The sequence below is a fragment of the Microbacterium murale genome, from assembly GCF_014635185.1.
Classification (GTDB): domain Bacteria; phylum Actinomycetota; class Actinomycetes; order Actinomycetales; family Microbacteriaceae; genus Microbacterium; species Microbacterium murale.
In genome coordinates this window covers 55,904-170,072 of record NZ_BMCM01000005.1, presented here as the reverse complement: position 1 = coordinate 170,072, position 114,169 = coordinate 55,904, and the positions used below count along the sequence as shown (strand labels likewise).

Below are 114,169 nucleotides of genomic sequence, written 5' to 3'. Positions count from 1 at the left end.
CGACGTGTATCTCGTCAACCCGCGGGAGACCGAGATCCTCGGTCAGCCGGTGTACGCGTCGCTCGCCGATCTGCCGGTCGTGCCGGACGTCGTGGACGTGTTCCGCAAGCACGACGATCTTCCCGGCGTCGCGCAGGAGGCCATCGATGTGGGCGCGAAAGCGCTGTGGCTGCAGTTGGGATCGTGGAACGAGGAGGCGGCTGCCCTCGCGGAATCCGCGGGCCTCTCGGTGGTCATGGATCGCTGCATCAAGATCGAGCACGCGAGATTCCATGGCGGGCTGCATCTCGCGGGCTTCGACACCGGAGTGATCAGCTCCAAGCGACAGGTGCTTGCACGCTGAGCCGTGGGCTGCTCGAACCATAGACTGGCGGCATGCCTCTCATCGCGCTGACCGGGGGAATCGCCTCGGGAAAGTCCACGATCGCCCGTCGACTCGGAGCGCACGGGGCAGTGGTCGTGGACGCGGATCAGATCGTGCGCGATGTGCAGGCGCCGGGGACGCCGGTGCTCAGTGAGATCGCCGCGGCGTTCGGGGACGAGTTGATCGACCAGGCCGGTGCGCTGGACCGTGCGGCTCTCGGCGCCCGGGTGTTCTCGGACCCTGACGCGCTTGCGCGGCTGAACGGCATCGTGCACCCTGCCGTGCGACGGGAGTCGCAGCGCCGGTTCGAAGCGGCATTCGCGGACGACCCGCACGCCGTGGTCGTGTACGACGTGCCGCTGCTCGTCGAGGCCCGCGTCGACGATCCCTGGGACACCATCCTCGTCGCGCATGCACCGGCAGAGGAGCGGCTGCGCCGCCTGATCGAGCTGCGCGGAATGCAGCCGCAGGAGGCGCAGAACCGGATCGACGCCCAGGTTTCGGATGAGAAGCGGCTCGCGATCGCCGATGTCGTGATCGACACCGGCGGGTCGCTGGAGCAGACCGAGCAGCAGGTGGACGCGCTGTGGCGGCGTCTGACGGAAGAGTGAGCGCGGACGACTTCTTCGCGGGTCACATTCCCCGGACCCGGTCGTATCGACGGCTGATCGCAGGACTCTTCTTCGCCGGCGTCGCGACGTTCGCGCAGCTGTACTCCCTGCAGGCGGTGCTGCCGCAGGTCGCGGTGGACCTCGAGGTGCCGGCGTCGACGGCTGCGTTGACGGTCTCCGCCGCGACACTCGGGATCGCGGTCGCCGTGATCCCATGGTCTCTGGTCGCCGATCGGATCGGAAGGATCCCCGCGATGGCGATCGGCATCATCGCTGCTACCGCCTTCGGGCTCGCGGCGCCGCTGAGTACAGAGATCGCCGTGCTGCTTGTGCTGCGTCTCGGTGAGGGACTCGCTCTCGGGGCTGTACCTGCCGTGGCGCTCGCGTACCTCAGTGAGGAGGTGCACGCGCGGCACGTCGCAGCCGCTGCCGGCAGTTACACGGCAGGGACGACCGTCGGCGGTCTCACGGGGCGCCTGGTCGCCGGCCCGATCGGGGAGGCGTTCGACTGGCGCATCGGAGTCTGGAGCGTCACGCTGCTGTGCACGGCCGCTGCCGTGCTCTTCCTCTGGCTCGTACCTCGCGCGCGGAGATTCGTGCCAGGGCGGATGCGAGCGGATGCGGGACCGGGCAAGCTCGCACGACTCATCCGCGCCCTGCGTTCACCGCGTCTGCTTGCGCTGTACGCGCAGGGCTTCCTGCTCATGGGCGCGTTCGTCGCGGTATACAACTACCTCGGCTTCCATCTCATCGCGCCGCCGTTCCTGCTGCCGGTCTGGTTGGTGACGCTACTGTTCCTCGCATATCTGGCCGGAACGGTGTCATCGCCGTGGGCGGGGTCTCTGGCTGTGAGGCATGGACGTCGCATCGTGTTGCTCGGCGCGATCGGGCTCTTCGTCGTCGGGGCTGCCCTGATGTACGTGCCGTCGCCGATCGTCATCCTCATCGGTCTCGTCGTCTTCACAGGCGGCTTCTTCGGAGCGCACGCGATCGCATCGAGTTGGGCGCCCGTCCTCGCCGATGCGGACAGTCGTGCGCAGGCGCCGTCGCTGTACTATTTCGCGTACTACGCCGGTTCGAGCCTGTTCGGATGGGCGCTGGGCGTCGTCTTCGGCAGCGCCGGCTGGGGGTGGTTCCTCGGTGCCGTGATCTTCATGGGGGTGGTCGCCGCAGTCATCGCGGCGGTGGCGCTGCATCCGACCCGTTCGCCACATCGCCGCTGACCGCTTCCCGCCTGCGACGACGCCGTCGGAAGTACAGCACGACCGCGACGATGAGGCCGATCAACAACAGGGCGGCGAGCACGGGAACGATGATCGCGAGCGCGGCGAGCAGGAACGACGCTCCGTCCTCGGCTGTGCTCAGCACCGGAGCGGCCAGGCCGCCGGTGACTGTGTTCGCCGTCAGGCGCGTGGTGGCCTTGACGACGTGCACGATCAGGGCGATCACGATGCCCGTGACGATCGGCACCCACGTGTTCTCCGAGAAGAACGACGACGGGTCGTCGACGGCGACCGTCTCGGAGCTCGCTCCCGCACCGAACACGATGCCGCCTGATGCCGGGCGCAGCACGCTCTGGACGACGTCGTTGATCGAATCGAGTGCGGGGATCTTGTCTGCGACGATCTCGAGGACCAGCAGGACGCCGAGGATCCACAGGGCGATGTCGCTGGAGATCCACGACCAGCCGGAGGGAAGATTCACCGCAGGGAGGAAGCGGTCGGCGAGGCCAAGCAGGAAGAGCGGCATCCAGGCGTTGAGCCCGGCCGATGCCGCGAGGCTGGAGCCGATCAGGAACTCGATCACGGCCCCACTATAGGTTGTGCCTTCGACGTCACCGCTCTGCGTGTGCGGCCGGCGACCCCGATGTCTGAGGCTCCGCATACGCTTGAGGGATGCAACCCACGCGCAGCGTCCGTCCCTTCGAGGTGATCAGCGAGTACGAGCCGGCTGGTGACCAGCCGCAGGCGATCGCCGCGCTCGCGTCGCGCATCAACGCCGGCGAGACCGACGTCGTGCTGCTCGGCGCGACGGGTACCGGAAAGTCGGCGACGACGGCCTGGTTGGTCGAGCAGGTGCAGCGGCCGACGCTGGTGCTCGCTCACAACAAGACCCTCGCCGCGCAGCTGGCGAACGAGTTCAGAGAGCTCATGCCGAACAACGCGGTGGAGTACTTCGTCTCGTACTACGACTACTACCAGCCAGAGGCCTACGTGCCGCAGACCGACACCTTCATCGAGAAGGACTCCTCGGTCAACGCCGAGGTCGAACGGCTGCGCCACTCCACGACCAATTCGCTGCTGTCGCGACGCGACGTGATCGTGGTGTCGACCGTTTCGTGCATCTACGGCCTCGGCGCGCCGGAGGAGTATCTGCGCGCGATGGTCGCGCTGCAGGTGGGGGAGCGTTACGACCGCGATGCGCTGATCCGCCAGTTCATCGCCATGCAGTACAACCGCAACGACGTCGACTTCTCCCGCGGCAACTTCCGCGTCCGAGGCGACACCATCGAGATCATCCCGGTCTACGAGGAGCACGCGATCCGCATCGAGTTGTTCGGCGATGAGATCGAAGCGCTCTACACGCTGCATCCGCTCACCGGCGACGTCATCGAGAAGCTCGACGCGGTGCCGATCTTCCCCGCATCGCACTATGTCGCGGGCACCGATGTCGTCCAGCGCGCGATCGGCACGATCGAGCACGAACTCGAGGAGCGGCTGAAGGAGTTCGAGCGCCAGGGCAAGCTGCTCGAGGCGCAGCGGCTGCGCATGCGCACCACGTTCGACCTCGAGATGCTGCAGCAGCTCGGGTTCTGCTCCGGCATCGAGAACTACTCCCGCCATATGGACGGCCGCGCTCCTGGCGAGCCGCCGCACACGCTGCTCGACTTCTTCCCCGACGACTTCCTGATGGTGATCGACGAGTCGCACGTCACTGTGCCGCAGATCGGTGCCATGTACGAGGGCGATGCGTCTCGCAAGCGCACCCTGGTCGATCATGGGTTCCGCCTGCCCAGCGCGATGGACAACCGCCCGCTGCGATTCGACGAGTTCAAGAACCGCATCGGTCAGACCGTGTATCTCTCGGCCACCCCTGGCAAGTACGAGATGGGCATCGCCGACGGCGTGGTCGAGCAGATCATCCGCCCGACCGGACTGGTCGACCCCGAGATCATCGTCAAGCCGTCCAAGGGCCAGATCGATGACCTGCTGGAAGAGATCCGCGTGCGTGCCGGCCGCGATGAGCGCGTGCTCGTCACGACCCTGACGAAGAAGATGGCAGAAGAGCTCACCGACTTCCTCGGGGAGCACGGCGTTCGGGTGCGATACCTGCACTCCGACGTCGACACGCTTCGAAGGGTCGAGCTGCTCAGCGAACTGCGCTCCGGCGTCTACGACGTGCTGGTCGGCATCAACCTGCTGCGCGAGGGCCTCGACCTTCCGGAGGTTTCGCTGGTCGCGATCCTGGATGCCGACAAGGAGGGCTTCCTGCGTTCGGGCACGTCCCTCATCCAGACCATCGGTCGTGCCGCTCGAAACGTCTCCGGCCAGGTGCACATGTACGCCGACAGGATGACCGACTCGATGGCGAAGGCGATCGATGAGACCGATCGTCGTCGTGAGAAGCAGGTCGCGTACAACAAGGAACGCGGCATCGACCCGCAACCACTGCGCAAGAGGATCGCCGACATCACCGACGTGCTCGCGCGTGAGGCGTCCGACACCGAAGACATGCTGCGCAGCAAGAACAGGACGAAGTCCGGTCGCGGCAAGAGCCCGACGCCGCAGTTGCGCCGCGAGGGCATCGCGGCCGAGGGCGCCGAGCAGTTGGAGGACATGATCAAGGATCTGTCCGATCAGATGCTCGCCGCGGCGGCAGAACTGAAGTTCGAGCTCGCCGGTCGGCTTCGCGATGAGGTGCAGGATCTCAAGAAGGAGCTGCGCGCCATGGAGCGCGCAGGGCACGCGTAGGGGTGGTGACGTCGAGCATGGATGCTGCCGCCACTGAACTCGCCGATCGGGTCAGAGCACTGCTGATGTCTGAGCCCGGGCTCGAAGAGAAGCGGATGTTCGGCACGCGCGCGTTCCTGCTGCACGGCCGTATCCTCGTCGGCACGCGCAAAGAGGGTGTGCTCCTCGTGCGTGTCACAGAAGAGAAGGGCGCTGCGCTGCTGACCGAGCCGGGCGTCTCGATTGCGGTGATGGGTGCGAAGACGATGGGGCCGAGCTGGTTGGACGTGGCCCCGACCGCGATCGAGAACGATGACGCGCTGATGTCATGGATCGACGCTGCACGGGAGAGCGCAGGCGCATAGCGTCCCACGGACGCGTCTGCGCAGAGGGGACGCCTGTCAGGGGCAGTGCATGAGCGGTTTCGGACCGGAACGGTCGATCTCATGCTCGGTCATCGGTCGGCCGCACAGCGGACATGCCCGCTCGGCCCGCTGGGAGGCAGTCGGTGGAGGAGTGGCTTCGTAAGGTCCGACCGCGGCGGGACCTGCGAGTCGGATCAGGTTCGTGTTGAACCAGCGATACAGCCCGCCGGCCTCGCGGATGCGGGTGCGGAGCGGAACTCGGTCTGAACTGTTCGCCATGTTCCTTAGTGTACTAATGATTAGTCCATATGTATAGTTGGAGCTGTGACCGATTCGGACGACCTCCTCAAGCTCGAGAATCAGCTCTGCTTCGCCCTGGTGACCGCGGCGCGTAACGTCGTGGCGATCTACCGCCCGATCCTCGAGCCGCTCGGGCTCACGCATCCGCAGTATCTCGTCATGCTCGCGCTCTGGGAGAGATCGCCTCGCGCGCTCAACGATCTCGCCGCAGACCTCGCAATGGAGCCGGCGACCGCGTCACCGTTGGTCAAGCGCCTCGAGAAGGAAGGGCTGATCGCGCGAGAGCGCAGCAGCGTAGACGAGCGCCGTCTCGACATCCGGCTGACGCAGGCCGGTCTCGAACTGCGGCAGCGGGCGCTCGACGTTCCGCGCCAGGTGATGGCGGCCGTGCACATGGACATCGCGCAGGTGACGTCGTTGCGCGACGGGTTGTCCCCATTCGCGGGTCGCACTTCGATGGAGGGCGTGAGCACGCTCTAGTGTGAAGGCATGAACTCCGCGGCGCCGATTCTGATTCGGTGCGCCGGATGAGGAGACTCGCAGCTGTCGTCGTCGTCGGACTGTTCCTCATCGTCATGGTCGCCACGGCGGTTCAGGGCACTCCGTCAATCGATCTCGCGCCGTCTGAACCGCGCGACGGCGTGACGGCCCCGCCGGTCGTCCAGGAATCCTCGATGCCGACCATGACGCCGATCCCGGAGAATCCGGCCTCCGACATCGTCGGGGCGATCATCGGCTTCGTGTTCCTCGCACTCGCCGTCGTCGCAGTGATCCTCGTCCTGCTGATCGTCCTGCGGGCGTTGGCGCGGGCATGGCGAGATCGTCCGCTGCGCACCCAGGAGGGGGCGGAGACGACCTTCGATCTGCAGGAGCAGGTCGCCGACGCCGAGCCGGACGTCGAGGCGCCGGTGATTCACCGCGGCATCCAAGGCGCGCTGCGCACGCTCGATGAGCGTCCCGTCCCCACCGACGCGATCATCGCGGCGTGGATCGGGCTCGAGGAGAGCGCGACGGATGCCGGGATCATCCGCGGAGCGAGTGAAACGCCGTCGGAGTTCGCGTTGCGCATCATCACGCGGCGGTCGGGGATATCGAAGGCTGCGGGGGAGCTGCTTCGCCTCTACGAACGCGTGCGATTCGGCGGATACACCGCCGAGGAGAGCGATCGCACGTCCGCGCGGACCGCGCTGCAGCAGATCGAGGAGGGATGGCGATGACCCGCGCGCGCGTCATCATCTCGCTCGTCGTCGCCGCTTGCGCGATGCTCGCCTTCAGTCTGCTCGGCGTCGAACTCGCCTTCGCGATCGCATGGGCTGTGCTCGTCGGCATCCTGGTGCTGTGCACCCAGCTGGTCATGCCGGATGATCCCCGTGCGGACGCCCCGGAGATCGCACCCGAATCGGATCGTCGGGGTACGGAGATCTCCCGAATGGCGTGGTCGCTGAATCCGAGCACGGGCATGGCGGGCGAGCTCATCACGCGCCGGGTGCGTGCGATCCTCGCACACCGGCTGCAGCGCCACGGACTCGACGTGACAGATCCCGCAGACATGGGCCGGATCGATGCGCTCGCGGGCTCAGGCGTCTGGGCGCGCCTGGTGGGACGTGGCACCACACGCAGCGACCTCGAGCGTGCCCTGGACGCCATCGACAGGCTTGCGCCGACCAGCCCTTCGCCGAACCCGACCAGCCCTTCGCCGAACCCGACCAGCCCTTCGCCGAACAAGGAGAAGCCATGACCACGCAGGAGACAGACGCGACCTCGATAGCCGAGACGGGAGCGCGGATCCTCGCCGCGGTTCGCACGGCCGTGGTGGGAATGGACGATCCCGTCGAGATCGCGCTCGCGACGATCCTCGCCGGCGGTCACGTGCTCTTCGAGGATGTGCCTGGCCTCGGGAAGACCCTCGCCGCGCGCAGCCTCGCTTCCGCCCTGGGGCTGGACTTCCGTCGCCTGCAGTGCACGCCGGACATGCTGCCGGGAGACGTGACCGGATCATATGTGTACGCGCCCGACTCGGGAGAATTCGTGTTCCGTCCCGGCCCGATCTTCACCGGGCTGCTCCTCGCCGACGAGATCAACCGCACCACTCCGAAGACCCAGTCGGCGATGCTCGAGGCGATGGCGGAGCGGCAGGTCACGGTCGAGGGCAACAGCTTCCCGCTCGCCGCACCCTTCCACGTCATCGCCACCTCCAATCCCATCGAGTACGAGGGCACCTACGCACTGCCGGAGGCGCAACTCGATCGCTTCATGGTGCGACTCTCGGTGGGATATCCGGAGGCCGCGGGCGAGGCGCAGATCCTCCTCAACCGTGTGCTGCGCAGGCAGGAGGCGACACACGTCGCCCCGGTTCTGGATGCTGCGCGTCTCGTCGAGGTGCAGCAGGCCGTCGAGGCGATCCACGTCGATGCCGACATCGTCAGGTACTGCGTCGAGATCACGCGCGCGACTCGCAACGCCCAGCACGTCGCAGTCGGAGCCTCCCCGCGCGGTTCGCTCGCCCTCATGCTGCTCGGACGCGCCCTGGCCGCGCTCGATGGTCGGGAGTTCGTACGCCCCGACGACATCAAGCGGATCGCGGTGCCCGTGCTCGCGCACCGCCTGACCTTGACGCCGCAGGCGTGGGCGCAGGGCGTCGACTCCGCGCTGGTGGTCTCCGGCGTCGTCAGTCAGGTGCCGGTGCCGCCAACGGTGGGTGCCGCGGCGTGACGGTCGACCCAGCGGGGCGTCGTGCGGGTCCTGGCCTGGTCCTCGGCTTCGTCGGTGCTGTCGCGCTCGCGGCCCTCGGTCTGATCGGCTCGCGACCGGACATCGTCGCGATGGGACTTCCGTTGGCGATACTCACCGCCGCGACGATGTTTCGCCGCCCGAACGACGACGCGGTGGCCATCGAACTGACACCGGTCCCTGCTGCAGAGGAGGGTACCGTCCACACGACGGTCGCGGTCACCGGCGATGCCGAGGCGGCGGAACTCGTGATCGTGCAGTCCGGGCGGCGGACGCGCCGGCTGCTCGTTCCGGTGAACGGCGCTGAGATCGTATCGATCAGCCGCACGCTGCATTCCGGTCCGGTGACTGCGGTGAAGGCGTCCGCCCGGGGAGTCTCCGCTGACGCGACCCTCCTCGGCAGGGCCGCACCTCCGGTCCAGGTGGTGCGTAACATCGCCGCGATCGGCCAGCCTCTGCCCCAGCTGCCGCTGTCACCACGTCTCGCCGGCTTGCACGGCAATCACGAGGGGCGACGACAGGGGCAGGGCGGCGACTTCCGCGACATCCACCAGTTCGTCCCAGGCGACGAGCTGCGGCGCGTGGACTGGCGGGCCACCGCACGCATGGCGCGTCGCCCTGGTGACCTGCTCGTGCGGCGCACGAACACCTTGAGCGACGCCTCCGTGGTCGTCGCCATGGACACCGCGGACGAGCTCGGAGCCGTCGTGGCGACGTGGGGGAGCGGTGATCTGGAGCGCAGCGGTGTGACCTCACTCGATCTCGCCCGTCAGGCTGCCCGTTCGATCGCGGCGGCCGCGGTCGACGCCGGTGACCGGATCGCGCTGCATGTCCTCGTGCACGGCGGACGCTCCATCCGCAGCGGGGCAGGAGCCCGCCATCTCGCGCGGATCGATGCCGCGATCGCAGCCACCGGACAGGCTGGTGAGGATGTGCGCTTCCGACGCACGCCTCCGGTCCCGCACGGATCCGTCATCTTCGTACTGTCCACGTTCTTCGACGGCGCAGCATCCGACATCGCCCTGACATGGCGGGCATCGGGACACCGCGTGATCGCCGTCGACATCCTCCCCGAACTCGATCGCACGCGATTGAGCACGGAGCAGCAGGTGGCGCTGCGCACAGTGCTCGCCGAGCGGGAGGATGTGCTGCACGACCTCCGCGGCGCGGGGGTCGACACGGTCGCCTGGCGGGACGATGCCGCCGCCGTCATGCGAGAGACGGCGAGGTCCAGACGATGAAGTCACTCCTGCGGAGGAACGACTGGATCCGCACCGGTGCGGCCGTTCCCGCGGTGATCCTGCGACTCGGACTCGTCGCGGTCGTCGCGGTCGCCGCGGCGCTGCTGATCCCGGTGCTCGGGTGGCAGATCGCCGCCGTCGCAGCAGTCGTGCTCGGAGTCGTCCTGCCGCAGACGTTCGGCGGATGGATGGCCATCGCATGTCTGGCCGTCGGGATGGTGATGCACGAACCGAGCATCTGGCGTGCGCTGGTCGCCGTGCTCGTCGTGCACATCATCCACGTCGTCTCCTCGCTCATGCTCGTCATACCGTGGCGCGGCCGCGTCGTGCTCGCAGCTCTCCGGCCGACGCTTCGACGTCTGCTGCTGGTCCAGCTCGTCGCGCAGCCGCTCACCCTGCTCGTGATGCTGATCTTCCTGTCCGGCAGAACCTCATCCGGCGGCATCACCGTCGAAGGCGCGGCGATCGCGGGCGCCGTCGCGCTCGCCGCACTCGCGGTGCTGTTCCTGATGCGGGTGAAACGCGTGTGAGATGCGACCCGAGCCCGAGCGGACTCGAGCGAGGCGCGGCGGAATCCGTTCCTGAGCATCGATACAGAGCCGATGTCCGTGGCCCCTCGTAGACTTGTCCGGTGCCCATTGTCCCCGTTGCCACCCCCAGCAAACTCAGTGTTCGCGGTGCCCGCGTACACAATCTCAAGAACGTCGACATCGACATCCCTCGCGACTCGATGGTCGTGTTCACCGGCCTGTCCGGGTCGGGGAAGTCGAGCCTCGCGTTCGACACGATCTTCGCCGAAGGCCAGCGTCGCTACGTCGAGTCGCTGAGTGCGTACGCGCGGCAGTTCCTCGGTCAGGTGGATCGTCCTGACGTCGACTTCATCGAGGGACTGAGCCCCGCGGTCTCGATCGACCAGAAGTCGACCAACCGCAATCCGCGCTCGACCGTCGGCACGATCACCGAGATCTACGACTACATGCGTCTGCTGTGGGCACGCATCGGCATTCCGCACTGCCCAGAGTGCGGTGAGAAGATCCAGCGGCAGACCGTGCAGCAGATCGCCGATCAGCTCATGGAGCTGCCGGAGCGCACCCGGTATCAGATCGTTGCTCCGATCGTCTCGCAGAAGAAGGGCGAATTCGTCGATCTGTTCCGCGAACTCGGCGCCAAGGGGTACTCGCGCGCCATCGTCGACGGAGACCTCATCCAGCTGGCAGAGCCGCCGACGCTCAAGAAGAGCTACAAGCACGACATCGCGGTCGTGGTCGACCGGCTCGTCGCATCCGACGACATCCTCAGTCGTGTCACCGACTCGGTCGAGACGGCCCTCGGCCTCGCCGGCGGCGTCGTGCAGGTCAATTTCGTGGACGAAGACGGCGACGACGCATGGCAGTCGTACTCCGAGAGGCTGGCGTGCCCCAACGGGCACGCGATCACGCTGACCGAGATCGAACCCCGCACGTTCTCGTTCAACGCGCCGTTCGGCGCATGCCCGACGTGCTCGGGCCTCGGCACGCGCATGTCGGTCGACGTCGACCTGATGCTCGACGACGAGGAGCTCTCGATCCGCGAGGGCGCCATCATCCCGTGGACCACGCAGGGCAAGGGACTCTTCCAGTACTACGAGCGACTGCTCGAGGGCCTCGCTCGCGACCTCAAGTTCGACCTCGACACCCCGTGGAAGGACCTGCGCGTCGACGTGCAGGACGCCATCCTGCGCGGCGACAACTACAAGGTCACGGTCAAATGGAAGAACCGCTACGGCCGTGAGATGCGCTACGCCTCTGGCTTCGAGGGCGTGGTGCCCTACATCGAGCGCCAGTACGCTCAGGCCGAGAGCGACAATCAGCGCGCCCGCTGGGCCGAGTACCTGCGTGAGATCCCGTGCCCGACGTGCGACGGCAACCGCCTCAAGCCCGAGGTGCTCGCGGTCAAGGTGCACGGGCACTCGATCGCCGAGGTCTCCCACCTGAGTCTCGCCGACGCCCGTGGCTTCATGGAGACGCTGACGCTCACCGAGCGCGAGGCGAAGATCGCGGCGCAGGTGCTGCGTGAGATCCGCCTGCGACTCGACTTCCTGCTGCAGGTGGGTTTGAACTACCTGAACCTCAGCCGCTCGGCCGGCTCGCTCTCCGGCGGTGAGGCGCAGCGTATTCGGCTCGCGACTCAGATCGGATCGGGGCTCACCGGCGTGCTCTACGTGCTCGACGAGCCGTCGATCGGTCTGCACCAGCGCGACAACCGGCGCCTCATCGAGACGCTGCAGACGTTGCGCGACCTCGGTAACACGTTGATCGTCGTCGAGCACGATGAGGAGACGATCGAGGCCGCCGACTGGGTCGTCGACATCGGACCAGGTGCCGGTGTCAACGGTGGTTCCGTCGTGCACTCCGGCCCGTACTCGGCGCTGCTCACGGAGACCGAGTCGATGACCGCCGACTATCTCACGGGCCGCCGTGAGATCCCGATGCCGAAGAAGCGCCGCAAGATCGACAAGAAGCGGATGTTGAGCGTGGTCGGCGCGAAGGCGAACAACCTGCGCAACGTCACGGCGGAGTTCCCGCTCGGCGTGCTCACCGCCGTCACCGGCGTGAGCGGCTCTGGCAAGTCGTCGCTGGTCAACGACATCCTCTACCGGGTGCTCGCATCCAAGCTCAACGGCGCACGCACACTCGCGGGAAAGCACACCCGCGTCACCGGGCTCGACAACCTCGACAAGGTGGTGCACGTCGACCAGGCGCCGATCGGCCGCACTCCACGCTCGAACCCGGCGACCTATACCGGCGTGTTCGACCGCATCCGCACGCTGTTCAGTGAGACCCCTGAGGCGAAGGTGCGCGGTTACCAGCCCGGCCGATTCAGCTTCAACGTCAAGGGCGGCCGTTGCGACGCATGCTCCGGCGACGGCACGATCAAGATCGAGATGAACTTCCTGCCCGACGTGTACGTCGACTGCGAGGTCTGCCACGGCAAGCGGTACAACCGCGACACGCTCGCGGTGCACTACAAGGGCAAGAACATCGCCGAGGTGCTCGAGATGCCGATCGTCGAGGCCGCCGAGTTCTTCGAGCCGATCCAGGCGATCCACCGGTACATGAAGACGCTGGTCGATGTCGGCCTCGGCTACGTGCGACTCGGCCAGTCTGCCACGACGCTCTCCGGTGGCGAGGCGCAGCGCGTCAAGCTCGCGACAGAACTCCAGCGCCGCAGCAACGGTCGCAGCATCTACGTGCTCGACGAGCCGACCACTGGTCTGCACTTCGAAGATGTTCGCAAGCTTCTGGAAGTGCTCAACGGTCTCGTCGACAAGGGCAACACCGTGATCGTGATCGAGCACAACCTCGACGTCATCAAGTCGGCGGACTGGGTGATCGACCTCGGACCTGAGGGCGGCTCCGGCGGCGGGGAGATCCTCGCAACCGGCACGCCCGAGCAGATCGCGCGCGTGGAGGAGAGCCACACCGGCATGTTCCTCGGTGAGATCCTCGGCGCAGGACGCGGGGCGCGGAAGGCCAGTTGATGGCCGACGTCCTTCCGTACAAGCCCTCGCAGGGCGAGATCCCGACAGATCCCGGTGTGTATCGCTTCCGGGATGCCGAGGGGCGCGTGCTGTACGTCGGCAAGGCGAAGAACCTGCGCCAGCGGCTCTCGAACTACTTCGCGCCGCTGCGCACCCTTCACGAGCGCACCAGGCGGATGGTCACGACCGCGTCGTCCGTGGAGTGGACCGTCGTCCCGACCGACGTCGATTCGCTGCAGCTGGAGTACATGTGGATCAAGGAATACGATCCGCCGTTCAACGTGCGCTACAAGGACGACAAGTCGTACCCGTTCATGGCTGTGACGCTGGGTGATGAGGCGCCGCGCGTGATCGTCACTCGGAATCACAAGATCCCCCGAGCGCGGTACTTCGGCCCGTATCCGAAGGTGTGGGCGGTGCACGAGACCATCGATCTGATGATCAAGGCCTTCCCGATCCGCACCTGCAGCGATGCGAGCTACAAGCGTGCGATGGCGACGGGGCGGCCGTGCTTCCCCGGCCAGATCGGCAAGTGCGGCGGGCCGTGCTCGATGAAGGTGACGATCGAAGAGCATCGCGCGATGGTCGACGATTTCATCGCGTTCATGGCCGGCGGCGACGAGCGCTTCACGAAGGAGCTCACGAAGCGGATGCTGTCAGCATCCGCCGCTATGGACTACGAGGCGGCCGCGAAATACCGTGACCAGCTCGCATCGATCGAGGCCGTGCTGGGCAAGAGCTCGCTGGTGCTTCCATCCGACGAGGATGCCGACCTGTTCGGCATCGCCGAAGACGAGCTGGCGGCGACTGTGCAGCATTTCGTGATCCGCGGAGGCCGCGTGCGCGGCGTGCGCGCCACGACGATCGAGAAGGAGATCGACATCTCCGGAGCCGACCTCGTCGAGCAGGTGCTGCAGCGCACCTATGGTGACGGCGTGGATGTGCCCCGCCGCATCCTGGTGCCCTCGCTGCCCGACGACGCCGCGGAGCTCGAGTTGTGGCTGCGTGAGAGGCGTGGACGCAAGGTCGAGATCGCCGTCGCCCAGCGTGGTCAGCGCGCTGAGCTCATGCGAAACGCGACCCTCAATGCGACGCAGGCCCTCATCCGTCACAAGACGCGTCGCACGAGCGACTACGTCGCCCGCACGCAGGCCCTCACCGATCTGCAGGATGCACTCGGCCTCGAGACGGCACCGCTGCGCATCGAGTGCTTCGACATCTCGCATCTCGGCGGCACGAATGTCGTCGCCTCCATGGTCGTGTTCGAAGACGGGCTGCCGCGCAAGGACCAATACCGCTCCTTCAACATCGCTGAGACCACCGACGACACGGATTCGATGTACCAGGTACTCATGCGGCGCCTGGCCTACCTTGACCGGCCGGAAGAGGACCCGGTTGTGGACCTTCTCCCTGACTCGCTCTCCGACAGCGAGGAGGTCGTGGCCCCCGCCCGCAAGAAACCGCGCTTCTCGTATCCGCCTCAGCTGCTGCTGGTCGATGGCGGCAAGCCTCAGGTCGAGGCGGCGGCGCGTGCCCTTCGCGATGCCGGGCACACCGAGATCGGTCTGTGCGGTATCGCCAAGCGGCTGGAAGAGGTGTGGCTGCCTGGCGAGGACTTCCCGGTCATCCTGCCCCGCACCAGCGAGGCGCTCTACCTTTTGCAGCGCCTGCGCGACGAGGCGCACCGATTCGCGATCATTCATCAGCGCAAGCGTCGCAAGCGCGGCATCACGACGGTGCTGGAAGAGGTGCCGGGGCTCGGTGCGTCGCGCATCAAAGTCCTGCTGAAGCACTTCGGATCGGTGACGGCGCTGCGCGAAGCGAGCTTTGAGGAGATCCTGCAGGTGCAAGGCATCGGTCCGGCCCTCGCCCAGAGCATCCACACGCACCTCGCGACTCGATAGGCTGGTCTTCACAGCGAAAGCTGATCTTCACAGCGAGAGGAACCGTCGATGACTGCCGAGGAGAAGAACGAGTTCCTCATCGTCACCGGCATGTCCGGTGCAGGGCGCTCCACCGTGGCGAATGCCCTTGAGGACCTCGGCTGGTATGTCGTCGACAACCTCCCGCCGCAGATGCTGCGCCCGCTGCTCGATCTCACTGATCTCGGCGGGGGAGCCCTGCCCAAGGTCGCGGCGGTCGTCGATGTGCGGGGTCGCAACCTGTTCAATGACTTCCCCGAGGTGGCGCGCGCGCTCCGCTCTCGCGGCAGTGTTCGCGTCGTGTTCCTCGACGCATCAGATGACGTGCTCGTGCGACGGTTCGAGTCGGTGAGGCGACCGCACCCCCTGCAGGAGGACGGCACGCTGCTCGACGGCATCCGGCTGGAGCGATCGCGTCTGACGCTGGTGCGCGAGGCGGCCGACATCGTCATCGACACGTCGGAACTGAACATCCACCAACTGGCGACGCAGGTGTTCGAAGCCTTCTCCGATGAGGGAGCGGCGCGGCACCGCCTGACGATCCTGAGCTTCGGGTTCAAGTACGGTCTGCCGACGGATGTCGACCTCGTCGCCGACATGCGCTTCCTGCCGAACCCGTTCTGGAACGACGACCTGCGTGGTCTCACCGGCCAGGATGCGCCGGTGCGCGACTACGTGCTCTCCCGTGAAGGCGCCACGGAGTTCCTGGATGCATACGCCGCGGCGCTGGTTCCGGTGCTGGAGGGCTATCAGCGCGAGAACAAGGGGCATTCGACCGTCGCGGTCGGCTGCACCGGGGGCAAGCATCGCTCCGTGGCGACGGCGGAGGAACTCGCGAAGCGCCTCGCCTCGATTCCCGGTGTCGCGATCAATGTCCGTCACCGAGACCTCGGCCGCGAATAGAACGGCGCGGCGCCCGGTAAACTGTTCCTTTGCGTCGCGATCCGGCGCATGACGCTTTACAAGGAGTCCCGTGGCACTAACCACCGACGTCAAGGCTGAGCTCGTCAGCATCCGCAACGCACCCCCGACGGTGCGCGTAGCGGAAGTCACCGCAATCCTCCGGTTCGCCGGTGGGCTCCACTCGATCGCCGGTCGTGTCGCTGTCGAGGCTGAGGTCGACGCTGATCTCCTGGCTCGTCGCGTCGCCCGCGATCTCGCCGAGATCTACGGGGTTCGCCCGGAGATCGCCCAGGTGCAGTCCGCGAGCTCGCACGATGGGGCGCGCTACGCCGTGCGCGTGATCGCCGCAGGCGAGACGCTCGCACGCCAGACCGGACTGCTCGATCAGCGCCGTCGACCCGTGCGCGGGCTCCCCAACCGGCTGACGACCGGATCCCGCGAAGAGATCGCCGGCCTCTGGCGCGGTGCGTTCCTCGCCGCCGGTTCGCTCTCGGAGCCTGGCCGCTCGGCGATGCTCGAGGTCTCCTGCCCGACCTCCGAGGCCGCGATGGCCCTGGTCGGCGCAGCGCACCGGCTCGGCGTCGCGGCCAAGGCGCGGGAGGTGCGTGGTCTGCCGCGCGTCGTCGTGCGCGAGGGCGAGGCGATCCGATCGATCCTCAGTCAGATGGGTGCTCAGAAGACCGCAGCCGCCTGGGAGGAGATGCGCCAGCGCCGCGAGGTGCGCGCCGGCGTCAACCGACTCGTGAACTTCGACGACGCGAATCTGCGTCGGTCAGCGCAGGCGGCCGTCGCCGCGTGCGCCAGGGTCGAGCGTGCGCTCGAGATCCTCGCCGAGGATGTGCCCGACCACCTGCGCGTCGCGGGCGAGCTGCGTCTCGCGCACCGCGACGCGAGCCTCGACGAGCTCGGTCACCATGCCGATCCGCCTCTCACGAAGGATGCTGTCGCAGGACGCATCCGTCGTCTTCTGGCGATGGCGGACAAGCGCGCGCAGCAGGACGGCATTCCCAGCACCGAGGATGCCGTGCCCGCAGGCCTCGACGTCTGACGACGGCGTCTTTTCTCGTCATCCGAGGAAGGATCCGCACCGCTGCACCGTTGACGTCAGTAGGATGAAAAAGTCTGCTCCGCACCGCATACGGGTGGTGCGAGGGACCGACAAGCGCCGCGGCGCGGCGCGGATTGGATGATATCGACATGGCGATCTACACGCTCCCCGACCTTCCCTACGACTTCGCAGCGCTCGAGCCGCACATCAGCGGAAAGATCATGGAACTGCACCATGACAAGCATCACCAGGCATATGTCACCGGCGCGAACGCCGCGCTCGAGGGTCTCGCCGAGGCCCGCGACAGTGGCAACCTCGCGAACGTGAACAAGCTCGAGAAGGACCTCGCGTTCAACCTCGGCGGCCACGTCAACCACTCGATCTTCTGGACCAACCTCTCGCCGAACGGCGGCGGTCAGCCCGAGGGCGAGTTGCAGGCTGCCATCGACGAGTACTTCGGCTCGTTCGAGAAGTTCCAGGCGCACTTCACCGCGGCGGCCACCGGTATCCAGGGATCCGGATGGGCAGTGCTGAGCTGGGACTCGATCGGCCAGCGCCTGATCATCCAGCAGCTGTTCGACCAGCAGTCCAACACCGCACAGGGCACGATCCCGATCTTCCAGCTCGACATGTGGGAGCACGCCTTCTACCTCGACTACCTCAACGTCAAGGCCGACTACGTCAAGGCAGTGTGGAACATCGCCGACTGGCAGAACGTGGCACAGCGTCTCGACGTCGCCCGCAAGCAGACGAACGGCCTGCTGGTACTGTCGTAATCAAGACGGGCGTCCCGACGGACAACAACCCGTCGGGACGCCGTCGTCCACGAATTCTCTATTGATAACGCGCAAGAGCGCACGAGAAACACAGGAGACCTGAGTGTCTGTAAAGATCGGCATCAACGGCTTCGGCCGTATCGGACGCAACTACTTCCGCGCAGCACTCGCGCAGGGAGCAGACCTCGAGATCGTCGCGGTCAACGACCTCACCGACAACAAGTCGCTTGCGCACCTGCTGAAGTACGACTCTGTGGGCGGCGTTCTGGATGCCGACATCAGCTTCGACGACGACAGCATCACGGTCAACGGCAAGCAGATCAAGGCTTTCGCCGAGCGCGACCCCGCCAACCTTCCGTGGGGCGAGTTGGGCGTCGATATCGTCATCGAGTCCACCGGATTCTTCACCAAGGCCGAGCTCGCCAAGAAGCACATCGATGCAGGTGCCAAGAAGGTTCTCATCTCGGCTCCGGCCACCGGTGCTGACGGCACGTTCGTCATGGGCGTGAACGAGGAGACATACGACGCGGCCAACCACCACATCATCTCCAACGCTTCCTGCACGACGAACGCGCTCGCCCCGCTCGCCAAGGTGTTCAATGACGCCTTCGGCATCGAGCGCGGCTTCATGATGACCGCGCATGCGTACACCGCCGACCAGAACCTTCAGGACGGCCCGCACAGCGACCTGCACCGCGCTCGCGCTGCGGCGATCAACATCGTCCCCGCGTCCACCGGTGCGGCGAAGGCCATCGGCCTGGTCCTCCCGGAGCTGGAAGGCAAGCTGAGCGGCTCCTCCTACCGCGTTCCGGTTCCGACCGGCTCCATCGTCGACCTGACGCTCGTCACCGAGCGCACCGACATCACTGTCGATGAGATCAACGAGGCCTACCGCAAGGCGGCAGCCGAGGGAAGCCTCGTCGGCTATCTGCAGTTCAACGCGGATCCGATCGTCTCCAGCGACATCCAGCACAACGCGCACTCATCGGTCTTCGACTCCACTCTGACCAACGTCAGCGGCAACCTGGTGAAGGTCTCCAGCTGGTACGACAACGAGTGGGGCTACTCGAACCGTCTCGTCGACCTCACCGAGTACGTCGCAGAACGCATCTGAGCTCGTCATGACTCTGCGCACCCTGGATTCGCTGGGTTCGCTCGAAGGCAAGCGCGTCATCGTCCGTTGTGACCTGAACGTCCCCCTGAAGGACGGCGTCATAACGGACGATGGGCGTGTGCGCGCTTCGCTGCCGACTCTGAACGCCCTCATCAACGCCGGTGCACGCGTGATCGTGTGCTCGCACCTCGGTCGCCCTGACGGGGCGCCAGACCCGCAGTACAGTCTCGGGCCGGTCGCACAGCGACTGTCCGAGCTGCTCGGCAAGCCGGTCGCGTTCGCGCGCGACACCGTCGGCGAGTCGGCGATGGAGGCTGTGGCCTCCCTTGAGGACGGCGGCGTCGTCGTGCTCGAGAACCTGCGTTTCAACGCGGGGGAGACCGCGAAGGATGACGCGGTGCGCAAGTCGTTCGCATCGGAACTCGCGGAACTGGGTGATGCTCTGGTCTCCGACGGCTTCGGTGTCGTGCACCGCAAGCAGGCGAGCGTGTACGAGCTCGCCGAGCTGCTGCCGTCCGCGGCCGGCTTGCTCATCGCGACCGAGTTGGATGTGCTCGACCGTCTCACCGAGAACCCCGAGCGTCCGTACACGGTCGTCCTCGGTGGTTCGAAGGTGAGTGACAAGCTCGGTGTGATCTCGCACCTGCTGCCGCGCGTGGATCGTATCCTCGTCGGCGGAGGGATGCTGTTCACATTCCTGAAGGCGCAGGGGCATGCTGTGGGCGCTAGCCTCCTCGAAGAGGACCAGCTCGACACAGTGCGCGGCTACATCGCCGAGGCCGCCGAGCGCGGCGTCGAGATCGTGCTGCCCGCCGACGTCGTCGTGGCTGAGTCCTTCTCGGCGGATGCTGCGCAGGAGGTGACGGCGGCGGATGCCATCGAGCAGACCGCGTTCGGAGCATCCGGCATCGGACTCGACATCGGGCCGGAGACCGCCAAGGCGTTCGCCGACGCGATCCGCGACTCGAAGACCGTGTTCTGGAACGGCCCGATGGGTGTGTTCGAGTTCCCGGCGTTCGCCGCAGGAACCAAGGCCGTCGCACAGGCGCTCACCGAGGTCGACGGCCTCGGAGTCGTCGGCGGCGGTGACTCAGCGGCCGCCGTGCGCCAGCTCGGCTTCGCTGACGACCAGTTCGGTCACATCTCGACGGGCGGAGGCGCAAGCCTCGAGTTCCTCGAGGGCAAGAAGCTACCAGGCCTGGAGGTGCTCGGATGGGCATAGCGACCCGTACCCCGCTGATCGCGGGCAACTGGAAGATGAATCTCGACCACCTGCAGGCGGTCGCGTTCGTGCAGAAGCTGCACTGGGCGCTCAAGGACGCCAAGCACGAGGACGGCTCTGTCGAGGTGGCGGTCTTCCCGCCGTTCACCGACATCCGCAGCGTGCAGACGCTGATCGACGCGGACAAGATCCCGTTCGCGCTCGGTGCGCAGGATGTCTCGGCGCACGATTCCGGTGCATACACCGGTGAGGTCTCGGGCGCATTCCTCGCGAAGCTCGACGCCAAATACGTCATCATCGGCCACTCCGAGCGTCGCGAGTACCACGCCGAGTCGGACGACGTCGTGGCAGGCAAGGTGCAGGCGGCGCTCAAGCACGGCCTCGTGCCGGTGATCTGCGTGGGCGAGACTGCGGAGGATCTGGAGAAGTTCGGCGCGAGCGCTGTGCCCGCGGGCCAGCTGGAGGCGGCGTTGAAGGGTGTTCCGGCTTCCGCTGACATCGTCGTCGCCTATGAGCCCGTGTGGGCGATCGGATCAGGCCAGGCCGCGACTCCGCAGCAGGCGCAGGATGTCTGTGCTGCCCTCCGCGCAGTTCTCGCGAAGTCGCTCGATGAGGATGCCGCTGCGCGCACCCGCATCCTCTACGGCGGATCGGTGAAGGCGGCGAACATCGCCAGCTTCATGCGTGAGCCCGACGTGGACGGCGCGCTGGTCGGCGGCGCGAGCCTCGTCGTCGACGACTTCGCCGCGATCATCCGGTTCGAAAAGCACGTCGGAGTGTAAACGGTGACGGGGCTGCGGCCCCGTCACTGCGTATACTTGACCCTTACGGGCACACAACAGCCCCTTCGAAAGGCTCTTCTTCGTGGCAATTCTTGAGTTCGTCCTTCAGGTCCTGCTGGGCATCACCAGCGTCCTGCTGACACTCCTCATCCTTCTCCACAAGGGCCGCGGTGGCGGTCTGTCCGACATGTTCGGCGGTGGGATGACCTCTGCGGTCGGCTCGTCCGGTCTCGCGGAGCGAAACCTCAACCGTTTCACCATCGTCCTTGCGCTCGTGTGGTTCATCTCCATCGTCGCGCTCGGACTCATCACGAAGCTCGAGGTGATCTGACCATGGCCAGTGGAGGAAACGCGATCCGCGGAACCCGTGTGGGCTCCGGCCCGATGGGGGAGCAGGACCACGGCTACCACGCCGACCGTACCGCCGTGTCGTACTGGGATGCGCTCGGCAACGAGACTGTCCGCTACTTCGCCGCAGGGCTCCCCGAAGAGGAGATCCCGGAGACGATCGATCACCCGCAGTCCGGGCTTCCTGCCGGTCGCGACAAGGCGAACCCGCCGTCGCTGGCGAAGAACGAGCCGTACAAGACGCACCTCGCCTACGTGAAGGAACGTCGCACGGATGACGAGGCGTCGCAGCTTCTCGATGACGCCCTCACGCAGCTGCGCGAGCGTCGCGGGCAGGCGTGATCCGCTCCATCTGAATTCTGCCGAAACCGCTGCGACTCATCAGTCGCGGCGGTTTCGTCGTTGGGGCTGATCCGTTCAGCGGCACCCGGCCGCGGCGTCGATCAGCGACTGCGGCGGAGGGCCGTAGGCCGAGGTGCCGTTGGCGGCGTCGGTGAAGCCCATGCTGATGGCCCAGGCCGTCGCCCACGCCTCGATGTTGCTCTGATCGGAGTCGTCGTACATGCCGTCGCACTTGACGCTGATGGCGTGGCCGACCTCGTGAGCGACGAGCGCTTCGCTGCGCGCACCAGGCCAGTACGCGGCGACCGAGTTCGACAGTTCGATCGTCGCGTAGCCCGGGTCGGCATACCACCAGGTGGCGTAGCCGCCCATGCTGTCGGCGTAGCCGTAACCGTTCACGAACTCGGACCAGTCGAAGTCGAGCAGCACGCCGGGGGCGAGGGAACGTGCGAAGGCCTCGATCTCCAGGCGTGCGTCGTAGAGCGGTCCGCTCTTCTCTGCGAGCTCTGCCTGCTCAGACACCAGCATCTGCGATGCCGCCGCCTCGAGATCGGTGTACGCCGCCGCGGCGGTCTCATCGAGGGATCCCTCTGTCTGCTGCAGCCGCTCCGCCGCCGACCGCAGCGCGATGACATCGAGGTTTCGCGCCGACACGTGTGCGGCCTCGAATCCCGCGGCAGCATCCGCGGCCGACGTGATCGCGGTGACCCCTGCCTCTTCGAGGGTGCGTGCCGCATCTTCAGCCGACCGGCCGGCGGTGTCGAATTCATCGAAGAGGTCGTCGGCCGCATCGCGGTCGGCGTTCAACTGCGTCGTCTCGCCGAACAGTTCCCACGCCCAGGTCGGTTTCTCGTCCGCCGCCGGGAACTGCTGCTCACGGACCGCCGTGCCGTCCGAGACGACCGTCTCCGCTTCGCCGACTGTTGCGATCAACGCCTCCTTCGAGGCGGCATCCATGAGAACTCCGGCGTCATGGTCCGCGATGCCGGATGCCACGGCGAGAGTGCCTCCGAGCGCAGCCAGTTCATCGTCAAGAAGCAGGGCGCTGTCCTCAGCGTCATCGATCGCGTCTTCGAAGCCGATGAGGGCGTCGTCGTAGCCGAGGTTCGCACCGATCTGCACAGCAGTGCACGCGCCCGCGATCGCCACGATGCCGATAGCGACCCAGATCAGAGAGTTGCGCCGTCTGTGCGATCTCGGTGCGGATGGCTGCACCGCGGCGACCGGTGCGCCGAAGCTCGCACCGAGGTCGTGACCGCCTGACGGAGGAGGAACAGTCGGTCCGGTCACGAATCCTCCTGAGGAAAGTGGAGGGGCTGACGAGAATCGAACTCGCATCATCTGTTTGGAAGACAGAGGCTTTACCACTAAGCTACAGCCCCGGAATCCGGCCCTTTGAGGGGCGTGGATGCCGACCTGACAATCATAGCGGACGATGAGAGAGCTCCTGTCCGTTAGACTCGACAAGGCCGTTCCCGCGCGCGGGGTCACGGGGCGTAGCTCAGCTTGGTAGAGCGCCCGCTTTGGGAGCGGGAAGTCGCAGGTTCAAATCCTGTCGCCCCGACCACGGCCCTCCATACCTCACGACCGCATCATCACGCGGAAATCACAAGGAGAACACACAAGCATGGCGAACAGCACCGTTGAGAAGCTGACCCCGACCCGGGCCAAGCTCACCATCACGGTCACCCCGGACGACCTCAAGCCGAGCGTTGCACACGCGTACGAGCACATCGCTCAGGACGTCCAGATCCCCGGCTTCCGCAAGGGCAAGGTCCCGGCTCCGATCATCGATCAGCGCATCGGTCGCGGCGCTGTCATCGAGCACGCCGTCAACGAGGGCCTCGACAAGTTCTTCCGCGAAGCTGCCAACGAGCAGAACCTGCGCGTCGTGGGCAAGCCCTCGGCCGACATCACCCAGTGGCCGAACGAGAAGGACTTCTCCGGCGATCTGATCGTCGAGGTCGAGGTCGACGTCCGTCCCGAGATCGAGGTTCCCTCGTTCGACGACATCACGTTGACGGTCGACGCCGTCGAGGCCGACGAGGCAGCACTCGACGCCGAGCTCGACACCCTGCGCGCACGCTTCGGCACCCTCATCCCGGTCGACCGCCCGGCCGCGAAGGGCGACTTCGTCGAGCTCGATCTGGTCGCCACGATCGACGGCGCCGAGATCGACCGCGCCGAGGGCGTCTCGTACGAGGTCGGCTCCGGCGAGCTGCTCGAGGGCATCGACGACGCGATCGAGTCCCTCACCGCCGGCGAGGACACCACTTTCAACTCCAAGCTCGTGGGCGGCGACCACGCCGGCTCCGAGGCCGAGGTCTCCGTCTCCGTCAAGGCCGTCAAGGAGCGCGAGCTCCCAGAGGCCGACGACGACTTCGCTCAGATCGCGAGCGAGTTCGACACGATCGCAGAGCTGCGTGCGAGCCTCGCTGAGCGCGTGAGCGAGCAGGCTGTCTTCGGTCAGGGCTCGGCTGCTCGCGACCAGCTCATCGAGACGCTGCTCGAGAAGATCGACATCCCGGTTCCGCCGAAGCTCATCGAGGACGAGGTGCACAACCACCTCGAGTCCGAGAACCGTCTCGAGGACGACGAGCACCGCGCCGAGGTCACCGAGGCGAGCGAGAAGCAGTTCCGCACGCAGGTTCTCCTCGACACGATCGCCGAGCAGGCCGACGTGCAGGTCTCGCAGGAGGAGCTCAGCCAGTACATCATCCAGTCCGCGGCCCAGTACGGCATGGCGCCCCAGGAGTTCGTCGAGGCGCTGCAGTCCTCGAACCAGCTCCCGGCGCTCGCCGGCGAGGTCGCCCGCAACAAGGCTCTCGCGGTCGCGCTCGGCAAGGTGAAGGTCGTCGACTCCAACGGCAAGACCGTTGACCTGTCGGGCTTCGTCGCCGTTGATGACGAGGATGAGACCGAAGCTGTCGCCGACGAGAAGCCGGCGAAGAAGGCCCCGGCGAAGAAGGCTGCCGCGAAGAAGGCCGACGACGCCGAGGGTGCTGAGAAGCCCGCTGCGAAGAAGGCGCCTGCGAAGAAGGCCCCGGCCAAGAAGGACGACGACGCTGAGAAGCCCGCCGCCAAGAAGCCGGCCGCCAAGAAGGCTCCGGCCAAGAAGGCTGCCGACAAGGCCGAGTGATCGCACCCCGATCGTGACGAAAGGACGGATGCTGCGGCATCCGTCCTTTCGCGTATGAGGAGCAGGTATGAAGACATGGGAAGACCGCATCGCCGAGGTCTGGGAGGACGCGGCGAACGAGCTCGTCGATGACGAGGTGATCTCGCGCATCGATGCGATCGCGGCCGAGCGCGGTGCTGACGACGCGAGAGCGGAGTTCGAGCGCGCCGGTGCAAGAGACTCGGCAGGCCGTCCACTCGAGGCGATCGCGCTCTACCGCAGAGCGCTGGATCTCGGCCTCGATGCTGAGCACGAGCCGCAGGCGATCATCCAACTCGCGAGTTCGCTGCGGAACGTGGGCGAGACCGCCCAGGCGCTTGCGCTGCTCGAGAAGGCAAAGCAGGATGCCGCGGGCTCGCCGCACGGCGATGCCATCGCCGCGTTCCATGCCCTGACTCTCGCGAGCTCGGGTGCACCGTACAGAGCCCTTTCTGTGGCGCTGCTCGCGCTCGTGCCGCACCTGCCGCGCTATCACCGCTCGATGACCGCCTACGCGCGGGAGATCGGTGAGCACGACGCCTGATATGCCGACGGCGAACAGGGCCTTCGTGCCGTGTGGTCGCCGGTAGATTCGAAGAACCGAACACGGAAACTGGAGCTGAAATGGCTGAACCCCTAGTCGCGACGAGCGTCTTCGACAGACTGCTGAAGGATCGCATCATCTGGCTTGGATCCGAGGTGCGTGACGAGAACGCCAACGAGATCTGCGCGAAGATCCTTCTTCTCGCAGCAGAAGACTCGGACAAGGACATCTTCCTCTACATCAACTCACCCGGTGGCTCGATCACCGCGGGCATGGCGATCTACGACACGATGCAGTTCGTGCCGAACGACATCGTGACCGTCGGTATCGGCATGGCGGCATCCATGGGACAGCTGCTGCTGACCGCCGGCACGAAGGGCAAGCGCTACATCACGCCGAACGCGCGCGTGCTGCTGCACCAGCCGCACGGCGGCTTCGGCGGAACGTCCAGTGACATCCAGACGCAGGCGCAGTTGATCCTTTCGATGAAGAAGCGTCTCGCCGAGATCACGGCGGGTCAGACCGGCAAGACGGTCGAGCAGATCAACGCCGACGGTGACCGCGACCGCTGGTTCACCGCAGACGAGGCCCTCGAGTACGGCTTCGTCGACCACATCCGCGAATCGGCCGCCGACGTCATCGGCGGCGGCGGAACCGACCAGGACGCCAACTAAGCGGATTCGAGAGGACTCCTATGTACACCCCTACTTTCCAATCCGCCGGCAACCTGCCCTCCAGCCGTTACGTGCTCCCGCAGTTCGAGGAGCGCACGGCATACGGCTTCAAGCGGCAGGACCCGTACAACAAGCTCTTCGAAGACCGCGTGATCTTCCTGGGCGTGCAGGTCGACGACGCGTCAGCAGATGACGTGATGGCTCAGCTCCTCGTTCTGGAGAGCCAGGACGCCGAGCGCGACATCACGATGTACATCAACTCGCCCGGTGGCTCCTTCACCGCGATGACGGCGATCTACGACACGATGCAGTACGTCGCCCCGCACATCCAGACAGTCGTGCTCGGTCAGGCGGCCTCGGCTGCCTCAGTGCTGTTGGCTGCCGGTGCACCAGGCAAGCGCCTTGCGCTGCCCAACGCGCGCATTCTGATCCACCAGCCCGCCATGGGCGAAGCTGGGCAGGGGCAGGCATCCGACATCGAGATCCAGGCCGCGGAGATCCTCCGCATGCGCACCTGGCTCGAGGAGACCATGGCGAAGCACACGGGCAAGCCGGTCGAGCAGGTCAACCGCGACATCGACCGCGACAACATCCTGTCGGCAGCCGAGGCTCTCGAGTACGGCATCGTCGATCAGGTTCTGACGACGCGCAAGCGCACCTCCTCATAACCCGGTTCTTCAAGGGGCTGCAGTCTTCGGACTGCAGCCCCTTGTCGTGTCCCGAGGGGTGGTCTCTTCGCGTCGAGGATGCGGTGGCGCCAGCGAATGCGCGCCGACAGCCGCCCTCCTGCGCATATGAGCACGCAGATGCGCGCGTGCGTGCTCACGCGTACGCTGGTTCATGGAAGGGAGGATGCCGTGGACGAAGATCTGCTCACCGTACGAGTCGCCGAGCTCTACTACGACGAGGCGAAGACGCAGGACGAGATCGGCGCTCTCCTGAAGATCTCGCGGTGGAAGGTGGGGCGCCTCCTCACGCACGCCAGGGAGAAGGGCATCGTGCGGATCGAGATCGTGCATCCGCGTGCCCGCAAGCTCGCTCTCGAACGTGAGATCGCCGAGCGTTTCGGCCTCGCCGACGCAGTGGTCGTCCCGATGCCGGATGACGAGAGCACAACCCTTGATCGTGTCGCCCAGGCCGTCGCAGATCACCTGACCGCTCTTCGCCCGGTACCGCGCACGCTCGGCGTGAGTTGGGGCCGCACGCTCACGGCCGTCGCAGAAGCATTGCCGGAGGGGTGGGCGAACGGCGTGACCGTCGTCCAGCTCAACGGTGGCGTGAGTCTCAATCGGCGTTCGGGTGGAGCGGCGAACCTCGCCATGACCATCGCTCAGCGCGCCGGAGGACAGACGACTCTGCTGCCCAGCCCCGCGATTCTGGAACGCGTCGAGACGAAGCAGGCGATCGAAGCGGATCGGACAGTCTCCGCCATCTTGGAGCAGGCCGCCGAAGCGCAGACCTATCTGTACTCTGCCGGCCCCGCCGACGCATCCTCGGCGCACGTCGAGAACGGCTATCTGACACCGGCAGATGTCGAAGAACTCGCTCGTCGCGGAGCCGTCGGCGACGTGCTGGGGCGCTACATCGACGCGGACGGCAACATCGTCGACTCGCAGCTCGACGCACGCACGGTCGGCGTCAGCCTTGATCGCCTGCGAGCGGCGAAGCAGGCGATCTTCGTCACCGCCGGCGCCCCGAAACATGACATCGCGCGTACAGTCGTGACCAGCGGACTGTGCAGCGTTCTGGTGACCGATGAGAACACAGCCCGAGCATTGTTGGAGGAACGATGACGACCAAAGACCTCACCCGCCGCTCTGCGGTGGATGTGCTGGGCGGAGAGCCCGACGATGCCACGCTGCGTCGCTTCCTGCACGGACTCCCCGGTGTGGACGCGACCGGCCTCGAGCAGCGCGCTGCCGGCCTGGGCACCCGCTCGATCAAGACGACGTCGAAGGCATGGGCGATCGACAAGATCATCTCGCTGATCGACCTCACCACCCTCGAGGGCGCCGATACCCCCGGCAAGGTGCGCTCGCTCGTCGCGAAGGCGAAGACACCGGATGCCGGTGACCCGACGACGCCGCTCGTCGCAGCCGTCTGCGTCTATGGCGACATGGTCGGCCACGCCGTCGAGGCGCTCGGCGCACGTCACGGCGACCCAGACGACGGCAAGATCTCTGTCGCTGCGGTCGCCACCGCGTTCCCGAGTGGCCGCTCCTCGCTCGCCATCAAGCTCGCCGACACCGCTGAGGCGGTCGCGGCCGGCGCCGATGAGATCGACATGGTGATCGATCGTGGGGCGTTCCTCTCCGGTCGCTACGGTCTCGTGTTCGACCAGATCGCGGCGGTGAAGGAAGCGTGCCGCCGCGAAGACGGCAGCTATGCATCGATGAAGGTGATCCTCGAGACCGGGGAACTCAACACGTACGACAACATCAAGCGGGCGTCGTGGCTCGGCATCCTCGCGGGCGGCGACTTCATCAAGACGTCCACCGGCAAGGTGCAGCCCGCAGCGACCCTGCCCACCACGTTGCTCATGCTCGAGACCGTGCGCGACTGGTACCGCGGCACCGGCGAGAAGATCGGCGTGAAACCCGCAGGTGGCATCCGCACGTCCAAGGACGCCATCAAGTACATCGTCACGGTCGCCGAGACGGCAGGCGAGGAATGGCTGCAGCCGCACCTGTTCCGCTTCGGCGCCTCCAGCCTGCTCAACGACGTGCTACTCCAGCGTCAGAAGATGACCACCGGCCACTACTCCGGCCCCGACTACGTCACGATCGACTGAGGACCAGATATGTCATTCCTGGAATATGCTCCGGCGCCCGAATCGAAGGCGATCCTGAACCTGCGTGACAGCTACGGCCTGTTCATCGACGGCGAGTTCGTCGACGGCTCGGGCAAGAGCTTCACGACCATCTCACCGGCCGATGAGTCGCACATCGCCGAGATCGCCGGCGCTTCCGACGAGGACATCGATCGTGCGGTCACCGCGGCACGCCGCGCCTACGACAAGGTGTGGTCGAAGATGAGCGGCCGCGACCGCGGCAAGTACCTCTTCCGAATCGCGCGCCTCGTGCAGGAGCGTGCTCGGGAACTCGCGGTCGCCGAGAGCCTCGACAACGGCAAGCCCATCAAGGAGAGCCGCGACGTCGACGTACCGCTCGTCGCATCCTGGTTCTTCTACTACGCCGGCTGGGCCGACAAACTCGATCATGCCGGCCTCGGTGCGAACCCGCGCGCGCTCGGTGTGGCGGGTCAGATCATCCCGTGGAACTTCCCGCTGCTGATGCTGGCGTGGAAGATCGCGCCGGCGCTTGCGGCCGGAAACACCGTGGTGCTCAAGCCCGCAGAGACGACACCGCTGACGGCGCTCATCTTCGCGGAGATCCTGCAGCAGGCCGATCTCCCGGCCGGTGTCGTCAACATCGTCACCGGCGCCGGATCTGCCGGTGCGACCCTCGTGCGTCACCCCGACGTCGACAAGGTCGCGTTCACCGGCTCGACCGGCGTCGGACGCGACATCGCCCGTGCTGTCGCCGGCACCGGTAAGAAGGTCACGCTCGAACTCGGTGGAAAGGCCGCGAACATCGTGTTCGACGACGCACCGATCGATCAGGCCGTCGAGGGCATCGTCAACGGCATCTTCTTCAACCAGGGTCACGTCTGCTGCGCGGGCAGCCGCCTGCTCGTGCAGGAGTCGATCCACGACGAGGTCATCGACCGGCTGAAGACGCGCCTGTCGACTCTGCGCCTCGGTGACCCGCTCGACAAGAACACCGACATCGGAGCCATCAACTCCTCCGCCCAGCTCTCGCGCATCCGCGAGCTCAGCGACATCGGCGAGGCCGAGGGCGCAGAGCGCTGGACCGCCGACTGCGCCATCCCCGACAAGGGCTTCTGGTTCGCCCCGACGATCTTCACGGGTGTCGAGGCCTCTCACCGCATCGCGCGTGACGAGGTCTTCGGACCCGTGCTCTCGGTGCTCACGTTCCGCACACCTGCCGAAGCGATCGCCAAGGCGAACAACACCCCTTACGGGCTGTCGGCAGGCATCTGGACGGACAAGGGCTCGCGCATCCTCGCCGTCGCCGACCAGCTGCGCGCGGGAGTCGTCTGGGCGAACACCTTCAATCGGTTCGACCCCGCCAGTCCGTTCGGCGGGTACAAGGAATCCGGATACGGCCGCGAAGGCGGCCGGCACGGTCTCACCGCATACCTGAAGGGAGCTTCGGCATGAGCAAGCGACTGACTGTTCCGAAGACGTACAAGCTCGCGATCGGTGGAAAGTTCCCGCGCAGCGAGTCCGGCCGCACCTACGAGGTGCTCTCGGCGAAGGGTGCGTTCCTCGCGAACGCGTCCAAGGGCTCTCGCAAGGATGCTCGGGATGCCGTGGTCGCCGCTCGTGCGGCGGTCAAGGGATGGTCCGGGGCGACGGCGTACAACCGGGGCCAGGTGCTCTACCGGGTCGCCGAGGTGCTCGAGGGGCGTCGTGCGCAGTTCGTCGACGAGATCGTCGCGCAGGAAGGCGTATCGGCGGCAGCCGCTGGTGCACAGGTCGACGAGGCCGTGGATCTGTGGGTCTGGTACGCGGGCTGGTGTGACAAGTACGCCCAGGTCGCCGGCAACGCGAACCCGGTCTCCGGTCCCTATTTCAACATCTCGGTGCCGGAGCCGACCGGCATCGTGGCGATCGTCGCGCCCCAGGACTCCGCACTGCTCGGACTCGTCTCGGTGGTCGCCCCCGCGTTGGTCGCCGGCAACTCGGTCGTCGTGGTCGCGAGCGAGCGGCATCCGCTCTCGGCCATCAGCTTCGCCGAGGTGCTCGCGACGAGCGACGTGCCTGGGGGAGTCGTGAACGTGCTCACCGGATCGCCCGCCGAGATCGCCCCGTGGCTCGCGTCGCACGCCGACGTCAACGCACTCGACCTCGCCGGTGCAGACGCGCTCGACTGGGTCGACCTGCAGATCGCTGCGGCTGACACGCTCAAGCGCGTGCTGACGCCCGGCGAGGTGACGGCGTCGCCGGAGAGGATCGCGGCGTTCACCGAGACGAAGACCGTGTGGCACCCGAAGAGCATGATCTGAGTCAGACCGCGCCAATGCGGCCCAGTGTCCGAGGGAGAGGTTAGGCTCGAAGATGTCTCTCAGGCTCTCCAAGGAGGATGCGCATGGCCCGAATCGGTGAAAGCGCTGACCTGTTCAAGTGCTCGTTCTGCGGAAAGAGCCAGAAGCAGGTCCAGCAGCTGATCGCTGGCCCCGGTGTGTACATCTGCGACGAATGCGTCGAGCTGTGCAACGAGATCATCGAAGAGCGCATGGCGGAATCCTCCGCCGACGGCGTCGCCGATTTCGAGCTGCCCAAGCCACGTGAGATCTTCTCGTTCCTCGAGGAGTACGTCGTCGGTCAGGAGGCCGCGAAGCGGTCGTTGTCCGTCGCCGTCTACAACCACTACAAGCGCGTTCGCGCCCACGGCACGCTTCAGCTCGCCGAGCAGAAGGCCGACGAGGTCGAGATCGCCAAGAGCAACATCCTGATGATCGGACCGACCGGTTGCGGCAAGACGTATCTCGCACAGACGCTCGCGAAGCGCCTCAACGTGCCGTTCGCCGTCGCGGATGCCACGGCGCTCACCGAGGCCGGCTACGTCGGTGAAGATGTCGAGAACATCCTCCTCAAGCTGATCCAGGCCGCTGATTACGACGTGAAGCGCGCCGAGCAGGGGATCATCTACATCGACGAGATCGACAAGATCGCCCGAAAGTCGGAGAATCCGTCGATCACGCGTGATGTCTCCGGCGAGGGTGTGCAGCAGGCGCTGCTGAAGATCATCGAGGGCACGGTCGCGTCCGTGCCGCCCCAGGGCGGTCGCAAGCACCCGCACCAGGAGTTCCTGCAGATCGACACGTCGAACGTGCTGTTCATCGTCGCCGGTGCATTCGCCGGGCTGGAAGACATCGTCTCCTCGCGCATCGGCAAGCACGGTGTCGGTTTCGGCGCTCCGCTGCACGACAAGAGCAAGGACCTCGATCTCTACAGCGAGGTGCTTCCGGAAGACCTGCACAAGTTCGGTCTCATTCCTGAGTTCATCGGGCGTCTGCCCATCATCGCCTCGGTGTCGCCGCTCGATCAGGACGCCTTGATCGACATCCTCACCGGACCGCGCAACGCACTCGTCAAGCAGTATCAGCGCATGTTCGAGATCGACGGCGTCGAGCTCGAGTTCGACGACGACGCTCTGCGGTCGATCGCCAACCTGGCGGTCGAGCGCAAGACCGGCGCGCGCGGTCTCCGTGCGATCCTCGAAGACGTGCTCGGACCGATCATGTTCGAGATCCCGTCGGCCGAAGACGTGAAGAAGGTCGTCGTCACGCGTGCCGCTGTCGATGACGGCGCGCCGCCGACCATCGTGATGGAACGCAAGCGCAAGAGCGCGTGAGTGAGGCGGGGCGCAGCCCCGAACCGTGGCAGACGACATCCAGCAGGATGATCGTCGCGGATCGCTGGATCAGGTTGCGCGCCGACGAATGCGTGGATGCTGCGGGGCGCACGATCTCGCCCTACTACGTGTTGGAGCCGAGTGAGTGGATCTCACTGCTCGCTGTCGACGTCGATGGCAACGCGATCCTCGTGGAGGAATACCGCCACGGCGCGGGGGTCATCGCGCTGGGCACGATCGGCGGTGCCGTCGACACCGGCGAGGAGCCGCGTGATGCGGCGACGAGGGAACTCCTCGAGGAGACCGGGTACGTCGCTGCGGAGGTCATCGATCTCGGCGCGACCTGGGCGAACTTCGGCAATCAGACGAACCGCGTCCACCACTTCCTCGCCGTCGGCTGCACGCGCGTCGCGGATCAGACGTTGGACGACGGTGAGCTGATCACCGTTCGCGTTCTGCCGGTCGCCGGACTGGGGGAGCGCCTGCAGCAGAGCTATCATCAGCTGACCTGGTACAAGGCGCTGCCGCACCTCTGACGCCGATGTCCGATGTGCGTTCTAGGGTGAGCGCATGCGAAGCTTTCGAGTCTCCGTTCCCGATGACGTGGTCGTCGATCTGCGAGAGCGACTGTCACGCTCACGGCTGCTGCCCGATTCACCCCGACGCCCCGAGACGGGGATGAATGCGGCATACCTTCACGACCTGGTCGATTCGTGGAGCGCGTTCGACTGGCGTGCCCGCGAGGAGTGGCTCAACCGGCACCCGCAGTTCATCGTGGACATCGAGGGCACCGACGTGCATTTCGCACATCTGCGATCAGAACGGCCGGACGCTCCGGCGCTCCTGGTGATGCACGGATGGCCGCACACGTTCGCGCTGCAGCTCGATTTCGCCCGGTTGCTGCCGGACTTCCACGTCGTCGTTCCGAGCATGCCCGGGTTCGCGTTCTCGGCCCCATACGACGGCACCATGACCGAGAACGTGATGGCCCGATTGATGCACACGCTGATGACCGATGCGCTCGGCTACGAGCGCTACTTCACCTACGGGGAGGACATCTCCGCGAACGTGAGCGATCTGATCGCGGCGACGTACCCCGGTCACGTGCACGGCATCCTCGCTACACACGCCCACTTCGGCACCGACGAGGAGCGTGCCGGCGTGGAAGACCCGGCGGCTCGCGCGTTCTTCGATCGGCTCTCGGCGAGTGGCGGGCCGGACGGTGCCTACGGTCACGTGCAAGGGACGCGTCCCGATACGCTCGCTGCGGCGCTGAATGATTCTCCGGCCGGGTTGCTTGCGTGGCTCGTGGAGAAGCTCGTGGAGTGGAGCGATACACCGACGGGACGGCCCGAGATGCTTGAGCGAAAGATCTCTCGTGACCGCATCCTCACCGAGGCGATGATCTATTGGTCGACACAGAGCATCGCCACGTCATTCAGGCGATACTTCGACTCCGAAGACGATGAGCGCATACCGCCGGTCGAGGTGCCGGCAGCGGTGGCGATACAGCGACACGAACACGATTACCCGGAGAGCGTGGCCCGGAGCTTCTACCGTGACCTGCGGTCGTTCGATCGGATGCCGGAGGGCGGACATTTCGCCGTTGCAGAGGTGCCGCAGGCGATGGCCACGCGCATGCGCGAATTCGCCTTCGGGCTCGGTCTGGTCTCCGACTTGAACGCATAGTGTGCCCGTTCCACTGGCACACGGTCCAGAGGCAGAGGCGCCGCGATGATGATCGAGTAGTCTCGCCGCGCGTCCGTCTAAGGCCCGCCGGACCCGAGCCAGGCGTTCTTGTCACCCGTCCAGCCCGCGGCGCTTGAGCAGCGGGGCGATCTCGGCGTCGCGGCCGCGGAAGTCGCGATAGGCCTCCAGCGGATCCTTCGATCCGCCGACGCCCAGAAGCCGTGCCCGGAAGCGGTCGCCGTTCTCGCGGGTCAGGCCGCCGTTGTCGCGGAACCACTCCACGGTGTCGGCGTCGAGCACCTCGCTCCAGATGTACGAGTAGTACCCGGCGCTGTAGCCGCCCGAGAACACATGCGCGAAGTACGTGGAGGAGTAGCGCGTCGGCACCGAAGGGTTGTCCAGACCGATCTCCGCGAGTGCCGCTGTCTCGAACGCGGCGACGTCGTCGATCTGCGCGTCAGTGCCCACCCGATGCCAGGCCTGATCGAGCCACGCGGCGGCCAAGTACTCGCTCGTGTCGTGCCCCTGGTTGAAGGTCTCGGTCGCGCGCAGACGCTCGACGATCGCAGCATCCAGCGCCTCGCCCGTCTCGTGATGACGGGCATAGTTGTCGAGCACCTCCGGCCAGAGGATCCACATCTCGTTCACCTGGCTGGGGAACTCCACGAAGTCGCGAAAGACGTTGGTCCCGGCGAAGTGGGGATAGTTGACCGTCGCGAACAGCCCGTGCAGCGCGTGTCCGAACTCGTGGAAAAGCGTCGTGACCTCATCCAGCGTCAACAGCGTCGGCTGCCCGTCGCCCGGCCGTGACACGTTCAGATTGTTCACGACGACCGGGGCGGTGCCGCGCAGCGCGGACTGGCTGACGATCGGGTTCATCCACGCCCCACCGCGCTTGGAGTCGCGCGTGTAGAGGTCGAGCACGTACAGGCCGAGCGCGCTGCCACCGGCGTTGTGCACCTCGAACACCCGTGCACCGGGGTGATACGCGACCAGATCCGCGCGCTCGGTGAACGTCACACCGTACAACTGCGTCGCCGCGTGGAAGACGCCGTCCTGCAGCACGCGCTCTGCTTCGAACCATGGCCGCAGCGCTGCCGTGTCGATGTCGTACGTCGCCGTGCGCACCTTCTCGGTGTAGTACGCCCAGTCGTGCGCCTCCAGCGCGAAGGGCACGTTCTCGGTCTCATCGATGATCGCCTGAAGCGCCTCCTGCTCCGCACGGGCGTTGGATGCGACGGCGGGGGCCAGCCGGTGCAACAGATCGGACACGGCCTCCGGCGTGCCGGCGGTCTCGTCGGCCGTCACGTAGGCGGCGTGCGACGGGTAGCCGAGCAGCGCGGCGCGCTCGGCGCGGAGAGCGGCGATCTCAGTCAGTACAGCGCGGTTGTCGTGCGCATTGCCGCGTGCCCCTCGGGAGCGGGATGCTTCCATGATCCGGCGACGGCTCTCGCGGTTGGACAGCGATGCGAGGTACGGATGCCCCGTGAAGAGGGGGAGCGAGATGAGGAAGCCGTCGTGACCGCGCTCGCTCGCCGCGCGTGCAGCTGCCGAGAGCTCGCCTTCGGCGAGCCCATCGAGCTCTTCGGCGCTGTCGAACAGCACGGCGAGGTCGTTGGTGTCGGCGAGCAGGTTCTTCTCGAATGTCGTGGTGAGGGTGGACAGCTGCTGGTTGAGGGCGGTGAGCTGCGACTTCGCATCGTCGTCGAGCGCGGCTCCTGCGTGCGTCATCTCGCGGAAGTGCCGCTGAACCAGGTAGCGGCTCTCGCCGTCGAGCTCCAGTTCGCCGAGCTGCTCGTGCAGCGTCTTCACCCGCCAGTACAGCTGCGCGTCCAGGCGGATGGCGTCCTCATGTGCAGCCATCAGGGGAGCGAGCTCCTCATCGATCGCCTGGATGTCGTCGGTGGCATCTGCCGAGCTCACCGTGTAGAAGGCATGCGCGACGCGGTCGAGCGCGGCTCCGGCGTGCTCGAGCGGCACCATCGTGTTCTCGAACGTCGGCATCGATCGCACCATCGTGATGCGCCTGATCTCGGCGAGATGCTGGTCGAATGCCGCGTGGAACGCCGGCAGGTAGTGCTCGGGCCGGATCGCGGCGTAGTCGGGGAGCGCGTAGGGGAGAGCGGATGGCGTCAGGAGCGGGTTCGCGGCATCGGTCATCCCACGAGCCTATGGCCAACGCCGAACGCCACGCAAAGAAATGCTTGCAAAGAATACGTTGCAAAGGTATCTTTGCATTATGGCCGAGAACGAGAAGAACCCCGCCGCACCAGCCCGCCGAGTGCTGGATGCCGGTGCACTGCGTGCCCTGTCGCACCCGCTGCGCGTGCGGATCTTCGACATCCTCGCCCAGGAGGGCCCCCAGACGGCGAGCACTGTGGCCGAGATCCTGGGAGAGTCGTCCGGCGCGACCAGCTACCACCTGCGGGCACTCGCGCGACACGATCTCATCCGCGAAGTCGTCGGAGAGCACGGCGGACGCGAGCGCTGGTGGGAGCGCCCGGCCGGCGGCATCGTGTACGACTCGCGAGCAGTGCAGGGATCACCGGCGGGTGAAGCCGCGCTCCAGGTCGCCGTCGCCGAAGTGCATCGCCGTCGACACGAAGAGCTCATGGAGTTCTTCAGCGGCCGCATCGACAAGGAGCCGGCCGAGTGGGTCGACGCGAGCTCGTCGATGACCAGCGGCATCAGCATGACCGCAGAACAGACGATCGACCTCATCAAGAAGCTCGAAGCCATCATCGACGAGGCGGCAGACACCTATCGCGGACAGAAGGGGGAGGGGGTTCGCAGAGTCAGCGTTCGCGCCGACGTCTTCCCGCTGAAGAACCTCACGACCAAGAAGGAGACCGCATCATGAGCGCAGTGGCCATAACCCGTACGCACGCCGTACCGCGCGGTGCGACAGCACTCGAGCGTGCGTCGATCCGGCTCGCGGATGCCGTCACCCGGTGGGCGATGCGGCGTGCAGAGCTGCGGCAGGAGCGCCGCGATGCGATGCTCGCGGCGGTGCAAGCCGAGCAGACGCGGAAGGCGGATCCGCGGGCCGCAGACCACATGCTCGCGCAGGTCGGAGTGATCAGGCGCTAGAAGCGCTCAGTCCTGGAAGGGGCGGGCGATGACCTCGCCGGATGCCGTGACCAGCACTTCCCATCCGGCATCCAGCTCGGCGATCGGACGACCTTCCAGCCATGTGAGCGTCCACATGCCGGTGACGCCTCGTGCCTCGACCTCGGCGATGGCGGGCCGCAGAGCGGCGGGAACGGATGCCGGAGCAGCCGAGCCCGTCGCCCACCGCGTGCCGAGCTGCATCAGCTCGCCTCCACGGGAGCCAGCTCGATCTCGGTCACGGCGAGCTCGTCGCCCACCGCGAACTCGAGCACCGCGATCCGGCCGACGGCTCGCAGATCGTCCGCAGCGGCACGCACGGACTCAAGCGTCTCAGCGGGAGCGACGATCACGGCACGGGACACTGGCGTCTTCTGCGAGGCCTTCGCCTCGGTCTTGGCACGGCGGATGCCGATCAACGCGGCACTCGCCGCGGCCAGCACGGCAGGATCGCCTTCGGCGCCGAGAGGCTCCGGCCAGGCGGCGGTGTGGATCGAACCCTCTTCGAACCAGCTCCACGACTCCTCAGTGGCGAACGACACGACCGGTGCAAGAAGACGCAGCAGCGTCGACAGCGCGATCCGCAGTGCGAGCGCGGCAGACGGCTGGCCGACATCGGTCTGGTCGTACGCGCGCTCCTTGACGAGCTCGAGGTAGTCGTCGCAGAACGCCCAGAAGAACGATTCGGTGATCTCGAGCGCGCGAGCGTGATCGAACGCGTCGAACGCCTTGGTGGTCTCCTGGACGACCTCGTCGAGCGCCTTGAGCATGGATGCGTCCAGCGCGTGCGTCACCTGCGCGCCCTCTGGCACCGGGAATGAGAGCACGAACTTCGCGGCGTTGAGCACCTTGATCGCCAGGCGGCGGCCGATCTTCATCTGCGTCGGATTCTGCGGGTCGAACGCGGCATCCACTCCGAGGCGGCTGGAAGCCGCCCAGTAGCGCACAGCATCCGAACCATGCTTCTCGAGGATGTCGGCGGGCGTCACGACGTTGCCCTTGGACTTCGACATCTTCTTGCGGTCTGGATCGACGATGAAGCCCGAGATCGAGGCGTGCTTCCACGGTGAACGGCCGTCTTCGAGCGTCGAGCGGAGCATGGTCGAGAACAGCCAGGTGCGGATGATGTCCTGTGCCTGGGGACGCACGTCGAACGGGGCGACGAGGTTCCACAGCTCCTCATCGCGCTGCCAGCCGCCGGCCAGCTGCGGGGTCAGCGACGAGGTGGCCCAGGTGTCGAGGATGTCGGTCTCGGCCTCGAAGCCACCCGCGACGCCGCGCTGGTCCTCGGTGTAGCCGGTCGGCACATCGCTGGTCGGATCGATCGGCAGCTGCTCTGGTGACGCCATCAGCACGCGGTCGTAGTCGCGATCGCCGTTCTCATCCAGGCCGTACCAGACCGGCAGCGGCACGCCGAAGAAGCGCTGACGCGAGACGAGCCAATCGCCGGTCAGACCGCCGACCCAGTTCTCGTAGCGCACGCGCATGAAGTCGGGGTGCCACTGCAGCTGCTTGCCGTGCGCGATGAGCTGATCGCGCAGCGCCTCGTCGCGGGCGCCGTTGCGGACGTACCACTGGCGCGTCGAGACGATCTCGAGCGGGCGGTCGCCCTTCTCGAAGAACTTCACTGCGTGGTTGAAGGGCTTCGAAACCTCGAGCAGCTCGCCCGACTCCTCCAGCAGCTCGACGACGCGCTTCTTGGCGCTGAAGACGGTCTTGCCTGCGAGCTCCGCATAGGCAGCGGTGCCGGCATCCGAGGCGATCGCCTCAGGGGCGTCCGCGATCACGCGACCGTCCAGACCCAGGATGGTGCGGATCGGCAGGTCGAGCTCACGCCACCAGATCATGTCGGTGACATCGCCGAACGTGCAGACCATCGCGATGCCGGAGCCCTTGTCCTGCTGGGCGAGGTGGTGCGCCAGCACTGGTACCTCGACGTCGAACAGCGGCGTGCGCACTGTCTGGCCGAAGTACGACTGGTAGCGCTCGTCGTCGGGGTGCGCCACGAGAGCCACACAGGCCGCGAGCAGTTCGGGACGCGTCGTCTCGATGTGGATGTCGCCGGAGCCGTCGGTCTTGTGGAACGCGATGCGGTGGTACGAGGCCTGCTGGTCGCGATCCTCGAGCTCGGCCTGCGCGATCGCCGAGCGGAAGTCGACGTCCCACAGCGTCGGCGCGAGAGCCTGGTACGCCTCGCCGCGCTCGTGGTTGCGGATGAACCCGAGCTGGCTCTGCCGGATCGTCTCGTCGGAGATCGTGCGGTAGGTCTGAGTCCAGTCGACGCTGAGACCCATCTGGCGGAAGACGTCTTCGAACTGCTTCTCGTCCTCGACGGTGAGGCGTTCGCACAGCTCGATGAAGTTGCGCCGGCTGATCGGCTGCTGGTCGGCGGCCTTCAGGCTCTTCGCATTGCCCTCGAAGGGAGGAACGAAGTCGGCGTCGTAGGGGAGTGTCGGGTCGACGCGCACGCCGTAGAAGTTCTGCACGCGGCGCTCAGTCGGCAGGCCGTTGTCGTCCCAGCCGATCGGGTAGAAGACGTTCTTGCCACGCATGCGCTCGTAGCGCGCCTTGACATCGGTGTGCGTGTACGAGAACACGTGACCGATGTGCAGAGAACCGGATGCCGTCGGCGGGGGTGTGTCGATCGAGTAGACGCCCTCACGGCCGAGCTCGGCGGCACGCACGCGGTCGAACAGATAGGTGCCCTGCTCGGACCAGACACCATCCCACTTCGCTTCGAGACCTTCGAGGACGGGCTTGTCGGGGATCTGGTTCTGGGCGGGTGCCGACATGGAGGTCTCCTTGCGCGATGTATGCGGCACTGTGTGAGCGTGCCTGAGTGTGGGTGTGCCTCCCATCCTACCGAAGCGATCGGATGACGGTGAAGGAACGGCGCGGTGTGCGTGATGAGGGCGCGGCGCTGAAATGATCGAGGGGTGACAGACATGAGCAGGAGATCCCCTGCAGTCATCGACGGACACAACGATCTCGCGTGGGCGAGCCGCACATCACTCGGCTACGCGGTTCACGAGCTCGATCGATCCGTCGCGACCCTCCACACCGACCTTCCGCGGCTGGCGGAGGGCGGCGTCGCCGGACAGTTCTGGTCGGTATGGGTCGATCCGGTGCTGGAGGGAGCGGAGCAGGTCGTCGCCACTCTGGAGCAGATCGACTTCGTGCATCGCCTGATCGACGCCCATCCGACACGCCTCGCCTTCGCATGCACCGCGGCGGATGTGAGAGCGGCCATGACTGATGGGCGCATCGCGTCTCTCATCGGAGTCGAGGGCGGCGATCAGCTCGGCGGCTCCCTGGCCGTCCTGCGGCAGTTCGCCCGTGCGGGCGCGCGCTACATGACGCTCTCGTGGTCGCGGACGTCCACGCTGGCCGACTCGGCCACGGATGAGCCCCGCCACGGCGGCCTGACGAGTTTCGGTCGCGAGGCCGTCCGGGAGATGAACCGGATCGGAGTCCTCGTCGATCTCGCCCACGTCGCGCCGAGCACCATGCGCGATGCGCTCCAGGAGACGGAGCGCCCGGTCATCGTCAGCCATTCGGCAGCGCTCGCCCTGTGCGATCATCCGAGGAACGTGCCGGACGACGTGCTGGCCGCAATCGGAGCCCAGCGCGGCGTCGTCATGCTCGCGTTCGTGCCGACGTTCCTGTCGCAGTCACGGCGGGACTGGTGGGCGGCCGGTGCGCAAGGCACAGCTCCCGTGGTCAGCGTCGCCGACGCGGCGGATCATCTCGAGCACATCCGAGATGTCGCGGGCGTGCACGCTGTGGGTATCGGTGCTGACTACGACGGCACGGACGAGATACCCGAAGGCCTGGACGACGTCTCCTCATACCCCGCGCTGTTCGCCGAGTTGCGAGCGCGTGGATGGTCGGAGGATGATCTCGAAGCGGCAGCACATGGGAACGTCCTGCGGGTGCTCGAGGTGTCGGATGCCGATTACGAGGCGTTCCTTGCAGGTCGCGCCGGTGCGCCGGCCGCTGCGGCCATCGTGCCGGCGGTGGATGCTGCCGAGCGGAAGCGCGCCACGGTTAGATCGACCCCGTCCAAAAACCCCGGCTAGAATTGACCGACCCCTTCCGCTCTTTCTGAGGACTCGCATGCCCAGCCTGCTCGTGCGTCGTATTCTGCCCATCACCGCGCTCGCCGCGGCCGCTACCCTGGCGCTCAGCGCCTGCGCCGGCCCCGGAGGCTCGTCGGACGGCGATGGCGGTGGAGAGGTGGTCTGGGCCATCGAGGGCGCGAATCTCTCGGCCGGGCACATGGATCCGCAGACCAGCCAGCTCGACGTGTCGAGCATGGTGCAGCGCACAGTCCTCGACTCGCTGGTGTTCCAGGAGTCCGATGGATCGTTCTCGCCGTGGCTCGCCAGCGATTGGACGGTATCGGAGGACAGCACGACCTACACGTTCGATCTGCGTGAAGATGTCACCTTTCACGACGGCGAGCCGTTCAATGCGGATGCGGTGAAGGCGAACTTCGACCGCATCGCAGACCCCGAGACGGCATCCGCCCAGGCCGCGAGCATGCTCGGCGGCGACTTCTACGCCGGTACCGAGGTGATCGACGAGTACACCGTCGAGGTCAGCTTCAGTCAGCCGTATGCCCCGTTCCTGCAGGCCGCCAGCACTCCGCTGCTCGGCTTCTACTCGCCGGCGGTGCTGGAGAGTTCGGCCGATCAGCTCAAGGCCGGTGGCCCGGACGTCACGGTGGGAACCGGTCCGTTCGAGCTCACCGAGTACACGCCCGACCAGGAGATCGTCTATACCCGCAACCCTGACTATGCGTGGGGCCCTGACGGAGCGGAAGCCGCGCAGTTCGAGACGTTGCGCGTCGAGATCCTGCCGGAGGCCTCTGTGCGTGCCGGAGTCGTGGAGAGCGGAGAGGCCGACCTGGCCAGCAACATTCCGCCGAACCTCGCCGTGGAGCTGCCCGACACGCTCACGGTCGCCTCGAACGAGTACCCCGGCCTTCCGTACTCGCTGTACTTGAACGAGAAGTACGGCGTCTTCGCCGACGAGAAGGTGCGGCAGGCGTTCGCCCGCGGCATCGATGTCGATGCGGCCGTCGAGGAGATCTTCTTCGGCCAGTTCCCTCGCGCCTGGAGCATCCTCGGATCGACGACGCCGGGTTACGACGCCTCGCTCGAGGGCAGCCGGCCGTTCGACCAGGATGAGGCGAACAGTCTTCTGGATGAGGCCGGATGGACCGAGCGCGACAGCGACGGCATCCGCATGAAGGACGGCACGCGGCTCTCGGTGCGATGGATCGCCTACACGCCGGTGTCCGACGACAACGCGGCCCTCGCGAACGCCATCCAGTCCGATCTCGCCGACATCGGCTTCGAGGTCGTGCGCGAAGTGCTGGAACCCGGTGCCTACAACGAGCAGTACGGCCCCAAGACCTTCGACCTCACCGACTGGGGCTTCTCGGGTGTCGACGGCGATCTGCTGCGCAGCCACCTGCACACCGACGGCTTCCAGAACGCCTCGCAGGTCACCGATCCCGAGATCGACAGCCTGCTCGAAGAGGGCATCGCGACCAGCGATGTCGACGCGCGAGCGGCGATCTACCAGCAGCTGCAGCAGTGGAATGCTGACTACACTGCGATCGTGCCGCTCTACAGCCCGTCTCTCATCACCGCCGTGAACGACACCGTCTCCGGTCTCGAATACGACCTGTACGGCCGTCCGCTGTTCTACGAGGTCACGGTCAGCTGATCCGGTCGTGAAGCCTCTGCTCATCCGGATCGCGGGACTCGCAGCATCCGTCGTCATCGTCCTCTGGGGCGCGGCGACGCTCGCGTTCCTCGCGTTCAGGGTGATCCCGGGTGACCCCGTCTCAGTGATGCTGGGGCCTCAGGCCCAGGTGAGCGAAGCGGTCAAGGACGGCATCCGGGCCGAGCTGGGGCTGGATCGTCCACCGCTGGAGCAGTACTTCTCGTACCTCTGGCAGCTGCTGCAGGGAAACCTGGGGGAGTCGTATCAGCTGAGGATGCCGGTGACCGAGGTGATCGGTCGTCAGCTCGGCGCCACCGTGCAGCTGACGGCGCTCGCTCTCGTGATCGCGGTGGTGCTCGCGCTCGCCGTGGCGCTGTTGGCCCGGGGCAGGGTGTCGCGGGGCATCGTCGCCGGGTTCGAGCTGGTCGTGCTGTCCTCGCCGGTGTTCTGGATCGGTATCCTGCTGCTCAGCGTCTTCGCGTTCGGCCTGGGTTGGTTCCCGGTGTCCGGCACGCGCAATCCAGCCACGATCGTGCTGCCGGCGATCACTCTCGCTCTCCCTGTGGCTGCGTTGCTCGGCCAGGTGCTGCGTGACGGCGTCGAGGCAGCGGAGCGTCAGCCGTGGGCGACCACCGTGCGGGCCCGCGGTGCGGGGCAGGTGCGACTCACCGCCCATCACACCCTGCGGCACGGTGCGGCGGGGGCGTTGACTCTCGCCGCCTACCTGGTCGGGTCGCTGCTCGGCGGTGCCGTGCTCGTGGAGACGGTGTTCGCGAGGCCCGGAATCGGACGTGTGACGCTGTCGGCGATCACGGATCGCGATCTGCCGGTGATCACCGGGATCATCCTGTTCAGCGCTCTGGTGTTCGTCGTGGTCAACCTCATCGTGGAGCTGCTGTATCCGGTGCTCGACCCGCGGCTGCGTCCGGTTGACGTACGCGTGCGGGAGGTGGGCGCATGAGCGTGTCTGCTCGTCCCGATATCGCTTGGCGTATGCGCGCGTCACCGCAGGGCATTCCGCGGCGCGTGCTGCTGTGGGTGGCGCTCGTCGTTCTCGCCGTGGTGGCGGTGATGGCGCTGTTCCCGCAACTGATCGCGACGCACGACCCGTTGCGCACGGATGTGCGTGCCGCGTTGGAGGCGCCCAGCGCGGCGCACCTGTTCGGCACGGACCAGAGCGGACGCGACGTGTTCTCGCGCGTCGTCTTCGGTGCGGGACGTTCGGTGGGAATCGGACTGCTCGCGACTGCTCTGGCGCTGGTGATCGGGCTCGTGGTCGGTGCGCTGTCGGGCATCGCCCCGCGCGCCGTGGATGCCACGGTCATGCGCATCACGGACGTGCTGCTCGCATTCCCGGAGTTCCTCGTGGCGCTCGTGGTGGTGGCGGTTCTCGGACCAGGACCGACGAATGTCGCGATCGCCGTGACGATCGCCGCCGTTCCGGTGTACGTGCGACTCGCGCGGGTGCAGACTCGGTCTCTCGCGCTCGCCGAGCATGTGGAGGCCGCCCGCATCCTCGGCGTCCCTGCGATGCGGGCGTTCGTCCGTCACGTCGTGCCAGGGGTGCTCGGCTCGCTCAGCGTGCTGGCGACGATCGGGATCGGTTCCAGCATCCTCGCGGCCGCGGGCCTCAGCTTCCTCGGACTCGGACCGATCGAACCGTCGCCCGAGTGGGGCCTCATGCTCTCGGGCGGGCGGAACGTACTCGGCACGGCCTGGTGGATCGCGGTGTTCCCCGGCGTGGCGATCACGCTGACCGTGGTGTCGGCGACCATCGTCGGTCGCAGTCTGCGGGCACGTGCAGAGGGGAGGGCGTGATGAGCGCGCTCGTCGTGCAGAACCTGTCGGTCGCGATACGGGGAATGCTGCTCGTGGACGGCGTCTCGTTCGACGTCGCCCCGGGGGAGTGTCTGGCGATCGTCGGGGAGTCGGGTGCGGGGAAGTCGCTCACGGCATCCGCACTGCTCGGGCTGACGCCGGACGCTGCGCGGGTCACCGCGGATGTGCTGAGCATCGACGGTGTCGACGCTCGGGGCTTCTCGGAGAGTGAGTGGCGTGAGCTGCGAGGCAGTCGTGTGGGACTGGTCTCGCAGGATGCGCTGGTGTCGCTCGACCCGCTGAGGCGTGTCGGTGCAGAGGTAGCTGAGCCGCTCGCGATCCACACGCGACTGTCGCGACGTGCGCGCCGGGTTCGTGCGATCGAGCTGCTGGAGTCGGTGTCGATGACGGATGCCGCGCGTCGCGCAGCCCAGTACCCGCACGAGCTCTCCGGTGGGCTGCGGCAGCGCGCCCTGATCGCATCGGCGCTCGCGGGTCAGCCTGCAGTGCTCGTCGCCGACGAGCCGACCACTGCGCTGGATGCCACCGTGCAGGCGCGGGTGCTCGCTCTGCTGCGATCGATCGCGGATGCGGGTACCGCCGTCGTGTTCATCAGTCACGACATCGCCGCGGTGCGCAGAGTCGCGGATCGCGTGCTCGTGATGCGAGCGGGTCGGGTCATCGAACACGGCGCGGTCGTCGATGTGCTGGATGCACCGCAGGAGGAGTACACCCGCGAACTGATCGCCGCGACCATGCACGAGCCGCGTTCGGATCGGTTCGGGCTCGGGGACGCGGTGCTCACGGGGGTCGAGGTGTCCAAGGCGTTCTCCAGCGTTCCGGCCGTCGACGGCGCGTCGTTCACGCTCTTGCAGGGACAGACGCTGGGAGTCGTGGGGGAGTCCGGTTCGGGCAAGACGACGCTCGCGCGCATGATCGTCGGCGTGGAGAAGCCGGACTCGGGAGAGTTGCGTTGGGCGGGCGATCCCGGTGCGCATCGGGTGCAGCTCGTGCACCAGAATCCGCTCGGTGCGTTCGATCCGCGTTGGACGATCGGGCGATCGCTGCGCGAGGCGCTCGAGGCGGGTGATGTGCCGTGGGCAGCGCGGGCCGCACGAGTAGCGGCGTTGATGGCGGAGGTGGACCTCGATCCGGCTCTGGCTCGACGCCGACCTGCTGAGCTGTCAGGTGGTCAGCGGCAGCGTGCCGCGATCGCTCGGGCGCTCGCCGCCGATCCCGACGTGCTGGTGCTCGACGAGCCGGTCTCCGCTCTTGACCCGTCTGTGCGCGAGAAGGTGCTGCAGCTGCTCGGGCGTCTGCAGCGCGATCGCGAGCTGACCATGATCTTCATCTCGCACGACCTCGATGTCGTCGCCGCGGTGTCCGGCGATGTGCTCGTGATGCAGGACGGTGTCGTGGTGGAGCAGGGCCCGGTTGCCGCGGTGTTCGCTGCTCCGCAGCATCCGTTCACTCAGGAGCTGCTGGCCGCGGGGCGTTGAGCGTCGGGTCTGGTCTCAGTCCTTGACTTGGATACCGACGCCCGCGGCTAAGGTCGCTGCGAGCTGCTGCACCTGGAAAGTCGTGAGCGTGGTGCCGCGAAGGCCGTTCGTGTCGACGAACCCGACCGCGTCGAGTCCGCGCAGATCGACGTCGGTCGCCCGAAGGCCGCGCGGATCGACCTCATCGCTGCGGCAGTCGTCGAAGCGCACCCGATTGAGTTCGGCCTGCGGCATATCGAGGGTGCGGATCGTGCATCCGGTGAACAGCAGGTCGGTGCCCTTCGCCCCGCCGAGGTTCAGGTAGTCGATCCGCAGATCGCGCAGTTCGAGCTCGTCGATGCGGGCGCCGCTGAGATCGAGCGTGCCGATGCGTCCGCCGGTGATGCGCAGTCGGCGGATGCCGGCGTTTCGCAGGCTGAGGGAGGCGACGCGGATGCCCGTCATCTCGACATCGAGGATCGTGGAGCCGACCAGGTCCACTCCGTCGGCGTCAGCGGCGATCACGCACTGCTCGAGTGATGCGTAGGCGAGGTCGACTGTGCCGGAGAGGTCGAGCCGCGCGGCCAGCAGGTCTGCGCTGCGTGCGGCGGCGGCATCTGCGAGGTGGGGCGGGATGTCGGGATCGGAGACGCGGGGAGCAACGGGGGAATCAGAGGAGCGGGCCACTCCTTGAGCGTATGTCCTGGGCAGGACACTGCGGAGCACCACAGCTTCCCCCGCTACGCACGTTCTTCGGAGAAGTGCAGCTTCTTCGGAGATCAAGTCTCGGGTGGCTCCGAAGAACGTGCATTTCTCCGAGCGAGGCGCCTACCTCACTCGTTCTTCACATCCGTCGAATCATGAGATCTGTCCACTGCTCCTGGAATCGCAGCCGGCGCTCGTACGGCTTTGGAGCAGAATCGCGGGATGCTGTACCCAGCCGTCTCGGACCCCGTCGAGCTCGTCGTCGAGCTGGGCGGCGTCGTGCGCACGCAGCGTCTGAAGACACAAGGAGTGAGTCGTACGGCTCTGGAACGCGCCGTGGCGTCGGGACAGCTCGTGCGGGTTCGCCGAGGGTGGGTGGCGACGAAGGACGCGGACCCGGTGCTGGTCGCCGCGGCTCGTGCAGGCGTCGTCGTCACCTGCATCTCGCAGGCTGCCCGGCTCGGGCTGTGGGTCCACGAGATGCCGGAGAAGTTTCATGTCGGTGCGGATCCGCATAGCGCCGGCGGTAAGACGGAACGCGCACACGTTCACTGGTCGATACCGTTGCTGCCGCGGCAGCCTGATGCCCTGGTCGACCCGATCGAGAACGTGCTCGCGCTCGTGGCGGGCTGCGAACCGTTTGAACAGGCGCTGGCGACATGGGAGTCAGCACTCAACAGGGGTCTGGTGACGATTCCTGGCCTCGCCGAGTATCCGTGGAAGGATGCGGCACGCGATCTGCTCGACCGGGCCAACCCATTCGCGGATGCAGGTAGCGAGACCTACGTACGAGAACGCTTGAGGTGGTTGAATCTCAGACTGCTGATCCAGACGTGGATAGCGGGGCACAGGGTCGACGTGCTCATCGGTGAGCGCCTCGTGCTGCAGATCGATGGCAAGCATCATGTCGGTGCCCAGCGAAGTGAGGACATCCGCCACGACGCCGAACTCCGCCTCATGGGCTATCACGTGATTCGGGTCAGCTATCAGCAGCTGATGCACGATTGGCCCGCTGTGCAGGATCTGATCATGCGAACGGTGGCGCAGGGCCTGCACCTCGCGGCATGAAGGCTGAGCATGAACTCCGGAGAAGTGCAGCTTCTTCGGAGCCGGGACCGTGAATGGCTCCGAAGAACGTGCTTTCTCCGAACGAAGTGCACGCACCACACGCCGCGCACCACGCCGCGCACGGCCGCGTACAATAGACAGCACACGCTTTGATCCGGCCATCACCGGGGAGCTCTCGGAAGAACAGCCGCGAGGCCCACTAGAACCGAGCGGGGCAGGCCCGTCATCGCCGCAGTGAGAGTGGCAGTGCCGTGAGGCGCAGCACGTGAGGTGGTACCGCGGTCCGTGAGGATCGTCCTCGCACATCCGCCACGAGCACTGCGAGCACACATGACCTACCCACGAACCTCCGCCTTCGGCCCCGCCGCCGACGTCGCACCCAGCCCGAAGTTTCCCCAGATCGAGCGCGAGGTGCTCGACTTCTGGAAACAGGACGACACGTTCCGCGCGTCCATCGCGCAGCGCGAGGGTGCAGAGGAGTGGGTGTTCTACGACGGCCCGCCGTTCGCCAACGGACTGCCGCACTACGGCCACCTGCTCACGGGATACGCCAAGGATCTCTTCCCGCGCTTCCAGACCATGATCGGCAAGAAGGTCGATCGCGTCTTCGGCTGGGACACCCACGGCCTGCCCGCAGAGCTCGAAGCCATGAAGCAGCTCGGCATCACCGAGAAGAGCGAGATCGAAGCCATGGGCATCGACGTCTTCAACGCCAAAGCGCGCGAGTCGGTGCTGGCATACACCGACCAGTGGCAGGACTACGTCACCCGCCAGGCGCGCTGGGTCGACTTCGAGCGCGGCTACAAGACCCTCGACACGAACTACATGGAGAGTGTGCTCTGGGCGTTCAACACCCTCTACGACAAGGGTCTCGCCTACGAGGGCTATCGCGTGCTGCCGTACTGCTGGCGTGACGAGACGCCGCTCAGCGCGCACGAGCTGCGCATGGACGACGACGTGTACAAGATGCGTCAGGATCCGTCCGTGACCGTCACATTCCCGCTCACCGGCGTCAAGGCCGAGTCGCTCGGCCTCACGGGCGTGCGCGCGCTCGCGTGGACGACGACCCCGTGGACCCTTCCGACGAACCTCGCGCTCGCCGTGGGGCCCGACATCGAGTACGTGGTGCTCCCGGCGGGGCCGAATGGCGCTGCCGATGTGCACAATGCGGATGAGCCGGTCGAGGCATCCGCCCACCGTTACCTGCTCGCACGCGATCTGCTCGCCGGATACGCCAAGGATCTCGGCTACGAGTCCGCAGCGGATGCCGTCGCGGCCGTCGACGCGACGGTCAAGGGCGAACAACTGCAGGACGTCACGTACGACCACCTGTTCGACTACTACGCGGATGCCGAGACCTACGGCACCGAGAACGCCTGGCGCATCCTCGCCGATGACTACGTCACCACCACCGACGGCACCGGCATCGTCCACCAGGCTCCCGCCTACGGCGAGGACGACCAGCGCGTGGCCGGTGCGGCCGGTATCCCGACGATCATCTCGCTTGACGACGGAGGACGCTTCCTCCCGAACGTCACGGACGTCGCCGGAGAGCTGTGGATGGACGCCAACCGTCCACTCATCCGGGTGCTCAAGGACGCCGGACGACTCGTCCGCGAGGCCAGCTACGAGCACTCCTATCCGCACTGCTGGCGCTGCAGGAACCCCCTGATCTACAAGGCCGTGTCGAGTTGGTTCGTCCGCGTGACGGACATCAAGGACAAGATGCTCGCCAACAACGAGCAGATCACCTGGGTGCCCGAGAACGTCAAGCACGGCCAGTTCGGCAAGTGGCTCGAGGGCGCGCGCGACTGGTCGATCAGCCGCAATCGCTACTGGGGCTCGCCCATCCCGATCTGGAAGAGCGATGACCCGGAGCACCCGCGCGTGGACTCCTACGGGTCGCTGGCAGACCTGGAGCGCGACTTCGGCACGCTGCCGCGCAACCCCGAGGGCGAGGTCGACCTGCACCGGCCGTACATCGACGACCTGACCCGCCCGAACCCCGACGACCCGACCGGGAAGTCGACCATGCGCCGCATCGAGGACGTCTTCGACGTCTGGTTCGACTCCGGATCCATGCCGTACGCGCAGGTGCACTACCCGTTCGAGAACCAGGAGTGGTTCGACTCGCACTCGCCGGCGGACTTCATCGTCGAGTACATCGGGCAGACCCGCGGCTGGTTCTACCTGATGCACGTGCTGTCGACCGCACTGTTCGACCGCCCGGCGTTCACCGGCGTCAGCTGCCACGGCATCGTGCTCGGCAATGACGGACTCAAGATGTCGAAGTCCCTGCGCAACTACCCCGATGTGTCCGAGGTGCTCGACCGCGACGGCTCCGACGCGATGCGCTGGTTCCTCATGTCGAGTTCGGTGCTGCGCGGCGGCAACCTCGCCGTCACGGAAGAGGGCATCCGCGCCGGCGTGCGCGAATTCCTGCTGCCGCTGTGGAGCTCGTGGTACTTCTTCTCGACGTACGCGAACGCTTCCGACGGCGGCTATGAAGCCGCATGGCGCACCGACTCCACCGACGTGCTCGACCGGTACATCCTGGCGCGCCTGGGCGACCTCGTCCGAGAGGTCCGGGCCGATCTCGAAGGGCTCGACTCGACCACGGCATCCGCTCGTCTTCGCGACTTCGCCGAGGTTCTGACGAACTGGTACATCCGTCGTTCGCGCGATCGCTTCTGGACGGGCGTCACGGACGACCCGAAGAGCCGTGAGGCGTTCGACACGCTCTACACGGTGCTCGAGACGCTGACGCGCGTCGCGGCACCCCTCGTGCCACTCGTCAGCGAGCGCGTCTGGCAGGGACTCACCGGCGGACGCAGCGTGCACCTGACCGATTGGCCGGATGCTGACGCATTCCCCGCAGCGGATGACATCCGAAACGCGATGGATGCCGTGCGCGAGCTCTCCAGCGTCGGCAACGCCCTGCGCAAGAAGGAGAAGCTGCGCGTGCGTCTGCCGCTGTCGCGCTTCACCGTCGTCTCGCCGCTGGCGAACACGCTGGGCCAGTTCGAGGACATCCTCCGAGACGAGCTCAACGTGAAGTCGGTCGAGCTCGTGCAGCTCACGGACACCGCGGCAGCCGAGTACGGCATCAGCCATCGCCTGAGCGTGAACGCTCGTGCGGCGGGCCCGCGCCTGGGCAAGCAGGTGCAGCATGTGATCGCGGGCGCAAGGGCAGGGCTCTGGGAGGACAAGGACGGCACCGTCATCGTCGATGGGATCGCGCTCGAGCCCGCCGAGTACGAGCTCGCGCTCGAGACGACGGGCCGGCCGGAGGGCGAGGCTCTTGCGATCGTGCCGAGCGGCGGCTTCGTGCTGCTCGACACCGCGGTCACCGGGGAGTTGGCGGCAGAGGGCCTTGCGCGGGACGTGATCCGCGCCGTGCAGGACAGCCGCAAGGCCGCCGGGTTCGACGTCAGCGACCGGATCCGGCTCCAGCTGTGGTTCAGCGACTCGAAGGATCTGTTCGCGGTCAAGAGAGCATTCGCGGTGGCCAGAGTCGCGGAAGAGACCCTCGCGGTCTCCTACTCGCTCGGCGCGAAGGACGAGGTCGTGCTGGAACTCGGCGGCGGTTCCTGGGGGTATCAGGAGGGCGGCTTCGAGCATGAGACCACGGTCGAGCCGGGCACTTACGCCAACGTCGGCAGCATCCGTGTGAGCATCGCACGACACGACTACCAGGAGAGCGAGGCCTCAGCATGAGCGACGACCGCAAACGCGCAGACGCCGTCTACGACGCACTGCTGAGCAGGGCGGGGGAGCGCTGGGTGCAGCCCCGCAAGGAGCGCACGGCGCGCATCCTCGAACTCCTGGACGACCCGCAGCGCACCTACCGTGTCGTGCATATCACCGGCACCAACGGCAAGACGTCGACGGCCCGCATGATCGAGAGCCTGCTGCGGGCCCACGGCCTGCGTACCGGCCTGTTCACGAGCCCGCACCTCGAGCGCTTCACCGAGCGGATCATGATCGACGGCGAGCCCATCGACGACGGCGCGATCGCCGACGCCTGGGACGAGATCGAGCCCTTCGCTGCGATCGTCGATGCCGAGTTCGAGAAGACCGGCGATGCTCCGCTGACGTTCTTCGAGCTGCTCACCGTGCTGGCGTTCGTCGCGGCGTCGGATGCTCCGGTCGATGTGCTCGTGCTCGAAGTCGGCATGGGTGGCTCGTGGGATTCCACGAACACCGCAGATGGCGACGTCGCGGTGTTCACGCCGATCGCGATCGACCACGCCGATCGACTGGGCGACACGATCGCGGCGATCGCCGAGGTCAAGGCCGGCATCATCAAGGAGGGTGCCGCAGTGGTGTCCGCCCAGCAGCCCGAAGAGGCCTCCCAGGTGCTGCGCCGCGTCGCCGCAGAGAAGAACGCGACCATCGCGTTCGAGGGCGATGAGTTCGGACTCACCGAGCAGAAGCTTGCGGTCGGCGGTCAGCTGCTGACCATCCGTGGCCTCGCCGGCGCCTACGTCGAGGAATACCTGCCGCTGTACGGCGCACACCAGGGGCACAACGCGGCTCTCGCGGTGGCTGCCGTGGAGTCGTTGATCGGCGCCGGCAGCCAGCACATCGCCGGCGACATCATCACCGACGGCCTGCAGGGGACAACCTCTCCAGGGCGGCTCCAGCTGCTCGGCATCGCGCCGACCGTAGTCGTCGACGCCGCTCACAACCCGCACGGCGCCAAGGCACTCGCACAGTCGCTCGACGACAGCTTCGACTTCGACGAGTGGGGTCTTGTGCTCGGAATTCTCGCCGACAAGGACGCGGCCGGCATCATCGCCGAGCTCGCACCCGCAGCCTCCCACGTGTTCGCGACCGCGCCGGGGACGGAGCGCGCGAGCGACGCAGACACCATCGCGGATCTCGTCGAAGCCGCGGGGCACCGCGCCACGGTGCATCCATCGCTCTCCGACGCCGCAGATGCGGCACGCGAATGGGCCGCGTCATCGGATCGCCGGGCCGTCGTGATCGCCGGATCCATCGTGCTGGCGGGAGAGGCGATCGCGCTTGCGGATGAAGAGGACTGGAAGTCGGGGTGGCGCGCATGAGCGACGCCGCATCCGCGCCGCGCCGGGTCCGCGCTCCGCGAACCCTCGTGCAGAAACTCGCCCCGATCGTCCTCGGTTTCGAGGCGATCGTCGTGCTGCTCGTGGGCCTCACGATCTTCGGCCTGAACTCGCTGCCCTGGGGGCTGCCGCAGTGGTGGGCGATCGTCGCAGGCGTCGTCGTGGCGCTCGCCATGGTGGCTGTCGCCGGAATGATCACGAAGCCGTGGGCGATCACAGCGGGGTGGGTGCTGCAGGTGCTCGTCGCGCTGTCGGCGTTCTTCGTGCCTGCCATCCTGCTCGTCGTGCTGGTTTTCGGTGGCATGTGGGCGTATGCGACGATCATGGGGGCCCGTCTGGACGCACGACGTCCTGTCGACCAGAGCCGACTCACTGAAGAAACCACCGACACTCACACAGAGAGCGATTGACATGGCCACCGAAGAAACACTCGTCCTCGTCAAGCCCGACGGCGTCGCCCGCGGTCTCACCGGCACGATCCTCGCGCGCATCGAGGCGAAGGGCTACGCGCTCGTCGACATCCGCCTGGTCGAGCCCGACCGTGACGTGCTCGCCGAGCACTACGCAGAGCACGAGGGCAAGCCCTTCTACGAGCCGTTGCTCGAGTTCATGATGTCCGGCCCGTCCGTGGCGATCCGCCTCACCGGCAACCGCGTGATCGAGGGGTTCCGCTCGCTCGCCGGCACCACAGACCCGACCAGTGCGGCCCCCGGCACGATCCGCGGCGACTTCGGCCGCGATTGGGGACTCGCCGTGCAGCAGAACCTCGTGCACGGATCGGACAGCCCCGAGTCGGCCGCGCGCGAGCTCGGAATCTGGTTCGCCTGAGCTGAACACCACGAAGCCCGCCGGTTCCTGCGCAGCAGCCGGCGGGCTTCGTCGTGTTCGGATTCGACTCGCATCAGAACAGGATCTTCGCCATCTCGCCGAGGAAATCGAGGCCCTGCAGCTGTGCCAGCAGAATGATGAGCGCGAAGGCGAGGATCGTCGCGAGCGGTACCCATGGCATCAGTCGTCCGGCGCTCGCGCGCACCTTCTCGGAACCGCTGAAGGTTCCGTTGCGGAACAGATGCACGACCGTCGCGAAGAAGGTGGGGATCGTCACGGCCCACGTGACCATGCACCAGGGGCACAGCACGAAGAGATCGTAGAGGCTCTGCGCGATCAGCCAGCAGACGAGTCCGAACGCGAAGGTGATGCCGGCGCCGAAGACGGCCCAGAACCATCGGGGGAAGCGCGCGCCGGCGAGAACAGCCACGCCGACGACGAGCGGCGCCATCCATCCGGTGAGGCCGATCAGCGGGTTCGGGAAACCGAAGACGGATCCCTGCCATGACTGCAGGTTGGTGCTGCACTGGATGAACGGGCTGAGATCGCAGGCCAGCGCATCCTGCGGGTTCTCGAGCAGTGCGAACTTCTCGACCGTGAGCTGGAAGGCCGCCCACCAGCCGATCACGCTGGCGACGATCAACCAGATTCCGAAGCCGACGGGGCGGGTGCGCTGCTCGCTCATGTGTGTGATTATCTCAGCGGATCCTATGGATCCCGGCGCACTCGAGTGGCGCGAACCGTGTCGCGGCGACGGCGCGGATGCGTCGGATGCCGCGAACTGGCCCACAAGGTGCGATAATGACATCTGATGCATCGAACGGCGCCGCCGGGAAAACGCATCGACGCAGACTTCGGGGTCCAATGCCCCTCGCGATCAGAGCCATGAGCCGGTCGCAAACCGAGTGAGTTCGCGGCACCCGCGGGTGCCGCATGAGATTTCGCGGAGCACCTGTTGCCCCGCGCAGGGAGTTAGCCAGAGATGGCCGATGAGAACAATGACAACAACGCCCCTACCCTCGACGCGGACACGGAGGCTCCGGTAACACCGGAGGAGAACGTACCCGCACCGGATCAGGTCGTCGAGACCGACTCGGTCGAGCCCGTCTCTGACGCGGTCGAGCCCGTCTCTGACGCAGCCGAGCCGGTTGCTGACGTGGCCGAGCCGGTCGCTGAGGCGGTCGAGCCAGTCGCTGACGTGGCCGAGCCGGTCGCTGAGGAAGCACCGGCCGCACCGACGAAGCCGGAACCGGTCACCGCGGTAGCGCTCGGACTCATCCCCGAGGTGTTCGTCTCGCAGGTCTCGACCCAGCTGCGCTTCTACGCCCCCGAGATCGTTCCGCTGCCGGCACTGCCCGGCCGCCGCGACAGCGATTCGCGCAATGACTCCCGCGGCGGTCGCGATCGCGATCTCCGCGACAACGATGAGGATGAATCGCCGTCGGCCCGTCGTGGCCGTCGTCGCCGCGGCGGCGGCAGCGATGCGGACGAGCAGCGCGAAGAGCCGCGCCAGCGCCAGCGCGCCGTCGAGTACATCACCGAGCCGAAGGCCATCAAGGGCTCGACCCGCCTCGAGGCCAAGAAGCAGCGTCGTCGCGACGGCCGGGATGCCGGACGCCGTCGCCCTGTAGTGACCGAGGCCGAGTTCCTCGCGCGTCGTGAATCGGTCGACCGCAAGATGGTCGTGCGCTCGAAGAACTCGCGCACCCAGATCGGCGTCCTGGAGGACGGCGTGCTCGTCGAGCACTATGTCGCCCGCAACCAGGACGCGTCGCTGATCGGCAACGTCTACCTCGGTCGCGTGCAGAACGTGCTCCCGAGCATGGAAGCGGCCTTCGTCGACATCGGTCGCGGTCGCAACGCCGTGCTCTACTCCGGCGAGGTCGACTGGGACGGCGTCGAGACCGGCAACCAGCCTCGTCGCATCGAGCTGGCGCTGAAGCCGGGCGACCGTGTCCTCGTGCAGGTCACGAAGGACCCGGTGGGCCACAAGGGCGCTCGTCTCACCAGCCAGATCTCCCTCCCCGGCCGTTACCTCGTGTACGTGCCCAACGGGTCGATGAACGGCATCTCGCGCAAGCTTCCCGACAACGAGCGGGCTCGCCTCAAGCGCATCCTCAAGGAGGTGCTGCCGGAGTCCTCCGGTGTCATCGTGCGCACCGCCGCGGAGGGCGCGACCGAGGATCAGCTGACCCGCGACGTGCAGCGGCTCACAACTCAGTGGGAGCACATCCGCAAGCAGGTCGAGAACCAGTCGGCCCCGTCGCTGCTGCACGCCGAGCCCGATCTTCTCGTCAAGATCGTCCGTGACGTCTTCAACGAGGACTTCACGAAGATGCTGATCCAGGGCGAGGATGCTCAGCAGACCATCCGCGCATACCTGGAGAGCGTCGCCCCCGACCTCCTCGAGCGCGTCGAGCCGTACGAGGACGAGAGCGATCCGTTCGATGCGTTCCGCATCACGGAGCAGATCGAGAAGGCGCTGGACCGCAAGGTGTGGCTGCCCTCCGGCGGTTCCCTCGTGATCGACCGCACCGAGGCGATGACGGTCGTCGACGTCAACACCGGCAAGTTCGTGGGATCCGGCGGAAACCTCGAGGAGACGGTCACCAAGAACAACCTCGAGGCAGCGGAGGAGATCGTCCGCCAGCTGCGACTGCGCGACATCGGCGGCATCATCGTCGTCGACTTCATCGACATGGTTCTCGAGTCCAACCGCGATCTCGTGCTGCGCCGTCTGATCGAATGCCTGAGCCGCGACCGCACGAAGCACCAGGTCGCCGAGGTCACCTCGCTGGGCCTCGTGCAGATGACGCGCAAGAAGCTCGGCCTCGGTCTGCTGGAGACCTTCAGCGAGCCCTGTGAGGTCTGCGCAGGTCGTGGTGTCGTCGTGCACCACGATCCCGTGAGCAAGCACCGTACGAGCTCCACCAACGGCGGCTCCTCGAACAACCGTCGTCAGCGTGGCGGGAACGGCCAGCAGAGTCAGAGCGCTCAGCCTTCCAGCACTGCGACGCACAGCATCCCTGAAGGCGCCAAGTCCGCGCTCGCACAGATCGCCGCCTCGACGCGCGCGCCGAGCGCGGAGCCGGAAGCAGATGCCGTCGCCGAGACCCGTGTGACCGCCGATGCCGAGCAGCCGGTGGCATCCGAACGGCCGAAGAAGCCTCGCAAGAAGCGTTCGTCGGATCGAGTCAAGTCAGCACCGAAGACTCAGGCCGAACAGCTTCTCGACTCTGTGCTGGACGCTCTTCCCGAGCCGAAGGCGCCCGGGCAGGGACGAGGCCGTCGGCGTGTGAGCACGGCGGCGCTCACCGGAACCCCGGTTTCTGTGAACTCGTCAGCGACGTCGGTCGCGGGCGGGGATACGGAGTCCTGAGGCGATCAGCCTTCTCGTGAGCTCCTTGCCACCGACGTGGACAGCGCCGGAGGCGATGAGCCGGGGGAGTGCGTCGGCAGGGACGTCGTAGTGATCGAGGTCGAAGGCCCGCGCCGGAACGCCGTTCGACAGCGCGAACGCGTGCAGTTCGTCGAGGCTGTCCTCGCTGACCAGGTGTGCCCAGAGCCGTCCGTGCGCCGGCCAGATGGGGTCATCGATCAGAACGGTCACTCCGCGATCCTACGGCGCCGAACACACGGGGCGGCTCGCTTTGCGACTCAGCCATCTATCCGGTAAAGTTGTCCTTTGGTGCGTGAGCTGAGTCGTCCCCACGGGTCGGCGCGGTACAGCCTTGTGCTCGCACCCGTCGGACTTGCGACGAACGCAGGCACAGTCTTCCCGTGAGATTTACGGAGCCGTGAGCTCCCCAACGAAACAGGTATGAAGTGGTTTACGCAGTAGTGCGCGCCGGTGGACGGCAGGAGAAGGTCGAGGTCGGCACGATCGTTCAGCTCGACCGTGTCAAGGCGGCTCAGGGCGAGAAGATCGAGCTGGCAGCAGTGCTCCTCGTCGACGGCGCCACGGTGACCACCGACGCCGACAAGCTCGCCAAGGTCAAGGTGACCGCTGAGGTCATCGGCAACCTCCGCGGCCCGAAGATCATCATCCAGAAGTTCAAGAACAAGACCGGCTACAAGAAGCGCCAGGGCCACCGTCAGGACCTCACGCGCGTCAAGATCACCGGCATCAAGTAAGCACAGAAGAGGCTCAGGACATGGCACATAAAAAGGGCGCAAGCTCCACCCGCAACGGTCGTGACTCCAACGCCCAGCGACTTGGCGTGAAGCGCTTCGGCGGCCAGCAGGTCAGCGCAGGCGAGATCATCGTCCGTCAGCGCGGCACCCACTTCCACCCCGGCGTCAACGTCGGCCGTGGCGGTGACGACACGCTGTTCGCTCTTGAAGCGGGCGCGGTCGCATTCGGCGCGAAGGGCGGCCGCAAGGTCGTCAACATCGTCGCCGCTGCTGCCGAGTAATCGCAGCACAGCACACATCCGGTTCGGGGCGGGCTTCGGCTCGCCCCGTCCGCGTATCTAAGGGGTTGTTCCAGACATGGTCACGTTCGTCGACACGGTGACGCTGCAATTGCGCGCCGGCAAGGGCGGCAACGGCTGTGTCTCCGTTCACCGCGAGAAGTTCAAGCCGCTCGGTGGTCCCGACGGCGGTAATGGCGGCAACGGCGGCGACATCGTGCTCGTGGCCGATTCCCAGACCGGCACGCTGCTGTCGTATCACCACTCACCGCACCGCAAGTCCGCCAACGGCGGCTTCGGCATGGGCGATCATCGCTCCGGCTTCGATGGCGAGTCGCTCGAACTTCTCGTGCCTGTAGGCACCGTGGTGAAGAACACCGACGGCGAAGTGCTCGCAGACCTCCTGGCCTCCGGCGATCGCATCGTCGTCGCTCAGGGCGGACGTGGCGGTCTCGGCAACGCGGCGCTGGCGACGACGAAGCGCAAGGCGCCGGGGTTCGCGTTGCTCGGCACCCCCGGTTTTGAGGGAGAGGTCACCCTCGAACTCAAGACCGTCGCGGATGTCGCACTCGTCGGTTACCCGTCGGCGGGCAAGTCGAGCCTGATCGCCGCGGTGTCTGCGGCCCGTCCGAAGATAGCGGACTACCCGTTCACCACCCTGCATCCGAACCTCGGCGTGGTGCAGGCCGGCGAGTCGCGCTACACCGTCGCCGACGTTCCCGGGCTCATCGAGGGTGCGAGTGAAGGACGCGGTCTCGGACTCGAATTCCTCCGCCACGTCGAGCGATGCTCCGCACTTCTGCACGTCCTCGACTGCGCGACGCTTGAACCGGGCCGCGACCCGATCTCCGATCTCGACGTCATTCTCGGCGAGCTCGCCGCCTATGAGGTGCCAGAAGGGCAGACGCCTCTTCTGGAGCGCCCGCAGCTCGTCGCTCTGAACAAGATCGACGTTCCTGAGGCGCGCGATCTCGCCGACCTCGTGCGTCCCGAGCTCGAGGCGCGCGGTTTCCGCGTGTTCGACATCTCGACCGTGTCTCACGAAGGTCTGCGCCCGCTGACCTTCGCACTCGGCGAGATCGTCGAGAAGCACCGTGCTGAAGCCGCTGTCGCGGTTCCGGCGGAACGTGTCGTCATCCGTCCCAGGGGGTCGGAGAAGCCGTTCACCATCCGTGTCGAGGGCGGTTCGTACGGCACGTACTACCGCATCCTCGGAGAGAAGCCGGTGCGCTGGGTGCAGCAGACCGATTTTCAGAACGAAGAGGCTGTCGGCTACCTCGCCGATCGCCTCGAGCGTCTCGGGGTCGAGACCGAGCTGTTCCGTCTCGGTGCGGCACCGGGAGCCACCGTCGTCATCGGCGAGGGCGAGGGCCTGGTGTTCGACTGGGAGCCGGCGATGGCATCGGCCGCGGAACTCATGACCGCACCTCGGGGCACCGACCCGCGTCTTGCGCCGAACTCCCGTCGCACCACGAGCGAGCGTCGCGAGAAGTACTACGAGCGGATGGACGAGAAAGCTGCGATCCGCGCCGAGCAGGACCTGAAGCGTCGCGTCACGGTCGAGGAGGACTACGACGGGGAAGACGCATGACCGCACGTACGCGTGCGGAGCTGGCGACAGCCGAGCGCATCGTCGTGAAGGTCGGCTCCTCGTCGATCAGCGGTGAGTCCTCGTGGCGCATCCCGATGATCGTGCACGCGCTGGCGGCGGCGCACGCGCGCGGATGCGAGGTGGTCCTGGTCTCATCGGGCGCCATCGCCACCGGCATCCCGTTCCTGGATCTGGATGCCAGGCCCACCGACCTCGCGACGCAGCAGGCTGCCGCCGCGGTGGGGCAGAACATCCTCGTCTATCGCTACCAGGAGGCGCTGCGACCGTTCAAGGTCGTCGCCGGTCAGGTGCTGCTCACCACGGGCGATCTCGAGAACTCGATGTCGCGCAGCAACGCCCGTCGGGCGATGGAGCGACTGCTCGGACTGCGGATCCTCCCGATCGTGAACGAGAACGACACCGTCGCCACGCAGGAGATCCGCTTCGGCGACAACGACCGCCTCGCAGCTCTCGTGGCGCAGCTCATCCAAGCCGATGCACTGGTGCTTCTCAGCGACATCGAGGCGCTCTACACGAAGCCGCCGACCGAACCGGATGCCGAGCCGATCGAGCTGATCGCGGCGGATCAGGACCTCTCCGGCCTCGAATTCGGAGCGACGGTCGTGAACAGCGTCGGAACCGGGGGGGCGGCGACCAAGGTGTCAGCGGCGCGGCTCGCCGCGGCATCCGGAATCGGCGTCCTCGTCACGAGCGCCGATCTCGTCGCCGACGCGTTGACCGGCCGCGACATCGGCACGTGGTTCGAGCCCGCACAGGCGACCGCACGCTGACGCGTCATCCGGCGTGCCTGTGCGGAACGCGCTCGATAGAATGACCGGATGATCGACGCTGCCTCCGAGACCGCTGCTCCGACCGACGCGCATGCGTCGGTGCACGCGCCTGCCGCGACCGAGACGGCTGAGACCCCGCAGGATCGTCTCGCGCGGGCCAAGGAAGCCTCCCGTGCCACTGCGCGGCTGACGAGCCACGACAAGGCGCACGCACTGGAGGCCATCGCACAGGCGCTCGAGGCGAACGCCGCTGTGATCATCGCGGCGAACGCCCTCGACATCGAGCGCGGTCGCGAGAGCGGCATCGGCGAAGGTCTGATCGATCGGCTGCGCCTCGACGAGAAGCGCGTCGCCGCCCTCGCCTCTGCCGTGCGCGATGTCGCCGGACTCGCCGACCCCGTCGGCCAGGTCGTCGGCGGACACCGGATGCCGAACGGCGTGACGCTCGAGCAGGTGCGTGTTCCCTTCGGAGTGGTCGGGGTGATCTACGAGGCTCGGCCCAACGTGACCGTCGACATCGCTGCCCTCGCGCTGCGTTCGGGCAATGCCAGCGTGCTGCGCGGAGGCAGCGCCGCCCGCGAATCCAACACCGTGCTGGTGCGCGTCATGCGCGATGCGCTCGAAGGTGCAGGTGTCACACCGGAAGCGATCCAGACCGTCGACGACTTCGGCCGTGACGGTGCGAAGGCGCTCATGCGTGGCCGCGGATTCGTCGATGTGCTCGTGCCGCGCGGAAGCGCATCACTGATCGAGACCGTCGTCACGGAATCGATAGTGCCCGTGATCGAGACCGGCGCAGGGAATGTGCACATCGTCCTCGACGAGTCCGCGCCCGACGACTGGGCGCGTGAGATCGTCGTGAACGCCAAGGTGCAGCGGCCCAGCGTCTGCAATGCCGTGGAGACGGTGCTGGTGCTGCGACAGGCGGCCCCTCGTCTCGTGCCCATGATCGCCAGCGCGCTCCAGAGCGAAGGCGTCGCGATCCACGGCGACGACATGGTCGCCGGCATGGTCGCAGGCGTGATCCCCGCCACCGAGGAGGACTGGGCGACCGAGTACCTCAGCCTCGACATCGCGATGAAGGTCGTCGACACCCTGGATGACGCGCTCGCGCATATCCGCCGGTACAGCACCGGTCACACCGAGTCGATCGTGACCACCGACACCCGCAACGCCGAGCGCTTCCTCGCCGAGGTGGACTCCGCGGTGGTCATGGCGAACGCATCGACCAGGTTCACCGACGGCGGTGAGTTCGGATTCGGCGCGGAAGTGGGGATCTCGACGCAGAAACTGCACACCCGCGGACCGATGGGACTCGCCGAGCTGACGAGCACGAAGTGGCTGGCGCGTGGGTCAGGTCAGACACGCGCCTGAGCGATAGGATGGACGAGCGTCTTCTCGCAACCGGTCACGAAACGGAGTCAGGATGAACCTCGTCGCACAGATTGCGATGGCTGCGGCCGAAACGGAGCACCACGGGAACGTGGCGATGGACACGCTCATCTTCGGCGTCATCGCAGCGGGGCTGTTCGCGCTGCTCGGTCTCGTGACGTTCTCCTATCGCAACGTCGCGAACCGTCACTCCGCCAAGGCAGAAGCCTGGGCTGAGAAGCACGGCAAGGACGGCCACGGGGCAGGGCACGGCCACTAGGGCGTATGGAGACCACGACCACGCGCGCCCCGCGAATCGGAGTGATGGGCGGAACGTTCGACCCGATTCACCACGGGCACCTGGTCGCGGCGAGCGAGGTCGCGCACTCCTTCGACCTCGATGAGGTTGTCTTCGTTCCGACCGGTCACCCGTGGCAGAAATCGAACGTCACGCCCAGCGAGCACCGGTATCTGATGACCGTGATCGCCACGGCCTCGAACCCGCAGTTCACTGTGAGCAGGGTCGACATCAACCGCGAGGGGCCCACCTACACGATCGACACCCTGCGTGATCTGAAGCAGGACCGCCCTGATGCCGAGCTCTTCTTCATCACCGGAGCGGATGCCGTAGCGCAAATTCTCAGTTGGAGGGACCATGATGAGTTGTGGGAGTTGGCCCACTTCGTCGCGGTATCCCGTCCAGGACATGTATTGAGCACAGATGGACTGCCGAGCGAGAACGTCAGCCAACTGGAGGTTCCGGCCCTGTCGATCTCATCGACAGCTTGTCGAGAGCGTGTGGGCGATGATCAGCCGGTCTGGTATCTCGTCCCCGACGGAGTCGTTCAGTACATAGCGAAGCATCATCTGTATCGGAGCAAGGCATGAGTACATCGGATCAGCAGGGGAACTCGCCGCTGACCCGCAAACAGCTGCGGGAGATTCGTCTCACCGGCACCACACCGGTGATCAGTGAAGAAGAGGCGGCTGCCGCCGCTGCCGAAGCGCAGCCCGCACCGGCGGTTCCGGTGCCCCGCCCCGCTGAACCGATCGCAATCCCGCCGACGCCCCTGGCCGACGCCGCCTCTGAGGGCACACCGCTCACGCGTCGTCAGGCGCGCGAGAAGGAGCGCATCCGTACAGCATCCGTTCCCGTGGTCCCCGCCGAGGAGCCCGAGGCGGACGCGGCAACTGATGATGCCGCCGCTGACGAACTCGTCTCCGGCGTGCCCTCCTTCGCGAAGCCCGCCGACTCCGCGAAGGCAGCCGCCGCCGAAGAGCAGCCGCGAGAGCAGCCAGCCGCCAGCGATGCCGGCGACGATGATGACGAAGATCTCGATGGAGTGGCCGTCGGCATCGCGCCTGTGAGCGCGGCTGTCGCAGTGGACTCCACCGGTGAAGTATCGCTCGATGCCGATGAGCCGGCCGCCGCCGCGGCGGACGAATCGTCCATCGAGGAGCACGACGCCGATCCGCTCAGCGCGTTGGGCGTCGATGCTGCCGGCGAAGCAGCTGAGACAGACGAAGAACCGGAGGCCGACGAGCTGCCCGTCGCCGAGCCGGTCGAGACGGGCGAGAACCACGTCGTCAGCCCGACCTTCGGCAACGGTCTGCTTGCAGACAAGAGTGAAGTGCCGTCGTTCGCACCGTCGTTCGACGAGTTGATCACCGCAGATTCCGGCGGATCGCAGCACCTTGCTCCGAACACACTGATCTTCAACCCTTCACCGGGTGGGGGCTCGCTTTCGGGGCCTGTCGCGTCCACTGGCGAGATTCTCGTCACGGGCAGCTACGAGCTTCCGCGAGGGATCGGCTCGCAGGGGCATGCCCACGGAGCTGCTGACGGCAAGGAGACGGATGCCGTCCTCATCGACGGAGAACTGCCTCCGTCGTCGTCTCCCACACCGATCGCGGCAAGCTCCGCGATCAGCACGATCAAACCTGCCGGCGAGGTCATCCGACCACCGGCGCCTGAAAAGGGCAACAAACTCATGCTGACGCTGGCGATCACGGCGGGCGGCCTTGCGCTCGCCCTCGCCGTGGCGCTGATCGTCGCATTCACAACGAATATATTCTGATGCAATCACCTGAAAATGCCGAAGAAATGCTGCAGCTCGCTGCGGCAGCCGCCATCTCCAAGGGCGGAGAGGATCTCGTCGCGTTGAACGTGTCGGAGCCGCTGCCGCTCGTGGACATATTCCTCATCGTCACCGGCAACAGCGAGCGCAACGTCGCCGCGATCGCCGATGAGATCGAGGACACGCTCCTGGAAGCCGGTCACAAGCGCGTCCGTCGCGAAGGCCGTCAGGAGGCACGTTGGGTGCTGCTGGACTTCGGCGACCTGATCGTGCACGTCTTCCACGGTGAAGAGCGGGTCTACTACGGCCTGGAGCGGCTCTGGAAGGACTGCCCAGTCGTCCCGATCGACGTCGCCGAGACCGCCACGACCGACAGCGTCTGAAATGACGGCCGTCGCGACCTGCCCGTGCAACTGACATGAGCGTGCATCTGATCACCGGCGCCGGATCCGGCATCGGTGCGGCTCTCGCCCGCCGGCTGCTGGATCGCGGCGACGAGCTCGTGCTCTTCGCCAGGGATGCCGGGCGTGCGCGTGAGATCGCGGCGCAGTTCCCCGGCGCATCGACTCTGGTCGGCGATCTCGCCCAGCCCGGTCGTCTGTCATGGGCGCTGTCGAAGCAGAACCTCCCTGAGCGCATCGATTCGCTCGTGCATGTCGCGGGCGTCGTCGACCTGGGCGGCGTCGCAGACCTCTCACCGACGCTGTGGGAACGGCAACTGGCCGTCAACCTGGTCGCACCCGCCGAATTGACGCGACTGCTCCTTCCCGTGCTGCGTGTCTCGCGCGGTCAGGTGGTGTTCGTCAACTCCGGTGCCGGACTGCGCGCTCACGCGAACTGGTCTGCCTACGCCGCCTCGAAGCACGGACTCAAGGCGCTCGCTGACGCGTTGCGTGCAGAAGAGGCGGACAGCGGCGTGCGGGTGACGTCGATCTTCCCCGGTCGCACGTCGACGCCGATGCAGGCACGCGTGCATCAGCAGGAGGGCCGCGACTACGACCCCGAGCTCTTCATCGATCCTGACTCAGTGGCGACCACGATCCTGACCGCTCTCGATCTGCCGCGTGATGCGCAGATCGTCGACCTCTCGGTGCGGCCGGGCAGTTGAGACGCGCGGTCACCCGCGAAGCGCATACCGCAGTTCCGGCCTGCCCACCCCGCCGTACGTCGGAGAACTCACGGCGAGCCCGGACTCGACCAGGCGTTCGAGATAACGTCGTGCGCTGACCCGTGACATCCCGAGCACCTCGGCGAGCTCACTGGCGGACAGCTGCTCTTGCCCCTCCTGCATCGCCTGAACGACGCGCTGGAGGGTGACGGGCGAGACGCCCTTGCGCTGACCCGCCATGGCGATCGCATCGCGTCGCATGAGTGCATCGACGCTCGCCTGATCGAGTTCCCCGGTGTCGGTGTACTCGGCATCACGTGCGAGCACGCGCCACACGTCGTCCAGCCGCTCGTGCAGCGTCCGCATGGGAAAGGGCTTCACGACGTAGTGATGCACACCGTGGGCGCGGGCGCGGCGCACCGTCTCAAGATCGCGCGCTGCCGTGACGGCGACGACCTCGACGTGCGCACCTGCGGCGCGGGCGCGCCGAAGTACGGTGATGCCCGACATGTCGGGCAGATACACGTCCAGAAGCATGACGTCCGGTTCGAGCTCGTCGAGTGCACGCAGGGCATCCGCTCCGGTCGGCGCGACGCCGACGACCTCGAAGTGCGGATGCCGTTCCACGAAGCCCCGAGTGACGTGCGCCACGGCGAAGTCGTCTTCGACGATGAGCGTGCGCAACCGGCTCATGCCCGTGCCTCCATGAGCGCAGCCGCCTGGATCCGCACGGTGAAGCGCGCACCGCCGTTGTCGGCGGGGGAGAGCTCGATCGAACCGCCGAGACGCTCGACGACACGAGCCACCAGCGTCAGCCCGTACCCGCGCTGTCGGTCATCGCTCTTGGTCGAGTAACCGAGGCGGAACACGTCGCCGCGCCGTTCCATCGGCACGCCCGGCCCGTCGTCCTCGACGCAGATGCGGATGCCGCCGTCCTCGGTCTGCGCGATCGAGATGACGACGTGACCGCCGCGACCCGCGGCATCCAGAGCATTGTCCAGAAGATTGCCAACCACCGTACCCAGATCGCCGTCGCCGGGCCGGGCGGGGAGGTGACTGTCGTCCGAGATCGAGAGCGCCACGCCCAGTTCGCGCGCCCGTGCGCGCTTGGCCAGCAGGATCGCGGCCAGCTCGATGTCCTGCACGCCGTCCGGCGCATCCAGGCGGCTCAGCGCGCCGCCGTCGCCGGCACGATCGACCACGCGGCGGGCGGCTTCGAACTCACCCAGCTCGATCAGGCCGCTGATCGTGTGCAGCGTGTTCGAGAACTCATGCTGCTGCGCGCGCAGACCCTCCGCGAGGCTCTGCGCGCCGGCGAGCTCCCGCAGCGCACGATCGAGCTCTGTCCGGTCCATCAGGGTCACCACGGTGCCGACGCGCCTGTCCTGCACGCGCACGGGGGCGGCTCTCGCGACCAGCACGCGCTCTCCGGACAGCACGAGGCGCTGCGGGGCGGCATCGTCTTCGACCTCGGTCTCGGCGATCAGGGCGGCCAGTCCGTCCAGCAGCTCCGGCGCCGGACGGCCGATGGCCTCTGCGGGGCCGGAGAGCCCCAGCAGCCGGGCGGCAGCGTCATTGCACAGGGAGACCACTCCGTGCTCGTCGAGGGCGAGCATGCCCTCGCGGATGCCGTGCAGCGTGGCCTCTCTCGTCTCGAGCAGACCACGGATGTCTTCAGGTTCGAGTCCGTAGATGCGGCGGCGCACCATCCGGGCGACTCCGGTCGCCGCGATCACTCCGATCACCGTGGCGACGCCGAGCGCGAGGAGGAACCCGGTGATGTCGCCGAGGAAGTCTGCGCGGATGTCGGATTCCAGAATTCCGACGGAGACCTGACCGATCACGATCCTGTCGGCGTCGAACACCGGAACCTTCACACGCCACGATTCGCCGAGGGTGCCGGTCTGGGTGCCGACGTACGTCTCGCCGGACAGCGCGACGCTCGGGTCGGTCGAGACGGGCTCGCCGATGCGATCCGGGTTCGGATGCGAGTAGCGGATGCCCTCGTCGTCGGTCACCACGACGTACGCCACGTTCGACGAATCGCGGATCAGCTCGGCGATCGGCTGGATCACCGCGGCCGGGTCGGGCGACCGGTAGGCCTCGACGATCGTCGGCAGTTGGGCGACGGACTGCGCCACCGCGACCATGCGCTCCTGCGACGCCTCGCGGATCTGTCGCTCCTGCATCAGCATCGCGGCGAGTCCAGCCGTGAGAACGATCGCGAGCACGATGACGACCTGCAGCAGCACGAGCTGCGTGCGGAGCGTCATCGCCTTCACCACGTACCCATGCTAAGCGAGCGGTGGCGGACCGATGTCGGTTACGAAATGACCAGAATTCACGGTTCTGAACACAAGCCGAACCGGCGATGCCCGCGGTTCTAGGCTCGCGTCACCTGCTCCCGGCATCGGCGTCGGGCGGAAGGACTCGAGGAGGAGTTCATGACACAGCACACTCGCACGCGTACTCGGCTGGCGCTCGGCGCGGTCGTCGGCGTCGTCGCACTGGGACTGGCCGCATGCACTGGAACACCGACTGCGGGAGGCGGAGGCTCCGGTGGTGACGGCGGCGGGTCGAGCATCGACAGCGTCGCGGTGATCGCGCCGGCCGACCCTGGCGGTGGATGGGACCAGACCGCGCGTGCCTTCGGCCAGGCGCTCAGCGACGAGTCGCTGGTCTCGTCGGCGCCGGTGTCGAACATCGGCGGAGCCGGCGGCACCGTAGGACTCGCGTCGCTTGCCACGGAGGGGGACCCGAACACGCTCATGATCACAGGCAGCGTGATGGTCGGTGCGGTCGAGACGAACGCATCGGACGTGCGGATCGAGGACATGACTCCGATCGCGAAGCTCACGGAAGAACCGCTGGTGATCGTCGTGCCGAAGGACAGCCCGCACGACACCCTGGAGGACTTCATCGACGCCTGGGTGGACGAAGGCGCCGGCATGGCCGTCACCGGCGGCTCGGCCGGCGGCATCGACCACATCCTCGCGGCGCTGCTGCTCACCGACGCCGGCGTGGATGCTGCGGATGTGCCGAGCACCCTCAACTACATCGCCAACTCGGGTGGTGGCGAGGCGCTCACGATGCTGCTGGGCGGTCAGGTGCAGGCGGGCATCTCGGGCGTGGGCGAGTTCTCGCAGCAGGTCGAGGCAGGCGACCTGAAGGCGCTGGCCGTGTCGTCGGGCGAACCGGCGCTGCTGCTGCCGGAGGTCCCGACCCTCATCGACGAGGGCGTCGATCTGGTCGTCACCAACTGGCGGGGGCTCATCGCACCCGGCGACATCTCGGACGACGAGAAGAAGGCGCTGGAGGAGCTGGTGACGTCGGTGCACGACAGCGCTGCGTGGACCGAGATCCTCGAGACCAACGGCTGGACCGATGCGTTCCTCGTGGGCGATGAGTTCTCCACGTTCCTGGAAGGCGACATCTCCACGACGAAGGAGACGCTCAAGACGATCGGCCTGATCGAATGACGAATCAGATCACGACGGGAGCGTCGGCGATCGCCGGCGCTCCTCGGTCGCGCAGGCTCGGGGAGCTCGTCTTCATCGGTGTGATCATCGTGTTCTCGGTGGTCGCGCTCGTGATGACGGGCTTCATCCGCGAGCCGGTCGGATCCTCGAACGTGCTCGGCGCGCGTGTGGTGCCGTACGCGGTCACCGGTCTCATGCTGCTGTCGTCGCTCGCGGCGTTCGTCGCGGTGCTGCGTGGCGACGTGGGCGCGCCGGATGAGGGCGAGGATGTCGACACCGAGGCGCGGACGTCCTGGAAGACGGTGATCTTCCTCGCTCTGGCGTTCGCGTCCCTCATGATCGTGATCCCGATCGCCGGGTGGCCGGCCGCAGTGGTCGTGCTCTTCACCGGTGCATCGATGGCGCTGGGCTCATCGAGCTGGTGGAAGGCGCTCCTGCTCGGACTCGGACTCGGAGTGCTGACGCAGCTGCTGTTCGGCAATCTGCTCGGACTTTCCCTGCCGCCGTTCGGCACGATCCTGCCGAACCTGATCCAGAGTTCGGGGGTGCTCGGTGGATAGCCTGCAACTGCTTATGGACGGCTTCGCGACAGCGCTGCAGCCGCAGTACCTGATGTTCGCATTCATCGGCGTGCTCCTCGGCACCGCGGTGGGCGTGCTCCCCGGCATCGGGCCGGCGATGACTGTGGCGCTGCTGCTGCCGCTCACGTACACGCTGGACGTCACGAGCGCGATCATCATGTTCGCCGGCATCTACTACGGCGGCATGTACGGCGGGTCGACGACGTCGATCCTGCTGAACACACCAGGGGAATCGGCATCCATCGTCACGGCGCTCGAGGGCAACAAGATGGCGAGGATGGGCCGTGCCACGGCCGCGCTGGCCACAGCGGCGATCGGATCGTTCATCGCCGGCACGATCGCGACCGCGCTGCTCACGCTGTTCGCACCGTTCATCGCCGACTTCGCGGTGACGTTGGGACCTGCCGACTACTTCGCGTTGATGATCGTGGCGTTCCTCACCGTGGGCGCCCTGCTCGGGGCGAGTCCGATCCGTGGCATCGTGTCGCTCTCGATCGGCCTGTTCCTCGGGCTGGTCGGCACAGACACCCTGACCGGGCAGGCGCGCTTCACCTTCAGCATCCCGAATCTGGGTGACGGGATCGATGTCGTGATCGTCGCGGTCGGCCTGTTCGCGGTAGGCGAGGCGCTCTATGTGGGCTCGCGGCTGCGCAGCGGGGCTCTGCCGATCATCCCCGTCTCCGGCAACTGGCGCTCCTGGATGAAGAAGAGCGACTGGAAGCGCTCGTGGAAGCCGTGGCTGCGCGGCACCGCGATCGGATTCCCCATCGGAGCGATCCCTGCCGGCGGCGCGGACGTCGCGACGTTCCTGTCGTACGCGACCGAGAAGCGGCTCGCGAAGGATCCCTACCGGAAGCAGTTCGGCAAGGGCGCGATCGAGGGAGTGGCAGGACCGGAGGCCGCGAACAACGCGGCCGCGGCTGGTGTGCTCGTGCCGCTGCTGACGCTGGGGCTGCCGACCACCGCGACCGCCGCGATCATCATCTCGGCGTTCCAGACCTACGGCATCCGCCCTGGCCCGCTGCTGTTCGACAGCCAGCCTGCGCTGGTGTGGGCATTGATCGCGAGCCTGTACATCGGCAACGTGGTGCTGATCATCCTCAACCTGCCTCTGGTGGGCATGTGGGCCAAGGTGCTGCAGATCCCGAGGCCGTACCTGTACGCGGGGATCCTGGTGTTCGCGGGGCTCGGTGCGTACGCGGCGAACTTCACGATCTTCGACATCGGCGTGCTGCTGCTGCTCGGCGTGATCGGGTTCTTCATGCGTCGCCACGGATACCCGGTTTCGCCGATGGTCGTCGGAGCGATCCTCGGCCCGATGGCGGAGGAACAGCTGCGCAAAGCCATGGCGATCAGTCAGGGTGACGCGCTGTACCTGGTGCACAGCCCGATCTCGATCGTGATCTACTCCGCGATGGTGCTGATCATCGTGCTGGGCATCTGGCTCAAGCACCGTCAGGCGCGGTTCGAGGCGGCACTGTCGGATATCGACACCGCCACGATCCGCACCGTGGACGAGGAGATCGCGCAGCAGCTGCGCGATCGCTGAGCGATGCGACCAGCGGCGGCGTCGGTCAGCCGGCCTGCGCCGCCGCTGCTCGTCGCACGGTCAGCAGGAGTACGCTGTCCTCGACTGCGGTCACGCTGTGGCGCTCGGGCGGGATGGGGATGAGATCGCCCGTCTCGAGCAGCCATTCCCGATTCAGGCCGCGCAGCCTCACGCGACCGGTCAGCAACTGCAGAGTCGCCTCGGGCGGACTCTCGTGCTCGGGAAGCTCAGCACCGGAGAGCAGCGCCATCGCGGTCTGACGCAGGATCGCATCCCGACCACCGTAGAGAGTCTCGGCGGCGCGACGGGCGTTGGTCCCGCGCGCCTTCGTCAGCAGACGCTCCTGCAATGATGGGAGGTTCGTCGGGTTGGGTGTCAGTTCTGGGGCAGTCATCCGCGGAGCATCCTTTCTAATAGGGATCCATCTGATCATCGCACCGAACGGCGGGTGGGCACTGAACGATGGATGGGCGACAGCAGGTCGCCCCGATGCCGCCCATCCTCGGGGCCATCAGATGATCTGACGGCCTTCCCGCTTCGCTTCACGGGCGTCCTTCACGAAGGCGCGGATGATCACGGCGAGTGCGCCGATGACGATCACTGGCCACACGAGCACGTACGCGGTCATGAGAATGAGTTCCATCATGCGTCCTTTCCTGCGAGTGCGCCGTCTCCGGCCGGTTCCGCGTCGTTGATCGCGCTCTCGGTCGCGATCAGGATCTCGGTGTCCGCGGTGTCGAACTCACCGGTGCGCTGCTTGATGAGTTCGAAGTCGAACCGTCTGGTCTTGTTCAGCATCGTGATCGCGACGCACACGATCGTGCTGACCGCGTAGGCCACGAGCGATCCCGACAGCACCGGGTAGGTGTGCAGGAAGCCGATCGCGAACGGAGCGGATGCCACGATCGAGACTGCTCCGACGCCGATGGCGACTCTGAGCCCGAAGAACCCGAACGACATGAGTGCCAGCACCACCCCGATGCCGATCACCGACAGCACGTCGCTGACGATGCCGAGCCCGCCCGACAGATCGACCCACTCGAAGCGCACAGGGAGGAACGCGGCGAGGGCAGCGACCACTGCGACGCTGAAGGCCACGTTGGTGACGCGGTTCCAGTAGAAGCTCGCGATCACCGGGAAGACGAGTGCGCCCCACATCGCGCCGACGAACACCAGCAGGTCGAGGATGTTGAACTGCATCGACGCGAAGCCGAGTGCCGCCGCTGTCGCACCGACCATGGTCAGTCGCCCCACGAGCAGCATCGTCTTCGGGTTGGCGTTCTTCTTGCCCGCGATGTTCTGGCCGTAGATGTCGGCCATCATGATCGACGAGAGCGCCGTCATGTCGGCATCCGCCGTCGACGACAGCGAGCCGATGATCATGACGAAGAACACGCAGATCAGGAGCGGGCTGAGGTAGGTCGCGGCCATCTGCGGGATCAGGTTGTTGACGTCGCCGTCCATCGGCTGGATGCCGGCGTAGAGGGCGATGACGCCCAGCATTCCGACGCCGATGATGGTGGCGCCGTAGCCGACGGTCGCGGTGATGAAGGTCTTCTTGATCAGGTCCTCACGCACGGCGAACAGTCGCTGCGCGATGGTCTGGTTGCCGATCGCGTAGGCGAGCACAGCGGCGATGTACGGTGCGCCCTGGTTGAAGAACGCGTCGGACGAGAAGAAGTCGCCCTGCTGCGGTGTCAGGTTGGATGCTCCGGTGACGAACAGGTCGGGCCCGCCGGCGGCGAAGAAGATCACCGGGATGATGATGGCCACCGCGCCGAGCATCGCCAGTACCTGCGCGAAGTCGGTCAGCACCGATGCGCGGAAGCCGGACCACAGCGTGTACGCCAGAACGCCGATCGCGATCGCGACGATTCCCTGCGTGAAGGTGAACGGCGACAGCATCGCGATCAGCGCACCGCCGGCGATCAGGTTCGATGTGAGGCTGATCAGGCTGCCGAGCACGTTGGAGCCGGCGAGCATGAGCTGGCTGGAGCGGCCGTGCCGCGCGAACATGACCTCGGCGATCGTGTGCGCCTTGGGAGCGACCTTGCGGATGCGACGGCCGAAGGGGTAGATGAGCAGGATCATCAGCGCACCCCAGAGCCCGTAGTGGATGGGGCCGGAGATGCCGTAGGTGTAACCGGACGTGGCTGAGGCGTACATCGATGACGCCCATATCCAGGTCGCGGTCATGGATGCGGCGGAGATGCCGAATCCGATCTTGCCGCCGCCCGTCATGTAGCCGTCGGCGTTCTCCTTCTTGCGGGAGATGCGGATCGACATGTAGAGGCTGCCGCCGAAGAACAGCAGCATGAGCAGGACCACGATCGGTCCTGAGAGTGTTTGGAGGTCTCCCACCGGGTGTTCTCACTTTCTCGTCTTTGATGCGGCAGAGCCGCTGGTCGAAGGAGAAAGTGCCCGCTAAGTAGGGGAGAGGGAGGTCAGTGGTTGAATGGACGTCGAGCGATCTGGTGCTGTCAGCATGGCGAACGAACCTGGACCACTGAGGCGCATGGCAGCGCACAGACGAGAGGCCCGGGGTGCGGCTCCTTTCCGGTCGTCCGCGTTCCGGGCACGCCGAACGTCGGCGCATCCTCAGCGGGATTCGAATGATCGCGGTGGGCGCGCAGTCAGGCGCGCGTCGCGTGAGAGCACACAGTGCGCTCCCTGCTCATGCATGCACGAGCATCCTTTCCACCATAGCAAGTTCCCAGGGAGCTGCCGATTTCAGGCGGAACACGGGCCAGCAACGCAAGAAGCCCTCGGTTTCCCGAGGGCTTCTTCTGGTGGACCTGAGGGGACTCGAACCCCTGACCCCCTGCATGCCATGCAGGTGCGCTACCAGCTGCGCCACAGGCCCATCTTCGCACCCCGGGTGAGCGGGGCAACTTGAAAAGAATACAACACGCGAAGCGGCCACCGCCAATCGAGGCGGAACTCGTGCCCGGGAACAGGGGAAGACGGGAACACTCTCGTCGATGTATGCGTTGTCATGGATATGCAGATCTTGGAGAGCATCGTGATCGGTGCAGGACAGGCCGGTCTCTCCACCTCCTTTCATCTCACGCGCCTCGGCATCGATCATGTCGTGCTCGATGCGAACACGACGCCGGGTGGTGCATGGCAGCATCGCTGGGATGCGTTGACGATGAACGACGTGCATGGTGTCGCCGAGCTGCCGGGATCCACACCCCCGGCCCGCGACACGAAGCGCGCGAACGCCGTGGTTCCGGCATCCTTCGCAGATTACGAGCGCACGCACGATCTCCCCATCATCCGACCCGTCCACGTCGACTCGGTCACCGATGACGACGGGATTCTCGTGGTCCACGCGGGCGACCGCGAATGGCGCACCCGCACCATCGTCAATGCCACCGGAACCTGGACGCAGCCGTTCCTGCCGCACTATCCGGGGATGGAGACATTCGTCGGAGAGCAGCTGCACACCGTCGACTACCCGGGTCCGGAGCACTTCCGCGGCAAGCGGGTGCTGGTCGTCGGCGGCGGAGCATCCGCCGTGCAGTTCCTCGGCGCGCTCGCGCCGATCACCGAGACGCTGTGGGCGACCCGCCGCGAGCCGATCTGGCGCGACGATGACTTCACGCCCGAGGCCGGCGCCGCTGCTGTGGCGCTCGTCGAGCAGCGAGTCGCCCAGGGCCTCCCGCCGCAGAGCGTGGTCGGCGTCACCGGCCTCATGCTGCGTGCCCAGGAGCGCGAGGCCGAGCGACTCGGCGCATACGCCGACCGCCGAGCGATGTTCGCACGGATCGAGCCCGACGGCGTGCGCTGGTCGGACGGCTCATTCGAACAGGTCGACGCGATCCTGTGGGCGACCGGCTTCCGTCCGGCGATCGCTCATCTCGCACCCCTGCATCTGCGTAGCGCGGCGGGCGGCATCCAGCTCGACCGCAACGGTCGGGGAACCGCGGCGGTCGAGGATCCGCGCGTTCAGCTGGTCGGATACGGACCTTCGGCGAGCACGATCGGCGCGAACCGCGCCGGCCGCAGCGCTGCGAAGGGGGTGCAGCGCGCTCTCTCCACGGCGATGGGCGCGGCGTCGCGCGACCCTGAACTGACCGCAGACGTCACCAGCGGTTGAGCACGTCCTCAGCCCATCCCTCGATGCCATCGACGGACACACGCTCACCCGCGGAGTCGAGAACCCATCCCGTCCAGGTGCCGAACAGCTGGTCCGTGCGGGTCGCGATCACGAGGGCGTTCGTGCGCGAGTGCTTGTTGTGGAACGGGGTGAACGTCAGATCGGCATGATCACCGCGTACGCGCCATGGCCTCATCCAGTCGGACGGATCGTAGTCCCAGACGAGCTCTTCGCTGATCTTCGACAGATGCCCGTCGACGACGACGGCGTTCTCGGTTGCGCCTGAGCCGTCGGTCCACTTCGACCCGAGCTGCAGCCCGATCGTGCGGCCGTTGACGACGCCGCTGCCTGCCGCCCAGTTCCACCACACCTGATACGGCCAGCGGCCGCGGCCGTGGTCGAGCACCGCCCAACTGCCCGTCGGCACGTCGACGGGCGTTCCATCGAGCGTGAGCGTGCCGTGCGCCGGGCGCGCGACATCCTTGACCGTGTACTGGAAGCCCCGGTACTGGGAGCGTCCGGTGCGTCCGCTGCGCCGCCACGGCACGACGACGCCCAGCGACTCGTGACCGGCGGGTCGTGTCGCGGTGATGTCGAAGCGGACACGCGGGGCGACGCCCCGCAGCCTCGTGCCTTCGTCGACCTCGTCGATATCGAGCGTGACCTTGCGAGTGCGCGCTCTGGCGGGGCCGTCTCCGAGTGAGGCCGGCAGCGTCGCGCTGCGTCCGCCGGGGGAGAGGACGGTGGTGTCGATCGCCTCTCGGGTGGTGCGATCGAGCACCCACACGGAATGCAGGGAGAGATAGTCGATGCACGACACGGTCAGTGCGACGACGTGCGTGGGCGTCATCACTGCCCAGTACTCCCAGCGCTTGTTGCGCCCCCGATGCCCGCGGCCAGGAATGCCCGATGTGTCGTGCAGCGGCGTGCGCGTCCATCCGAGCGCTGCAGGATTCAGCTCGCCGTCGGCCCCGGTGAGTGACACCGGCGTGGTGATCTCCCGCTCGATCATGTGCTCTCCTGATCCAACCCGCAACACGCTGATCGCAGCGTGCGCGCGCTTCCCAGATTCTATGGTGCAGGATCCGCCCGTCAGTGACCTCGGGCGGATAGCCTGGAGTCCGAGCCGTCTGACAGGAGATCCTCATGTCCCGCATCATCGTCTTCGGCGGCCACGGCCGCATCGCCCGCCTCCTCGCGCCGCTGCTCGTCGCGAACGGCGACGAGGTGACCGCCGTCATCCGTAACCCGCAGCACATCGCCGATGTCGAGACCGCGGGCGCGACTGCGCTGGTCGGCGACGTCGAGACGATGGATGCCGCATCACTCGCTGAGATCATCCGTGGCCACGACGCCATCGTGTGGTCGGCCGGCGCGGGCGGCGGGGATCCTGAGCGCACGTACGCGGTGGATCGCGACGCGGCGATACGTACGATGTACGCCGCCCCGCTCGCCGGTGTGCGCCGCTACCTGATGGTCTCCTGGCTCGGTTCGAAGGCCGACCATGGCGTGCCGAAGGACGACTCGTTCTTCGCCTACGCCGATGCGAAGTGGGCAGCCGACGAGCATCTGCGCGGCACGCAACTCGATGGCACGATCCTCGGGCCAGGCGCGCTCACACTCGACGAGCCGACCGGCCGCATCGAGTTGGATCCGGAGGATCGCGGAGCGGTGTCGCGCGCCGACGTGGCAGCTGTGATCGTCGCGGCTCTCAACGAGCCGCTGACGATCGGCCGCACGATCCGCTTCGGCAACGGGACCGCTGAGACCGCAGAACCCATCGAGGTGGCGTTGGCGCGCTGAGCCGCGCGATGGCGCCGGCTAGGGATGCTTCGACGGCTGCGCGCACATGATCAGCAGCGCGATGCTGCCGAACGGGGCGAAGCAGATGAAGATCCACGCCCAGTGGAAGCCCGCATCACGCAGACGCCTGACCGTCACGGCGAGCAGTGGCACGATCGACGCCATCGCGAACACCCATAGCGCGAACAGCGCCAGCCAGCCGACGATCGGGATCCAGACCACGAGGATCGCGGCGAACGCGACGATCAGCGAGGCGAGCTCGGCGTACCAGAACGCCGGGCGGCTCGCACGGCCGTCGAAGCGCGCATACTTCTGCACGCAGACGCGCACGGCGTCGAACATGTTGCGCACGAGCGGTCGGGAATCCGCCGGCCCGCGCCACACCCCGACGGGGATGACGGCCGAGCTCTGCTGGGGGTAGAGCAGCATCGGGGCAGGTGCGGGGACCACCGAATTCGGTGCCGGCCGGGTGTGCCCGGTCCACGCGGCACCGTCCCAGTAACGCAGGAACTGTGCTCCAGACGGATCCGGATACCAGTTCGCGGGCTGGACGTGCGGTGTCGACATGTGGGTCCTCTCCGCAGATATTCAAGCATGTCGGGAGTCAGAGCCAGGACGTAGGGTGGAGGCATGCGCCGTCATCTCCCGGTGCGGGTTGCCGCGGCTTCGGTGAGTGCACTCGCCATCTCCGTCCTGCTCATCTCGACGGGAGCGGCTTCGGCGGCCCCGGGCTCGGCAGGCCCGCGTCCCACCGTGGTCGAACCATCGGATGCCGGTGGCCCGGCCGCGCGTGCGGTGAAGATCGTGTCAGATATGAGCACCGCGCAGCAGGCATCCAACGTCGTCATGGGACACATCCCGTCCACTGACCCGGCGGTGCTTTCCTCGTACATGGCCGAGAGCGCGCTCGGCGGCTTCATCCTGATGGGAGCGAACATCCCGGCCGATGAGGCCGCACTCCGGGCCGTGACGGCCTCTCTGACGGTGGATCCCGCGCTGCCCCCGCTGGTCGCGATCGATCAGGAGGGCGGATACGTCTCGCGGCTGCCATGGGATCAGTTCCCCGCATCGTCGGTGCTGAAGGACCGACCGGCCGCCGACACGGCAGCCGCATTCGCCGCCCGAGCCTCGCTCGTGGCACGAGGCGGTGCGAATGTGAACTTCGGCGTCATCGCCGACACGACGGCGGACACGTCATCATTCATCTACGGGCGCTCGCTCGGCGCCGACCCGACAGCGGCAGCGGATCGGGTTGCGGCGGCCGTCACCGCCGAAGAGCCGTTCGTCGCGTCGACACTGAAGCACTTCCCCGGTCACGGAGCCGCGCCCGGCGATTCGCATTCGTTGATCCCGCGTACCGACAAGTCGCTGGAGGAGTGGCAGCGGAGCGACGCCCTGCCGTTCGTCGCCGGCATCGACGCCGGGGCCTCAATGCTCATGTTCGGCCACCTCGACTACGCGGCGGTCGACGCGCAACCCGCTTCCCTCTCGGCCCGCTGGCACGAGATCGCCCGTGAAGACCTGGGCTTCGACGGAGTGATGGTCACGGACGACCTGGGCATGCTGCAGTCCACCGGCATCCCCGAATATGCCGATCCGGTCGGCAACGCTGTGGCTGCGATCGCGGCCGGCAACGACCTGGTGATGACCATCGCCCACTCCACGCCCGAGACAGCCGGGCAGCTCGCGGCCGGTATCGCCGCGGCCGTCGAGGCCGGCACGCTGCCGGCCGATCGTCTTCAGGACGCGGCGGAGCGGGTCATGGCGCTGCGACTGGAGCGCGCGGCATCCGGCGCCGTCTGGGCGCCCTGCGCGGACTGCACGCCCGCGCCCTGACCCGCACCGAGCCACGCCGTCAGCAGCTGCCTGCGCAGATCATTGCCGCGTTCGGCGAACTCGCGCTGGCGACGTACGTACTCGGCCTTGCCGTCGGCCTGCTCGATGGGGACGGGCACGACGCCCCACGCGGACAGGTCGTAGGGCGCGGCCTCCATATCGAGCAGGCGAATGTCGCGGGCCAGCTCGAACGCGTCGAGCAGCAACTCGCCCGGCACGAGCGGGCCGAGCTTCATGGCCCACTTGTAAAGGTCCATGCCGGCGTGCAGACACCCCGGCTGCTCGAGCGACGGCTGATCCTCGCGGCTGAGTGGCCGGCGATTGCGCGGCACGGCGTCCGGCGTGAAGAAGCGGAACGCGTCGAAGTGCGTGCAGCGCAGGTCGTGCGCCTCCACGACGGCATCCGTGCCGTCCTGTCCGAGCCGCAGCGGGGCGGTGTGGCGGTGCTCGCGCTCTCGATAGACCATGGCCCATTCGTGCAGGCCGAAGCAGCCGAACTGACCGGGGCGGGCGGCGGTGCGGCGCAGCATCCGCTCGATGAGATCCGCGAGTGCGGCCTTCTCGCGTGCGAAGGGGGCAGCGTCCGGCACGGCGGAGCCGGGGGTCGATCCGGCGGCGTACCAGCGCCAGTCGAGGCGTTCTGCGGCGTCCTCGAGCTGAGCTCCGGCTCCTGGGTGCCAACGGCGCAGCTGCGAGGGCGAATACGAGTAGTAGGTGAAGAGGAAATCCCAGACCGGATGCTTCTCGCCCCGTGCCGCACGTTCGCGGTGCGCGGCGGTCAGCGCATCCGCGCGCTCGTGGTGCAGGCGTTCGCGATCGGACCACGTCGCGCGATCAAGGACTGGAGCAGTCATGTCGTCAGTGCAGGATGCCCGTGTCGGTGAGGCGCTCGCGGAGCCCTGCGCCGTCCGATGCCGCGACCCACGGTGCGGCGTCGTCGGAGTGGTCGTCGGATTCGGAGCGCCCACCGGCGAGGATCGCCTCTGCGGGGGACAGCTGGCGGATCGCGACCCCTGCGACGGAATCGGGGTGCTCCTGCATGAACTCGGTGTAGATGGATTCGTCGTGCTGTCCGTCATCGCCGATCAGAAGCCACCGTACGTGCGGGAACTCGGCAGCGAGGCGGCGCAGGTTGGTGAGCTTGTGCTCACGACCGCTGCGGAACCAGCGGTCATGCGTCGGTCCCCAGTCGGTGAGGAGCATGGATCCGGTCGGGAACAGGTGCCGGCTCATGAAACGGCTGAGCGTGGGCGCCACGTTCCACGCTCCGGTGGAGAGGTAGATCATCGGGGCGCCGGGATGCTGTCGCATCAGCTGCTCGAGCAGCACGGCCATACCGGGAACGGGCAGACGCGCATGCTCGTCGACGACGAACGAGTTCCACGCGGCGATGAACGGGCGAGGGAGAGCGGTCACCATCACGGTGTCGTCGATGTCGGACAGCACTCCGAAGTCCACCTCGTCGCCGACGATGAAGGCGGTGGCTTCGACCGGCTCCTGACCCTCCACCGACATCGTGAACTTCTGCCATCCGGAGGGGAGTTCGGCGTCGATCACGGTGTCGACCACGCCGCCGCGATCGGCGACGACCTCGTGCACACGACCGGCGATCGTGATCCGCACGCTCGCGAAGCTGACGGGGATGCCGACGAAGCTGCGCCAACCGCGCACACTGGCGTACTCGCCGCTCTCGGTACGGCGTTGCGGCGGCACGATCAGCACCCTGCCGACGACACGAACCCAGCCGGTGCCGCCGTATCCGGCGAAGGGCAGTACGGTCGCGGTGCGTCCACGACGACGCGCTCGGCTCTCACGCCAGACGTGCAGGCGGTGCTCCAAACGTGCGAACCAGTGGATCCTGGCGTTGTGGGCGCTGTCTTCGGACATCACCTCAGTCTTTCATGCCCGAAGCGGCGTCCTCATCTGCCTCGTCGACGATGACGTGCATGTGACGGCTCTCCCACCGCGTGAGCAGCTTCTTGCCGATGAAGATCAGAAGCAGGAACGCCACGATGATGCCGACGAAGATGTAACCGGCGAAGTGCACCCGGTCGACGAGGTCGCGGAAGCTGCCTGCCGCGAGGGATGTGACGCTGACGTAGGCGGTCGCCCAGATGAGGCACGCGGGTGCGGTCCACGCCAGGAAGCGCCGGTAGGAGTACGCGCTCATCCCCACCGTGAGGGGCACGAGCGAATGCAGGACCGGCAGGAACCGGGAGAGGAAGATCGCGACTCCGCCTCGGCGCTGCAGATACCGCTCGGCGCGTTCCCAGTGCGCCTCGCCGATTCGGCGGCCGATCCAGGATCGGCGGATGCGCGGGCCGAGCCAGCGGCCGAGCCAGAACCCGATGCTCTCGCCGATCAGTGCGCCCACCACGACCGCGATCACCATGGCGATCGTCTCGACCAGGCCCTCGACTCCCATGGAGGCGATGATGACGATCGTGTCGCCGGGGACGATGAGGCCGATCAGGATGCTGGTTTCCAGCATCACCGCGAGACCGGCGATGAGCGTGCGGGCGATCGGATCCACCGCCTGCACGGCGTCGAGGATCCACAGCAGGATGTCGTCCACGCACACGAGAATACGTGCTCCGGCGCGCCGTACGCTGTGAGGGTGACGCGCCACCCTCCGCTCGAGCTTCGCCGTACGGCCGCATCCGTGGACGCCGAGGCGCTGTTCCGGACGCTCGCGGCGGGGTACGAGGACGTCTTCTGGTTGGATGCCGGAGCCGAGGCTGCACAGGGCTGGAGCGTGCTCGGGGTGGGGGAGCGCGACGCTCGCGGCCCGGGGGATGTGCGGCTCGACTCCGTCGCCGATGCCGTTGCGGGCGAGCCGCCCTTCAGAGGTGGCTGGGTCGGGTGGTTGGACTACGAGTCGGGTGCGACCGTGGCCGGGGCGCCTGCCGCGCCCTCGGAGGGCGGGCCGGCCTGGCTGCGAGTGACCTCAGCCGTGGCCATCGATCACGCGACTGGCGCGGTCTGGGAGCTGGGAGAGAGCCTGGCGGCCCCTCTCGGGTCGTTGAGCGAGCGGAGTGCCCCCCGCGGGTCGTTGAGCGAGCGGAGGAACCCCCGCGGGTCGTTGAGCGAGCGGAGCGAGACGAAACGCGTTGAGCGACACTTCGACTCGCTGTCGCTCGCTCAGCACGGGTCTCCGCGAGTCGAAGCGACCCTCCACCGCACAGCATCCGCCCGCCACACCCCAGACGAGTACGCCACCCTCATCCAGCGCTGCCGTGACGCCATCCGTGCGGGGACCGCGTATCAGCTGTGCCTCACCACCCGGTTCGAGGTCGACGGACCGCACGACGAGATCGAGACGTACCTGCGGTTGCGGTCGGCGACGCCCGCGCACCACGGCGGATTCGTGCGGATCGCGGGCAGAGCCCTCCTCAGTGCGAGTCCAGAGACGCTCCTGCACGCATCCGGCGGTCGCATCCGCACCCGGCCCATCAAGGGCACACGTCCGCGCGGCGCCGATCCGGCCTCCGATGCCGCGCTCGCCGCGGAGCTGCTCGCCAGCAACAAGGAGCGCGCCGAGAACGTCATGATCGTCGACCTCATGCGCAACGACCTCTCGCGCGTGTGCGTGCCCGGGAGTATCCGTGTCGACGGACTTTGGGAGATCGAGTCGTACCCGGCCGTGCACCAGCTCGTCAGCACCGTGAGCGGGCAGGCCGCCTCCGGCCTCACCGTTCGGCGACTGTGGGACGCCGCCTTCCCGGCCGGCAGCATGACCGGCGCTCCCAAGCTCTCCGCGATGACGCTGCTGCACGAGCTGGAGGGCGGCGCGGCCCGCGGCGTGTACAGCGGCTGCTTCGGCTACGTCGGAGTGGACGGCGCACTGGACCTGGCGATGGTGATCCGCAGCATCCTGATCGACGGCGAACACGCCGTGATCGGCGCCGGAGGCGGAATCACGTGGGGCTCCGTGGCAGCGGCCGAAGTCGAGGAGGTGGCGACCAAGGCGAGGGCGCCGCTGGCTGCGCTGGGCGCGGATATCCCGGAAGCCTGGCGCTCGTAGGGATCCGATATCCTGGAAGTTCTTGACTTGTGCGGTTCGAATGAATCTGCGCAGTCCGCTTCCTGAGATTGGCCGTTCGTTGTCTGAATATCTGTCGTCCTCCACCGAGCCCGTCGACGAGTCGTCGTCGGCGCACGCCATCCAAGCCAAATGGCAGAAGTACTGGGCGGATGACGAGACGTTCCTCGCAGGAGGCGCGGCAGACAGCCGGCCGCGCAAGTACGTGCTGGCGATGTTCCCGTATCCCTCCGGCGACCTGCACATGGGGCACGCCGAGAACTACCTCTACTCCGACATCGTGGCGCGCTTCTGGCGTCACCGTGGGCACAACGTGCTCAACCCGATCGGCTGGGATTCGTTCGGACTGCCGGCCGAGAACGCCGCCATCCGCCGCGGTGCCGACCCGCGGGAGTGGACGTACCAGAACATCGCCCAGCAGAAGGAGGGCTTCAAGGCCTACGGCGTCTCGTTCGACTGGACGCGCGAGCTGCACACCTCCGACCCCGAGTACTACCAGTGGAACCAGTGGCTGTTCCTCAAGCTGCACGAGCGGGGCCTGGCGTACCGCAAGAAGAGCCCGGTCAACTGGTGCCCGAACGACCAGACCGTGCTCGCGAACGAGCAGGTCGTCGACGGACGCTGTGAGCGCTGCGGCGCCGAGGTCATCAAGAAGAAGCTGACGCAGTGGTACTTCAAGATCACCGACTACGCAGATCGTCTGCTGGATGATCTGAACCAGCTCGAGGGATCGTGGCCGCACAAGGTGCTGCAGATGCAGCGCAACTGGATCGGCCGATCCATCGGTGCGGACGTCGACTTCGCGATCGAGGGCCGCGAAGAGCCGGTGACGGTGTTCTCCACGCGCCCCGACACTCTGCACGGTGCGACGTTCTTCGTCGTGGCGCCGGATGCCGAGCTCGCCTCAGAGCTGGTGGCGGATGCTCCGGCCGATGTGCGCGAGCGCTTCGCGGAGTATCTGGCGAAGGTGCAGAAGACCACCGACATCGATCGGCAGGCCACTGACCGGCCGAAGACCGGCGTGTTCCTGGAGCGCTACGCGATCAACCCCGTCAACGGCGAGAAGCTGCCGATCTGGGCTGCCGACTACGTGCTGGCCGACTACGGTCACGGGGCCGTGATGGCGGTTCCCGCCCACGATCAGCGCGACCTCGACTTCGCGCGCGCCTTCGACCTGCCGGTCAAGGTCGTCGTCGACACGACGGCGCCGATCACCGGCGCCATGCCTGTGATCGAGGTCGATGAGGAGGGCGTGCCGATCGACACGCTGCCCAGCCTCGACGACCATCATCCGTCCGTGACCGGAATCGCTCTGGGTGGCGACGGACGCATGATCAACTCGGGCGACCTGAACGGTCTCTCCAAGCGCAACGCCGTCGCACGTGCGATTGAGCAGCTGACCGCGAATGGCACCGGGCGTGCCGCGAAGAACTATCGCCTGCGCGACTGGCTGATCTCGCGCCAGCGGTTCTGGGGCACGCCGATCCCGATGCTGCACGCCGAAGACGGCAGGATCATCCCCGTCGCCGAGGACCAGCTGCCAGTGAAGCTGCCGAGCGTCGAGGGTCTCGATCTCTCCCCGAAGGGCGCGTCGCCGCTCGGCGCCGCCGAGTCGTGGGTGCGCACGGTCGACCCCGCGAGCGGAGACCCGGTGCTGCGCGACCCGGACACCATGGACACGTTCGTGGACAGCTCCTGGTACTTCCTGCGTTTCCTCTCGCCGAACAGCGATCAGTTCGCGTTCGACCCGAAGGAAGCCGCCCGCTGGGCACCGGTCGACTCGTACATCGGCGGGGTCGAACACGCGATCCTGCACCTGCTGTACGCGCGTTTCATCACCAAGGTGCTCTTCGACATCGGCCTGATCGACTTCACCGAGCCGTTCAGCAGCCTGATCAACCAGGGCATGGTCATCCTCGACGGCGCGAAGATGTCGAAGAGCAAGGGCAACCTCGTGCTCTTCCAGGAGGAGCTCGACAAGTTCGGCGCCGACGCACTGCGCGTTGGTCTCGCATTCGCCGGTCCTGTGGAGGACGACAAGGACTGGGCCGACGTCTCGATGACAGGCGCCCAGAAGTTCCTCGCGCGTGCGCTGCGCCTGAGCCACGACGTCGCGAGCCCCGTCGATGTGCTGTTCAAGGGTGGGGATGCCGCGTTGCGTCGCGGTACGCACCGCCTGCTCGCCGACGCTCCGTCGCTCGTCGAGCACACCAAGTTCAACGTGCTCGTCGCGCGTCTCATGGAGCTTGTGAACCTCACCCGCAAGACGATCGATTCCGGTGCCGGCGCTGCGGATCCTGCCGTGCGCGAGGCCACCGAGACGATCGCGGTGATGCTCGATCTCATCGCTCCGCACACCGCGGAGGAGATGTGGGAGATCCTCGGGCACGAGCCCTCTGTCGGACTGGTCGCCTGGCGTCAGGCAGATCCGGCGCTGCTCGTGGAGGACTCGGTCACCGCGGTCGTGCAGATCGGCGGCAAGGTGCGCGCGCAGCTCGAGGTGCCGGCCCGCATCAGCGAGGCCGACCTCGAGGCGCTCGCGCGCGCTGACGAACGCGTCATCCGTGCACTCGGCGACAAGGAGATCGTGCGGGTCATCGTGCGTGCTCCCAAGATCGTGAGCTTCGCCGTCAAGGGCTGAGGCGCCGATTTCGTCACGGCGGTGCTCGTTCGAGACGCTGAAAGGAGCTTTTTGTCGGTTATGGGCGCTCATAACCGGCGGAAAGCTCCTTTCGTCACTCCGACGACGTCGCCAGTCGTGTGTGCAGTCTCTCTGCACCGGCGTGGACCGGCGTGACTTGTCCACGGATATCGGGATTCCGGCATCCGCGCGTGCACCCAGCCGCCTAGCGTGGGCGGGTGCCAGCGACTGAGAAGGAGTCCGCGCCCTCGAAGGCCTCTGCGCCCGCGGCGCGCTCCCGGCTACGACTGAGCGTCGGCGCGGCCGTCGTGCTCGGACTCGTCGTGCTGTCCGCCGCGGTCGGACTCGGCATCATGCGCGGACAGGCGCAGCCGGTGCAGACCGTGCCACTGGCGGAGACATCGGACGACGTCGCGGTCGCCGGCGAACTGTATGTGCATGTGCTCGGCCAGGTCGAGCACCCCGGGCTCTACATGCTGGAGGTCGATGCACGTGTCGTCGACGCCCTCGCTGCGGCAGGGGGGACCCTCGACGATGCCGATCTTCAGTCCGTCAACCTCGCGCGGCCGCTCAGTGACGGCGAACAGCTGATCGTGCCAGTGGTCGGCGCGGCCGGGGACGACAGCGCGACGACGCCCCAGGGCGACGGCCTGATCGACTTGAACAACGCCGATCAGGCGGCCCTCGAGACCCTCCCGCGCATCGGACCGGCATTGGCGCAGCGGATCATCGAATGGCGCGACACGAACGGCCGCTTCCAGTCGGTTGACGACCTGCTCGCCGTTCCGGGCATCGGCGAGAAGCTGCTCGCCGGGCTCGCGGAACTGGTGCGGGTGTGAGCGCCGGCATCCGTGCGCGCGACCTGCGTCTCGTGCCGGTCGCGGCCGTCGTATGGGCTGCGGCGCTGCTGTGCGCATTCCTCCCCGGCGTCGCGTGGTGGTGCGCGGCCGGCGGCGGGCTGGTCGGTGCAGCGGCAGTGGGGATGCTGGTGCGCGGGCGTGTTCGTGCAGATGCGCAGCAGCGGACAGCCGACGACTCGCGATCACATGGGGCAGCGAGGGCGCGAGGAGGCCTGTTCGCGGTCGTGGCTCTTGCGGCGGCTGCGGTCGCCATGACGGCGGGCTTCGCGATGCCTCAACGCACGGCGGCGGCAGAACTGGACGGCCGCGTGATCGACGTGTACGCGGAGATATCGTCGTCATCCACTGTCGGGAGCGACGGGCGACTGTGGTTCGATGCGCAGACGAGTCATGCCGGGATCCCGAGCCGTCCCGATCCGCTGAACGTGCCGATCCGCACCGGCGTGGAGCGGGTTGCCGGGTTGGACCTCGGCACCGTCATCCGGGTCACCGGACAGGTCATGGTGACGGATCCGGGAGAGCGCGCGGCGCTCGTGATGTTCGGAACCGAGGTGGAGATCGTCGCTCCGGCGCAAGGAGTGTTCGCGGTCGCGGCTCAGGTGCGGGAGGACTTCGTCGAGCGTGCCGTTCGGTTGCCGGAGCCGGGTGCCGGGCTGCTGCCAGGACTCGCGGTCGGCGACACCCGCGCCGTGACGCAGGAACTCGACGACGCCATGCTCGCCTCGGGCCTCAGCCACCTCACGGCGGTCAGCGGGGCGAACTGCGCGATCGTGGTCGGTGCGGTGTTCTGGCTCGTCGCACTCTGCGGCGGCGGCCGGACGCTCAGGGTCGTCATCGCGCTCACCGCTCTCGCGGCCTTCGTCGTGCTCGTCACGCCGGAGCCGAGCGTGATCAGAGCCGCGGTGATGGCTGCCATCGCGATGCTGACGGTGCTCTGCGGCCGACCCAGCGCAGGGGTCGGCGTGCTGTGCCTCGCCGTGGCCGGCATCCTCATCGCCGACCCGTGGCTGTCCGCGACGCCGGGCTTCGCCCTGTCCGCGGCCGCCACGGCAGCGCTCATCGTGGTCGCACCGCCGCTCGCGCGCGGCCTCGCCAGGTGGATGCCGCATCCGCTCGCGCTGGCCATCGCGATTCCGCTCTCCGCTCAACTGGTCTGCGGGCCGATCATCGCCCTGTTCTCGGAGCAGCAGTCGATCGTCGCGATCGTGGCGAACATGATCGCCGATCCGGCGGCCCCCATCGCGACTGTGATCGGGCTGCTCGCGTGCCTGGCCGCTCCGATCCCGCCGCTGGCGGATCTGCTCGCCGCATGCGCGTGGCTGCCGGCGGCGTGGATCTCGACGACCGCGACGGTGTCGGCGGGCCTGCCGGGCGCGCAGGTGGCTGTGATCCCCGGCATTGCGGCGGCGCTGCTGGTGGCGGTGCTGAGCGCCTCGATCGGCGTGGTCCTCAGCGTCGACGGGATCGCCGCACGACGCGGCGTGCGCGGCATCTCGGTCGTCGTGCTCGTCGTCGCGGGCGCACTCGTCGGCGCGCGGATGCTGCTCACTGGGCCACTCGTGGGCACGACGGTGCCGGAAGCCTGGGCGATCGCTGCCTGCGACGTGGGCCAGGGAGACGCGCTGGTCGTTCGCTCGGAGCAGCAGGTGGCGCTGATCGACACCGGGATGGAGACCGAACCGCTGTCGACATGCCTGAGCGCACTCGGAATCAACAGGGTCGACCTCCTGGTGCTGACGCATTTCGACGCGGATCATGTGGGTGCTGCGGCGTCGGTGGTCGGGCGCGTCGGCACAGTGCTGCACGGTCCGGTCGGCTCGCCGGAGGACACCCGTCTGCTGGGTGAGCTGGAGGCCGGCGGCGCAGTGCTCATCGATGCGTCGACGGGCATGCACGGCACGCTGGGTGAGGCATCGTGGAAGGTGCTCTGGCCGCGGAAGGACTCCGCCGCGTTCCAGGCAGGCAACGACGCCAGCGTGGTGCTCGAGTTCGACGGGGGAGACGTGCCGCGCTCGCTCTTCCTCGGCGACCTCTCGGCCACGCCTCAGAGGATGCTGCGCGACCAGCTGCGCGGCTCGTACGCGGTGGTGAAGGTCGCGCATCACGGCAGCGCCGATCAGGACACCGGGCTGTACGACCTCCTGCGGCCTGCTGCGGCGATCTTCAGCGCCGGGGTGGACAACGACTACGGTCATCCTCGAGCGGAGACGCTGGCGCTGCTGGAGGCTGCGGGTGCCGTCGCGCTGCGCACCGACCAGCAGGGCAGGATTCTGATCGGCATGGACGCAGGTGAGCTCGTGCTGTGGACTGAGCGCGCTGCCGAGCCCGCGCCGGCCGGCGAGCCCGACGACTCCGGCGAGCCCGACGAGTCCGGCGGTCCCATCGAACCCCCTGACGACCCGGGCGGTGTCGAAGACCCCCGGTAAGCTCGGATCATGGCAGCTCCTCGTTCCTCAGCCCGTGGCGGCGCCGCTCGTACGGGTACCAAGGCGACGAAGATCCCGCAGGTGTCGTGGCGCGACCCGCGGCCGGCGCCGCTCGTACTGGTGTTCGGCCCCGAAGAGGTCTGCGCCGAGCGTGCGATCGCCGGTATCCGCGACTATCTGCGCGCCGAAGACCCTGCGCTCGAGATCAGCGATGTGCGCGCGGACGACTACGCCCCCGGAACCCTGCTCTCACTCACCTCGCCCTCGCTGTTCGGTGAGCCGAGGCTCGTCCGCGTCTCCGGCGTGGAGAAGTGCTCCGATGCCTTCCTGAACGAGGCCGTGTCGTACCTGAACAACCCGCAGGAGGGTGCGACCGTGCTGCTGCGGCACACGGGCGCGAGCGTGCGCGCCAAGAAGCTGCTCGACGCGCTGCGGGCCGGAACCGGCGGGGGTATCGAGATCCCCTGCCTCGCGGTGAAGCGCGACGCCGATCGTGTCGATTTCGCGGCGGGGGAGTTCGCAGCGGCGAAGAAGCGCATCGCCCCGGCGGCGCTCAGGGCTCTCGTCTCGGCGTTCGCCGATGACCTCACCGAACTCGCGGCAGCGTGCCAGCAGCTGATCCGCGACGTCGACGGCGACATCGCCGAAGAGACGGTGACCAAGTACTACGGTGGCCGAGTCGAGGTCTCGGCGTTCGTCGTCGCCGACACGGCGATCTCCGGCCGCTATGGCGAAGCTCTCATCGCACTGCGGCACGCACTCGACTCCGGAGCCGACCCCGTTCCGATGGTCGCGGCGTTCGCCATGAAGCTGCGGACCATGGCACGAGTGGCCGGTCAGCGTGAGCCCAGCCGAAGCCTGGCCCAGCGTCTGGGCATGAAGGACTGGCAGGTCGATCGGGCAAGACGTGACCTCAACGGGTGGAACGAGCGCTCATTGGGCCTCGCGATCCAGGCGACCGCACGGGCGGATGCCGAGGTCAAGGGCGCTGCGCGCGATCCGATCTTCGCGCTGGAGCGCATGGTGACGGTCATCGCCACTCGTGCGCCGTTCGGGGAATAGGGACCCAGCAAACAAAAGAACCCGCCCCAGCGGGACGGGTTCTTTCAGAAGTTCTCAGCTCAGAGAGCGGCGACCTGCTTGGCGATCGACGACTTGCGGTTCGCTGCCTGGTTCTCGTGCAGCACGCCCTTGCTGACGGCCTTGTCGAGCTTCTTCGACGCGACCTTCAGCGCTGCCTGAGCAGCGGCCTTGTCGCCCTTGGCGATGGCCTCGCGGGTACCGCGGACGAGGGTCTTGAGTTCGCTCTTGACGGCCTTGTTGCGCGCCGTAGCCTTCTCGTTGGTCTTGTTGCGCTTGATCTGCGACTTGATGTTTGCCACGCGTGGAAACTTTCGTTCAGGGATGGATGGGATGTGCCGTGAGCAGGAAGAGGGCTGCTGTCAGGCGATCGTGAGGGAAGAACCCACACGCAAGCCAAGAACCAACTCTACCAGGTCTGGCAGGAATCCATCGCGCGGCACTGTCGCAGAGCCCTGTGCATGCGGCAAGCTGAGCGCTATCGACCCGAAGGAGTCATCCATGGCGGATGCGACGGCCCGAACCTTCCCCGTGCCGACAGGACTGCGCTGGTCCGCGGCCACTGCGGCTTTCCAGGTCGAGGGAGCCCGCCGCGCAGACGGACGCGGGCGGTCCATCTGGGATGACTTCGTCGACACCGGCCGGCTCGTCAAGGACCGCTCGACAGCAGAGCCCGGGCCGGACAGCTACCACCGCAGCGCCGAGGACATCGCGCTGCTGCATGGCCTCGGCGTCGACAGATACCGCTTCTCGATCTCGTGGGTGCGCGTGCAGCCGGACGGCCGAGGGGCCGCCCAGCCCGCCGGCCTGGCCTATTACGACCGGCTGGTCGACGGGCTTCTCGATGCGGGGATCGTGCCGTTTCCCACGCTGTATCACTGGGATCTGCCCTCGCCGCTGGAAGTCGGTGGCGGGTGGCTCGAGAGAGACACCGCCCTGCGGTTCGCCGAGTACGCCGAGATCGTGGGAGCAGCCCTCGGCGATCGCGTGAAGAACTGGTACACGATCAACGAGCCCGTCTCGACGTCATTGCAGGGCTACGCCATCGGCGAGCTCGCGCCAGGTCGGCAACTGCTGTTCGACTCGCTGCCCACCGTGCACCATCAGCTGCTCGCGCACGGGCGCGCGGCCGCGATCCTGCGTGGCTACGGCGCGACAGCGGTCGGGATCGTGAACAACCACACGTGGGTGCAGCCTGCGACAGACTCTGAGGCCGACCAGATCGCCGCCCACGTGTACGACCTGATCCATAACCGGCTGTTCGCCGATCCTGTGCTGACCGGCGCGTACCCCGATGTCGCGGCACTCGGCATCGAGATGCCCGTGCAGGACGGCGACATGGAACTGATCTCGACAGCATCCGAGTTCTACGGCGTGAACTTCTACAACCCCACGACGATCGCGGCAGCCCCGGAAGGTGCGCCCGTCCCATTCGTGCAGGTCCCGACGCCCGGTGTCGCGCATACCGGGTTCGGGGAACTGTGGGGGATCCAGCCGCATGCGCTCACCGCGTTCCTCACGGATGCCGCGCGTCGCTACGGCGATCGTCTGCCTCCCATCGTCATCGGCGAGAACGGTGCATCCTTCCCCGAGCCCGATGAGGTCAGCGGGCCGCTGGACGACAGCCGGAGGATCGACTATCTCGCGTCTCATATCGGCGCCGTGGCGGATGCTGTCGCCCAGGGCGTCCGCGTCGACGAGTACACGGTGTGGAGCCTGCTCGACAACTTCGAATGGGCGGACGGCTTCACGCAGCGCTTCGGCCTCGTGCATGTGGACCAGCGGATGTCGAAGCGCACACCCAAGGCGTCCTACGAGTGGTATCGCGCGCTGATCGCCGAGACGAAGTCTGCGCAGGCGCGAGCATGAAGTCGCTGATGCCGCGCGACGGTCGTGTCGGCGGCGGATGGCTCACCCTGTTCGCGGTCGCCTGGCTGGCGGTGTGGACCGTGCAGCTCACGCCGGTGCAGCTTCTGCTTCCGCTGCAGCTGGACACGCCGGGCGGTCAGAACGACTGGATCACCGGCGTCGTCTGGTCTGGGCTCATCCTGTCGGTCGGCGGCATCGCCGGAGTGATCGCTGGGCCGCTCGCCGGCATGCTCTCGGATCGCACGCGCTCTCGCTGGGGGAGACGTCGCCCATGGGCGATCGGCGGTTCGGCGCTGACGGCCGCGTCCCTGCTGCTCACCGGTGCGGCGACCGAGCCGCTGGCCGTAGGGGCGGCCTGGATCGGCGTATCCGTCGGCATCGCCGTCGTCTCCGCGGCGCTGACCGCGATGATCGCCGATCAGGTGTTCGCACAGCGGGGCACGGCATCCGCCTTCGTGAGCTCGGCGCAGGCGGTCGGAATCGTCGTCGGAGTCGGCGCGGTCGTGCTGCTCGGACTCGGGATAGGTGCGAGCTATGCCGTTCTGGCGGTCTTCATCCTGGTGGTCGGGGTCGGCACTGCAGTGCTGCTGCCGGATCCGCCGGCGAGCTGGGAGCATCCGCCCGCAGAACGCCCACAGCATGCGACCACGCACAGGGACTGGCGCGAGCGTCTGGGAGTCCTGCGCGACCGCAATTTCATGTGGGTGCTCGCCAGCCGTCTCACGGTGAACATCGGCAATGCACTGGGAACGGCGCTGCTGCTGTTCTTCCTGCTCTACGGCGTCGGCTCGCCGGCTGCCACGGCAGAAGACGATCTGCTCGTGCTGATCGTGATCTACACGATCTTCGTGGTCGCGGCATCCCTCGTCGCCGGCTCGCTCTCCGACCGCACAGGACGGCGCAAGCCGATCGTCATCGTCGCCGCCCTCGTGCAGGCGCTGTCCGCCGTCATGATCCTCGTCTCGCCGACTTTCGTCGGCACCGCCATCGCCGCGGGCGTCATGGGAGTCGGATACGGCGCGTACATGGCGGTGAGCCTCGCTCTCGCCACGGATCTGCTGCCGCGGGTCGAAGATCACGCGCGCGATCTCGGCATCGTCAACGTGTCCGCCAGTCTCGGTCAGCTTCTCGGGCCGCTGCTCGGAGCCGGGCTCGTGGCGCTCGTCGGCGGGTTCTGGCTGCTCTTCCTCGTCGCGGGCGTCCTGTCGGTGATCGGCGCGGTCATGACGGTTGCAGTGCACCCTGCTCGAGTGTCGCGACAGCCACATCCAGCAGTGCGTTGAACACGCGAGGTCGCATCGCCGTGATCAGGTGCGAGGTGCGCGGTACGACGATGAGTTCGGAGTGCGGCGTGAGCCGCCGGAACAGCAGCTCCTGAGGACGCAGCTGGTCGAACTGGCCGTTGATCCACCACAGCGGCATTCGAAGTCGATGCACGTCGGCGGCGAGGTCGAGCGCGGCGAGGCTCGCGAGGGCGATGTCCTGCGCGTCGAAGGCGTAACCGCCCGCGGCGAAGTCGCCTCTGGTCTCGTCGGGAAGCGTCGCCGCGAGCATCTTGGTGGTGAGCCACAGACCCTTGTCCGGAAGAGCATTGAACCTGCGCGCGAGGAACCGATAGGCGGCGAGCCCTGCACCGCGGGGGAAGGCGGTGCACGATGCGCCGATGAAGCCGGCGACCGGGGGTGGATCCTCCGCGCCGGCGTAGGCGATCGAGAGGAGCCCGCCCATCGAATGGCCGACCAGCAGGACAGGGCCTCGATCTGCGGCATCCCGCACGGCGCGATCGATCGTCGTCATCGCCGAATCCAGCACGAATGGCTCGGCCATGCGCGTCCCGTGACCAGGCAGGTCGACCGCTGTGGCTGTGATTCCGCGGTCGGCGAGATGCGCGAGTTGGGCGCGCCACATCGTGGCGGACGTGCGGATGCCGTGCACGAAGACGACCTGGATGCTCATGGCTACAGCATAGGAAAAGCGGGGCCGGTGGATGAACCACCGACCCCGCTTCATGTGTTGCGTGGTGCCTACTTCTCCCAGCCCACGTTCTCCACCGGCTGGACGCCGAAGCCGTCCAGGCCCACGTAGGGCTCAGGGGTGAGGTTCGCGAGACCGGTCTTGACGGCCGAGATCGACGGGCCGTTGTAGAGCGGGATGATGCCCCAGTCCTGGAAGATCTCCGCCTCGAGCTTCATCGCGGCAGCCGTCTGCTCTTCAGCAGTCGGGAGGGACTCGACCTCATCGTGGATGCGCTGGTCCATCTCCTCCGACTGGACGCCGGAGAGGTTCAGGCCCATGTCCATGCAGTACAGCTGGCAGAACCAGGCCGCACCGAACGGGTCCGACGAGGTGAACCGGAGCGAGGAGACGTCCCAGTTCATCGTGTTGTAGTCGTTCGAGAAGTCGGTCGACGGACGGATGTCGATCTGAAGGTCGATACCGACCTCCTTCATCTGCGCCTGAAGCGACTTCGCGATCGCTTCCTGCGTCGGGTCGTCGCTCCACACCGGGAAGACGACCGACAGCTTCTCGCCGTCCTTCTCGCGGATTCCGTCTTCGCCCTCGGTCCAGCCGGCCTCTTCGAGGAGAGCCTTGGAGTCGTCGGGGTTGTACTCCCAGCCCGCCTCGTCAAGCGCGTTGCTGTAGCCGGGCTGGAAGGGGAACAGCGTGAGGGAACCGGCCGGCTCCTCCTCGTAGTCCAGACCGTTCCAGGCGATCTGCTTCTGCTGATCGATGTTCACGGCCTTGAAGAACGCCTCGCGGACCTTGACGTCCTCGAACTGCGGCTTGGTGGAGTCGACCTGGAGCAGGGTGTTGGCGGTCTGCGTGGAACGGTAGATCGTGATGTCTTCCATGTCCTTGACCTGCTCGAGGCGGTCCTTGGTCGCGACACCGACGGAGTCGATCTCGTCGGCCTTGAACGCGTTGATCGAGGCTGCGGCGTCCATACCCTGGAAGGAGACGGTGTCGAGCAGCGGCTCTTCGCCCCACCACTCGGGGTTCGGAACGAACGAGACGTAGTCCGCGTTCGCGTCGAACTTGTCGATCGTGTACGGACCTGCACCCCACTCGGCGTGCGGGTTGTCGATCATGGCCTCGTTGAACGTGGTCGGGTCGGCCAGCGCCGGGTGGATGATGCCCGTCAGGAACGGCATCTCCGGCCAGGCGAACTCGCCGTCGAAGGTGACGATCGCGGTCTTCGCGGTGTCACCCTGCTCGACGGTCTTGATGGCCTTGTAGCCGTCGGTCGCGTTCGGGTTGAAGCCCTCTTCGGTCGAACGGTTGGCCTTCCACGTCGCGTCGATGGCGGTCCAGTCCATGTCGGTGCCGTCGTTCCAGTGCGCCTCATCCGTGAAGGTGAAGGTGATCTGGGTGTTGCCGTCGACCGTGTCGATCTTCCACTCATCGAGGTACGCGTCGTGCTTGTACGGAGTGCCGTCGTCCTTCTGGAGGAGGATCTGCGGCGTGTACCACGCGGCGACGCGAGCGGTGTCAGACGACGCGTCGCCGTTGAACGCGTTCAGCTGCTCGGGGATCTCGTTGATCGGGAAACGGGCTTCGCCGCCCGTCTGAAGGGCGTCGCGTTCCTGCGGGTTGTAATCCGAGGCTTTGGTCTCGACGGGCTCTCCGCCGCCGTCGCCACCGTCGTCACCGGTGCCGCTCGCGCAGCCCGCGAGGGCAAGTGCGAGGACGCCGCTGAATGCGATCGCCCCCATCAGCTTGTGCTGCTTCATGGTTCTCCTTCCGCCTTTCGGCGTGTCATACAGGGAAGAATAGTTCGGACGATCGCCGAATTCGCGTGGTCGCAGTGAATAGCGCGTAACTGTTATCGGACGGTGACCAGCCGTTACCGGCCGGAAACATGATCAGACCGTCGTGGCCTCCGCCTGCATGGTGTCCGGGTTGAACGTGAGGCGTTCGCGAGTGCGCTCGATGTCCGGATCCGGCACCGGGATAGCCGAGAGCAGCGCCTTGGTGTACGGATGCTGCGGGTTCTCGAAGATGTCATCGACATCGCCGTGCTCCACGAAGTCGCCGAGATACATCACGGCGACGCGGTCGGCGATGTGGCGTACGACGGAGAGATCGTGCGCGACGAACAGGTACGAGACGCCGAGTTTGACCTTGAGCTCGTCGAGCAGGTTGATCACACCGGCCTGGATCGACACGTCGAGGGCCGAGACGGGCTCGTCGAGGACGATGACCTTCGGATTCGTCGACAGAGCGCGGGCGATCCCGATGCGCTGACGCTGGCCACCGGAGAACGCGCCGGGGAAGCGATCGATGTGGGCGGGGTTGAGCCCGACCACGTCCATCAGCTCCGTGACGCGACGGTGCACCTCGTCCTTGGGCGTGCCGATGGCGCGCAGCGGCTCGGCGATGACGTCGGCCACGGTCATGCGCGGGTCGAGGGCACCCATCGGATCCTGGAAGACGATCTGGATGTCGCGACGGACCTTGCGCTCGATCGCGTGGCTGGTGATGTCGTTGACGCTCGTGCCGTTGATGATGATGTCGCCGTCGTGCTGCTTGACGAGATCCATGATCTGCAGCAGCGTCGTCGTCTTGCCGCTGCCGGACTCGCCGACGATGGCCATCGTCTCGCCCTCACGCACGTCGAAGCTCACGTTCTTGACCGCGTGCACCTCGCCGACCTTGCGCTTGAAGAATGCACCCTTCATGAGCGGGAACACCTTGTTCATGTTGCGCACATCGAGCGTGATCGGACGCTGCTCGCGGGGCGTGCGGGTCAGGTCGCTCTCGGGGATCTCCGGAACCGGGTACACGGGCAGGCCGCCGATCATCCCGTTCTCGTCGATCTCGTGCGCACGGATGCACGCTGCCTGGTGGGGGACACCGGTGAGCGAAGGCACGTCGACGAGGTCGGGCTCGCGCTGACGGCATGCATCCATCACGATGGGGCAGCGGTCGGCGAACGGGCACGCGTCCGGCAGGTTGATCAGCAGCGGCGGGTTGCCCTTGATCGGGATCAGCGGTTCCTTCTCGGCCTTGTCGACGCGGGGGATCGCGCCGAGCAGGCCGATGGAGTACGGCATCCGCGTGTTGTGGAACAGCTCGCCGACTTCAGCGTGCTCGATCGGCTTGCCGGCATACATGACCATGACGTCGTCTGCCAGGCGGGCGACGACACCCATGTCATGGGTGATCATGATGGTCGCGGCGCCCGTCTCGGCCTGCGCCTTCTCGATGAGGTCGAGGATCTGCGCCTGGATCGTCACATCGAGAGCTGTGGTGGGCTCGTCCGCGATGATCAGCTTCGGGTTGTTCGCCATCGCGATCGCGATGACCACGCGCTGGCGCATGCCGCCGGAGAACTCATGAGGGAAGCCCTTCATGCGCTTCTCCGGCTGCGTGATGCCGACGACACGCAGCAGCTCGATCGAGCGATCCCACGCCTCCTGCTTCGACATGCTGCGGTGCACCGTGAGCGCCTCGATCAGCTGGTCGCCGACCGTGAACACCGGCGTCAGCGAGGTCAGCGGATCCTGGAAGATCATCGCGATGCCGTTGCCGCGGATGACCGACATCTGCTTGTCGGACTTGCCGAGCAGCTCCTGGCCGTCGTAGATGATCGAGCCGGAGACGCGGGCGTTCTCGTCGAGAAGGCCCATGATCGCGAGCGAGGTGACGGACTTGCCCGAACCGGACTCGCCCACGATGCCGAGCGTCTTGCCCGCTTCGAGGTCGAAGGAGACACCGCGGACGGCGTCGACGCGCCCGGCTTCGGAGGGGAAGCTGACCGTGAGATCACGGACGGAGAGAACAGTGCTCATGCGCGGCCTCCTGCTGCTGAAGTGGGATCGAGTGCGTCACGCAGACCGTCGGCGACGAGCGCCATCGATACGGTCAGCAGAGTCAACGCCGCTGCGGGGAAGTAGAACAGCCACGGCGCGCTGGTGATGGTGTTGGCGCCGGAGCCGATCAGCGAGCCGAGCGACACATCAGGGATCTTGACGCCGAACCCGATGAACGAAAGCCCGGTCTCGGCCATGACCGCGCCGACGATGCCGAGGGTGAAGTTGATCACGAGCAGCGAGCCGATGTTCGGCAGCAGGTGACGGACGACGATCGTCATGCCGCGCACGCCCATGTAGCGGGCGGCGTGGATGTACTCGCGCTCACGCAGCGAGAGGGCGGTCGTCCAGATCACGCGAGCGGGGAAGTACCAGCCGACGACGAAGATCATGATCAGCGCGATCACGCGCCAGTCACCACCGGAGCGGTTCGACAGCAGCGAGAGGATGAGGAAGCTCGGGATCACCATCATGAAGTGGATGACGGTGAGGGTGATCTTCTCGGTCCAGCCGCCGAAGTACGCCGCCGCGGTGCCGACCAGGGCCGAGATGATCGTCGTGCCCACTGACACGGTCACGGCGATCATGAGCGAGCGCTGCAGACCGATCGCGACCTGAGCGAACGTGTCGTTGCCCGACGTGGTGGTGCCGAACCAGTGCTCGGCGGACGGCGGCGTGCCCAGGTTCAGGAAGTCGAGCTCGATATGGTCGTACTTCGCGATGAGCGGTGCGAAGATCGCGAACAGCACCAGCAACAAGAAGATGATGATGCCGCCGACGGCGGGCTTGTTGCGCATGAAACGCCGCGTGTAGAGCGTCCATTTCGACATCGCCTTGTTGCCGATCTTCTCGACGCGTGCGTGTGCGGGCGGGGCATCGACGGTGGGGTCGATCATTTCACTCATGGTCAGTTCACCCTCACTCGCGGGTCGAGAACGACGACCACGACGTCGGAGAGGATCGCCCCGAGCGCGGTCAGGAGGCCGGCGAAGGCCGCGGTGGCGACGACGCCGTGGATGTCGCTCTTCACGATGGTCTCGATGAAGTACTTGCCCATTCCGTTCCAGGCGAAGATCGTCTCGGTGAGCACCGCACCGGTGAACACGGCAGGGATGCTGAACGCGACCTGCGTCGCCACGGGGATGAGCGAAGTCCGCAGGGCGTGCTTGCGGATCGCCTGCTGCTTGGTCAGCCCCTTCGCACGGGCGGTGCGCACGTAGTCGGCGTTGATGTTGTCGAGCAGCAACGAGCGCTGCAGGAAGTGCGTTCCGGCGTAGCCGACGATCACGAGTCCGATGGTCGGCAGCGCGAGATGCTGCAACGCGTCTATCAGGACGGGGAAGAACCCTTCCACGCCCTTACTGGACGAGCCGGTCACATAGAAGACACGAACGCCGAGCCAGTCGTTGAATGCGATCGCGAGCAGCACGAGGCCGAGGGCCGCGACGATGACGTTGATGTTCATCGTGATGATCGAGGTGGCCTGGCCGATGCGGTCGGCGAGCTTGTACTGCCGTGACGCGGTGTAGACGCCGAGCGCGATGCCGAGGACGGTCATGATGATCGTCGCGCCGAGCACGAGTTCCGCGCTGATCCACATCCGATAGGCGACCTGCTCGTTGACGGAGCCGCCGGTCGGGCTCACGCCCCAGTCCCAGCGGAAGATCACTCCGCTGAACCAGTTCCACCACCGCTCCCAGATCGGGACGTTGGAGTCCAGATTGCGGGGAAGCAGGAGGTTGTTGATCTGCTCTTCGCTGAGCGGTGGGCGGCGACCGACGTAGTTGTTCCGCGGGTTGAGGAAGCCCCAAGCCAGGAAATACGTGATGTTGGTCGCGACCACGATCATCAACAACCAGCCGAGGGTACGGCGGAGGAGATACTTGATCAAGGTTTTGTCTTTCTCTTTTACAGACGCGCTCGGGATCGTCCGATGCAGCGCTGAATCGGGAGGATCGCTCGTGGCACTCAGTCTCACAGATCTGAACCAAGGCAACCTCGGGAGACTATCACCCGTCAAGTCGAATCGGGGATTAGGTCCCCCTGAACGTAGAATCGTCAGAACATGTCCCCACGCGCTCTCACTCCGCTGTCGCCTGCCGCGACGCCGCCTTCGCAGATCCGCAACTTCTGCATCATCGCCCACATCGACCACGGCAAGTCGACCCTCGCCGACCGCATGCTCCAGATCACCGGCGTCGTCTCCGACCGCGACATGCGCGCGCAGTATCTCGACCGCATGGACATCGAGCGCGAACGCGGCATCACGATCAAGAGCCAGGCGGTGCGGATGCCGTGGCAGGACGACACCGAGACGTTCGCGCTGAACATGATCGACACTCCGGGCCACGTCGACTTCACCTATGAGGTGTCTCGCTCGCTGGCAGCGTGCGAGGGCGCGATCCTGCTCGTCGACGCGGCACAGGGCATCGAGGCGCAGACACTCGCGAACCTGTATCTCGCGCTCGAGAACGACCTGCACATCATCCCCGTGCTCAACAAGATCGATCTCCCAGCCGCGGATCCCGACAAGTTCGCCAAGGAGCTCGCCGATCTCATCGGCGGCAGGCCGGAGGACGTGCTTCGCGTGTCCGGCAAGACGGGCGTCGGTGTCGAAGAGCTGCTCGACCGCATCGTGAGGGACATCCCGGCGCCGACGGGCGATGCGGATGCTCCGGCCCGCGCGATGATCTTCGATTCCGTCTACGACTCCTACCGCGGCGTCGTGACCTACGTGCGCATGATCGACGGCAGCCTGTCGCCGCGCGAGCGCATCCAGATGATGTCGACGCGCGCGAACCACGAGCTCCTCGAGATCGGCGTCTCCAGCCCGGAGCCGATCCCCTCCGACGGGCTCGGCGTCGGTGAGGTCGGCTATCTCATCACCGGCGTGAAGGACGTTCGCCAGTCGAAGGTCGGAGACACCGTCACGACCAGTCGGGGCGGCGCGACCAAGGCGCTGCCCGGCTACACCGACCCCAAGCCGATGGTCTATTCGGGGCTGTACCCGATCGACGGCAGCGATTATTCCGAGCTTCGTGAGGCGCTCGACAAACTGAAGCTGTCCGACGCGTCCCTCGTGTACGAGCCGGAGACCTCTGTTGCGCTCGGCTTCGGCTTCCGCTGCGGGTTCCTCGGTCTGCTGCACCTGGAGATCATCACGGAGCGCCTGACCCGGGAGTTCGATCTCGACCTCATCACCACCGCACCGAGCGTGATCTACGAGGTCACCACGGACACGGGTGAGAAGGTCACGGTGACCAACCCGAGCGAGTATCCCGACGGCAGGGTGGCTTCGGTCGCCGAACCGATGGTGAAGGCCGCGATCCTGCTGCCCAAGGACTACGTCGGCACAGTCATGGAGCTGTGCCAGTCGCGCCGTGGTTCGCTGCTCGGCATGGAGTACTTCTCCGAGGAGCGCGTCGAGCTGCGGTACAACATGCCGCTCGGCGAGATCGTGTTCGACTTCTTCGATCAATTGAAGTCGAAGACCCAGGGCTACGCGAGCCTCGACTACGAGCCCTCGGGTCAGCAGGATGCCGACCTGGTCAAGGTCGACGTCTTGCTGCAGGGTGACAAGGTCGACGCGTTCAGCGCGATCGTGCACCGCGACAAGGCGTACGCATACGGCACGCTGATGGCGGAGCGGCTGCGCAAGCTGATTCCTCGTCAGAACTTCGAAGTGCCGATCCAGGCGGCCATCGGCGCCAGGATCATCGCACGTGAGACGATCCGGGCCCTGCGCAAGGACGTGCTCGCCAAGTGCTACGGCGGTGACATCAGCCGCAAGCGCAAGCTGCTCGAGAAGCAGAAGGAGGGCAAGAAGCGGATGAAGATGGTCGGTCGCGTCGAGGTCCCTCAGGAGGCGTTCATCGCGGCGCTGAGCGGCGAGGTCGACAGCAAGGAAAAGAAGTAGCGAGCGCTCTCCCGCGGTGCGGGGGTGTCTGTTCAGGTAACCAGAAGTAGGCTGGATCTCATGCGGCGCGGGACTTTCCGAGACGACACGGTGGACTATGCAGCCGTCGGGGCTACTCATGCCCCCGACCTGATGCACTTCCCGCCGGAGCGCAGTGTGCCGGCCGAGAATTCGTGGCGGCTCGGCAGCGGTGAGGATCGTTTCCGATCCGCCGGCGAGGCGCTGCTGTCGTGGACGGCGCAGCGAGCAGCCGGACTCAGCATCGAGGATGTGCGCCCCGCTGCAGGTCCGGCCTATTCCGGCGTCAGTTTCGACGCGGACGGAAACCCGATCGCGCCGAGCACGCGTGAGGTCGAACAGCGCTTCGACGCCGACGGCGTGCCGTTCGTCGGGCCGGGCATGACATTGCATCTGCGCGGACGCATTGCAGGCATGCGCGCCGACGCTGAGCTTCGCGTCATCTCGGTCACCGAAGAGCGCCGCAGGATCGGCTTCGTGCTCGGAACCGTCGGCGGTTCTGTCGTCAGCGGCGAGGAGCTGTTCGAGATCGAGTGGCGCGACGACGACGAGGTCTGGTTCACCGTGCGCGCGTTCGATGCGCCGAATGCTCTGTTGTATCGGATGTTCCGCGCGCTCGTGAAACGCCGCCGCAAGGAGCTCTTCGCGCGCTATCTCCGCGCGATCTCGCCGCTCTACGCGACGCCGCTGTGATTCGTGAAGCCGATGGCGCGAATCTGATGGCCGGCCTCTGATGGGCGGACCCCTGCCGCTTGGTGATCCGGCGCCGCCGGACGGCCGTCTTCCCTCCGACCTTCCCATCGACGTCGCGACGCCGTTCTCGGCATATCTGCACGTGCCGTTCTGCCGCGTGCGCTGCGGCTACTGCGATTTCAACACCTACACCTCGGGCGAACTGCGGGGGGCGCGCCAGGATGAGTACGCCGACACGCTCTCCGCGGAGATCTCGCTCGCACACCGCGTGCTCTCCGAAGCCGGCGCGCTTCGCCCGATGGACACCGTGTTCTTCGGCGGCGGGACGCCGACGCTGCTCCCGCCGGGCGATCTGGCACGGATGCTGGGTGCCGCCGTCGATGCGTTCGGCATGACCGAGGGGGCCGAGGTCACCGTCGAGGCGAATCCCGACACCGTGACGCCCGAGGTCGCCCGGACGCTCGCCGATGCCGGGGTGACGAGACTGTCGGTCGGAATGCAGTCAGCCGTGCCGCGCGTTCTCGCAGCGCTCGATCGCACGCATCAGCCGGAGAACGTGCGGACAGCTGTCGAGGCGGCCAAGGATGCCGGACTCGCCGTCAGCGTGGACCTCATCTACGGTGCGCCGGGCGAGACGCTCGGCGACTGGGAGGCGTCTCTGGATGCCGCGCTCGCGCTGGAGTCGGACCACATCTCGGCGTATGCGCTGATCATCGAGGACGGCACGAAGCTCGCGCGTCAGATCCGTCGCGGCGAGGTGCCGAGACCGGACGATGACCTGCAGGCCGACATGTATGAACTCGCCGATAAGCGCCTCGCCGCCGCGGGGTTCGACTGGTACGAGCTGAGCAATTGGGCGCGCAGCGACGATCAGCGGTCGCGCCACAATCTGGCGTACTGGCGGGGGAGCGACTGGTGGGGGTTCGGTCCAGGGGCGCACAGTCATGTCGCGGGTCTTCGCTGGTGGAATGTGAAGCATCCTGCCGCGTACGCGCAGCGGCTCGCGGCATCCGAATCGCCTGCCGCAGGCACGGAGCGGCCCGACGCCCAGGCGCACCTCCTTGAGCGTGTGCTGCTGGAGAGCAGGCTGTCGGAGGGCCTCGCGATCGCCGACATCCCGGAGGCCAATCGCAATCGGGTCGCCGGACTCATCGCGGACGGGCTGATCGACGGGGCTGCCGCGCTGCGCGGACGCGTGCGTCTGACGCTGCGTGGGCGGCTGCTCGCCGACGCCGTCGTGCGTGACCTCACCGGGTGAGGCACGTCTCCTCATGCTCGCCGGCTCTCAGCCCGAGCGGGGTAGAATTGGCACTCCTAGTATTCGAGTGCCAGGCGGGAAGGGGCGACATGGTCAGTGAACGCGGCCTGCAGGTTCTTCGAGCCATCGTGCAGGACTACGTCGAATCGCACGAGCCCGTCGGCAGCAAGTCCATCGTCGACCGGCACTCCTTCGGCGTCTCGGCGGCGACGATCCGCAACGACATGGCGCAGCTCGAGGACGAAGAGCTGATCACGGCACCGCACACGTCGTCCGGCCGCGTGCCGACCGACAAGGGCTATCGCGTCTTCGTCAATCACCTTGCGCAGCTGCGCCCGCTTTCGACGGCGCAGCGCAGCGCGATCGAGTCCTTCCTGACCGATCCCGCTGATCTCGACGATCTGATGGCTCGTACGGTGCGGGTGCTGACGCAGCTCACCGGTCAGGTCGCGCTCGCGCAGTATCCGTCGTTCGCTCGCGCGAACCTGACGCACATCGAGCTGGTCGCACTGGCACCGAATCGTCTGCTCGTGGTTCTCGTGACGGACGCGGGCGGCGTGTCGCAGCGCATCGCCGGATTGCCGATCGATCTGGATGAGGCGGATGTCGCGGTGCTGCGCGCGAGACTCTCTGCGCTGCTCACGGGGCAGTCCGTGCGCGAGGCATCAGAGCGCGTGCAGATGCTCACCGGGGCGCAGGAGAGCGCACGCACGGATGCGGCGGTACAGGTGCTGGGCGGCATCATCGGCGAAGAACTGGCGGAGTTCCGTCAGGAGCGATTGGTGATGGCAGGAGCCGCGACTCTGGCCCGTCGTGAGCAGGATTTCCGCGGTAGCATCCATCCCCTTCTCGCCGCGATCGAGGAGCAGGTGACCCTGTTGCGCCTGATGAGCGAGATGGTGACCGATGAGCACGGGCTTGCCGCGAGCATCGGCGCGGAGAACGAGCCGTTCGGGCTGCCGGAGGCATCGATCGTCGCGAGCAACTACCTGACGCACGGCGGCACGGCGCGCGTCGGCGTCATGGGGCCGACGCGAATGGACTATCCGAGCAATCTCGCGGCGGCGCGGGCCGTGGCCCGCTATCTGTCGCGCATGCTCGATGAAGACGAGTCGAGCCGCTGAGGCGGATCGCTCCCACAGTTTGCACACGCAGAAAGGTGATTGTGGCGGACCACTATGAGGTTCTCGGAGTGTCACGTGACGCGACGACGGACGAGATCAAGAAGGCGTACCGGAAGCTCGCTCGACAGCTGCACCCGGATGTGAATCCAGGGGAGGACGCGGCTGAGCGCTTCAAGAGCGTGACCCACGCCTACGACGTGCTCAGCGACGACGACTCGCGTCGTCGCTACGACATGGGCGGTGGCGACAGCGCCAGTGGCGGAGACTTCGGCGGGTTCGGAGGTTTCGGCGACATCTTCGAGACCTTCTTCGGAGCGACGCAGGGCGGTGGCCGAGGCGGTCGTCCGCGTTCACGTCGCGAACGAGGACAGGACGCGCTCGTACGCGTCACGCTCGACCTCGGTGATGTCGTCTTCGGTGCGCACCGTGACATCGATGTCGACACGGCCGTGCTGTGCGAGACGTGTCAGGGCTCATGCACACAGGCGGGCACGTCGCCCGTGACCTGCGACATCTGCGGAGGCACCGGGCACGTGCAGCGTCAGGTGCGCAGTCTGCTGGGCAACGTCGTGACGTCTCAGCCGTGCGGCAGCTGCGAGGGCTACGGCACGACGATCCCGCATCCGTGCGGCACGTGCGCCGGCCAGGGCCGCGTGCGCTCTCGTCGTACGGTCTCGCTCGACATCCCCTCGGGTGTGGAGACCGGGCTGCGTCTGCAGCTTCCGGGCTCGGGCGAGGTCGGGAAGGCGGGCGGCCCGAACGGCGATCTGTACGTCGAGGTCACTGTCTCGCCGCACGCCTCGTTCAGCCGCGACGGCGATGACCTGCTCGCGACGCTCGAGGTGTCGATGTCGGACGCGATCCTCGGCACTGAGACCGCGATCGACGCTCTCGACGGCAAGGTCGACCTCGAGATCCGTCCCGGCGTGCAGTCGGGAGATGTCCTCACGATCAAGGGACGCGGCATCACGCCGCTTCGCGGCACCCAGCGCGGCGACCTTCGGGTTGGTGTGCAGGTGGTGACTCCGACGAAGCTCGATTCGGCGCAGCGTTCGCTCATCGAGGACTTCGCGAAGAAGCAGAAGGCACCGGGTCCACAGCTCGCGCAGTTCCAGCAGGGACTGTTCTCGAAGCTCCGCGACCGGTTCCGGCACTGAAGTTCCACCACTGATCTGGAGGCCTCATGGCGCTGCACTTCCTCGTGGAGGACTCGGGCTCGGCGACCACCGGTGACATCGTGTCGCTGACCGGTGCCGAGGCGAAGCATGCCGCGGTCGTACGCCGGCTGCGGGTCGGCGAATCGGTCACGGTCGGCGACGGCACCGGCATATGGCTGGACGGCGAGGTGACGGATGTCTCCGCGTCGCGCGTGGATGTCCGGATCACCGGTCGTGCTGCGATCGAGGCGCCGGCGAAACGGCTGGTTCTCGTGCAGGCTCTCGCCAAGGGCGACCGCGACGAGCTCGCGGTGCAGGCTGCCTGCGAGCTGGGTGTCGACGGGGTCGTGCCCTGGCAGGCGTCGCGGAGCATCTCCCGCTGGGAGGGCGCGAAGGCGGTCAAGGGCCGCGAGCGGTGGACGACGATCGTGCGCGAGGCGTCGAAACAGGCCCATCGGGCGTGGGTACCGGAAGTGTCGGTGCCGCTTTCGACCGGGCAACTCATCGCGCACGCGGACGGACAGCGGATGCTGGTGCTCGATCCGACAGCGACCGTGCGGCTGTCGGCGATCGAGCCGGATGACCGTGACCTGGTGCTCGTCGTCGGCCCCGAGGGTGGGATCACGCCCGAGGAGCTCGAGAAGTTCGAGGCCGCCGGCGCCGAGCGCGTGCGCCTCGGCGACACCGTGCTGCGCACATCGACCGCGGGTCCTGCGGCGATCGCCGTGCTCTCCGCGACTCTCGGCCGCTGGTAGCGCGGATGCTGCTTGCCCCCTGACGGACGGTGCTCCGCTCCTCCGGGCGGTGCTTCGCTCCTCCGGCGGCATTCCCGCGGGTCGTTGAGCGAGCGAAGCGAGACGAAACGGGGTGAGCGAGCGTCAGCGAGTCGAAGCCGAACGCTGCTTCTCACGTCGTTGACGTGCCTGCCATCCGATCACTGCGTCTAGTCCGCCCTCTGCGAACGCGACGCGCTTGGCATGGCTCCACCCTTGGAGGCGCTTCTCCCATGCGAACGCCTCATCGACGCCGTCGAACTCGCCGCACCAGAAGAGACTCACAGGGAGCCGGCGCTTGGTGTACTCGGCGCCCATTCCGGCTTCGTGCTGCTTCAGTCGCTGATCCAAGTCGATTGTGCTGCCGATATACAGCGTGCCATCGCAGCATCGGAGCATGTACGCGTGTCCCATGACGGCACCATAACGACGTCATGGATGCCGCATCCGCGGGTTGTGGATAAGTGCCGCCTTCGACTCGTCGCTGTGCTCCTCGCTCAGGCCGCTTCGGGAGAGGCGGCTTCGACTCGCTGACGCTCGCTCACCCCGTTTCGTCTCGCTTCGCTCGCTCAACGACCCGCTTCGGGAGAGGCGGTTTCGTCTCGCTTCGCTCGCTCAACGACGCGCGAACAGGGAACCACTCAGGCCCCGCGCGGATTCCATCCGCCCGATGGGTCGCGCCCCGTAGACTGGGAATATGACGGAACCCTCGATCTTCACCCGAATCCTCAACGGTGACGTTCCCGGTGAGATCATCGCGTCCACGGGAAAGCTGTTCGCGATCCGCGACATCTCGCCCCAGGCACCTGTGCACCTGCTCGTGATCCCGAAGACCGAGCAGTATCGCGATGTCACCGAACTCGCCGCGGGCGATCCTGAACTGCTCGCCGAACTGATCGCCTTCGCCGGTGAACTCGCCGGCGATCACGCCGACGGCGACTTCCGACTCGTGTTCAACACCGGCGCCAACGCCGGACAGACCGTGTTCCACGTCCATGCGCACGTCCTCGCCGGCGGGCTGACGGAGACGAGCCTCGTTGCCTGACCCCGACTCCGCCCCGACCGTCGAGCAGATCTACGTCGACGGTATCGCCATGGTGAGAGTGCTCGGGCCGCAGGACCGCCTGCTGAAGATGCTCGAGAGACAGCATCCTGACGTGCAGGTGCTCGTCCGTGGCAATGAGATCACCCTCACCGGCGACCGAGAACCCGTCGCCGCTGCCAAGAACCTCGTGGAGGAACTGCTCACGATGACCAGAGACGGCTACGACCTCGCTCCCAGCGACGTCGAGAGTTCTGCACGAATGCTCCGCCAGGAAGGCGGTCCCCGACCGAGCGAGGTTCTCGGCGAAGCGATCCTGTCGACCAGGGGTCGCGTGATCCGGCCCAAGACGCTGGGGCAGAAGGAGTACGTCGACGCGATCGAGGAGAACACGATCGTGTTCGGCATCGGCCCCGCGGGAACCGGGAAGACGTACCTCGCGATGGCGAAGGCCGTGCAGGCCCTTCAGCGCAAAGAGGTCACGCGCATCATCCTCACTCGTCCCGCCGTGGAGGCGGGGGAGCGACTCGGGTTCCTTCCCGGCACGTTGAACGACAAGATCGACCCGTATCTGCGCCCGCTCTACGACGCCCTCAACGAGATGATGGATCCCGACGTCGTCCCGCGCCTGATGGCCACGGGGACGATCGAGGTGGCACCCCTGGCGTACATGCGCGGCCGCACGCTCAACGACTCGTTCGTCGTGCTCGACGAGGCGCAGAACACCACACCTGAGCAGATGAAGATGTTCCTCACCCGTCTCGGGTTCGGCACGAAGATGGTCGTCACCGGAGACATCACCCAGGTCGACCTGCCGCAGGGCGCCTCGGGGCTCCGCCTCGTCACCCGCGTGCTGGACGACATCGAAGACATCCACTTCTCCCGACTCACCAGCGCCGACGTCGTGCGTCACTCGCTCGTCGGACGGATCGTCGACGCATACAGCGAGTACGACGAGCAGCGCACCGCGCAGCGCGCGGAACGCGAGAAAGCGCACGAATTCGCGAACCGTGCAGAACGCCGTGCGGGCCAGCGTCCGGGCCCGAAGGATCGCTCGCCCAAACGAGGACACTCATCATGATCGAGATCAACAACGAGTCGGCCATCGACGTCGACGAGACGGTGCTCCAGCGGCTCACCGACTTCAACCTCGCACAGCTGCACGTCAGCCCCGATGCCGAGGTCGCGATCGTGCTCGTGGACGAGGGCGCGATGGAAGCCCTCCACGTGCAGTGGATGGACGAGCCGGGCCCGACCGACGTGCTCAGCTTCCCGATGGACGAGCTGCGGCCGGGCACTGAAGACCGCCCCACTCCCGCCGGGCTTCTCGGCGACATCGTGCTGTGCCCCCAGGTCGCCGAATCGCAGGCTCAGGCCGCCGGTCACACCTTGATGGACGAGCTCATCCTTCTCACAACGCACGGCCTGCTGCACCTTCTCGGATATGACCACGCCGAGCCCGAAGAGGAGCGTGAGATGTTCGGGCTGCAGAAGGAGTTGATCCAGGGATTCGCGCGCGCCGAACGCGGCCGATGACCGAGATACTCCTCCTCCTCGCCGCCGTTCTGCTGGTGGCGTTCGGCGGTCTGATGGCCGCCATCGACGCCGCATACAGCGTCACTTCCCGCGGCGACCTCGCCGAGATGGCCACCGAGGGGCGCAAGGCGCAGGCGCTGTCCCGCATCGCCGCCGACCTCGATGCGCACGTCAACGCGATCGCGTTCATCCGTGTTCTCGTGGAGGTGACCGCGGCCGTGCTCGTCACGGTCGCGTTCACGATCATGTTCGAGAACATCTGGTGGGCGATGCTCGCCGCCGCCATACTCATGACGGGGATCACGTTCGTCCTCGTCGGCGCGAGCCCGAGGACCTTCGGCAGGCAGCGCTCCGAGAGCATGATCCGCGGCACCGCTTCGATCGTGCGGGCCCTGCGCCTCATTCTCGGTCCACTCGCCCAGGGACTCGTCGTGCTGGGCAACAAGGTCACGCCGGGCACCGGACGCAGCTCGTTCGCCAATGAGGATCAGCTTCTCAGCATGGTCGACGAAGCGGCATCCAATGACCTGATCGAAGAGGATGACCGTGACCTCATCCACTCGGTCTTCGATTTCACCGACCAGTTCGTGCGCGCGGTCATGGTTCCTCGCACCGAGATGGTGACGGTGGACGCCGAGGCCACCAACAGCGAGGCGATGGCGCTGTTCCTGCAACGTGGCGTCTCCCGGATGCCGGTGGTCGACGATGACGCGGACGATGTCGTCGGCGTGCTCTATCTCAAAGACCTGGTGCAGTTCGCGTATCGCGACGACAGTGCCTGGCGCGCAGCATCCATCCGCCCGATCGCCAGGCCGGCCACCTTCGTGCCGGAATCGATGCGCGCAGAGACGCTGTTGCAGCAGATGAAGCGCGATGCGGTGCACGTGTGCCTCGTGATCGACGAGCACGGCGGTATCTCCGGACTCGTCACACTGGAAGACCTGATCGAAGAGCTCGTCGGCGAGATCTCCGACGAATACGACCATGCCGCCGCGGAAGTGGTGGATCTGGGCGACGGCCGCTATCGCGTCAGCGCACGGTTGTCGCTGGACGACGTCGGCGACCTGTTCGGCATCGAACTCGAAGACGAGGACGTGGATTCGATCGGCGGCCTGCTCGGCAAGGCCGTGGATCAGATCCCGCAGCCCGGCGTGACGGCCACGATCGACGGACTGATTCTGACCGGCGGCGCGTCGCGCGGCCGGGGCCGGGGAATCGCCACGGTGTTCGTGGAACGCGCCGCCGGCGCCCGTGAAGAGATGCACGATGGAGACACACGATGACTGACACCTTCCGCAGCGGATTCGCGACGTTCGTCGGACGTCCCAACGTCGGAAAATCCACGCTGACGAACGCTCTGGTGGGCGAGAAGATCGCCATCACCAGCGAGAAGCCGCAGACGACCAGACGCGCCATCCGCGGCATCCTGAACCGTCCGGCCGGTCAGCTCGTGATCGTCGACACCCCCGGTATCCACAAGCCTCGTACGCTGCTCGGGGAGCGCCTCAACGATCTCGTGGAGCAGGTGCTGGGAGACGTCGACGTGATCGGCTTCTGCGTCCCCGCCACAGAGAAGGTCGGGCCGGGCGATCGACGCATCGCGGCGTCGCTGGACGGCTATGCGCGAGCGAAGAAGGTCGCGATCGTCACCAAGACCGATATCGCCGACCACAGTCAGATCACCGAGCGGCTCATCGAGGTCGATGCTCTGAGAGAGGACTGGGCCGCCGTCATTCCGCTGTCCGCGCTCACCCGCGAGCAGCTCGACGTGCTCACCGATGAGATGCTGTCGATGATGCCGGAGGGCCCCGCCCTGTACCCCGAGGGGATCACGACAGACGAGTCGCAGGAGGACCGGATCGCGGAGATGATCCGCGAGGCGGCGCTGGAGGGCGTGCGCGACGAACTGCCGCACTCGATCGCGGTGGTCATCGATGACGTGGCACCGCGCGAGAACAGCGACCTCACCGACGTGCACGCGCAGATCGTCGTCGAGCGCGACAGCCAGAAGGCGATCATCATCGGTCATAAGGGCAAGCGACTGGCGGATGTCGGGAAACGAGCCCGCGTCGGAATCGAAGAGCTGCTCGGCACGCGGGTCTACCTCGCACTGCATGTGAAGGTCGCGAAGGAATGGCAGCGCGACCCGAAGCAGTTGGGACGCCTCGGGTTCTGAGATGGCCACTCACTGGGTCGCGAAGGACTGGGGCTCTCCCGAGCACTGGGAGCTCGTCGAATACGAGGTGCCAGCACCCGTTCACGGCGAGATCACCGTCCGCGTGCGCGCCGCGGGCATGAACCCCGCCGACCGCAAGCATCTGGCCGGCCCGCGCGACGGCGTAGCGCTGCCTGTGCCGATCGGCTACGAGATCTCCGGGGAGATCACCGCGATCGGTCCTGACACCTCGATCGGATCGGGGCCCGCCGCGATCGGCGACGAAGTAGTCGCCTTCCGGGTCAGCGGTGGTTACGCGACCGACGTCACCATCCCGGCGGAGAAGGCGTTCGCCAAACCGGCCGCGCTCACGCATCCTGAGGCCGCGAACCTGCTGCTCGTCGGCACGACCGCCGCGGAGATGCTCGCCGTCACGAATGCGAAGGCGGGCGAGACCATCCTGCTGCACGGCGCATCCGGAGCGGTCGGAGTCAGCGTGCTGCAGCAGGCGGCTCGCCTCGGTGTCCGTGTCATCGGCACCGCGAGCCCTGCTCGGTTCGACGAGGTGCGGCGGTTCGGCGGCATCCCGATCGCCTATGGCGAGGGTCTCGCCGATCGCGCCAGCGATACTGCCGGCGGAGCGATCGCGGCAGCGCTGGATGCCGTCGGTACTGACGAGGCAGTCGATGCGTCGCTCGAACTCGTCGCCGCCCGCGACCGCATCGTGACGATCGCCGCAGCCGGTCGCGCCCGTACGGAGGGTTTCCGCTGGATCGTCGGCTCTGCGCCGGCGAGTGCACGCTTCCGTGACAGCATCCGTGGCGAACTGGTGAGCCTCGCCGCACACGGAATGCTGGAGGTCCCGGTCGCCCGCACGTATCCGCTGTCCGAGGCGGTCGAGGCGACCCGATTCCTCGCAGGGGAGCACCCCGGCGGCAAGATCGCCCTCATCCCGTGAGCACGCGGAGCGCGGTGGACCCTCGCAGCCTGCTAGCATGACCACATGCCTTTCGGCGGTCTGCTTCTTCTTAGCTGCCGCGACGAGTCCTAAGAGCTAGGGCCTTCCTCGTCGCGGCGCTTGTGTTGGCCCGATCATTCTGACGAAGAGAAGAAGCCCAAAATGGAGAACTCCCAGCGCCCGTCCGCGATGCCGATCCACAAGTATCGGCCGTTCCACGAGCAGATCACCGTCGATCTTCCCGATCGCACCTGGCCGTCCAAGCGCATCACCGAAGCACCCCGCTGGTGCGCGGTCGATCTGCGCGACGGCAACCAGGCACTCATCGACCCGATGTCGCCAGAACGCAAGCGCGTCATGTTCCAACTGCTCGTCGACATGGGCTACAAGGAGATCGAGGTCGGGTTCCCCTCGGCGAGCCAGACCGACTTCGACTTCGTGCGCCAGCTCATCGAAGAGAACCTCATCCCGGATGACGTCACGATCCAGGTGCTGACGCAGGCGCGTGAGCACCTGATCGAGCGGACATACGAATCGATCGCAGGGGCCAAACAGGCCATCGTGCATCTGTACAACTCCACCAGCATCCTGCAGCGCGATGTCGTGTTCCGCACCGACAAGCAGGGCATCATCGACATCGCACTCGAGGGCGCACGGTTGTGCCGGGAGTATGAGAAGCGCGTCCCCGAGACGCAGGTCTTCTACGAGTACTCGCCCGAGAGCTACACCGGCACCGAGCTCGAGTTCGCGCTCGACATCTGCAACCAGGTGATCGAGGTGTTCGAACCGACGCCGGAGCGCAAGGTCATCATCAACCTGCCGGCCACGGTCGAGATGGCTTCTCCGAACGTGTATGCCGACTCGATCGAGTGGATGAGCCGTCGCCTCGCGCACCGCGAGAACATCATCCTGTCGCTGCACCCGCACAACGACCGTGGCACGGCGATCGCGGCCGCGGAGCTCGGCTACATGGCCGGTGCCGACCGCATCGAGGGATGCCTGTTCGGAAACGGCGAACGCACCGGCAACGTCGACATCGTGGCCCTGGGCATCAACCTGTTCACACAGGGCATCGACCCGCAGATCGACTTCAGCGACATCGACCAGGTCAAGCGCACGGTCGAGTACTGCAACCAGCTGCCGGTGCCTGAGCGCAGCCCGTGGGCAGGCGACCTCGTTTTCACGGCCTTTAGCGGCTCGCACCAGGACGCCATCAAGAAGGGGTTCGAAGCGATGGCTGTCGAGGCCGACGCGAAGGGCGTCACGGTCGACGAGATCGAGTGGGCCGTTCCGTACCTGCCTATCGACCCGAAGGATCTCGGACGCTCCTACGAGGCCGTCATCCGCGTGAACTCGCAGTCCGGCAAGGGCGGCGTCGCGTACCTGCTGAAGACGGATCACGCGATCGACCTGCCGCGCAAGCTCCAGATCGAGTTCTCCGGTGTCGTGCAGTCCAAGACGGATGCCGAGGGCGGCGAGGTCACGAGCGATCAGATCTGGTCGATCTTCAACGACGAGTATCTCCCGTCGGATGACGCCGAGGCGAAGTGGGGACGCTTCGAGCTGCTCGCGACGCAGACCCGCAGCGACATGTCCGGCGAGGTGGTGCTCGATGTCACGCTCCGCGACGAGGAGCGGGAGTACGCCGTCTCCGGCCAGGGCAACGGCCCGGTCGCCGCGTTCGTCGAGGTGCTGCGCGCGCAGGGCTTCGACATCACGGTCTACGACTACGTCGAGCACGCTCTCAGCTCGGGTGGCGACGCGCAGGCCGCTGCCTACGTCGAGCTGCAGGTGGGCGACCAGCGTCTGTGGGGTGTCGGGGTAGACGGCGACATCTCCACGGCGAGCCTGAAGGCGATCGTGTCGGGCGTGAACCGCTCGATCCGCACCCGCCAGAGCGAGCTCGCTACCGTCTGACCTCGAAACAGCAACACCACGCCGAGACAGCGCCGACTCGAGGTCGTCTCGGCGTGGTCTTGCAGTCTCGCGGGGCGATTACGGCTTCACGATCGGGATGGCGCCGGTCTCTGCCGCCACCTTGCGGCGGTAGAGACGGCGCTGCTCCGGCAGCGACACGTCGAAGATCACGGCCAGCACACGGATCACCGCCGTCACGACCAGCCCGATGACGCCGGCGATCGTGATGCTCACGCCGAATGCGTGCACCGTGACGATCACGCTGCAGCCGAGAAGAGCGGCGACCGCGTAGAGCGACCCGACGTGCATGATCGCGA

At 66.8% G+C, this 114,169-nt stretch carries 108 protein-coding genes and 3 tRNA genes (2 of these 111 cut by a window edge); 82 read left to right on the top strand and 29 right to left on the bottom strand.

All coding sequences use genetic code 11. The features are described from left to right. The 3 genes in view from IEV67_RS15170 to IEV67_RS15160 are tightly spaced (at most 32 nt apart) and all read left to right on the top strand, a layout consistent with a single transcriptional unit that may run on beyond the window. A protein-coding gene (locus IEV67_RS15170; protein WP_188437410.1) for a CoA-binding protein crosses the window boundary here: on the top strand, positions 1-343 show its 3' portion. The gene continues 239 nt to the left of window position 1, outside the view; the window shows 343 of its 582 coding nt (coding positions 240-582); its start codon lies beyond the left edge, outside the window; its stop codon occupies positions 341-343. A 32-nt stretch (positions 344-375) separates the two neighbouring features. After that, positions 376-975, top strand: coding sequence for a dephospho-CoA kinase (coaE, locus tag IEV67_RS15165; protein WP_188437409.1), 600 nt, complete (start codon positions 376-378; stop codon positions 973-975). Beyond that, complete coding sequence (locus IEV67_RS15160; protein WP_188437408.1) at positions 972-2,198, top strand: MFS transporter; 1,227 nt, start codon at positions 972-974, stop codon at positions 2,196-2,198. Before coaE ends, IEV67_RS15160 begins: the two co-directional genes overlap by 4 nt. Here IEV67_RS15160 and IEV67_RS15155 read toward each other — a convergent pair. Further along, positions 2,149-2,781: a DUF4126 domain-containing protein gene (locus tag IEV67_RS15155; protein ID WP_188437407.1), complete on the bottom strand. Its 633-nt coding sequence runs from the start codon at positions 2,779-2,781 to the stop codon at positions 2,149-2,151. The two genes, IEV67_RS15160 and IEV67_RS15155, sit on opposite strands and share 50 nt — an antisense overlap. 89 nt (positions 2,782-2,870) lie before the next feature. Between IEV67_RS15155 and uvrB the strand changes: the two genes are divergently transcribed. Together uvrB and IEV67_RS15145 are read left to right on the top strand one after the other, a co-directional pair. Next, positions 2,871-4,946: an excinuclease ABC subunit UvrB gene (gene uvrB, locus IEV67_RS15150; RefSeq protein ID WP_188437406.1), complete on the top strand. Its 2,076-nt coding sequence runs from the start codon at positions 2,871-2,873 to the stop codon at positions 4,944-4,946. Positions 4,947-4,951: 5 nt separating this feature from the next. Then, the gene (locus tag IEV67_RS15145) at positions 4,952-5,290 is read left to right on the top strand and encodes a TfoX/Sxy family protein (protein WP_229703175.1); all 339 of its coding nucleotides are present in this window, start codon (positions 4,952-4,954) and stop codon (positions 5,288-5,290) included. Between the two features lie 36 nt (positions 5,291-5,326). On the opposite strand, the gene IEV67_RS15140 is transcribed toward IEV67_RS15145, so the two are convergent. Beyond that, positions 5,327-5,569 carry a hypothetical protein gene (locus IEV67_RS15140; protein ID WP_188437405.1) on the bottom strand — a complete coding sequence of 81 codons (243 nt, stop codon included), beginning with the start codon at positions 5,567-5,569 and terminating at the stop codon, positions 5,327-5,329. A gap of 45 nt (positions 5,570-5,614) precedes the next feature. Here IEV67_RS15140 and IEV67_RS15135 point away from each other — a divergent pair, with 45 nt between their 5' ends. The 16 genes from IEV67_RS15135 (at position 5,615) to IEV67_RS15060 (ending at position 21,538) form a co-directional block, all read left to right on the top strand. Beyond that, positions 5,615-6,070: a MarR family winged helix-turn-helix transcriptional regulator gene (locus tag IEV67_RS15135; protein WP_188437404.1), complete on the top strand. Its 456-nt coding sequence runs from the start codon at positions 5,615-5,617 to the stop codon at positions 6,068-6,070. 47 nt (positions 6,071-6,117) lie between these two features. Further along, the gene (locus tag IEV67_RS15130; RefSeq protein ID WP_188437403.1) at positions 6,118-6,807 is read left to right on the top strand and encodes a DUF4129 domain-containing protein; all 690 of its coding nucleotides are present in this window, start codon (positions 6,118-6,120) and stop codon (positions 6,805-6,807) included. Further along, positions 6,804-7,328 carry a hypothetical protein gene (locus tag IEV67_RS15125; protein WP_188437402.1) on the top strand — a complete coding sequence of 175 codons (525 nt, stop codon included), beginning with the start codon at positions 6,804-6,806 and terminating at the stop codon, positions 7,326-7,328. Before IEV67_RS15130 ends, IEV67_RS15125 begins: the two co-directional genes overlap by 4 nt. Beyond that, the gene (locus tag IEV67_RS15120) at positions 7,325-8,302 is read left to right on the top strand and encodes an AAA family ATPase (RefSeq protein ID WP_188437401.1); all 978 of its coding nucleotides are present in this window, start codon (positions 7,325-7,327) and stop codon (positions 8,300-8,302) included. The genes IEV67_RS15125 and IEV67_RS15120 overlap by 4 nt, the downstream gene beginning before the upstream one ends. Then, complete coding sequence (locus IEV67_RS15115; protein WP_188437400.1) at positions 8,299-9,561, top strand: DUF58 domain-containing protein; 1,263 nt, start codon at positions 8,299-8,301, stop codon at positions 9,559-9,561. The genes IEV67_RS15120 and IEV67_RS15115 overlap by 4 nt, the downstream gene beginning before the upstream one ends. After that, positions 9,558-10,091, top strand: a complete 534-nt coding sequence (locus IEV67_RS15110; RefSeq protein WP_188437399.1) for a hypothetical protein — start codon at positions 9,558-9,560, stop codon at positions 10,089-10,091. Before IEV67_RS15115 ends, IEV67_RS15110 begins: the two co-directional genes overlap by 4 nt. Before the next feature lie 101 nt (positions 10,092-10,192). Beyond that, the gene (uvrA, locus tag IEV67_RS15105; protein ID WP_188437398.1) at positions 10,193-13,081 is read left to right on the top strand and encodes an excinuclease ABC subunit UvrA; all 2,889 of its coding nucleotides are present in this window, start codon (positions 10,193-10,195) and stop codon (positions 13,079-13,081) included. Then, the gene (gene uvrC / locus IEV67_RS15100) at positions 13,081-14,985 is read left to right on the top strand and encodes an excinuclease ABC subunit UvrC (protein ID WP_188437397.1); all 1,905 of its coding nucleotides are present in this window, start codon (positions 13,081-13,083) and stop codon (positions 14,983-14,985) included. The genes uvrA and uvrC overlap by 1 nt, the downstream gene beginning before the upstream one ends. 48 nt (positions 14,986-15,033) lie before the next feature. Next, the gene (gene rapZ / locus IEV67_RS15095; protein WP_188437396.1) at positions 15,034-15,906 is read left to right on the top strand and encodes an RNase adapter RapZ; all 873 of its coding nucleotides are present in this window, start codon (positions 15,034-15,036) and stop codon (positions 15,904-15,906) included. A 70-nt stretch (positions 15,907-15,976) separates the two neighbouring features. Then, positions 15,977-16,954, top strand: a complete 978-nt coding sequence (gene whiA / locus IEV67_RS15090) for a DNA-binding protein WhiA (protein ID WP_188437395.1) — start codon at positions 15,977-15,979, stop codon at positions 16,952-16,954. A gap of 149 nt (positions 16,955-17,103) precedes the next feature. Further along, positions 17,104-17,730 carry a superoxide dismutase gene (locus IEV67_RS15085; RefSeq protein ID WP_188437394.1) on the top strand — a complete coding sequence of 209 codons (627 nt, stop codon included), beginning with the start codon at positions 17,104-17,106 and terminating at the stop codon, positions 17,728-17,730. A gap of 103 nt (positions 17,731-17,833) precedes the next feature. Further along, positions 17,834-18,844 (top strand): type I glyceraldehyde-3-phosphate dehydrogenase, encoded by a 1,011-nt coding sequence (gap, locus tag IEV67_RS15080; RefSeq protein WP_188437393.1) that lies wholly within the window; start codon positions 17,834-17,836, stop codon positions 18,842-18,844. Positions 18,845-18,851: 7 nt separating this feature from the next. Next, entirely contained in the window at positions 18,852-20,066 is a 1,215-nt protein-coding gene (locus tag IEV67_RS15075) for a phosphoglycerate kinase (protein ID WP_188437392.1), read from the top strand. Then, the gene (gene tpiA, locus IEV67_RS15070) at positions 20,057-20,848 is read left to right on the top strand and encodes a triose-phosphate isomerase (protein WP_188437391.1); all 792 of its coding nucleotides are present in this window, start codon (positions 20,057-20,059) and stop codon (positions 20,846-20,848) included. The genes IEV67_RS15075 and tpiA overlap by 10 nt, the downstream gene beginning before the upstream one ends. Before the next feature lie 82 nt (positions 20,849-20,930). After that, positions 20,931-21,179: a preprotein translocase subunit SecG gene (secG, locus tag IEV67_RS15065; protein ID WP_033107536.1), complete on the top strand. Its 249-nt coding sequence runs from the start codon at positions 20,931-20,933 to the stop codon at positions 21,177-21,179. A 2-nt stretch (positions 21,180-21,181) separates the two neighbouring features. Continuing rightward, complete coding sequence (locus IEV67_RS15060) at positions 21,182-21,538, top strand: RNA polymerase-binding protein RbpA (protein ID WP_188437390.1); 357 nt, start codon at positions 21,182-21,184, stop codon at positions 21,536-21,538. A 75-nt stretch (positions 21,539-21,613) separates the two neighbouring features. On the opposite strand, the gene IEV67_RS15055 is transcribed toward IEV67_RS15060, so the two are convergent. Both IEV67_RS15055 and IEV67_RS15050 read right to left on the bottom strand, forming a co-directional pair. Beyond that, positions 21,614-22,828 carry a hypothetical protein gene (locus tag IEV67_RS15055; protein ID WP_188437389.1) on the bottom strand — a complete coding sequence of 405 codons (1,215 nt, stop codon included), beginning with the start codon at positions 22,826-22,828 and terminating at the stop codon, positions 21,614-21,616. An 18-nt stretch (positions 22,829-22,846) separates the two neighbouring features. Next, a tRNA-Gly gene (locus IEV67_RS15050) sits at positions 22,847-22,920 on the bottom strand. Between the two features lie 108 nt (positions 22,921-23,028). Here IEV67_RS15050 and IEV67_RS15045 point away from each other — a divergent pair. The 12 genes from IEV67_RS15045 to IEV67_RS14990 all read left to right on the top strand — a co-directional run bounded on the left by IEV67_RS15045 (position 23,029) and on the right by IEV67_RS14990 (position 34,045). Continuing rightward, positions 23,029-23,105: transfer RNA gene (locus IEV67_RS15045), tRNA-Pro, on the top strand. A gap of 60 nt (positions 23,106-23,165) precedes the next feature. Then, positions 23,166-24,677 carry a trigger factor gene (gene tig, locus IEV67_RS15040; RefSeq protein WP_188437388.1) on the top strand — a complete coding sequence of 504 codons (1,512 nt, stop codon included), beginning with the start codon at positions 23,166-23,168 and terminating at the stop codon, positions 24,675-24,677. A gap of 67 nt (positions 24,678-24,744) precedes the next feature. Then, positions 24,745-25,239, top strand: a complete 495-nt coding sequence (locus tag IEV67_RS15035; protein WP_188437387.1) for a tetratricopeptide repeat protein — start codon at positions 24,745-24,747, stop codon at positions 25,237-25,239. An 80-nt stretch (positions 25,240-25,319) separates the two neighbouring features. Then, on the top strand, positions 25,320-25,913 hold the full coding sequence (locus tag IEV67_RS15030) for an ATP-dependent Clp protease proteolytic subunit (protein ID WP_188437386.1): 594 nt from the start codon (positions 25,320-25,322) through the stop codon (positions 25,911-25,913). A 20-nt stretch (positions 25,914-25,933) separates the two neighbouring features. Next, positions 25,934-26,581, top strand: a complete 648-nt coding sequence (locus IEV67_RS15025; protein WP_188437385.1) for an ATP-dependent Clp protease proteolytic subunit — start codon at positions 25,934-25,936, stop codon at positions 26,579-26,581. A gap of 189 nt (positions 26,582-26,770) precedes the next feature. Beyond that, entirely contained in the window at positions 26,771-27,706 is a 936-nt protein-coding gene (locus tag IEV67_RS15020; RefSeq protein ID WP_188437535.1) for a sugar-binding transcriptional regulator, read from the top strand. Continuing rightward, positions 27,703-28,704, top strand: coding sequence for a deoxyribose-phosphate aldolase (gene deoC, locus IEV67_RS15015; protein ID WP_188437384.1), 1,002 nt, complete (start codon positions 27,703-27,705; stop codon positions 28,702-28,704). The genes IEV67_RS15020 and deoC overlap by 4 nt, the downstream gene beginning before the upstream one ends. 9 nt (positions 28,705-28,713) lie before the next feature. After that, entirely contained in the window at positions 28,714-30,156 is a 1,443-nt protein-coding gene (locus IEV67_RS15010) for an aldehyde dehydrogenase family protein (protein ID WP_188437383.1), read from the top strand. Next, positions 30,153-31,004 carry an aldehyde dehydrogenase family protein gene (locus tag IEV67_RS15005; protein ID WP_188437382.1) on the top strand — a complete coding sequence of 284 codons (852 nt, stop codon included), beginning with the start codon at positions 30,153-30,155 and terminating at the stop codon, positions 31,002-31,004. The genes IEV67_RS15010 and IEV67_RS15005 overlap by 4 nt, the downstream gene beginning before the upstream one ends. 83 nt (positions 31,005-31,087) lie before the next feature. Next, positions 31,088-32,356, top strand: a complete 1,269-nt coding sequence (gene clpX, locus IEV67_RS15000; RefSeq protein WP_188437381.1) for an ATP-dependent Clp protease ATP-binding subunit ClpX — start codon at positions 31,088-31,090, stop codon at positions 32,354-32,356. Beyond that, positions 32,353-32,892: an NUDIX hydrolase gene (locus IEV67_RS14995; protein ID WP_188437380.1), complete on the top strand. Its 540-nt coding sequence runs from the start codon at positions 32,353-32,355 to the stop codon at positions 32,890-32,892. Before clpX ends, IEV67_RS14995 begins: the two co-directional genes overlap by 4 nt. Positions 32,893-32,926: 34 nt before the next feature. Next, positions 32,927-34,045: an epoxide hydrolase family protein gene (locus tag IEV67_RS14990; RefSeq protein WP_188437379.1), complete on the top strand. Its 1,119-nt coding sequence runs from the start codon at positions 32,927-32,929 to the stop codon at positions 34,043-34,045. A 111-nt stretch (positions 34,046-34,156) separates the two neighbouring features. Here the strand turns inward: IEV67_RS14990 and IEV67_RS14985 are convergent, their stop codons facing one another. After that, positions 34,157-36,205, bottom strand: a complete 2,049-nt coding sequence (locus IEV67_RS14985; protein ID WP_188437378.1) for a M3 family metallopeptidase — start codon at positions 36,203-36,205, stop codon at positions 34,157-34,159. Positions 36,206-36,284: 79 nt separating this feature from the next. On the opposite strand from IEV67_RS14985, the gene IEV67_RS14980 reads away from it, so the two are divergent. Further along, positions 36,285-36,905 (top strand): ArsR/SmtB family transcription factor, encoded by a 621-nt coding sequence (locus IEV67_RS14980; RefSeq protein ID WP_188437377.1) that lies wholly within the window; start codon positions 36,285-36,287, stop codon positions 36,903-36,905. Beyond that, on the top strand, positions 36,902-37,135 hold the full coding sequence (locus tag IEV67_RS14975) for a hypothetical protein (protein ID WP_188437376.1): 234 nt from the start codon (positions 36,902-36,904) through the stop codon (positions 37,133-37,135). Before IEV67_RS14980 ends, IEV67_RS14975 begins: the two co-directional genes overlap by 4 nt. 6 nt (positions 37,136-37,141) lie before the next feature. Here IEV67_RS14975 and IEV67_RS14970 read toward each other — a convergent pair whose 3' ends face one another. Together IEV67_RS14970 and valS are read right to left on the bottom strand one after the other, a co-directional pair. Next, positions 37,142-37,357 (bottom strand): hypothetical protein, encoded by a 216-nt coding sequence (locus IEV67_RS14970; RefSeq protein WP_188437375.1) that lies wholly within the window; start codon positions 37,355-37,357, stop codon positions 37,142-37,144. Further along, positions 37,357-39,945, bottom strand: coding sequence for a valine--tRNA ligase (gene valS, locus IEV67_RS14965; RefSeq protein WP_188437374.1), 2,589 nt, complete (start codon positions 39,943-39,945; stop codon positions 37,357-37,359). The genes IEV67_RS14970 and valS overlap by 1 nt, the downstream gene beginning before the upstream one ends. A gap of 153 nt (positions 39,946-40,098) precedes the next feature. On the opposite strand from valS, the gene IEV67_RS14960 reads away from it, so the two are divergent. The 5 genes from IEV67_RS14960 to IEV67_RS14940 are packed head-to-tail and all read left to right on the top strand — an operon-like array spanning position 40,099 to position 46,206. Continuing rightward, positions 40,099-41,232 carry a dipeptidase gene (locus IEV67_RS14960; RefSeq protein ID WP_188437373.1) on the top strand — a complete coding sequence of 378 codons (1,134 nt, stop codon included), beginning with the start codon at positions 40,099-40,101 and terminating at the stop codon, positions 41,230-41,232. A gap of 37 nt (positions 41,233-41,269) precedes the next feature. Then, positions 41,270-42,889: an ABC transporter substrate-binding protein gene (locus IEV67_RS14955; RefSeq protein WP_188437372.1), complete on the top strand. Its 1,620-nt coding sequence runs from the start codon at positions 41,270-41,272 to the stop codon at positions 42,887-42,889. A 7-nt stretch (positions 42,890-42,896) separates the two neighbouring features. Beyond that, on the top strand, positions 42,897-43,850 hold the full coding sequence (locus tag IEV67_RS14950) for an ABC transporter permease (protein ID WP_188437371.1): 954 nt from the start codon (positions 42,897-42,899) through the stop codon (positions 43,848-43,850). After that, positions 43,847-44,707, top strand: coding sequence for an ABC transporter permease (locus IEV67_RS14945; RefSeq protein ID WP_229703173.1), 861 nt, complete (start codon positions 43,847-43,849; stop codon positions 44,705-44,707). The genes IEV67_RS14950 and IEV67_RS14945 overlap by 4 nt, the downstream gene beginning before the upstream one ends. Continuing rightward, positions 44,707-46,206 (top strand): dipeptide ABC transporter ATP-binding protein, encoded by a 1,500-nt coding sequence (locus IEV67_RS14940; protein WP_188437370.1) that lies wholly within the window; start codon positions 44,707-44,709, stop codon positions 46,204-46,206. Before IEV67_RS14945 ends, IEV67_RS14940 begins: the two co-directional genes overlap by 1 nt. Before the next feature lie 15 nt (positions 46,207-46,221). Here the strand turns inward: IEV67_RS14940 and IEV67_RS14935 are convergent, their stop codons facing one another. Next, positions 46,222-46,872 (bottom strand): pentapeptide repeat-containing protein, encoded by a 651-nt coding sequence (locus IEV67_RS14935; protein ID WP_188437369.1) that lies wholly within the window; start codon positions 46,870-46,872, stop codon positions 46,222-46,224. Positions 46,873-47,112: 240 nt separating this feature from the next. Between IEV67_RS14935 and IEV67_RS14930 the strand changes: the two genes are divergently transcribed. The 5 genes from IEV67_RS14930 to ndk all read left to right on the top strand — a co-directional run bounded on the left by IEV67_RS14930 (position 47,113) and on the right by ndk (position 53,873). Further along, positions 47,113-47,958 (top strand): type IV toxin-antitoxin system AbiEi family antitoxin domain-containing protein, encoded by an 846-nt coding sequence (locus IEV67_RS14930; RefSeq protein ID WP_188437368.1) that lies wholly within the window; start codon positions 47,113-47,115, stop codon positions 47,956-47,958. A gap of 330 nt (positions 47,959-48,288) precedes the next feature. Then, positions 48,289-51,675 (top strand): isoleucine--tRNA ligase, encoded by a 3,387-nt coding sequence (ileS, locus tag IEV67_RS14925; RefSeq protein WP_188437367.1) that lies wholly within the window; start codon positions 48,289-48,291, stop codon positions 51,673-51,675. Next, positions 51,672-53,027 carry a bifunctional folylpolyglutamate synthase/dihydrofolate synthase gene (locus tag IEV67_RS14920; RefSeq protein WP_188437366.1) on the top strand — a complete coding sequence of 452 codons (1,356 nt, stop codon included), beginning with the start codon at positions 51,672-51,674 and terminating at the stop codon, positions 53,025-53,027. The genes ileS and IEV67_RS14920 overlap by 4 nt, the downstream gene beginning before the upstream one ends. Then, positions 53,024-53,455 (top strand): DUF4233 domain-containing protein, encoded by a 432-nt coding sequence (locus IEV67_RS14915; protein ID WP_229703171.1) that lies wholly within the window; start codon positions 53,024-53,026, stop codon positions 53,453-53,455. Before IEV67_RS14920 ends, IEV67_RS14915 begins: the two co-directional genes overlap by 4 nt. Before the next feature lies 1 nt (position 53,456). Continuing rightward, complete coding sequence (gene ndk / locus IEV67_RS14910) at positions 53,457-53,873, top strand: nucleoside-diphosphate kinase (RefSeq protein ID WP_188437364.1); 417 nt, start codon at positions 53,457-53,459, stop codon at positions 53,871-53,873. 73 nt (positions 53,874-53,946) lie between these two features. Here the strand turns inward: ndk and IEV67_RS14905 are convergent, their stop codons facing one another. Beyond that, positions 53,947-54,558 (bottom strand): vitamin K epoxide reductase family protein, encoded by a 612-nt coding sequence (locus IEV67_RS14905; RefSeq protein WP_188437363.1) that lies wholly within the window; start codon positions 54,556-54,558, stop codon positions 53,947-53,949. Between the two features lie 297 nt (positions 54,559-54,855). Here IEV67_RS14905 and IEV67_RS14900 point away from each other — a divergent pair, with 297 nt between their 5' ends. Beyond that, entirely contained in the window at positions 54,856-57,252 is a 2,397-nt protein-coding gene (locus IEV67_RS14900) for an Rne/Rng family ribonuclease (RefSeq protein ID WP_188437362.1), read from the top strand. Here IEV67_RS14900 and IEV67_RS14895 read toward each other — a convergent pair. After that, on the bottom strand, positions 57,214-57,483 hold the full coding sequence (locus IEV67_RS14895) for a DUF4031 domain-containing protein (protein WP_188437361.1): 270 nt from the start codon (positions 57,481-57,483) through the stop codon (positions 57,214-57,216). The two genes, IEV67_RS14900 and IEV67_RS14895, sit on opposite strands and share 39 nt — an antisense overlap. Before the next feature lie 215 nt (positions 57,484-57,698). Here IEV67_RS14895 and rplU point away from each other — a divergent pair, with 215 nt between their 5' ends. The 10 genes from rplU to IEV67_RS14845 all read left to right on the top strand — a co-directional run bounded on the left by rplU (position 57,699) and on the right by IEV67_RS14845 (position 65,224). Continuing rightward, positions 57,699-58,007 carry a 50S ribosomal protein L21 gene (gene rplU, locus IEV67_RS14890; RefSeq protein ID WP_033107562.1) on the top strand — a complete coding sequence of 103 codons (309 nt, stop codon included), beginning with the start codon at positions 57,699-57,701 and terminating at the stop codon, positions 58,005-58,007. A 20-nt stretch (positions 58,008-58,027) separates the two neighbouring features. Further along, positions 58,028-58,288: a 50S ribosomal protein L27 gene (gene rpmA / locus IEV67_RS14885; RefSeq protein WP_033107563.1), complete on the top strand. Its 261-nt coding sequence runs from the start codon at positions 58,028-58,030 to the stop codon at positions 58,286-58,288. A gap of 76 nt (positions 58,289-58,364) precedes the next feature. Beyond that, positions 58,365-59,876 carry a GTPase ObgE gene (gene obgE, locus IEV67_RS14880; RefSeq protein WP_188437360.1) on the top strand — a complete coding sequence of 504 codons (1,512 nt, stop codon included), beginning with the start codon at positions 58,365-58,367 and terminating at the stop codon, positions 59,874-59,876. After that, a complete protein-coding gene (gene proB / locus IEV67_RS14875) occupies positions 59,873-60,667 on the top strand; it encodes a glutamate 5-kinase (RefSeq protein ID WP_188437359.1) in 795 nt (264 codons plus the stop codon). Before obgE ends, proB begins: the two co-directional genes overlap by 4 nt. Positions 60,668-60,715: 48 nt before the next feature. After that, positions 60,716-62,041, top strand: a complete 1,326-nt coding sequence (locus IEV67_RS14870) for a glutamate-5-semialdehyde dehydrogenase (RefSeq protein ID WP_188437358.1) — start codon at positions 60,716-60,718, stop codon at positions 62,039-62,041. Positions 62,042-62,093: 52 nt separating this feature from the next. Beyond that, the gene (locus IEV67_RS14865) at positions 62,094-62,318 is read left to right on the top strand and encodes a hypothetical protein (RefSeq protein ID WP_188437357.1); all 225 of its coding nucleotides are present in this window, start codon (positions 62,094-62,096) and stop codon (positions 62,316-62,318) included. A 5-nt stretch (positions 62,319-62,323) separates the two neighbouring features. Beyond that, a complete protein-coding gene (gene nadD / locus IEV67_RS14860) occupies positions 62,324-62,926 on the top strand; it encodes a nicotinate-nucleotide adenylyltransferase (RefSeq protein ID WP_033107567.1) in 603 nt (200 codons plus the stop codon). Continuing rightward, positions 62,923-64,116, top strand: coding sequence for a hypothetical protein (locus IEV67_RS14855; RefSeq protein WP_188437356.1), 1,194 nt, complete (start codon positions 62,923-62,925; stop codon positions 64,114-64,116). Before nadD ends, IEV67_RS14855 begins: the two co-directional genes overlap by 4 nt. Continuing rightward, positions 64,116-64,499, top strand: coding sequence for a ribosome silencing factor (gene rsfS, locus IEV67_RS14850; protein ID WP_188437355.1), 384 nt, complete (start codon positions 64,116-64,118; stop codon positions 64,497-64,499). The genes IEV67_RS14855 and rsfS overlap by 1 nt, the downstream gene beginning before the upstream one ends. Positions 64,500-64,534: 35 nt before the next feature. After that, complete coding sequence (locus IEV67_RS14845; protein WP_188437354.1) at positions 64,535-65,224, top strand: SDR family oxidoreductase; 690 nt, start codon at positions 64,535-64,537, stop codon at positions 65,222-65,224. Positions 65,225-65,233: 9 nt separating this feature from the next. On the opposite strand, the gene IEV67_RS14840 is transcribed toward IEV67_RS14845, so the two are convergent. Together IEV67_RS14840 and IEV67_RS14835 are read right to left on the bottom strand one after the other, a co-directional pair. After that, complete coding sequence (locus IEV67_RS14840; RefSeq protein ID WP_188437353.1) at positions 65,234-65,917, bottom strand: response regulator; 684 nt, start codon at positions 65,915-65,917, stop codon at positions 65,234-65,236. Beyond that, positions 65,914-67,509, bottom strand: a complete 1,596-nt coding sequence (locus tag IEV67_RS14835) for an ATP-binding protein (RefSeq protein WP_229703170.1) — start codon at positions 67,507-67,509, stop codon at positions 65,914-65,916. The genes IEV67_RS14840 and IEV67_RS14835 overlap by 4 nt, the downstream gene beginning before the upstream one ends. Before the next feature lie 159 nt (positions 67,510-67,668). Between IEV67_RS14835 and IEV67_RS14830 the strand changes: the two genes are divergently transcribed. From IEV67_RS14830 to IEV67_RS14820, 3 genes are read left to right on the top strand one after another with little or no spacing between them, the layout of a single operon-like run. Continuing rightward, positions 67,669-68,703 carry a Bug family tripartite tricarboxylate transporter substrate binding protein gene (locus tag IEV67_RS14830; RefSeq protein ID WP_188437352.1) on the top strand — a complete coding sequence of 345 codons (1,035 nt, stop codon included), beginning with the start codon at positions 67,669-67,671 and terminating at the stop codon, positions 68,701-68,703. Next, on the top strand, positions 68,700-69,263 hold the full coding sequence (locus IEV67_RS14825; protein ID WP_188437351.1) for a tripartite tricarboxylate transporter TctB family protein: 564 nt from the start codon (positions 68,700-68,702) through the stop codon (positions 69,261-69,263). Before IEV67_RS14830 ends, IEV67_RS14825 begins: the two co-directional genes overlap by 4 nt. Next, positions 69,256-70,833 carry a tripartite tricarboxylate transporter permease gene (locus IEV67_RS14820; protein WP_188437350.1) on the top strand — a complete coding sequence of 526 codons (1,578 nt, stop codon included), beginning with the start codon at positions 69,256-69,258 and terminating at the stop codon, positions 70,831-70,833. The genes IEV67_RS14825 and IEV67_RS14820 overlap by 8 nt, the downstream gene beginning before the upstream one ends. A gap of 25 nt (positions 70,834-70,858) precedes the next feature. Here IEV67_RS14820 and IEV67_RS14815 read toward each other — a convergent pair whose 3' ends face one another. From IEV67_RS14815 to IEV67_RS14805, 4 genes are all read right to left on the bottom strand, one after another. Then, positions 70,859-71,227, bottom strand: coding sequence for a cupin domain-containing protein (locus IEV67_RS14815; RefSeq protein WP_188437349.1), 369 nt, complete (start codon positions 71,225-71,227; stop codon positions 70,859-70,861). A gap of 117 nt (positions 71,228-71,344) precedes the next feature. Further along, on the bottom strand, positions 71,345-71,476 hold the full coding sequence (locus IEV67_RS19010; RefSeq protein ID WP_229703169.1) for a putative transporter small subunit: 132 nt from the start codon (positions 71,474-71,476) through the stop codon (positions 71,345-71,347). Next, positions 71,476-73,149, bottom strand: a complete 1,674-nt coding sequence (locus IEV67_RS14810; RefSeq protein ID WP_188437532.1) for a sodium:solute symporter family transporter — start codon at positions 73,147-73,149, stop codon at positions 71,476-71,478. The genes IEV67_RS19010 and IEV67_RS14810 overlap by 1 nt, the downstream gene beginning before the upstream one ends. Positions 73,150-73,620: 471 nt before the next feature. Next, a tRNA-Ala gene (locus IEV67_RS14805) sits at positions 73,621-73,696 on the bottom strand. A 138-nt stretch (positions 73,697-73,834) separates the two neighbouring features. On the opposite strand from IEV67_RS14805, the gene IEV67_RS14800 reads away from it, so the two are divergent. Further along, complete coding sequence (locus IEV67_RS14800) at positions 73,835-74,935, top strand: NAD(P)-binding domain-containing protein (protein WP_188437531.1); 1,101 nt, start codon at positions 73,835-73,837, stop codon at positions 74,933-74,935. On the opposite strand, the gene IEV67_RS14795 is transcribed toward IEV67_RS14800, so the two are convergent. Further along, positions 74,922-75,947, bottom strand: coding sequence for a DUF2804 domain-containing protein (locus tag IEV67_RS14795; RefSeq protein WP_188437348.1), 1,026 nt, complete (start codon positions 75,945-75,947; stop codon positions 74,922-74,924). The genes IEV67_RS14800 and IEV67_RS14795 overlap by 14 nt on opposite strands. 134 nt (positions 75,948-76,081) lie before the next feature. On the opposite strand from IEV67_RS14795, the gene IEV67_RS14790 reads away from it, so the two are divergent. Beyond that, positions 76,082-76,738, top strand: coding sequence for an SDR family oxidoreductase (locus tag IEV67_RS14790; protein ID WP_188437347.1), 657 nt, complete (start codon positions 76,082-76,084; stop codon positions 76,736-76,738). Positions 76,739-76,756: 18 nt separating this feature from the next. Here IEV67_RS14790 and IEV67_RS14785 read toward each other — a convergent pair whose 3' ends face one another. Further along, positions 76,757-77,305 (bottom strand): DUF805 domain-containing protein, encoded by a 549-nt coding sequence (locus IEV67_RS14785; RefSeq protein WP_188437346.1) that lies wholly within the window; start codon positions 77,303-77,305, stop codon positions 76,757-76,759. Between the two features lie 63 nt (positions 77,306-77,368). Between IEV67_RS14785 and IEV67_RS14780 the strand changes: the two genes are divergently transcribed. Next, positions 77,369-78,574 carry a glycoside hydrolase family 3 N-terminal domain-containing protein gene (locus IEV67_RS14780; protein WP_188437345.1) on the top strand — a complete coding sequence of 402 codons (1,206 nt, stop codon included), beginning with the start codon at positions 77,369-77,371 and terminating at the stop codon, positions 78,572-78,574. Here IEV67_RS14780 and IEV67_RS14775 read toward each other — a convergent pair. From IEV67_RS14775 to IEV67_RS14765, 3 genes are read right to left on the bottom strand one after another with little or no spacing between them, the layout of a single operon-like run. Next, complete coding sequence (locus tag IEV67_RS14775) at positions 78,478-79,428, bottom strand: 3-methyladenine DNA glycosylase (protein ID WP_229703168.1); 951 nt, start codon at positions 79,426-79,428, stop codon at positions 78,478-78,480. The two genes, IEV67_RS14780 and IEV67_RS14775, sit on opposite strands and share 97 nt — an antisense overlap. A gap of 4 nt (positions 79,429-79,432) precedes the next feature. Then, entirely contained in the window at positions 79,433-80,461 is a 1,029-nt protein-coding gene (locus IEV67_RS14770; RefSeq protein ID WP_188437344.1) for an App1 family protein phosphatidate phosphatase, read from the bottom strand. A 4-nt stretch (positions 80,462-80,465) separates the two neighbouring features. After that, positions 80,466-81,149, bottom strand: a complete 684-nt coding sequence (locus IEV67_RS14765; RefSeq protein ID WP_188437343.1) for a DedA family protein — start codon at positions 81,147-81,149, stop codon at positions 80,466-80,468. A 42-nt stretch (positions 81,150-81,191) separates the two neighbouring features. Here IEV67_RS14765 and IEV67_RS14760 point away from each other — a divergent pair, with 42 nt between their 5' ends. The 5 genes from IEV67_RS14760 (at position 81,192) to holA (ending at position 89,605) form a co-directional block, all read left to right on the top strand. Further along, positions 81,192-82,598: an anthranilate synthase component I family protein gene (locus IEV67_RS14760; protein WP_229703167.1), complete on the top strand. Its 1,407-nt coding sequence runs from the start codon at positions 81,192-81,194 to the stop codon at positions 82,596-82,598. Positions 82,599-82,638: 40 nt separating this feature from the next. Next, a complete protein-coding gene (leuS, locus tag IEV67_RS14755; protein ID WP_188437342.1) occupies positions 82,639-85,257 on the top strand; it encodes a leucine--tRNA ligase in 2,619 nt (872 codons plus the stop codon). A 218-nt stretch (positions 85,258-85,475) separates the two neighbouring features. Further along, a complete protein-coding gene (locus IEV67_RS14750) occupies positions 85,476-86,096 on the top strand; it encodes a ComEA family DNA-binding protein (protein WP_229703166.1) in 621 nt (206 codons plus the stop codon). Beyond that, positions 86,093-88,543: a ComEC/Rec2 family competence protein gene (locus IEV67_RS14745; protein WP_229703165.1), complete on the top strand. Its 2,451-nt coding sequence runs from the start codon at positions 86,093-86,095 to the stop codon at positions 88,541-88,543. The genes IEV67_RS14750 and IEV67_RS14745 overlap by 4 nt, the downstream gene beginning before the upstream one ends. 9 nt (positions 88,544-88,552) lie before the next feature. Continuing rightward, positions 88,553-89,605 (top strand): DNA polymerase III subunit delta, encoded by a 1,053-nt coding sequence (holA, locus tag IEV67_RS14740; RefSeq protein ID WP_188437341.1) that lies wholly within the window; start codon positions 88,553-88,555, stop codon positions 89,603-89,605. Positions 89,606-89,664: 59 nt separating this feature from the next. On the opposite strand, the gene rpsT is transcribed toward holA, so the two are convergent. Continuing rightward, a complete protein-coding gene (gene rpsT / locus IEV67_RS14735) occupies positions 89,665-89,925 on the bottom strand; it encodes a 30S ribosomal protein S20 (RefSeq protein ID WP_188437340.1) in 261 nt (86 codons plus the stop codon). Positions 89,926-90,124: 199 nt separating this feature from the next. Here rpsT and IEV67_RS14730 point away from each other — a divergent pair, with 199 nt between their 5' ends. Further along, positions 90,125-91,492, top strand: coding sequence for a GH1 family beta-glucosidase (locus tag IEV67_RS14730; RefSeq protein WP_188437339.1), 1,368 nt, complete (start codon positions 90,125-90,127; stop codon positions 91,490-91,492). Beyond that, positions 91,489-92,775: an MFS transporter gene (locus IEV67_RS14725; protein ID WP_188437338.1), complete on the top strand. Its 1,287-nt coding sequence runs from the start codon at positions 91,489-91,491 to the stop codon at positions 92,773-92,775. The genes IEV67_RS14730 and IEV67_RS14725 overlap by 4 nt, the downstream gene beginning before the upstream one ends. On the opposite strand, the gene IEV67_RS14720 is transcribed toward IEV67_RS14725, so the two are convergent. The 5 genes from IEV67_RS14720 to IEV67_RS14700 form a co-directional block, all read right to left on the bottom strand. Beyond that, positions 92,714-93,448, bottom strand: coding sequence for an alpha/beta fold hydrolase (locus IEV67_RS14720; RefSeq protein ID WP_188437337.1), 735 nt, complete (start codon positions 93,446-93,448; stop codon positions 92,714-92,716). The two genes, IEV67_RS14725 and IEV67_RS14720, sit on opposite strands and share 62 nt — an antisense overlap. Positions 93,449-93,516: 68 nt before the next feature. After that, a complete protein-coding gene (locus IEV67_RS14715; protein WP_188437336.1) occupies positions 93,517-95,223 on the bottom strand; it encodes an ABC transporter family substrate-binding protein in 1,707 nt (568 codons plus the stop codon). 132 nt (positions 95,224-95,355) lie between these two features. Beyond that, positions 95,356-97,284: an ABC transporter ATP-binding protein gene (locus IEV67_RS14710; protein ID WP_188437335.1), complete on the bottom strand. Its 1,929-nt coding sequence runs from the start codon at positions 97,282-97,284 to the stop codon at positions 95,356-95,358. Continuing rightward, on the bottom strand, positions 97,281-98,210 hold the full coding sequence (locus IEV67_RS14705; RefSeq protein WP_229703163.1) for an ABC transporter permease: 930 nt from the start codon (positions 98,208-98,210) through the stop codon (positions 97,281-97,283). Before IEV67_RS14705 ends, IEV67_RS14710 begins: the two co-directional genes overlap by 4 nt. Positions 98,211-98,212: 2 nt before the next feature. Next, entirely contained in the window at positions 98,213-99,196 is a 984-nt protein-coding gene (locus IEV67_RS14700) for an ABC transporter permease (protein WP_188437333.1), read from the bottom strand. A gap of 174 nt (positions 99,197-99,370) precedes the next feature. Between IEV67_RS14700 and lepA the strand changes: the two genes are divergently transcribed. From lepA to IEV67_RS14670, 6 genes are all read left to right on the top strand, one after another. Continuing rightward, entirely contained in the window at positions 99,371-101,221 is a 1,851-nt protein-coding gene (lepA, locus tag IEV67_RS14695) for a translation elongation factor 4 (protein WP_188437332.1), read from the top strand. 60 nt (positions 101,222-101,281) lie between these two features. Then, a complete protein-coding gene (locus IEV67_RS14690) occupies positions 101,282-101,932 on the top strand; it encodes a DUF1990 domain-containing protein (protein ID WP_188437331.1) in 651 nt (216 codons plus the stop codon). A gap of 40 nt (positions 101,933-101,972) precedes the next feature. Continuing rightward, complete coding sequence (hemW, locus tag IEV67_RS14685) at positions 101,973-103,190, top strand: radical SAM family heme chaperone HemW (RefSeq protein ID WP_188437330.1); 1,218 nt, start codon at positions 101,973-101,975, stop codon at positions 103,188-103,190. Between the two features lie 89 nt (positions 103,191-103,279). After that, complete coding sequence (gene hrcA / locus IEV67_RS14680; protein WP_188437329.1) at positions 103,280-104,314, top strand: heat-inducible transcriptional repressor HrcA; 1,035 nt, start codon at positions 103,280-103,282, stop codon at positions 104,312-104,314. Positions 104,315-104,355: 41 nt separating this feature from the next. Then, on the top strand, positions 104,356-105,471 hold the full coding sequence (dnaJ, locus tag IEV67_RS14675) for a molecular chaperone DnaJ (RefSeq protein ID WP_188437328.1): 1,116 nt from the start codon (positions 104,356-104,358) through the stop codon (positions 105,469-105,471). A 26-nt stretch (positions 105,472-105,497) separates the two neighbouring features. Further along, positions 105,498-106,226: a 16S rRNA (uracil(1498)-N(3))-methyltransferase gene (locus IEV67_RS14670; RefSeq protein ID WP_188437327.1), complete on the top strand. Its 729-nt coding sequence runs from the start codon at positions 105,498-105,500 to the stop codon at positions 106,224-106,226. Positions 106,227-106,349: 123 nt separating this feature from the next. On the opposite strand, the gene IEV67_RS14665 is transcribed toward IEV67_RS14670, so the two are convergent. Next, a complete protein-coding gene (locus IEV67_RS14665) occupies positions 106,350-106,658 on the bottom strand; it encodes a GIY-YIG nuclease family protein (RefSeq protein WP_188437326.1) in 309 nt (102 codons plus the stop codon). 283 nt (positions 106,659-106,941) lie between these two features. Between IEV67_RS14665 and IEV67_RS14660 the strand changes: the two genes are divergently transcribed. The 7 genes from IEV67_RS14660 to leuA all read left to right on the top strand — a co-directional run bounded on the left by IEV67_RS14660 (position 106,942) and on the right by leuA (position 113,852). Further along, complete coding sequence (locus IEV67_RS14660) at positions 106,942-107,289, top strand: HIT domain-containing protein (protein WP_188437325.1); 348 nt, start codon at positions 106,942-106,944, stop codon at positions 107,287-107,289. 49 nt (positions 107,290-107,338) lie between these two features. Next, on the top strand, positions 107,339-108,367 hold the full coding sequence (locus IEV67_RS14655; protein ID WP_188437527.1) for a PhoH family protein: 1,029 nt from the start codon (positions 107,339-107,341) through the stop codon (positions 108,365-108,367). After that, a complete protein-coding gene (gene ybeY, locus IEV67_RS14650; RefSeq protein ID WP_188437526.1) occupies positions 108,361-108,822 on the top strand; it encodes an rRNA maturation RNase YbeY in 462 nt (153 codons plus the stop codon). The genes IEV67_RS14655 and ybeY overlap by 7 nt, the downstream gene beginning before the upstream one ends. Further along, positions 108,819-110,105: a hemolysin family protein gene (locus tag IEV67_RS14645; protein ID WP_188437324.1), complete on the top strand. Its 1,287-nt coding sequence runs from the start codon at positions 108,819-108,821 to the stop codon at positions 110,103-110,105. Before ybeY ends, IEV67_RS14645 begins: the two co-directional genes overlap by 4 nt. Beyond that, a complete protein-coding gene (gene era / locus IEV67_RS14640) occupies positions 110,102-110,998 on the top strand; it encodes a GTPase Era (RefSeq protein WP_188437323.1) in 897 nt (298 codons plus the stop codon). The genes IEV67_RS14645 and era overlap by 4 nt, the downstream gene beginning before the upstream one ends. Position 110,999: 1 nt before the next feature. Further along, complete coding sequence (locus IEV67_RS14635; protein ID WP_188437322.1) at positions 111,000-111,935, top strand: NADP-dependent oxidoreductase; 936 nt, start codon at positions 111,000-111,002, stop codon at positions 111,933-111,935. A 162-nt stretch (positions 111,936-112,097) separates the two neighbouring features. After that, a complete protein-coding gene (gene leuA, locus IEV67_RS14630) occupies positions 112,098-113,852 on the top strand; it encodes a 2-isopropylmalate synthase (RefSeq protein ID WP_188437321.1) in 1,755 nt (584 codons plus the stop codon). A gap of 78 nt (positions 113,853-113,930) precedes the next feature. Here the strand turns inward: leuA and IEV67_RS14625 are convergent, their stop codons facing one another. Next, a protein-coding gene (locus IEV67_RS14625) for a trimeric intracellular cation channel family protein (protein WP_188437320.1) crosses the window boundary here: on the bottom strand, positions 113,931-114,169 show its end. Its footprint extends 448 nt past the window's final position; only the last 239 of its 687 coding nucleotides appear in the window; its start codon lies beyond the right edge, outside the window — the gene reads right to left on this strand; the stop codon is at positions 113,931-113,933.

Excerpts from the sequence above, each read along its gene's own strand:
- coaE (WP_188437409.1), top strand. The coding sequence starts at position 376 with ATGCCTCTCATCGCGCTGACCGGGGGAATCGCCTCGGGAAAGTCCACG.
- uvrB (WP_188437406.1), top strand. The coding sequence starts at position 2,871 with ATGCAACCCACGCGCAGCGTCCGTCCCTTCGAGGTGATCAGCGAGTAC.
- IEV67_RS15140 (WP_188437405.1), bottom strand. The coding sequence starts at position 5,569 with ATGGCGAACAGTTCAGACCGAGTTCCGCTCCGCACCCGCATCCGCGAG.
- IEV67_RS15130 (WP_188437403.1), top strand. The coding sequence starts at position 6,118 with ATGAGGAGACTCGCAGCTGTCGTCGTCGTCGGACTGTTCCTCATCGTC.
- IEV67_RS15125 (WP_188437402.1), top strand. The coding sequence starts at position 6,804 with ATGACCCGCGCGCGCGTCATCATCTCGCTCGTCGTCGCCGCTTGCGCG.
- IEV67_RS15120 (WP_188437401.1), top strand. The coding sequence starts at position 7,325 with ATGACCACGCAGGAGACAGACGCGACCTCGATAGCCGAGACGGGAGCG.
- IEV67_RS15110 (WP_188437399.1), top strand. The coding sequence starts at position 9,558 with ATGAAGTCACTCCTGCGGAGGAACGACTGGATCCGCACCGGTGCGGCC.
- uvrC (WP_188437397.1), top strand. The coding sequence starts at position 13,081 with ATGGCCGACGTCCTTCCGTACAAGCCCTCGCAGGGCGAGATCCCGACA.
- rapZ (WP_188437396.1), top strand. The coding sequence starts at position 15,034 with ATGACTGCCGAGGAGAAGAACGAGTTCCTCATCGTCACCGGCATGTCC.
- IEV67_RS15085 (WP_188437394.1), top strand. The coding sequence starts at position 17,104 with ATGGCGATCTACACGCTCCCCGACCTTCCCTACGACTTCGCAGCGCTC.
- IEV67_RS15075 (WP_188437392.1), top strand. The coding sequence starts at position 18,852 with ATGACTCTGCGCACCCTGGATTCGCTGGGTTCGCTCGAAGGCAAGCGC.
- tpiA (WP_188437391.1), top strand. The coding sequence starts at position 20,057 with ATGGGCATAGCGACCCGTACCCCGCTGATCGCGGGCAACTGGAAGATG.
- IEV67_RS15060 (WP_188437390.1), top strand. The coding sequence starts at position 21,182 with ATGGCCAGTGGAGGAAACGCGATCCGCGGAACCCGTGTGGGCTCCGGC.
- tig (WP_188437388.1), top strand. The coding sequence starts at position 23,166 with ATGGCGAACAGCACCGTTGAGAAGCTGACCCCGACCCGGGCCAAGCTC.
- IEV67_RS15035 (WP_188437387.1), top strand. The coding sequence starts at position 24,745 with ATGAAGACATGGGAAGACCGCATCGCCGAGGTCTGGGAGGACGCGGCG.
- IEV67_RS15030 (WP_188437386.1), top strand. The coding sequence starts at position 25,320 with ATGGCTGAACCCCTAGTCGCGACGAGCGTCTTCGACAGACTGCTGAAG.
- IEV67_RS15025 (WP_188437385.1), top strand. The coding sequence starts at position 25,934 with ATGTACACCCCTACTTTCCAATCCGCCGGCAACCTGCCCTCCAGCCGT.
- deoC (WP_188437384.1), top strand. The coding sequence starts at position 27,703 with ATGACGACCAAAGACCTCACCCGCCGCTCTGCGGTGGATGTGCTGGGC.
- IEV67_RS15010 (WP_188437383.1), top strand. The coding sequence starts at position 28,714 with ATGTCATTCCTGGAATATGCTCCGGCGCCCGAATCGAAGGCGATCCTG.
- IEV67_RS15005 (WP_188437382.1), top strand. The coding sequence starts at position 30,153 with ATGAGCAAGCGACTGACTGTTCCGAAGACGTACAAGCTCGCGATCGGT.
- clpX (WP_188437381.1), top strand. The coding sequence starts at position 31,088 with ATGGCCCGAATCGGTGAAAGCGCTGACCTGTTCAAGTGCTCGTTCTGC.
- IEV67_RS14990 (WP_188437379.1), top strand. The coding sequence starts at position 32,927 with ATGCGAAGCTTTCGAGTCTCCGTTCCCGATGACGTGGTCGTCGATCTG.
- IEV67_RS14985 (WP_188437378.1), bottom strand. The coding sequence starts at position 36,205 with ATGACCGATGCCGCGAACCCGCTCCTGACGCCATCCGCTCTCCCCTAC.
- IEV67_RS14980 (WP_188437377.1), top strand. The coding sequence starts at position 36,285 with ATGGCCGAGAACGAGAAGAACCCCGCCGCACCAGCCCGCCGAGTGCTG.
- IEV67_RS14975 (WP_188437376.1), top strand. The coding sequence starts at position 36,902 with ATGAGCGCAGTGGCCATAACCCGTACGCACGCCGTACCGCGCGGTGCG.
- IEV67_RS14970 (WP_188437375.1), bottom strand. The coding sequence starts at position 37,357 with ATGCAGCTCGGCACGCGGTGGGCGACGGGCTCGGCTGCTCCGGCATCC.
- valS (WP_188437374.1), bottom strand. The coding sequence starts at position 39,945 with ATGTCGGCACCCGCCCAGAACCAGATCCCCGACAAGCCCGTCCTCGAA.
- IEV67_RS14960 (WP_188437373.1), top strand. The coding sequence starts at position 40,099 with ATGAGCAGGAGATCCCCTGCAGTCATCGACGGACACAACGATCTCGCG.
- IEV67_RS14955 (WP_188437372.1), top strand. The coding sequence starts at position 41,270 with ATGCCCAGCCTGCTCGTGCGTCGTATTCTGCCCATCACCGCGCTCGCC.
- IEV67_RS14945 (WP_229703173.1), top strand. The coding sequence starts at position 43,847 with ATGAGCGTGTCTGCTCGTCCCGATATCGCTTGGCGTATGCGCGCGTCA.
- IEV67_RS14940 (WP_188437370.1), top strand. The coding sequence starts at position 44,707 with ATGAGCGCGCTCGTCGTGCAGAACCTGTCGGTCGCGATACGGGGAATG.
- IEV67_RS14930 (WP_188437368.1), top strand. The coding sequence starts at position 47,113 with ATGCTGTACCCAGCCGTCTCGGACCCCGTCGAGCTCGTCGTCGAGCTG.
- ileS (WP_188437367.1), top strand. The coding sequence starts at position 48,289 with ATGACCTACCCACGAACCTCCGCCTTCGGCCCCGCCGCCGACGTCGCA.
- IEV67_RS14920 (WP_188437366.1), top strand. The coding sequence starts at position 51,672 with ATGAGCGACGACCGCAAACGCGCAGACGCCGTCTACGACGCACTGCTG.
- IEV67_RS14915 (WP_229703171.1), top strand. The coding sequence starts at position 53,024 with ATGAGCGACGCCGCATCCGCGCCGCGCCGGGTCCGCGCTCCGCGAACC.
- ndk (WP_188437364.1), top strand. The coding sequence starts at position 53,457 with ATGGCCACCGAAGAAACACTCGTCCTCGTCAAGCCCGACGGCGTCGCC.
- IEV67_RS14905 (WP_188437363.1), bottom strand. The coding sequence starts at position 54,558 with ATGAGCGAGCAGCGCACCCGCCCCGTCGGCTTCGGAATCTGGTTGATC.
- IEV67_RS14900 (WP_188437362.1), top strand. The coding sequence starts at position 54,856 with ATGGCCGATGAGAACAATGACAACAACGCCCCTACCCTCGACGCGGAC.
- rpmA (WP_033107563.1), top strand. The coding sequence starts at position 58,028 with ATGGCACATAAAAAGGGCGCAAGCTCCACCCGCAACGGTCGTGACTCC.
- obgE (WP_188437360.1), top strand. The coding sequence starts at position 58,365 with ATGGTCACGTTCGTCGACACGGTGACGCTGCAATTGCGCGCCGGCAAG.
- proB (WP_188437359.1), top strand. The coding sequence starts at position 59,873 with ATGACCGCACGTACGCGTGCGGAGCTGGCGACAGCCGAGCGCATCGTC.
- IEV67_RS14870 (WP_188437358.1), top strand. The coding sequence starts at position 60,716 with ATGATCGACGCTGCCTCCGAGACCGCTGCTCCGACCGACGCGCATGCG.
- IEV67_RS14865 (WP_188437357.1), top strand. The coding sequence starts at position 62,094 with ATGAACCTCGTCGCACAGATTGCGATGGCTGCGGCCGAAACGGAGCAC.
- nadD (WP_033107567.1), top strand. The coding sequence starts at position 62,324 with ATGGAGACCACGACCACGCGCGCCCCGCGAATCGGAGTGATGGGCGGA.
- IEV67_RS14855 (WP_188437356.1), top strand. The coding sequence starts at position 62,923 with ATGAGTACATCGGATCAGCAGGGGAACTCGCCGCTGACCCGCAAACAG.
- rsfS (WP_188437355.1), top strand. The coding sequence starts at position 64,116 with ATGCAATCACCTGAAAATGCCGAAGAAATGCTGCAGCTCGCTGCGGCA.
- IEV67_RS14845 (WP_188437354.1), top strand. The coding sequence starts at position 64,535 with ATGAGCGTGCATCTGATCACCGGCGCCGGATCCGGCATCGGTGCGGCT.
- IEV67_RS14840 (WP_188437353.1), bottom strand. The coding sequence starts at position 65,917 with ATGAGCCGGTTGCGCACGCTCATCGTCGAAGACGACTTCGCCGTGGCG.
- IEV67_RS14830 (WP_188437352.1), top strand. The coding sequence starts at position 67,669 with ATGACACAGCACACTCGCACGCGTACTCGGCTGGCGCTCGGCGCGGTC.
- IEV67_RS14825 (WP_188437351.1), top strand. The coding sequence starts at position 68,700 with ATGACGAATCAGATCACGACGGGAGCGTCGGCGATCGCCGGCGCTCCT.
- IEV67_RS14815 (WP_188437349.1), bottom strand. The coding sequence starts at position 71,227 with ATGACTGCCCCAGAACTGACACCCAACCCGACGAACCTCCCATCATTG.
- IEV67_RS19010 (WP_229703169.1), bottom strand. The coding sequence starts at position 71,476 with ATGGAACTCATTCTCATGACCGCGTACGTGCTCGTGTGGCCAGTGATC.
- IEV67_RS14810 (WP_188437532.1), bottom strand. The coding sequence starts at position 73,149 with ATGCTGCTGTTCTTCGGCGGCAGCCTCTACATGTCGATCCGCATCTCC.
- IEV67_RS14800 (WP_188437531.1), top strand. The coding sequence starts at position 73,835 with ATGCAGATCTTGGAGAGCATCGTGATCGGTGCAGGACAGGCCGGTCTC.
- IEV67_RS14795 (WP_188437348.1), bottom strand. The coding sequence starts at position 75,947 with ATGATCGAGCGGGAGATCACCACGCCGGTGTCACTCACCGGGGCCGAC.
- IEV67_RS14790 (WP_188437347.1), top strand. The coding sequence starts at position 76,082 with ATGTCCCGCATCATCGTCTTCGGCGGCCACGGCCGCATCGCCCGCCTC.
- IEV67_RS14785 (WP_188437346.1), bottom strand. The coding sequence starts at position 77,305 with ATGTCGACACCGCACGTCCAGCCCGCGAACTGGTATCCGGATCCGTCT.
- IEV67_RS14780 (WP_188437345.1), top strand. The coding sequence starts at position 77,369 with ATGCGCCGTCATCTCCCGGTGCGGGTTGCCGCGGCTTCGGTGAGTGCA.
- IEV67_RS14775 (WP_229703168.1), bottom strand. The coding sequence starts at position 79,428 with ATGACTGCTCCAGTCCTTGATCGCGCGACGTGGTCCGATCGCGAACGC.
- IEV67_RS14770 (WP_188437344.1), bottom strand. The coding sequence starts at position 80,461 with ATGTCCGAAGACAGCGCCCACAACGCCAGGATCCACTGGTTCGCACGT.
- leuS (WP_188437342.1), top strand. The coding sequence starts at position 82,639 with ATGAATCTGCGCAGTCCGCTTCCTGAGATTGGCCGTTCGTTGTCTGAA.
- holA (WP_188437341.1), top strand. The coding sequence starts at position 88,553 with ATGGCAGCTCCTCGTTCCTCAGCCCGTGGCGGCGCCGCTCGTACGGGT.
- IEV67_RS14730 (WP_188437339.1), top strand. The coding sequence starts at position 90,125 with ATGGCGGATGCGACGGCCCGAACCTTCCCCGTGCCGACAGGACTGCGC.
- IEV67_RS14725 (WP_188437338.1), top strand. The coding sequence starts at position 91,489 with ATGAAGTCGCTGATGCCGCGCGACGGTCGTGTCGGCGGCGGATGGCTC.
- IEV67_RS14720 (WP_188437337.1), bottom strand. The coding sequence starts at position 93,448 with ATGAGCATCCAGGTCGTCTTCGTGCACGGCATCCGCACGTCCGCCACG.
- IEV67_RS14715 (WP_188437336.1), bottom strand. The coding sequence starts at position 95,223 with ATGAAGCAGCACAAGCTGATGGGGGCGATCGCATTCAGCGGCGTCCTC.
- IEV67_RS14710 (WP_188437335.1), bottom strand. The coding sequence starts at position 97,284 with ATGAGCACTGTTCTCTCCGTCCGTGATCTCACGGTCAGCTTCCCCTCC.
- IEV67_RS14705 (WP_229703163.1), bottom strand. The coding sequence starts at position 98,210 with ATGAGTGAAATGATCGACCCCACCGTCGATGCCCCGCCCGCACACGCA.
- lepA (WP_188437332.1), top strand. The coding sequence starts at position 99,371 with ATGTCCCCACGCGCTCTCACTCCGCTGTCGCCTGCCGCGACGCCGCCT.
- IEV67_RS14690 (WP_188437331.1), top strand. The coding sequence starts at position 101,282 with ATGCGGCGCGGGACTTTCCGAGACGACACGGTGGACTATGCAGCCGTC.
- hemW (WP_188437330.1), top strand. The coding sequence starts at position 101,973 with ATGGGCGGACCCCTGCCGCTTGGTGATCCGGCGCCGCCGGACGGCCGT.
- hrcA (WP_188437329.1), top strand. The coding sequence starts at position 103,280 with ATGGTCAGTGAACGCGGCCTGCAGGTTCTTCGAGCCATCGTGCAGGAC.
- IEV67_RS14670 (WP_188437327.1), top strand. The coding sequence starts at position 105,498 with ATGGCGCTGCACTTCCTCGTGGAGGACTCGGGCTCGGCGACCACCGGT.
- IEV67_RS14665 (WP_188437326.1), bottom strand. The coding sequence starts at position 106,658 with ATGGGACACGCGTACATGCTCCGATGCTGCGATGGCACGCTGTATATC.
- IEV67_RS14660 (WP_188437325.1), top strand. The coding sequence starts at position 106,942 with ATGACGGAACCCTCGATCTTCACCCGAATCCTCAACGGTGACGTTCCC.
- IEV67_RS14655 (WP_188437527.1), top strand. The coding sequence starts at position 107,339 with ATGGTGAGAGTGCTCGGGCCGCAGGACCGCCTGCTGAAGATGCTCGAG.
- IEV67_RS14645 (WP_188437324.1), top strand. The coding sequence starts at position 108,819 with ATGACCGAGATACTCCTCCTCCTCGCCGCCGTTCTGCTGGTGGCGTTC.
- era (WP_188437323.1), top strand. The coding sequence starts at position 110,102 with ATGACTGACACCTTCCGCAGCGGATTCGCGACGTTCGTCGGACGTCCC.
- IEV67_RS14635 (WP_188437322.1), top strand. The coding sequence starts at position 111,000 with ATGGCCACTCACTGGGTCGCGAAGGACTGGGGCTCTCCCGAGCACTGG.
- leuA (WP_188437321.1), top strand. The coding sequence starts at position 112,098 with ATGGAGAACTCCCAGCGCCCGTCCGCGATGCCGATCCACAAGTATCGG.